At 66.7% G+C, this 115343-nt stretch carries 98 protein-coding genes, 2 tRNA genes and 2 pseudogenes (2 of these 102 only partly in view); 41 read left to right on the top strand and 61 right to left on the bottom strand.

The window, feature by feature from the left end; all coding sequences use genetic code 11:
* From LKD76_RS08245 to LKD76_RS08235, 3 genes are all read right to left on the bottom strand, one after another.
* Window positions 1-738, bottom strand: partial view of a cytochrome P450 family protein gene (locus LKD76_RS08245; protein WP_227980431.1) — the 5' portion only. The gene continues 549 nt to the left of window position 1, outside the view; only the first 738 of its 1287 coding nucleotides appear in the window; its start codon is at window positions 736-738; the stop codon falls past the left edge of the window.
* Window positions 738-1766 carry a hypothetical protein gene (locus LKD76_RS08240; RefSeq protein WP_227980430.1) on the bottom strand — a complete coding sequence of 343 codons (1029 nt, stop codon included), beginning with the start codon at window positions 1764-1766 and terminating at the stop codon, window positions 738-740. Before LKD76_RS08240 ends, LKD76_RS08245 begins: the two co-directional genes overlap by 1 nt.
* Before the next feature lie 141 nt (window positions 1767-1907).
* The gene (locus tag LKD76_RS08235) at window positions 1908-3119 is read right to left on the bottom strand and encodes a L,D-transpeptidase (protein WP_372465768.1); all 1212 of its coding nucleotides are present in this window, start codon (window positions 3117-3119) and stop codon (window positions 1908-1910) included.
* Window positions 3120-3430: 311 nt separating this feature from the next.
* Between LKD76_RS08235 and LKD76_RS08230 the strand changes: the two genes are divergently transcribed.
* From LKD76_RS08230 to LKD76_RS08220, 3 genes are all read left to right on the top strand, one after another.
* A tRNA-Lys gene (locus LKD76_RS08230) sits at window positions 3431-3506 on the top strand.
* Window positions 3507-4224: 718 nt separating this feature from the next.
* Window positions 4225-4737: an alpha/beta hydrolase gene (locus LKD76_RS08225; protein ID WP_227980429.1), complete on the top strand. Its 513-nt coding sequence runs from the start codon at window positions 4225-4227 to the stop codon at window positions 4735-4737.
* A gap of 65 nt (window positions 4738-4802) precedes the next feature.
* On the top strand, window positions 4803-5219 hold the full coding sequence (locus tag LKD76_RS08220; protein ID WP_227980428.1) for a hypothetical protein: 417 nt from the start codon (window positions 4803-4805) through the stop codon (window positions 5217-5219).
* Window positions 5220-5490: 271 nt separating this feature from the next.
* On the opposite strand, the gene LKD76_RS32125 is transcribed toward LKD76_RS08220, so the two are convergent.
* Both LKD76_RS32125 and LKD76_RS32120 read right to left on the bottom strand, forming a co-directional pair.
* Window positions 5491-6846, bottom strand: a complete 1356-nt coding sequence (locus LKD76_RS32125) for a lipase family protein (protein WP_372465975.1) — start codon at window positions 6844-6846, stop codon at window positions 5491-5493.
* A 180-nt stretch (window positions 6847-7026) separates the two neighbouring features.
* Window positions 7027-8205, bottom strand: a complete 1179-nt coding sequence (locus LKD76_RS32120) for a PucR family transcriptional regulator (RefSeq protein WP_227980426.1) — start codon at window positions 8203-8205, stop codon at window positions 7027-7029.
* Window positions 8206-8619: 414 nt separating this feature from the next.
* Between LKD76_RS32120 and LKD76_RS08205 the strand changes: the two genes are divergently transcribed.
* On the top strand, window positions 8620-8841 hold the full coding sequence (locus LKD76_RS08205) for a DUF6221 family protein (protein WP_227980425.1): 222 nt from the start codon (window positions 8620-8622) through the stop codon (window positions 8839-8841).
* Between the two features lie 18 nt (window positions 8842-8859).
* Here the strand turns inward: LKD76_RS08205 and LKD76_RS08200 are convergent, their stop codons facing one another.
* The gene (locus tag LKD76_RS08200; RefSeq protein WP_227980424.1) at window positions 8860-9351 is read right to left on the bottom strand and encodes a beta-class carbonic anhydrase; all 492 of its coding nucleotides are present in this window, start codon (window positions 9349-9351) and stop codon (window positions 8860-8862) included.
* Window positions 9352-9571: 220 nt separating this feature from the next.
* On the opposite strand from LKD76_RS08200, the gene LKD76_RS08195 reads away from it, so the two are divergent.
* Together LKD76_RS08195 and LKD76_RS08190 are read left to right on the top strand one after the other, a co-directional pair.
* Window positions 9572-9904 carry a hypothetical protein gene (locus LKD76_RS08195; RefSeq protein ID WP_227980423.1) on the top strand — a complete coding sequence of 111 codons (333 nt, stop codon included), beginning with the start codon at window positions 9572-9574 and terminating at the stop codon, window positions 9902-9904.
* 31 nt (window positions 9905-9935) lie between these two features.
* Window positions 9936-10964, top strand: coding sequence for a crotonase/enoyl-CoA hydratase family protein (locus tag LKD76_RS08190; protein WP_227980422.1), 1029 nt, complete (start codon window positions 9936-9938; stop codon window positions 10962-10964).
* A 4-nt stretch (window positions 10965-10968) separates the two neighbouring features.
* Here the strand turns inward: LKD76_RS08190 and LKD76_RS08185 are convergent, their stop codons facing one another.
* Window positions 10969-11430, bottom strand: coding sequence for a MarR family winged helix-turn-helix transcriptional regulator (locus tag LKD76_RS08185; protein ID WP_227980421.1), 462 nt, complete (start codon window positions 11428-11430; stop codon window positions 10969-10971).
* Between the two features lie 59 nt (window positions 11431-11489).
* Here LKD76_RS08185 and LKD76_RS08180 point away from each other — a divergent pair, with 59 nt between their 5' ends.
* Window positions 11490-12467 (top strand): pirin family protein, encoded by a 978-nt coding sequence (locus LKD76_RS08180; protein ID WP_227980420.1) that lies wholly within the window; start codon window positions 11490-11492, stop codon window positions 12465-12467.
* 128 nt (window positions 12468-12595) lie between these two features.
* On the top strand, window positions 12596-12910 hold the full coding sequence (locus LKD76_RS08175; RefSeq protein WP_227980419.1) for an excalibur calcium-binding domain-containing protein: 315 nt from the start codon (window positions 12596-12598) through the stop codon (window positions 12908-12910).
* Window positions 12911-12973: 63 nt separating this feature from the next.
* On the opposite strand, the gene LKD76_RS08170 is transcribed toward LKD76_RS08175, so the two are convergent.
* The gene (locus LKD76_RS08170) at window positions 12974-13198 is read right to left on the bottom strand and encodes a DUF3618 domain-containing protein (RefSeq protein ID WP_227980418.1); all 225 of its coding nucleotides are present in this window, start codon (window positions 13196-13198) and stop codon (window positions 12974-12976) included.
* Between the two features lie 120 nt (window positions 13199-13318).
* Here LKD76_RS08170 and bcp point away from each other — a divergent pair, with 120 nt between their 5' ends.
* Window positions 13319-13867 (top strand): thioredoxin-dependent thiol peroxidase, encoded by a 549-nt coding sequence (gene bcp / locus LKD76_RS08165; RefSeq protein ID WP_227980417.1) that lies wholly within the window; start codon window positions 13319-13321, stop codon window positions 13865-13867.
* Window positions 13868-13948: 81 nt separating this feature from the next.
* Here the strand turns inward: bcp and LKD76_RS08160 are convergent, their stop codons facing one another.
* On the bottom strand, window positions 13949-15229 hold the full coding sequence (locus tag LKD76_RS08160; protein WP_227980416.1) for a DUF7159 family protein: 1281 nt from the start codon (window positions 15227-15229) through the stop codon (window positions 13949-13951).
* A 328-nt stretch (window positions 15230-15557) separates the two neighbouring features.
* Here LKD76_RS08160 and LKD76_RS08155 point away from each other — a divergent pair, with 328 nt between their 5' ends.
* Entirely contained in the window at window positions 15558-16187 is a 630-nt protein-coding gene (locus LKD76_RS08155) for a TetR/AcrR family transcriptional regulator (RefSeq protein WP_227980415.1), read from the top strand.
* 216 nt (window positions 16188-16403) lie between these two features.
* Here the strand turns inward: LKD76_RS08155 and acpS are convergent, their stop codons facing one another.
* Window positions 16404-16829, bottom strand: a complete 426-nt coding sequence (gene acpS / locus LKD76_RS08150) for a holo-ACP synthase AcpS (protein WP_227980414.1) — start codon at window positions 16827-16829, stop codon at window positions 16404-16406.
* Between the two features lie 89 nt (window positions 16830-16918).
* The gene (locus tag LKD76_RS08145; RefSeq protein WP_305082760.1) at window positions 16919-26281 is read right to left on the bottom strand and encodes a type I polyketide synthase; all 9363 of its coding nucleotides are present in this window, start codon (window positions 26279-26281) and stop codon (window positions 16919-16921) included.
* Window positions 26282-26664: 383 nt separating this feature from the next.
* Here LKD76_RS08145 and LKD76_RS08140 point away from each other — a divergent pair.
* Window positions 26665-26746 (top strand) — tRNA-Leu (locus LKD76_RS08140).
* A gap of 84 nt (window positions 26747-26830) precedes the next feature.
* On the opposite strand, the gene LKD76_RS32305 is transcribed toward LKD76_RS08140, so the two are convergent.
* The 13 genes and pseudogenes from LKD76_RS32305 to LKD76_RS08085 form a co-directional block, all read right to left on the bottom strand.
* On the bottom strand, window positions 26831-27124 hold the full coding sequence (locus LKD76_RS32305; protein ID WP_372465767.1) for an AMP-binding protein: 294 nt from the start codon (window positions 27122-27124) through the stop codon (window positions 26831-26833).
* Between the two features lie 52 nt (window positions 27125-27176).
* A pseudogene (locus tag LKD76_RS32300) lies at window positions 27177-27290 on the bottom strand (hypothetical protein); the annotation flags it as partial.
* 16 nt (window positions 27291-27306) lie between these two features.
* Window positions 27307-28064: pseudogene (locus LKD76_RS08135) on the bottom strand (thiolase family protein); the annotation flags it as partial.
* Window positions 28065-28399: 335 nt separating this feature from the next.
* The gene (locus tag LKD76_RS08130) at window positions 28400-29962 is read right to left on the bottom strand and encodes a long-chain-fatty-acid--CoA ligase (RefSeq protein WP_227980413.1); all 1563 of its coding nucleotides are present in this window, start codon (window positions 29960-29962) and stop codon (window positions 28400-28402) included.
* Window positions 29963-30369: 407 nt separating this feature from the next.
* Window positions 30370-31398 (bottom strand): acyl-CoA dehydrogenase family protein, encoded by a 1029-nt coding sequence (locus tag LKD76_RS08125; RefSeq protein WP_227980412.1) that lies wholly within the window; start codon window positions 31396-31398, stop codon window positions 30370-30372.
* Entirely contained in the window at window positions 31395-32549 is a 1155-nt protein-coding gene (locus tag LKD76_RS08120; RefSeq protein WP_227980411.1) for an acyl-CoA dehydrogenase family protein, read from the bottom strand. The genes LKD76_RS08125 and LKD76_RS08120 overlap by 4 nt, the downstream gene beginning before the upstream one ends.
* On the bottom strand, window positions 32546-34210 hold the full coding sequence (locus LKD76_RS08115) for an AMP-binding protein (RefSeq protein ID WP_227980410.1): 1665 nt from the start codon (window positions 34208-34210) through the stop codon (window positions 32546-32548). The genes LKD76_RS08120 and LKD76_RS08115 overlap by 4 nt, the downstream gene beginning before the upstream one ends.
* The gene (locus LKD76_RS08110) at window positions 34207-35355 is read right to left on the bottom strand and encodes an acyl-CoA dehydrogenase family protein (protein ID WP_227980409.1); all 1149 of its coding nucleotides are present in this window, start codon (window positions 35353-35355) and stop codon (window positions 34207-34209) included. Before LKD76_RS08110 ends, LKD76_RS08115 begins: the two co-directional genes overlap by 4 nt.
* A 12-nt stretch (window positions 35356-35367) precedes the next feature.
* Window positions 35368-36576, bottom strand: a complete 1209-nt coding sequence (locus LKD76_RS08105) for an acetyl-CoA acetyltransferase (RefSeq protein ID WP_227980408.1) — start codon at window positions 36574-36576, stop codon at window positions 35368-35370.
* A 5-nt stretch (window positions 36577-36581) separates the two neighbouring features.
* A complete protein-coding gene (locus tag LKD76_RS08100) occupies window positions 36582-38027 on the bottom strand; it encodes an OB-fold domain-containing protein (protein WP_227980407.1) in 1446 nt (481 codons plus the stop codon).
* Between the two features lie 31 nt (window positions 38028-38058).
* Window positions 38059-38481: a MaoC/PaaZ C-terminal domain-containing protein gene (locus LKD76_RS08095; RefSeq protein ID WP_227980406.1), complete on the bottom strand. Its 423-nt coding sequence runs from the start codon at window positions 38479-38481 to the stop codon at window positions 38059-38061.
* Window positions 38481-38915 (bottom strand): FAS1-like dehydratase domain-containing protein, encoded by a 435-nt coding sequence (locus LKD76_RS08090; protein ID WP_227980405.1) that lies wholly within the window; start codon window positions 38913-38915, stop codon window positions 38481-38483. Before LKD76_RS08090 ends, LKD76_RS08095 begins: the two co-directional genes overlap by 1 nt.
* The gene (locus LKD76_RS08085) at window positions 38912-39841 is read right to left on the bottom strand and encodes an SDR family oxidoreductase (protein ID WP_227980404.1); all 930 of its coding nucleotides are present in this window, start codon (window positions 39839-39841) and stop codon (window positions 38912-38914) included. Before LKD76_RS08085 ends, LKD76_RS08090 begins: the two co-directional genes overlap by 4 nt.
* A 169-nt stretch (window positions 39842-40010) precedes the next feature.
* On the opposite strand from LKD76_RS08085, the gene LKD76_RS08080 reads away from it, so the two are divergent.
* Window positions 40011-40895 carry a LysR family transcriptional regulator gene (locus tag LKD76_RS08080; RefSeq protein WP_227980403.1) on the top strand — a complete coding sequence of 295 codons (885 nt, stop codon included), beginning with the start codon at window positions 40011-40013 and terminating at the stop codon, window positions 40893-40895.
* Here the strand turns inward: LKD76_RS08080 and LKD76_RS08075 are convergent.
* Genes LKD76_RS08075 through LKD76_RS08055 form a run of 5 tightly spaced genes read right to left on the bottom strand, consistent with a single transcriptional unit; the run spans window position 40826 to window position 45275 of the window.
* A complete protein-coding gene (locus LKD76_RS08075) occupies window positions 40826-42406 on the bottom strand; it encodes an AMP-binding protein (protein WP_227980402.1) in 1581 nt (526 codons plus the stop codon). The genes LKD76_RS08080 and LKD76_RS08075 overlap by 70 nt on opposite strands.
* Entirely contained in the window at window positions 42403-42663 is a 261-nt protein-coding gene (locus LKD76_RS32295) for a CoA transferase (RefSeq protein WP_372465766.1), read from the bottom strand. The genes LKD76_RS08075 and LKD76_RS32295 overlap by 4 nt, the downstream gene beginning before the upstream one ends.
* 22 nt (window positions 42664-42685) lie before the next feature.
* On the bottom strand, window positions 42686-43540 hold the full coding sequence (locus LKD76_RS08065) for a MaoC/PaaZ C-terminal domain-containing protein (protein WP_227980401.1): 855 nt from the start codon (window positions 43538-43540) through the stop codon (window positions 42686-42688).
* Window positions 43541-43553: 13 nt separating this feature from the next.
* Window positions 43554-44462: an SDR family oxidoreductase gene (locus LKD76_RS08060; RefSeq protein WP_227980400.1), complete on the bottom strand. Its 909-nt coding sequence runs from the start codon at window positions 44460-44462 to the stop codon at window positions 43554-43556.
* A 30-nt stretch (window positions 44463-44492) separates the two neighbouring features.
* Window positions 44493-45275, bottom strand: coding sequence for an enoyl-CoA hydratase/isomerase family protein (locus tag LKD76_RS08055; RefSeq protein WP_227980399.1), 783 nt, complete (start codon window positions 45273-45275; stop codon window positions 44493-44495).
* Between the two features lie 130 nt (window positions 45276-45405).
* Here LKD76_RS08055 and LKD76_RS08050 point away from each other — a divergent pair, with 130 nt between their 5' ends.
* Entirely contained in the window at window positions 45406-46617 is a 1212-nt protein-coding gene (locus LKD76_RS08050; protein ID WP_227980398.1) for a TetR/AcrR family transcriptional regulator, read from the top strand.
* Here the strand turns inward: LKD76_RS08050 and LKD76_RS08045 are convergent.
* On the bottom strand, window positions 46608-47915 hold the full coding sequence (locus LKD76_RS08045; RefSeq protein WP_227980397.1) for a PucR family transcriptional regulator: 1308 nt from the start codon (window positions 47913-47915) through the stop codon (window positions 46608-46610). The two genes, LKD76_RS08050 and LKD76_RS08045, sit on opposite strands and share 10 nt — an antisense overlap.
* Before the next feature lie 321 nt (window positions 47916-48236).
* Between LKD76_RS08045 and LKD76_RS08040 the strand changes: the two genes are divergently transcribed.
* Both LKD76_RS08040 and LKD76_RS08035 read left to right on the top strand, forming a co-directional pair.
* The gene (locus LKD76_RS08040; protein ID WP_227980396.1) at window positions 48237-49292 is read left to right on the top strand and encodes a porin PorA family protein; all 1056 of its coding nucleotides are present in this window, start codon (window positions 48237-48239) and stop codon (window positions 49290-49292) included.
* A gap of 62 nt (window positions 49293-49354) precedes the next feature.
* Window positions 49355-50290: an esterase/lipase family protein gene (locus tag LKD76_RS08035; protein WP_227980395.1), complete on the top strand. Its 936-nt coding sequence runs from the start codon at window positions 49355-49357 to the stop codon at window positions 50288-50290.
* Window positions 50291-50363: 73 nt separating this feature from the next.
* On the opposite strand, the gene LKD76_RS08030 is transcribed toward LKD76_RS08035, so the two are convergent.
* From LKD76_RS08030 to LKD76_RS07955, 15 genes are all read right to left on the bottom strand, one after another.
* On the bottom strand, window positions 50364-51521 hold the full coding sequence (locus LKD76_RS08030) for a CaiB/BaiF CoA transferase family protein (protein WP_227980394.1): 1158 nt from the start codon (window positions 51519-51521) through the stop codon (window positions 50364-50366).
* Between the two features lie 75 nt (window positions 51522-51596).
* A complete protein-coding gene (locus LKD76_RS08025) occupies window positions 51597-52727 on the bottom strand; it encodes an NDMA-dependent alcohol dehydrogenase (RefSeq protein ID WP_227980393.1) in 1131 nt (376 codons plus the stop codon).
* 50 nt (window positions 52728-52777) lie between these two features.
* On the bottom strand, window positions 52778-54226 hold the full coding sequence (locus LKD76_RS08020; protein ID WP_227980392.1) for an aldehyde dehydrogenase: 1449 nt from the start codon (window positions 54224-54226) through the stop codon (window positions 52778-52780).
* A gap of 731 nt (window positions 54227-54957) precedes the next feature.
* On the bottom strand, window positions 54958-57336 hold the full coding sequence (locus LKD76_RS08015) for an arylsulfatase (protein WP_227980391.1): 2379 nt from the start codon (window positions 57334-57336) through the stop codon (window positions 54958-54960).
* Window positions 57218-57583: a helix-turn-helix domain-containing protein gene (locus tag LKD76_RS08010; RefSeq protein WP_308188513.1), complete on the bottom strand. Its 366-nt coding sequence runs from the start codon at window positions 57581-57583 to the stop codon at window positions 57218-57220. Before LKD76_RS08010 ends, LKD76_RS08015 begins: the two co-directional genes overlap by 119 nt.
* Before the next feature lie 615 nt (window positions 57584-58198).
* Entirely contained in the window at window positions 58199-60394 is a 2196-nt protein-coding gene (locus LKD76_RS08005; RefSeq protein WP_227985153.1) for an MMPL family transporter, read from the bottom strand.
* Between the two features lie 37 nt (window positions 60395-60431).
* Complete coding sequence (locus LKD76_RS08000) at window positions 60432-60758, bottom strand: hypothetical protein (RefSeq protein WP_227980390.1); 327 nt, start codon at window positions 60756-60758, stop codon at window positions 60432-60434.
* A 36-nt stretch (window positions 60759-60794) separates the two neighbouring features.
* Window positions 60795-61838, bottom strand: a complete 1044-nt coding sequence (locus LKD76_RS07995; RefSeq protein ID WP_227980389.1) for a GNAT family N-acetyltransferase — start codon at window positions 61836-61838, stop codon at window positions 60795-60797.
* Entirely contained in the window at window positions 61835-64126 is a 2292-nt protein-coding gene (locus tag LKD76_RS07990) for an Rv1355c family protein (protein WP_227980388.1), read from the bottom strand. Before LKD76_RS07990 ends, LKD76_RS07995 begins: the two co-directional genes overlap by 4 nt.
* 719 nt (window positions 64127-64845) lie before the next feature.
* A complete protein-coding gene (locus LKD76_RS07980) occupies window positions 64846-66081 on the bottom strand; it encodes a serine hydrolase domain-containing protein (RefSeq protein ID WP_227980387.1) in 1236 nt (411 codons plus the stop codon).
* Window positions 66047-66931 carry an alpha/beta fold hydrolase gene (locus LKD76_RS07975; protein ID WP_227980386.1) on the bottom strand — a complete coding sequence of 295 codons (885 nt, stop codon included), beginning with the start codon at window positions 66929-66931 and terminating at the stop codon, window positions 66047-66049. The genes LKD76_RS07980 and LKD76_RS07975 overlap by 35 nt, the downstream gene beginning before the upstream one ends.
* Before the next feature lie 13 nt (window positions 66932-66944).
* Complete coding sequence (locus LKD76_RS07970; RefSeq protein WP_227980385.1) at window positions 66945-67919, bottom strand: hypothetical protein; 975 nt, start codon at window positions 67917-67919, stop codon at window positions 66945-66947.
* Window positions 67920-67921: 2 nt separating this feature from the next.
* Window positions 67922-68137: a hypothetical protein gene (locus LKD76_RS07965; RefSeq protein ID WP_227980384.1), complete on the bottom strand. Its 216-nt coding sequence runs from the start codon at window positions 68135-68137 to the stop codon at window positions 67922-67924.
* The gene (locus LKD76_RS07960) at window positions 68134-69126 is read right to left on the bottom strand and encodes an alpha/beta hydrolase (RefSeq protein WP_227980383.1); all 993 of its coding nucleotides are present in this window, start codon (window positions 69124-69126) and stop codon (window positions 68134-68136) included. The genes LKD76_RS07965 and LKD76_RS07960 overlap by 4 nt, the downstream gene beginning before the upstream one ends.
* Window positions 69127-69334: 208 nt before the next feature.
* Window positions 69335-70621, bottom strand: a complete 1287-nt coding sequence (locus LKD76_RS07955; protein ID WP_227980382.1) for a PucR family transcriptional regulator — start codon at window positions 70619-70621, stop codon at window positions 69335-69337.
* Window positions 70622-71009: 388 nt separating this feature from the next.
* Here LKD76_RS07955 and LKD76_RS07950 point away from each other — a divergent pair, with 388 nt between their 5' ends.
* From LKD76_RS07950 to LKD76_RS07910, 9 genes are read left to right on the top strand one after another with little or no spacing between them, the layout of a single operon-like run.
* Window positions 71010-71744 (top strand): ABC transporter permease, encoded by a 735-nt coding sequence (locus LKD76_RS07950; protein ID WP_227985152.1) that lies wholly within the window; start codon window positions 71010-71012, stop codon window positions 71742-71744.
* Window positions 71741-72604, top strand: a complete 864-nt coding sequence (locus LKD76_RS07945) for an ABC transporter permease (protein WP_227980381.1) — start codon at window positions 71741-71743, stop codon at window positions 72602-72604. Before LKD76_RS07950 ends, LKD76_RS07945 begins: the two co-directional genes overlap by 4 nt.
* A 2-nt stretch (window positions 72605-72606) precedes the next feature.
* A complete protein-coding gene (locus LKD76_RS07940; RefSeq protein WP_227980380.1) occupies window positions 72607-73641 on the top strand; it encodes an MlaD family protein in 1035 nt (344 codons plus the stop codon).
* Window positions 73638-74645 (top strand): MCE family protein, encoded by a 1008-nt coding sequence (locus LKD76_RS07935; protein ID WP_227980379.1) that lies wholly within the window; start codon window positions 73638-73640, stop codon window positions 74643-74645. Before LKD76_RS07940 ends, LKD76_RS07935 begins: the two co-directional genes overlap by 4 nt.
* Complete coding sequence (locus tag LKD76_RS07930; protein WP_227980378.1) at window positions 74633-75691, top strand: MlaD family protein; 1059 nt, start codon at window positions 74633-74635, stop codon at window positions 75689-75691. Before LKD76_RS07935 ends, LKD76_RS07930 begins: the two co-directional genes overlap by 13 nt.
* 32 nt (window positions 75692-75723) lie before the next feature.
* The gene (locus tag LKD76_RS07925; RefSeq protein ID WP_227980377.1) at window positions 75724-76785 is read left to right on the top strand and encodes an MlaD family protein; all 1062 of its coding nucleotides are present in this window, start codon (window positions 75724-75726) and stop codon (window positions 76783-76785) included.
* Complete coding sequence (locus tag LKD76_RS07920) at window positions 76782-77885, top strand: MlaD family protein (RefSeq protein ID WP_227980376.1); 1104 nt, start codon at window positions 76782-76784, stop codon at window positions 77883-77885. Before LKD76_RS07925 ends, LKD76_RS07920 begins: the two co-directional genes overlap by 4 nt.
* Window positions 77882-78841 carry an MlaD family protein gene (locus LKD76_RS07915; RefSeq protein WP_227980375.1) on the top strand — a complete coding sequence of 320 codons (960 nt, stop codon included), beginning with the start codon at window positions 77882-77884 and terminating at the stop codon, window positions 78839-78841. Before LKD76_RS07920 ends, LKD76_RS07915 begins: the two co-directional genes overlap by 4 nt.
* A gap of 21 nt (window positions 78842-78862) precedes the next feature.
* Window positions 78863-79468 (top strand): hypothetical protein, encoded by a 606-nt coding sequence (locus tag LKD76_RS07910; RefSeq protein WP_227980374.1) that lies wholly within the window; start codon window positions 78863-78865, stop codon window positions 79466-79468.
* 132 nt (window positions 79469-79600) lie between these two features.
* Here the strand turns inward: LKD76_RS07910 and LKD76_RS07905 are convergent, their stop codons facing one another.
* From LKD76_RS07905 to LKD76_RS07885, 5 genes are all read right to left on the bottom strand, one after another.
* Complete coding sequence (locus LKD76_RS07905; protein ID WP_227980373.1) at window positions 79601-79723, bottom strand: ankyrin repeat domain-containing protein; 123 nt, start codon at window positions 79721-79723, stop codon at window positions 79601-79603.
* A gap of 526 nt (window positions 79724-80249) precedes the next feature.
* Complete coding sequence (locus tag LKD76_RS07900) at window positions 80250-81062, bottom strand: enoyl-CoA hydratase/isomerase family protein (RefSeq protein WP_227980372.1); 813 nt, start codon at window positions 81060-81062, stop codon at window positions 80250-80252.
* Window positions 81059-82072: a TIGR03617 family F420-dependent LLM class oxidoreductase gene (locus LKD76_RS07895; RefSeq protein ID WP_227980371.1), complete on the bottom strand. Its 1014-nt coding sequence runs from the start codon at window positions 82070-82072 to the stop codon at window positions 81059-81061. The genes LKD76_RS07900 and LKD76_RS07895 overlap by 4 nt, the downstream gene beginning before the upstream one ends.
* Entirely contained in the window at window positions 82069-83100 is a 1032-nt protein-coding gene (locus tag LKD76_RS07890; RefSeq protein WP_227980370.1) for a phosphotransferase family protein, read from the bottom strand. The genes LKD76_RS07895 and LKD76_RS07890 overlap by 4 nt, the downstream gene beginning before the upstream one ends.
* Window positions 83100-84215 carry an Rv3169 family protein gene (locus tag LKD76_RS07885; RefSeq protein WP_227980369.1) on the bottom strand — a complete coding sequence of 372 codons (1116 nt, stop codon included), beginning with the start codon at window positions 84213-84215 and terminating at the stop codon, window positions 83100-83102. Before LKD76_RS07885 ends, LKD76_RS07890 begins: the two co-directional genes overlap by 1 nt.
* 124 nt (window positions 84216-84339) lie before the next feature.
* On the opposite strand from LKD76_RS07885, the gene LKD76_RS07880 reads away from it, so the two are divergent.
* Together LKD76_RS07880 and LKD76_RS07875 are read left to right on the top strand one after the other, a co-directional pair.
* On the top strand, window positions 84340-84948 hold the full coding sequence (locus LKD76_RS07880; protein WP_227980368.1) for a TetR/AcrR family transcriptional regulator: 609 nt from the start codon (window positions 84340-84342) through the stop codon (window positions 84946-84948).
* 915 nt (window positions 84949-85863) lie between these two features.
* Window positions 85864-86565, top strand: coding sequence for a hypothetical protein (locus LKD76_RS07875; protein ID WP_227980367.1), 702 nt, complete (start codon window positions 85864-85866; stop codon window positions 86563-86565).
* 95 nt (window positions 86566-86660) lie between these two features.
* On the opposite strand, the gene LKD76_RS07870 is transcribed toward LKD76_RS07875, so the two are convergent.
* On the bottom strand, window positions 86661-87344 hold the full coding sequence (locus LKD76_RS07870; protein ID WP_227980366.1) for a hypothetical protein: 684 nt from the start codon (window positions 87342-87344) through the stop codon (window positions 86661-86663).
* Between the two features lie 199 nt (window positions 87345-87543).
* On the opposite strand from LKD76_RS07870, the gene LKD76_RS07865 reads away from it, so the two are divergent.
* On the top strand, window positions 87544-87864 hold the full coding sequence (locus tag LKD76_RS07865; RefSeq protein ID WP_227980365.1) for a carboxymuconolactone decarboxylase family protein: 321 nt from the start codon (window positions 87544-87546) through the stop codon (window positions 87862-87864).
* Window positions 87865-88446 (top strand): carboxymuconolactone decarboxylase family protein, encoded by a 582-nt coding sequence (locus LKD76_RS07860; RefSeq protein ID WP_227980364.1) that lies wholly within the window; start codon window positions 87865-87867, stop codon window positions 88444-88446. It begins immediately after the preceding gene.
* Here LKD76_RS07860 and LKD76_RS07855 read toward each other — a convergent pair.
* From LKD76_RS07855 to prpD, 5 genes are all read right to left on the bottom strand, one after another.
* Window positions 88437-88634 (bottom strand): hypothetical protein, encoded by a 198-nt coding sequence (locus tag LKD76_RS07855; protein ID WP_227980363.1) that lies wholly within the window; start codon window positions 88632-88634, stop codon window positions 88437-88439. The two genes, LKD76_RS07860 and LKD76_RS07855, sit on opposite strands and share 10 nt — an antisense overlap.
* A gap of 107 nt (window positions 88635-88741) precedes the next feature.
* Window positions 88742-92125 (bottom strand): pyruvate carboxylase, encoded by a 3384-nt coding sequence (locus LKD76_RS07850; RefSeq protein WP_227980362.1) that lies wholly within the window; start codon window positions 92123-92125, stop codon window positions 88742-88744.
* 20 nt (window positions 92126-92145) lie between these two features.
* Window positions 92146-93270 (bottom strand): bifunctional 2-methylcitrate synthase/citrate synthase, encoded by a 1125-nt coding sequence (locus LKD76_RS07845; protein ID WP_227980361.1) that lies wholly within the window; start codon window positions 93268-93270, stop codon window positions 92146-92148.
* On the bottom strand, window positions 93270-94184 hold the full coding sequence (gene prpB, locus LKD76_RS07840) for a methylisocitrate lyase (protein WP_227980360.1): 915 nt from the start codon (window positions 94182-94184) through the stop codon (window positions 93270-93272). Before prpB ends, LKD76_RS07845 begins: the two co-directional genes overlap by 1 nt.
* A complete protein-coding gene (gene prpD / locus LKD76_RS07835; protein WP_227980359.1) occupies window positions 94184-95686 on the bottom strand; it encodes a 2-methylcitrate dehydratase PrpD in 1503 nt (500 codons plus the stop codon). Before prpD ends, prpB begins: the two co-directional genes overlap by 1 nt.
* Before the next feature lie 153 nt (window positions 95687-95839).
* Here prpD and LKD76_RS07830 point away from each other — a divergent pair, with 153 nt between their 5' ends.
* From LKD76_RS07830 to LKD76_RS32290, 3 genes are all read left to right on the top strand, one after another.
* The gene (locus LKD76_RS07830) at window positions 95840-97264 is read left to right on the top strand and encodes a short-chain fatty acyl-CoA regulator family protein (protein WP_227980358.1); all 1425 of its coding nucleotides are present in this window, start codon (window positions 95840-95842) and stop codon (window positions 97262-97264) included.
* Between the two features lie 136 nt (window positions 97265-97400).
* The gene (locus LKD76_RS07825; RefSeq protein ID WP_372465974.1) at window positions 97401-98375 is read left to right on the top strand and encodes a methylenetetrahydrofolate reductase; all 975 of its coding nucleotides are present in this window, start codon (window positions 97401-97403) and stop codon (window positions 98373-98375) included.
* A 416-nt stretch (window positions 98376-98791) separates the two neighbouring features.
* On the top strand, window positions 98792-98866 hold the full coding sequence (locus LKD76_RS32290; protein ID WP_369801531.1) for a 50S ribosomal protein bL37: 75 nt from the start codon (window positions 98792-98794) through the stop codon (window positions 98864-98866).
* Between the two features lie 117 nt (window positions 98867-98983).
* Here the strand turns inward: LKD76_RS32290 and rsrA are convergent, their stop codons facing one another.
* Window positions 98984-99250, bottom strand: coding sequence for a mycothiol system anti-sigma-R factor (gene rsrA, locus LKD76_RS07815; RefSeq protein WP_227985149.1), 267 nt, complete (start codon window positions 99248-99250; stop codon window positions 98984-98986).
* Window positions 99251-99294: 44 nt separating this feature from the next.
* Window positions 99295-99909, bottom strand: a complete 615-nt coding sequence (locus LKD76_RS07810; protein ID WP_227985148.1) for a sigma-70 family RNA polymerase sigma factor — start codon at window positions 99907-99909, stop codon at window positions 99295-99297.
* Window positions 99910-100357: 448 nt separating this feature from the next.
* Between LKD76_RS07810 and ybaK the strand changes: the two genes are divergently transcribed.
* The 3 genes from ybaK (at window position 100358) to LKD76_RS07795 (ending at window position 101963) form a co-directional block, all read left to right on the top strand.
* The gene (ybaK, locus tag LKD76_RS07805) at window positions 100358-100849 is read left to right on the top strand and encodes a Cys-tRNA(Pro) deacylase (RefSeq protein ID WP_227980357.1); all 492 of its coding nucleotides are present in this window, start codon (window positions 100358-100360) and stop codon (window positions 100847-100849) included.
* 141 nt (window positions 100850-100990) lie between these two features.
* On the top strand, window positions 100991-101491 hold the full coding sequence (locus LKD76_RS07800) for a MarR family winged helix-turn-helix transcriptional regulator (protein WP_227980356.1): 501 nt from the start codon (window positions 100991-100993) through the stop codon (window positions 101489-101491).
* Between the two features lie 151 nt (window positions 101492-101642).
* Window positions 101643-101963: a hypothetical protein gene (locus tag LKD76_RS07795; RefSeq protein WP_227980355.1), complete on the top strand. Its 321-nt coding sequence runs from the start codon at window positions 101643-101645 to the stop codon at window positions 101961-101963.
* A gap of 32 nt (window positions 101964-101995) precedes the next feature.
* On the opposite strand, the gene LKD76_RS07790 is transcribed toward LKD76_RS07795, so the two are convergent.
* Entirely contained in the window at window positions 101996-102859 is an 864-nt protein-coding gene (locus LKD76_RS07790) for an SOS response-associated peptidase (RefSeq protein WP_227985147.1), read from the bottom strand.
* 147 nt (window positions 102860-103006) lie between these two features.
* On the opposite strand from LKD76_RS07790, the gene LKD76_RS07785 reads away from it, so the two are divergent.
* The 4 genes from LKD76_RS07785 (at window position 103007) to LKD76_RS07770 (ending at window position 108316) form a co-directional block, all read left to right on the top strand.
* Entirely contained in the window at window positions 103007-104542 is a 1536-nt protein-coding gene (locus LKD76_RS07785) for an aldehyde dehydrogenase family protein (protein ID WP_227980354.1), read from the top strand.
* 183 nt (window positions 104543-104725) lie between these two features.
* The gene (gene aroA / locus LKD76_RS07780; RefSeq protein ID WP_227980353.1) at window positions 104726-106045 is read left to right on the top strand and encodes a 3-phosphoshikimate 1-carboxyvinyltransferase; all 1320 of its coding nucleotides are present in this window, start codon (window positions 104726-104728) and stop codon (window positions 106043-106045) included.
* Window positions 106042-107043 (top strand): ribosome small subunit-dependent GTPase A, encoded by a 1002-nt coding sequence (rsgA, locus tag LKD76_RS07775; protein ID WP_227985146.1) that lies wholly within the window; start codon window positions 106042-106044, stop codon window positions 107041-107043. The genes aroA and rsgA overlap by 4 nt, the downstream gene beginning before the upstream one ends.
* 67 nt (window positions 107044-107110) lie before the next feature.
* Complete coding sequence (locus LKD76_RS07770) at window positions 107111-108316, top strand: DUF1444 domain-containing protein (RefSeq protein ID WP_227980352.1); 1206 nt, start codon at window positions 107111-107113, stop codon at window positions 108314-108316.
* Between the two features lie 132 nt (window positions 108317-108448).
* Here LKD76_RS07770 and secA read toward each other — a convergent pair whose 3' ends face one another.
* The gene (secA, locus tag LKD76_RS07765) at window positions 108449-111286 is read right to left on the bottom strand and encodes a preprotein translocase subunit SecA (RefSeq protein WP_227980351.1); all 2838 of its coding nucleotides are present in this window, start codon (window positions 111284-111286) and stop codon (window positions 108449-108451) included.
* 218 nt (window positions 111287-111504) lie between these two features.
* The gene (locus LKD76_RS07760) at window positions 111505-112071 is read right to left on the bottom strand and encodes an Rv3235 family protein (protein ID WP_227980350.1); all 567 of its coding nucleotides are present in this window, start codon (window positions 112069-112071) and stop codon (window positions 111505-111507) included.
* Window positions 112072-112244: 173 nt separating this feature from the next.
* Here LKD76_RS07760 and LKD76_RS07755 point away from each other — a divergent pair, with 173 nt between their 5' ends.
* The 3 genes from LKD76_RS07755 to LKD76_RS07745 form a co-directional block, all read left to right on the top strand.
* Complete coding sequence (locus LKD76_RS07755; RefSeq protein ID WP_227980349.1) at window positions 112245-113672, top strand: WS/DGAT/MGAT family O-acyltransferase; 1428 nt, start codon at window positions 112245-112247, stop codon at window positions 113670-113672.
* Window positions 113659-114246, top strand: a complete 588-nt coding sequence (locus LKD76_RS07750) for a DUF6912 family protein (protein ID WP_422615962.1) — start codon at window positions 113659-113661, stop codon at window positions 114244-114246. Before LKD76_RS07755 ends, LKD76_RS07750 begins: the two co-directional genes overlap by 14 nt.
* A gap of 69 nt (window positions 114247-114315) precedes the next feature.
* On the top strand, window positions 114316-115343 hold the 5' portion of the coding sequence (locus LKD76_RS07745; RefSeq protein WP_372465762.1) for a ferredoxin reductase. The gene runs 157 nt beyond the window's last position; only the first 1028 of its 1185 coding nucleotides appear in the window; the start codon lies at window positions 114316-114318; the stop codon falls past the right edge of the window.

Below are 115343 nucleotides of genomic sequence, written 5' to 3'. Positions count from 1 at the left end.
GAAACTCGGCGCGGCGGCGGGTGCCGACAGCACCGACTGCGCACTCACGGCGAACAGACGGCCCAGTCCGTGCACCGCAACAGCCAACTCCCGGCCACGCATCCTGCGGCCCAACAGCCCCGACTGCGCCCCACTCCACTCCGCGAGCCGGGGCCAGTGATGCGCGGACACGCCGACCGCCGAAGCGGTGACCCGGGCCGCATAGGTGATCGACATCGTTGTCACATCGAGAAGCCCGTCGTCGCGTCCGGCACTCGGATCACATACCGCCCGGAAATGCTCGGCCAACTCCTCCCGACATTCATCCCGCCGGGCGGCGGGAATCGTGAAAAAGCCGTCGGGCCCCGCCATGGCATCCCAGATCTGCTTGTGCAGTACAGGATCGGTGGCGTTGGCGGTCGCCTTCGACGGCAGCGGAACGAGGTCGCGGAACAGATGCGGAAGGGCCCGCGCGTTCATGGCGATCCGTGGGAATCCGACGAGCGGATCCAACGCGTTGGCGTTGGAGATCCCCGGTGTCGCGGCGGCCAGCACCTCCCGCACATCCTGGTATTTCCAGATCATGTGCAAGCCCGAATCATGTGCGAAGCTCGACCCCGGCCACTGATGCAGCAGCCGGTATCGCTGGTCGCGTTCGGTGAACGACATCTGATTCGGTGTGCGGGCGGCGAACGGGAAACAATGCGCCGTCGGGGCCGCCGGCAGGACCCGTTCGCCCCGCGACCGGCGCACCGTCATCACAGCTCGGCCGCCACCCGAGCGTGCAGGTCGAGCAGGTCCGGGATCTGCTCGGCGGACCGGCGGCCGAATCCGCATTCGGTGGCGATCCCGAATCCGTCCACCACCTCGCGCGCCGCCGCGATCCGGCGGCGAGCACCGTCCTCGCCGTCGGTGGCGTGGATCAGTCCCAGATACAGCCGGGTCGACTCCGGCAGCGGCAGCGCGGCCAGTGGCGCGAAGTAGTCGCGATCGGCACGTGAGCGGGGCACCGGCATATGCACCCAGTCGATCCCGCGCGGCACCGCCGCCAGCACCGCGGACATCACCGCGACCATGCGCCCGGTGTCGGCGGGCTCGGCGAAATGCCGATGCCCGAAATCGCCGTAGCACAGGTGGTATCCGAGTTCGACACCGTCGGGAACGGCCGCGCCGAGCCGGGTCAGCCGGGTCACTATCTGCGCGAATTTCGCCTCGTCACCGGTACCGAACCAGGACGGGAACACCCCTTCGAAGATCGCGAATTCGACGGGGCAATCCCATTGCACCGCCAGCTCGCCGCGCGGGATATCCGCGACGATCCGGTCCAGCTCGGCCAGCAGCGCCGCCTCGTAACGCTGCTCCAGGACATCCTGCGGGTCGCCGACGAAAGCGCCGACCACCGAGATCGGCGTCGGCAGGCAGACCTGGAAGCGGACGCCCCCCTCGATACCGCCCTGGTCACGAAGCTTGCGGAAGATCCGCCAAGACTCCAGCGCGGCGTCGGCGTACCCCAGCGCTCCGAAATCGATCGACGCCGGATCCACTCCCGGTTTCGGCCGCACCCGCTCGCTGGGCCCGTACTCCGGGCTCGGCGGCGGCACGGTCTCCAGATCCGGATGGGCGCCCATGCGCGGCAACTGCCAGACGGTGAAATTGTCGCGCTCACCGGTCTCCCCGTCCGGGATACGCCCCAGCCACGGCCCCAGCCGCCGCGCGGCCTCGGTGAAAACGGCCTCGGCATTCGACAGCGGCACACTGCCGCACAGATGGACATCGCCCCGGGTCATCACGAACTCCTCGCTTGCGCCGGGCCGGGGCCCTGCGCGGAATACGTGGACACGGCGTCGGCTCGATCGACGCGATGAGAGTAGATCCGCAGGCCGGCACCGGATTCCCAGGCGCGAGAATCCGCGCGACCGGCCCGATCGTCAGCGGTCGGTGTCGGCGTTACCGGCCTTCCACTCCGCCCACGGAATGTTCCAGTCGCCGAGCCCGTCGAGACCGGAAAGGGTTTCGCCCACCGTGTTCTTCACGATCGCGATATCGCCGCGCTTGGCGTTCTCGTACACCCACCGGGCATCCTCGGGGCTGAGGTTCAGGCAGCCGTGGCTGGTATTGGAATAGCCCTGCTGCCCGACCGACCACGGTGCCGAGTGCATGAAAATTCCGCTGTAGGACATCCGCGTGGCCCAGTCCACCGGGGTCCGATACCCGTTGGGACCGGTCGCGGACACGCCGTAGGTGGAGGAATCCATGATCATGTGATCGAACTGGTCGCCGATGATGTAGACGCCGTTCTGGGTGGGCGTGGAGTCCTTACCCATCGAGGTCGGCATGGTCCGCACCACCTGGCCGTTGTGTTCGACCGTGACCGTCTTGGTGTTGTCGTCGGCGGTGAAGACCATCGGATCGCCGACGGTGAAGCTGGAATGGATATCGCTGTCACCGATCACCCCGCGGCCCAGATCCCGGCCGTAGGTGTTCACGTCGACCGTGACCCGGGTGCCGGGAGCCCAGAAATGTTCGGGGCGCCAGCGCACTTCGCGGTTGTTGACCCAGTAGAAGGCACCCTCGACGGCGGGCACCGTGGTGATCTTGATGGCGTCCTGCACGACGCGGCGGTCCGGGATGTTCTCGTCGAACTGCACCGCCACCGGCTGCCCGATCCCCACCACCTGGTTCTCACCGGGCAGCAACCACGGATGGGTGCGCACGCGCGGCGACAGTGTGGTGAAACTCATGGTGGTGGAGGTGGTACCGCCGATGCCGACCGCGTCGGCGGTCAGCCGGTAGGTCCGGTCGAAACCGAGCTGCTCGGCCGGCTCCCAGGACAGGCCGTCGGGTGCGATCCGGCCGGCCACCGGATCACCGTCCGGTGTGAGCATGGTGACACCGGTGAGCTTGCCGTTCTCGACCCGCACCGGCAGCGGCTCCCCCGGCGACACCCCGGTCGCACCGTCCGCGACCGGCATGACGACCTTGGGTTTGACCAGGTCGATGGCCGAATTGGCCTGAATCACCGGTCCGTTGCCCACCGCACCGGTACTACCGCATCCGGTCACCGCGAGCGCGAGTAGCGACACCACACCCAGCCACCCGGCCACAAGCTTCGTTCGTTGTCGGTCTCGACGTCTGCCCATGTCCAAACCCCGTTTCATGCCTCGTACGCAACCGGGAACCCCAGCCACGCTGCTCAACCCACCACGCGTGCGGGGATCGGTCGAGACCACGCCCACTCATTCTGCCAGGTGGAAGGGTCGCAACCGGGTAAACACGACGACTCGCCCCACACGCTCCGTCCGATTCATCCCTTCCGGGCCCCCATCCGTTACCGCCACCGGGCACATTCCCCAATCCACCCCCTGAACAGGCGATTTCACTTTCCGCCCGCGCGCCTGTTATGGTTTCTCCCGCACCGGAACGGAGCCCAGCGCCCGATCCGGAGGTCCAAGCGCCATTAGCTCAATTGGCAGAGCAGCTGACTCTTAATCAGCGGGTTCGGGGTTCGAGTCCCTGATGGCGCACCAGAAAAACCGCTCGCTACCTGCGACAATGCTTCCGGCATCGGATTCCGGAATTGTGCACTGTAGCTTACGAGCACGGCTCTTTTCCTTCGCTCTCCTCATCATCCAGCCAGCGCAGCGGTGATCTTGGTCACTCTCGCGGTCGTCATTGCGATCCTCATCGCGCCGTCAGCGCACGGCGACAGTCCGCTCTGCGGTGCCGGATCATCCTGTGTAGCTAAGGGTTTGCGCCCCTCCCCCGTCACCGCCCCTCTGACACTCACGCTGTCGGCCGAATCGATGCCGCACTCACCGATCCGGACCGGTGCGCGTGATCATGGTGTCTGTCTGGTACCCGGCCGCGAGCACCGGTGCGCCCGCGTCCTACGTTCCGGCGGCCGATCCAATCGCGCGGTCGAATACCGCGATCGAGTCGGCGCGATGGCTGCACACCGAGAAAGCGTCGGGGGCCGATGCTCGCCGCCACCGTCGCGGCCGTCGAGGGGTCAGCCGTCGACACGTCCCTCGGCCGCCTGCCGGTCGTCGTGATGTCGCCAGGTCTCGGGGCACCGCACTGGATTCTGTCCGGCCTCGCCGAGGAGAGCCTCGCGCGGGTACGTCGCGGTCGCCATGGATCACACCGGCGAGGGTCCGGCCGTCGAGCTCCCGAACGGCGTCGTCTACGGCGATCCACCCTGTGGCGCGTTCACGCCGCGATGTGATGCCCGACGATACCGGGTACATGCGCGCCCGACTCGCCGATCGCCGTGCTGACACCCGGCTCGCCGTCGACCTGCTGCCGAGCTTGCCCGTCGTCGGGGCGCTGGTGGACCTCGACTGTATCGCCATGGTCGAGCATTCCTACGGCGATCCGACCACCGTGCGGACGGCCGCGACGGATCCGCGGATCCGGGCCGGCGTGGTGCTGGACGGCTCGGCCGGGTGGGACGGCGTCGCCGATGCACCCGGGCTCGACCGGCCGATGCTGCCGCTCGCGTCCGGCGATACGCCGCTGCACCCGTCGTGGTCGCAGATCCGCGACCCGCGCCTCGAGTACGCCTCGATCGTCGACGCCGGTCACTACTCCGCGACCGATCTGTGCGCGTTCGGTGCCAGCGCCGCACTGTGCGGCACCGTGCCCGCAGACCGGGCTGCGACCGTGAGCCGTGGCGGCGTCGACCCATGGCTCGATCGCCGGCTGCGCGGCGGCGCCGGGCCGCGTTATGTCGCGCCCGAACTTTTCTGGCAGCTCTGAACGTTCTTCATCTCGCGGGCCCGCTGCGTCGCGCGGATTCCGTTACACAACAAGGAGATACACAGATGATCAGCATTCGCACCACCACCGCCGCTGCCCTGCTCGCCGCTACGGCGATCGCCACTGTCGGCATCGCCACCAGCAACGCCGCGTCCGCCGTCGAGCCGGTCGCGTCCGTGCAGGAGAACCACGCGGCGGAAGCTGAATTCGCGACGCAGTTCGGGATCGCGACCGCCCTCGGCGGATTCAGCGGCACCGCGGCGGGCGCGGCGATCGGCTGCGTCGTCGGCGGCGTCGCCACCTCGCCGACGGTCGTGTTCATTCCAGCGGGCTGCGTCGCCGGTGCGGTGACCGGCGCGGCGGTCGGTGGCATCCTCGGCACAATCGCTGTCGGCGGGCCCGCGCTCGCGATCGCCGGGGCCGATCTCGCTGCCACGCTGACCGCCGCGCCCGGCACATCGAAATGGGCGCCGACGCGTTGATCTGAACGCCCCGTATTCCGGATTCAGCGGCGAGTCGCAGCGACTCGCCGCTACTGCCTAACGCCCCGGCGTTGCTGCGCAACAACTCTCACGTCCCGGTGACCCGATAGATCTCGCACCCGAGACGGCCCGCAGACGGTATTCTTCGGGCACCTGCCGCTGACGGATGCGGAAACCCCCTGCGTCATCTCTCAGACGGAAGCGATCACGTGGTCGTCCCGGCCGTCGGTGACAGCCTTCCGCCCGAATCGCCGCGGCGATCGTATTCATCTCACTGTCCGACGGGCTTGCCGAGCAGATTCAGCATGAACGGCGCGATCTGTGGCAGCAGTGTCGTCCACAGCTCCGGCGCGAGCAGTACCGATCCTGCGTCCTTGCTGCCGCAGCCACTCGGCGCGGGGACACCGTCGAAGCGATCGGCGAGGAACTTGATCATCAGAGGTATGGAGAACGTGTCGAGCGTGAGGTGCTCGCTGAAGTGGTCGCGCAAGTACTGCACGCGCGCGGACGGATCGTGGCAGTAGGTATCGACGAGATCGTTCACCGGCCCGACCGGCACCAGCCAGTCCGGGTTGGACTGCAGCATGAACATCGGCATATCCGGCACCCGATGGCCCATCTTTATTCGGTCCATCACCGTCACCGCCCGCGGATCGTCCAGCGGATGCGGAATCGTGAACAGGCTGTCGATATCGACGAACGGCACCACCAGCGAGGTCGGCACCTGGCACAGATTCTGTTTGGCGGCCACGAACACGCGGCCCGCCGGAGACAGATACTTGTCGAAAAGATCCGCCAATTCCGGATATTCGCGCGAGGCTCCGACCGCACCGGCGAAGATGATGCCCGCCCCGGCATTACCGCTGGCCATCTTCAATGCCGCTCCGACGTCGGCCGGGATACCGCCCTCCGCGACGCCGACGATATTCAGCTCGGGCGCGTATTCGCGGTGCAATTCCGCCGCATGCCCGGTGGCCATCGCTCCCCCGGAGTATCCGGTCATCCCGACCTCGGTGCGGGCGCCATCGAGTTGCATGGGCTCGAAGTTCTCCGCCGCACGAATACCGTCCAGCGTGATCCGTCCCTCCAGCGGGCCAGCGCCGAACGCTTGATCCGGGCCCTCGGTATCGGTGACGACCACAGCCCAGCCCATCTGCGCGGCCGCGATCGGAACCGCGAACAGACTCGTCGTTTCCGCGGATCCCGCCAGCGGTCCGATCGATCCCACCTGGCTCAGATATGAAGGGCGGCAATACTGTCCGAGGGAATCCTCGGCGAACTGATAGGACAGTAGCGGTCGCGGCGTCGCCGCGGCGGCGTGCGGTTTCATCACCGTGGTCACCGCCGGAACCGCCTGGCCGCGAGTGTTGGTCGAACGGAACGACAGCTGCCAGGCATCCATATTGATCGGTAGCGCCGAGGCGTAGGCGAGATGCACCTGGCGGGCCGCGATGATCTCACCCGGCTGCTTGCTGTCCACGATCGACTGATCGGGATGATAGAAGGCCGGGTCGAATTCCGGCGGTGCGGGCGGAATCGGAAAGGGCAGCGGAGGTTTCACCGGAACACCCGGCGGCGGCACCGTCGGCGGCTGCGCGTGCGAGACTCCGGCAACGGCCGACACCATGGCCACCGAGAGGGCTGCCACGAGGAACGCCCGGCGGCGCCACGCGTCGAGATGACGGGGCCGCCGCCCCCGGATGCTGTCGGCAAAGACGTCACTGTCCACCTACGCAGCACACCGCACTCGGTTCCGGCGCGGTACCGGCAATACGACAGTGCGCCGGGCCGTCGTTTGGAAAAGTGCCTAAGGGGCGCCGTTGTCCATGCCTTCGGTACCGAGGGCGGTGAGCCGGGCCGCGTACAAGACCATCGCCTCGCGTGGGTGCAACGGGTCCCAGCCGGTCGCCTCGGCGATCCCGGTCAGCCGGTAGGTGACGGTATTGCGGTGCACGCCGAGCCGGCGCGCGGTCGCGAGTTGATTGAATTGGCAGGCGAAGAACGCGTCCAGCGTCTGGACCAGCGCCGGTTGTCCGTCCAGTGCCCCGGCGATCGACGACAGGTGCCGCCCGGCGGCGGGGCCCGCCGTCAGCGCGAATTCGAGCAGAACCTCTCGCACCTCGGTGACCGTCTCCCCCCGTCCCGTCCGCCGGCAGATGCCACTGACCGTCCGGGCCTCCGCCGCGACGGCCGGAATGTCGGACAGCCGCCGCGCGCACGCCGCACCGACCCACATCTGTGCGACACCGTTCCCGTCGCCGGGGCCGTCGAGTATCCGCTGCACCGTCGCCACGGCCTCCTCCCGAGTCGTGGTCAGCGGCATCAGCACGGTCCATCCGGCACTGTCCATCCGCACGAATGTGCCGGCGATCCGGTCCAGATCGTTGCGCATCCGGGTCACCCGCGCCGGATCGGCCGCAGTCGATACGTCGAACACCGCCACCAGGAACGACTTCGCGACCGGAATCGCGGTCTCCTGCGACCAGACCAGCGGATCGCGCCCCTCCAGCAGCGCGTCCGCGATGGCGCGGCGGCGATCGCGGTGCTCCCACAGCGGATCACTCACATCCTCGACACACGCGACGGCCACCCGCGCGGTAGCCGCCGCCACGAACTCCATCAACCGCGGCCCGATGGTGGTGAGTACCGCTCGTTCGGCCGGGCCCGCGGACCGCTCCAACACGCTCGTCATATAAGCGGCGGCGATTCGATACCGGGACAGCACACTGCCCAGCGGCACCCCTTGGCGCACCCGCTCGAGCGCCAACTCCACGACCTCGCCCATCGCGTCGGCAGTCGGCAGTTCGCCCGAATGCAGAAAATCGAAGAACATCTCCACATTCAGCCGCGCGCCGCGCGCGAACTCCGCCTCGCTCAATGCCGACGGCTGCTGCGAATACGGCGGTACCTCGGGCGAAAACCCGGCCACCAGCGCACACGCCCGTTCCCGTGGCCCCGCCAGCACCTCGGCATCGAAGTCGCTCACAGCCCTCACCCTGGCAAATGCGCGCCCTCTCGTACAGCCCCGGCCGCGAACCGGCGAGCGGATCGGAGTGCGTTGTCGCGGCCGCCGGATTCACGGTCGTACTCGCGACCGTGGCCGGCACGGTGTTCGGCGGGTATGCCCTCAGCCGGGGCGGGCCACGATCGTGGTGGGTCGCGGTGGCGGCGCCGACGGTGATGGGTGTGTCGCTACTCGCGTTCGCGGCGACGCTGCCCGATATCACCGACAACGAGGCCGATATCGCCGGAATCAGCACGCTCTGCCATCTGGTCGCCGTCGCGGCCTTCATCGTTGCCGGGATCGTGGCGGTATGCCGCGAAGTGCCGCCGGCTCGATCAGGCCGTCGGCACTTCGCGCTCGGGAACCACGGGCGAGGCCGCTGCGTCCAAGTGTCGTGTGGGGAGCATTATCGATTTCATCGATGCGCGGTTGCGCGAGGATGAACAGGCAGTGCGGGCCGTCGACGGGGGGCGTGTGCGCCGCGAAGTGCTGGCCAAGCGCCTGATCGTCACGATGGCGCAGTTACCACCCGGTCGAGGTCGCCAGGACCGGTTGTTGCGCTGTGTGGCACTGTGCTGGGCCGATCACGCCGACTACCGGCGGGAGTGGATCCTGTAGCCGGGCGCTCGGCGTGGCTCAGGAAATCACCTCGTTGAGTTTTCCGGTGGCCACGTCGAAGACGAAGCCGCGCAGCGAGGTCGTCTTCGTGACGAACGGGCTGGTCTCGATGCGCCGAATGGATTGGCGCACATCCTCGTCCAGATCACCGAACGCCTCGGCGGACCAGCCGGGCTTGATACCTACCTCGTCCTGGATTCCGCGTTTGAAGTCGTCGTCGGTGAAGGTCAGCATGCCGCAGTCGGTGTGATGGATCAGGATGATCTCGGTCGTGCCCAGCAGCCGCTGGCTGATGGCGAGCGACCGGATCTCGTCGTCGGTCACCACACCGCCCGCATTGCGGATGACATGCGCCTCGCCCTCCTGCAGGCCCAGGATGCGATAGACGTCGAGCCGCGCGTCCATACATGCCACCACGGCGACGTGCTTGCTGGGTGGCAGCGGCAGCGGGCCGCTGAACTGGGCCGCGTATTCGGCATTGTTGGCCAGGTACTCGTCGGTCACCGTCATGATCGCGCCTCCGTCGGAGTAGAAAGACATTCACATGTGCGCATGGATTGTGACGCTGTGCGGCGTGGTCCGCCAGTGATCGACTCAGCGTGAAGTCAACGGTTGCCATCGAGACGGCTCCATCCAGCAGAGAGCGTCCGGCCGCCGCGCGGGCGGACGGCGCCGGGCCCACCGCCGGGCACTAGGCTCGGGGGCAACCGTTCGCGATCGGGAATCGACCATGGCCGACTACGCACATACCGACCACGCCAGTAAGGGACGCGCCGACAAGGCGCGACGGCTGGCGGCCTATCTGTGGCAGCGCGATATCTCCGGCGCCGACCTGTCGACGATCCCCGCGGCGACCCGACGCAAACTCGCCCGCGCCGCCGATACCAATCCCCCCAGCACCGACGAGACCTGGACGCTGGTGGCGGAACTGCTCGACGAGAAGGACGCGTGGGCCGCGCGACAGCCGGATCACCCCGCGGCACAACGCGAGTTCACCGACGAGAAGATTCTCTGGGTGAAGCCTCCGGTGACGCCGTGGCTCACCGGCGGCCCGCCCTCTTGACGCAAGAAATGAACAGGAGTTCACTTCTTGAATGACCGAATACGACAATCACTCCGGCACTCGACCGGCCGCCTGGCGTGAGGACCTGATCAGCGGCGAGGACTCCCTGTTCGCCAACCGCCCGGATCCCGACGACGGTCCCGACTACCGCACCCTCACCTACGAGGTCACCGGCCGAATCGCCCGCATCACGTTCAACCGGCCCGAACAAGGCAATGCGATCACCGCCGACACCCCGATCGAGATCGCGCACGCGGTGGAACGGGCCGACGTCGATCCCCGCGTACACGTCATGGTGATCTCCGGACGCGGCAAGGGGTTCTGTGGAGGATACGACCTGTCGATCTTCGCCGAGAACGGTTTCGCCGCCACCGGCTCCACCCAGCCCACGACCGGTACCGTCCTCGACCCGGTCGTGCAGGCCCGCAATCACAACCCGTGGGCCACGTGGGATCCCATGGTCGACTACCAGATGATGAGCCGATTCAACCGCGGCTTCTCCAGCCTGTTGCACGCCGACAAACCGACGGTCGCCAAACTGCACGGCTTCGCGATCGCGGGCGGCACCGATATCGCGCTGTTCTGCGATCAGATCATCTGCGCCGACGACACCAAGATCGGCTATCCGCCCACCCGGGTGTGGGGCATTCCGGCGGCGGGTATGTGGGCGCACCGGCTCGGGGATCAGCGCGCCAAACGCCTGCTGTTCACCGGCGACTGCCTCAGCGGCACCCAGGCGGAGAAATGGGGCCTGGCGGTGGAGTCCTGTCCGGCCGATGAACTCGACGATCGCACCGAACAACTGCTGCAACGGATTACGCGTGTGCCGATCAACCAGCTGATTATGGCGAAACTGGCGCTCAACAGCGCACTGCTGGCCCAGGGCGTCGCCACTTCCGGCATGGTGAGTACCGTCTTCGACGGCGTCTCCCGCCATACCCGCGAGGGTTATTCCTTCCAAATGCGTTCGGCCGCCGCCGGTTTCCGGCAGGCGGTGCGCGAACGCGACGAGCCGTTCGGCGACTGGAAACGAGCCGGGTCCCCGGCGAGCGAAGACTGAGCTCTCAGACCAGGCCGGTGTCGCGCTCGATCTCGTCGGTGACCTTGGCCGCCAGGGAACGCACCACGGCGGCCTCGGCATCGCTGAGCCGATCGACGAACAGCCGCCGCACCAAGTCGACGTGATGTGGTGCGGCGTGTTCGAGCGCCCGGCGACCGGCTTCGGTCAGGCAGACCAGCCGTCCCCGCGCATCGTCGGCGGCGGGACTACGCCGCACCAAACCGCGGGCATCCATCCGGGCCAGATGTTTCGACAGCCGGCTCTTGTCCCAGCAGATCTGCGCACCGAGATCGCGGGCACGTAGTTGTCCGTCCGGCGCCGCGGACAGTGCGACCAGGACCTCGTAATCGGGAACCGACAGGCCGTCCCGCGCCAGCCCGGCAGCCATCGCGGCATCGAGGCGCTGACGCAGCCGGATAAACGCGGACCAGGTCTGCTGCTCCTGTTCGTCGAGCCATCGCACCATGGGAATGATCCTACCGAGCTATTGGTTGACATGGACACCACCAGCCCGAGGAGGACACCATGCCAGCGATCACCGTCGACGACATCCTGGTGCTACCGCGGCTGCCGCGCCCCGAGGCGACGATGCGGCAGGGCCCGGTGCGCACCATCACCACCGCGCACAAACAACTCGAGGGAGCGGGCTTCCAGGTCCGGCGCCCCTTCCCCAGCCTCGACGTGCGCACCGCCGATCCGTTCATCCTGCTCGATCACATGGGACCGGTCGCCTACGAGCCGTACGAGGCCAAGGGCGCACCGTGGCATCCGCACCGCGGCTTCGAAACCGTCACATACATGATCGACGGCACCATGGTCCATCACGATTCCAACGGCGGCGGCGGAACCATCTCCGAGGGCGATACCCAGTGGATGACCGCGGGCTCGGGCATCCTGCACGACGAACTGCCGGCCGAGGACCTGGTGATCTCCGGCGGGGTCTTCCACGGTGTGCAACTGTGGGTCAACCTGCCACGATCGCTGAAGATGGCCGATCCGCGCTATCAGGATCTGCGCGCGAGCGAACTGAAACTCGTCACCTCCCACGACGGTGGCGCGCTGGTCCGCATCATCGCCGGTGCGGTCGGCGGTTTCGAGGGTCCGGGTTCGACCTACACCCCGATCGCGTACGCCCACGCCTCGATCAGCCCCGGCGCCCGCCTGGAGACCCCGTGGCCGCAGGAGTTCACCGGTATGGTCTACGTCCTCGCCGGCAGCGGCACCGTCGGCGACGAAGGGCGTCCGCTGGCGGAGGGACAACTGGCGGTGCTCGGCCACGGTGAGGCCATCGCGGTCACCGCCGACGCGCACCAGGACGGCCCCACGGGCCAACTCGAGGTGCTACTGCTCGGTGGCGCCCCGATCCGCGAGCCCGTGGTGCAGTACGGACCGTTCGTCATGAACACCCGACAGGAAATCATCGATGCCGTAACGGATTTCGAAGCCGGAAGAATGGGACATATTCCCGCAGAACATATGACGGGTAAGCGCTTGGGCGAGTAAGCGGCTCTCGGACGCCCGGTTGACAACGACGGCCGCCATCAGAACAGTAGACTCGGCGGTTCCCGGCCCTCCACTGCGGGGAGTGCGGCCGGCCCGTTGTATCAACCGCAGCTGACATCGAGGAATACATGAACGTTCGCAGGCTTTACGTGACCGCCGGCACGGGCTTGATCACCCTGGCCGCCCCGATCGTCCTCTCCGCGCCGGCATCGGCCGATGGGTTCATCCCCTCCGGCTCGGCCGGCACGGGATCGTCGGGTATCGATGACGCCATCGGCGCCACTGGGTCATCGGGTCTGACGCAGACCGGTTCGGCGGACGGCACGTTCAAGAACTGTGACGAGGCCCGTGCCGCGGGCCGTGCCCCGCTGTTCCGCGGTGAGCCCGGCTACTCGCCGCACCTGGACCCCGACGGCACCGGTATGGCCTGCCCGACCGTCTGATCGGCGATAACGAACGGAACCCGGTGTGACAGTGTCACACCGGGTTCCGTCGTTTCTACGGCCTCAGCGGCGGAAGATCTTGATCAGCACCAGCACACCGACGAAGGCGCCCGCGCCGATCAGGCTGTACTTCACCTTGGGCTCGTTCACCTTCGCCAGGACCGCCTGCTTGGTGTTGCCGGCGATCCGCTGCGGGTCGGCCCGTACCGCGAGCTCGTCGAGTGTGCTCGCGAGCCGGTTACGCGCGGCTTCGATCTCCCGCTCGATGTGCTCGGTATCCCTCGCCACGTTGTGTCTCCTGTTGTCGTTCGTGTAGGTCTGTCGTACATGTAGGTCGCTGGGCGTCGAGTCTATCCGCCGCCACCGATGTCACGTCCCCTGTCACATCCGTGGGCTACCGTGCTGGACATGACCGACAACCAACGACCGGCGGCCGAGGCGAAGGGCCCGGAGGCGACAGCCCGCGCAACCACCGAGGGCACCCCGTCGGCCGCCCAACGACTCGGCCCCGGCGACCCCGCGCCGGATTTCACCTTGCCGGACGCCGACGGTAAACCGGTGTCGCTATCGGACTACCGCGGCCGCAAGGTGATCGTGTATTTCTACCCCGCCGCCAGTACCCCCGGCTGCACCAAACAGGCCTGCGACTTCCGCGACAACCTCGCCGAACTGAACGAGGCCGGTCTCGACGTCGTCGGAATATCCCCGGACAAGCCGGCGAAACTCGCTAAATTCCGGGACAACGAGGGCCTGACGTTCCCGCTGCTGTCGGACCCCGATCGCGAGGTCCTGCGGGCGTGGGGCGCCTACGGCGAGAAGACGATGTACGGCAAGCGCATCACGGGCGTGATCCGCTCCACCTTCCTCGTCGATGAGCAGGGCACGATCCAGGTCGCACAGTACAACGTGCGCGCCACCGGGCATGTGGCGAAGCTGCGGCGCGATCTGTCCGTGTAGCGGCTACGTCCGGTGTACGGACACGCACGAGGGCCCCGAGGACGATCGACGTCCCGGGGCCCTCGGCATCGAACGACGTGCTCAGTCGCGCGCGGGCATCATCGCGATCACCCACCGCAGGGTGAGCCGCCAGTGGTTGTCCCACCACTCGTTGAATTCGTCGGTACCGACCTGCGGTGGTGCGGTCTCGCCGGGGAACAGCAGCGAGCCGTCCGGAGCGCCGACCGGTTCGGTGGGAGCCGGAACCACCGACTTCTGTTGCTGCTGTGCCGAATCCGCATCCGGGGCTTCTTTCACCAGGCGTTTGGTATCACCGCCCTGATCCGATCCGAGCAAACCCAGCCGGGAGGATCCGCTCGGCCCCCAGTTCGCCGATGTCGGATCGAAACCCGGGGAACCATCGGGAGCCGCGTGCCGCGGGCCCGGGACGCCATCGATCGGTGCACCCTCGACCGGTAGTTCCGGAACCGAATCCGGTGCGGGCAACGACGGTTCCGGGCGGGCGTGTCGCGGCCCCCGGTTCTGCTGGGCGGCGCGCGCGTCGGCCAGCCGGGTGGTGGCATCCGAGCGCGGATGGTCGGTGAACTCATAGATGCCACCGATGGTCAGACCACCGGCCAGCACACTCGCGGCGGCAGCCACCGCGACCGTATTGCGAGATATCCGTGCGCGTTCGCTCGGCGCGGCGACATAAGCCTCCGGCTGCACCACCAGCGCCGAACCGATCGCGGAACCGGCCGCCGCGACCGAGCACGGAATCACCGGCGCGTTGAAACCCGCCGAGAGGGTGGCCGACACCGCGGGATCGGCGGCGGCCGAACCGATCACGACGACCGCACTGGGCCGCACCCCCGCCACATCGAGTTGATCCCATGCCGCGGCGATGCCGGGCCGGATCGAATCCTCGGAGACGAATCCGGCGGCGGTGGACGTGGCCGCGACGACGCGGTCGCGATGCGGTGAAATGAGCGAGAAGCCTTGATATCCCGGGGTGAGCTCGCAGACCAGGAGATAGTCGAATTCGCTCGCCCAGGTCATCGCCCGGGCCAGCGCGAGGTGCGCCGACTTGGCCGACACCAGCGACGCCTCGTACCACGGCCCCGCGGCCAGTCCCGTCACGACCGCGCGACGGCCGGCGGCCTCCCGATACGTGACAGCGGCACCGGCGATCTCGAAAATCAGCCCGATATCCGCGGCGAGTCCGTCGAGCAGCGACTCGACCAAACCCGGCAGCCCGGCGGCCGGTGCCGCACCCAGTTCCGTCCAGCGGTGCGCGAGCACTCGATCGGTCAATTTGCCGTTGCCGCCGCGCAATGCCACCGCGTCCACTCGGTCGCGAGCGATCGAAGCACCGAGAGTCACCACAGGTCGAACCACCAGAGATCAAGCCTTCCGTGTGCAGGAACCGCGCCGGAGAAGCCGCACCGAGCAGCGGTTCAACGCCGCAGCGGGACCGATCGAATACCGACAGGCCCCCGCCGATGTAGATCTACTCGGTATGTGTTCGTCACCACATTCGGCTTGGATGGGTTATGAATCGAACCGAATCGCGAACACCGACCTCCCTGTCGTGTGTCTTCCGCGTGTCGCTACCGCTAGCCTGGTGGATGTGGTGGAAGCGCGCACGGCACCGAGGTCGAACCGACGTCCTGACCCGGCGTTGGAGTTGCAGGACGACCCACAGGAGTTGATGCCCCGCCGTCGGCCCACCCAGGAACGCAGTAAACGCAAGTTCGACGCACTCCTGCAGTCGTCGCGGGAGCTGCTGGTCGAGGTGGGATTCGAGTCGTTCACCTGCGAGGAGGTCGCCGCCCGCGCGGAGGTCCCGATCGGCACGCTGTACCAGTTCTTCGCCAACAAGTACGTCATCGTCTGCGAGCTCAATCGGCAAGACTTGGTGGCCGTATCCCAGGAGCTGGCCGACTTCCACGGCGAGATCCCGTCGATGGACTGGCTGCGGCACATGAACAAACTCGTCGATCATCTCGCCGAGTTGTGGATGACCGATCCCTCGCGGCGCGAGGTCTGGCTGGCGATGCAATCGACGCCGTCCACGCGTGCCACCGGCGCCATCCACGAGAAGGAATTCGCCGAGGCGGTGCAGCAGATGCTGCGCCCGCTGATGCCGCGTACGCCACGGGTGCGGCGCTCGATGATGGCCCAGGTGCTGGTGCACGTGGTCTATTCGATGCTCAACTTCTCGGTGCAGGACGGGCTCAGCCACGAGGCGGCCGTCGCCGAACTCAAGCGACTCATGGTGGCGTATCTGCTGATCGCGGAGAAGGAATCACGCACCGGGCAGCGCGATACCACGGCCTGAGTTCCGGTCGCCGGCCCCCGGATCCGTTTCCGGGTGATTCCATCGTCGCGTAATTCCATCGTCGCGTAATTCCATCGTCGCGTAATTCCGTTGCCGCACTACTGCCGTCGTTCCGACGAAGGCCGGAACCGATACGACGCGTGAGCGTGACGCCGCCGGTTCCGGCCTTCGCAGGAGCGGCGGCAGTCGCCGCGGATCGCTCCGACAGTTTGTGGATCAGGGGTTTTCGATCAGATCCGCCAGTTCGCCCGGATCCTCGAGGACGACCATCGCGGCCGCCATATCGCCGTCGTGCGTGATCGACAGGTGCACCCGCACCCGAGGCAGGAATTCGGCTGCCAGCCCGTGCAATTTGATGCTGGGGCGGCCCCAGGCGTCGTTCACCACCTCGATGAGCGGATACGGGTTGTCACCGATCTGCGGGCGGCGGGCGAACCGGGAGGAGGCCCACGCTTTGAGCACGGCCTCCTTGGCCGCCCACCGGGCCGCGAAACTGCGTGCCGGATCGGTGCCCTTGCTCTGGCAGTAACGCCGCTCACCCGCGGTGAAACTCTCCCGGAGCATGGTGGTTCCGGCCCGTTCGAGCTGTTCGGCGAATTCGGAGATGGTCACCAGATCCAAGCCGATACCGAGGATGGTCATGAATCCGGAGCCTACGGATTCGGCGGACCATCATCGGTATCGGCGCATCGTTACCGGGGAGTTGTTACTTCACGGCGCCTCTGAGCTGCCTACTTCGCAGCGTCGGACCCCGCGGCCAGTTCTCCTGTCCCGCAGGCGCCGTGGGCCAGATACAGCCCGTCGGTGCCCAGGCGGGCCTCGGCGGACAGCAGCACATCGGCTTCGAGCTGGCGGATCTGCTTGGCCGGGGTGCCGTCGGCGCCGAGTCGGCGGTCCGCCGGGCGCTCGTAGAGCGGTTCGCCGCCACACATCGCCTTGACCAGCCGCTGCCGGCCGGCGAGACGACGCTCCTCGGCGCGGCGCAGGTAGTCGTCGCGGCGCTGCGGATCCAGCGCCTCGACGAAGGCCTGCGGGTGCACGATCGCCAGCAGTCCGGAGACGTGCCCGAAGCCGAGCGAGGTCACCAGACCCGCCTTGAGCGCGAACCGATCCGCGAACCGCAGCGGCTGCCGCGGCCACACCAGATGCGGGTACTCGGCCATCTTCTCGTCGACGCAGTCGAGGCTGCGGTTCGGCGGAATCACGCCTTGTTCGAGCACCTGGCACAGGCCGATCAGCTGGAAGGCCGCCGCACCGCCCTTGGCGTGGCCGGTCAGCGACTTCTGCGAGATCACGAACAGCGGCGCGCCCTCGGACCGGCCCAGCGCACCGGCGAGCCGCTCGTGCAGCTCCGATTCGTTGGGATCGTTGGCGGCGGTGGAAGTGTCGTGCTTCGAGATGACAGCCACCTCGTCGACCGAGACACCGAGCTTGCGCAGTTGCGCGGCCAGCTGCGATTCCGCCCCGCCCCGGCCCGCGCTCAGCGCACCCAGGCCCGGAGCCGGAATCGAGGTGTGCACACCGTCGGCGAAGGACTGCGCGAAGGCGACCACGCCGAGGACCGGCAGCCCGGCCTCGGCGGCCACGTCACCGCGGGCCAGCAGAACCGTTCCGCCACCCTGGGATTCGACGAATCCGCCGCGGCGGCGGTCGTTGGCCCGGGAGAAGTAGCGGTCGCTGATGCCCTTGGCGCTCATCGCGGCCGAATCGGCGGTCGCGGACATATCGCCGAAGCCGACGATGCCCTCGATACCCAGATCGTCGTAACCACCGGCCACCACGACCTCGGCCTTGCCGAGCCGGATCTTGTCGACACCCTCCTCGACCGACACCGCCGCGGTCGCGCACGCCGCGACCGGATGGATCATGCCGCCGTAGCTGCCGATGTAGGACTGCACCACGTGGGCCAGCGCGACGTTCGGCAACGCCTCCTGCAGGATGTCGTTCGCCCGCGGCTCACCGAGCAGGTTGTCGATGTAGAGCGAGCGCATCGACGACATACCGCCCATACCGGTGCCCTGGGTGTTGGTCACCATCGCCGGGTGCACCCAGCTCATCAGTTCCGCCGGACTGAAACCGCTGGACAGGAACGCGTCCACGGTGCAGACGATGTTCCACAGCGCCACCCGGTCCACCGAGCTCGCCATATCGGGCGAGATGCCCCAGCGGGTCGGGTCCCAGCCCTCGGGGATCTGGCCACCGACGGTGCGCGACAGCTTGGCCTTGCGCGGCACCCGAATCTCGGTGCCCGCCTGGCGGATCACCTGCCAGTCGCTGGAATCGGCGACCGGGTTGATCACGGTGTGCTCGGGGTCGGCGGCGTAGAACGTGCGCGCCTCGGCCTCACTGTTGACCACGAAGCTCAGGTCCCGGTCGAGGAAGACCGAGCTGAGCAGCGGAGCGGCGTTGTCGATCATCGAGCCGTCGTCGCCGTAGCGGCGCACCCCGCAGCGCTCCACGACCGTGTCGTGGTAACGCTCGGCGATTTCCGATTCGTCGACGTACTCGCCGCTCTCGGTGTCGTACCAGCCGGGCTTGGGGTCGTTCTCCCAGGTGACCAGGCCCGTGGTCCAGGCCAGTTCGAGGACGCCGGCGGCCGACAGCTCGTCGGCGACCTCCATCTCGAACCGGGTGCGCGCCGAGCCGTAGGGCCCGAGCTCACCCGCGCCGACGATGACCACCATATCGGCGAGATCGGCGGTGACCGAACCCCATTCGGGGGTGGGCAGCACCGAGCTCAGGGTCGGCGGCACGGGCAGCGCCGCGATCGTGCCCCGCTCGTCGACGACCTCGGCCTCGGCCTCCCGCTCGGCCTGCTCGGCCAGAGCGGACAGATCCAGCTTCGCACCAGCCAGCCCGCCGGTGAGGTCGATCTGCTGCGGACCGGTCGCGGTCACCGCACGAGCCCGCGAGGTGCACCACTTGAGCAGTTCGTCGGCCATCTCCTGGGTGGACCAGGTGTGTACCCCGGCCTTCTCCACGGCCGCGACCAGCGGATCGTTATGACCCATCAGGCCGGTGCCACGGACCCAGCCGATCATCGCGTGCACCAGCGTGACCCGCTGCGCCCACGACTTCTCCACCCGCCACTTGGCGATGACCGCATCGAGCGCGGCCTTGGCCTCACCGTAGGCGCCGTCACCACCGAACATGCCGCGGTTGGGCGAACCCGGAAGCACCACATGCAGTTTCGCGTCCACATCGTGGTCGGCGCCGAGGCCGGACAGACCGCCGATCAGACGCTCCACCGACCACAGCAGAACTCGCATCTCCATCTCGGCGCGCGCGCCGGCGTCGGCGAGATCGCCGGCCACTCGCGGCGCGGCGAACGGCAGCAGCAACGTCGGGGTCATTGCCGGCTTCACGAGGACCTTCGCGCCACCGGCGTTATCGGTCTGCTCGTTACCGATCCAGTCGATCAGGGCGTCGATATCGGTGTAGGAGGCCATATTCGCCGGGACCACCCACAGCGCGGCGCCCGCCCGGGCGTGCTCGCGGTACAGCTGCTTGTAGAAGGCGAGCCGGTCGTCGTCGAGCTTCGAGGTGGTGACGATGACCGTCGCGCCACCGGCGAGCAGTCCGCCCGCGATCGATGCCGCGATGGACCCCTTGCTCGCGCCGGTGATCACCGCGATGTCGGCGGACCAGACACCCTCGTCCTCGGTGCCCGCAGCCGCCTGCGCGATGCGCTCGTAGGTACCGGCCAGCACCGACCGGGCCTGCTTCATCGCCTGCTGCCGCCACCAGTTCGCCTGGGCGGCAACGGCGGTACCGGTGCCGGCGTAACCCGCGATCCGGTCGTCGCCGATTTCGGCGTCGGCGGCCAGCCACAAGGTGGCCAGATCCTCACGGGCGCTCGCCCAGCGGTCGTCGATGAGCACGGCCTTGCGTGCGTCGAAGGCCGGGGCGACCAATCGCGGCCAGTCCGAACCCAGTTCGGCCGAGACCAGATCGACCAGCGACTCGTCCGTCGCCTCCGGCGCGGACACCTTGTCGGTCAGGCCCAGCTGGTCGAGCACCACGCGCGCGGCGGTCGCCAGGACGCCGTCACGCCCGGTGATCTGCTCGGTGAACTCGCCCAGCGCGGCCGCGTCCACGGTGGCGCCTCCGCCACCACCGGCGGCCGGCAGCGCGACACTGATGCCCCGGCGACCGGCCACGGCCTGCACGGCCGCGTCGATCGCCGCGTCCACCGCGGCGCCATCGCTCAATGCTCCGGAGGCCAGGCCACCGAGATCACCGCCACGCACGCTGGCGCCCTCGCGGGTGCCCAGCGAGACCTCGGCGGTCACGTGGTGGGCCCAGCCGTCGCCGAGTTCCCAGACCTTCTTCACCCGATCGGCGATGGCGGCCGGGCGCTTACCCGACGGGCCGAAGACCTTGCGCAGGTGATCGCCGATGGCGTCGGACAGCACCGAACCGAACGGCTTGTAGGTGCGGGCCAGCCGGTCGACGGTGGCCGACAGCGCGCCCATATCGGCATCGGCGGCACCGTCGATCGCACCGAGCGACAGCTCCGAACCGAGGTCCACCAGCAGCTGGTTACGCCGCGAGGACACGCCGTCGCACAGCGCCTCGATGGTGTCCACCGGGCCGATCTGGTCCAGTCGCAGCTTGGTCCACAGCGCGATCAGGACCCGGGTGGCGTCGGCCGCGTTGAAGGTGATGTCGTCCGGGCGCGGGCCACCGGTCGCGGCGGGCGCCGGGGCCGGGGCGGCGGCCGCGGTCGCCGGGGCGGCCGGAGCCGCTTCGGCCACGGTCTCCTCCGGCTCGTCCACCGGCGCCGGGTCGGTATCGGTCGAGTACACGACCCCGGCCTCGCGCTCGATGTTGAGCACCTCGACCTTGGTCGTCGCGAACTGCGGGAGCTTCAGCGTGTTACCCGCCAGGTTCGCCACCGTCGGGGTGGCGGCCAGACCGATCTCGACGAAACGCTCCACCCCGACACCACCGCGGGCGGTATCGGTGAACAGCAGATCCTGCGTCTCGATCCAGCGCACCGGGCTGGCGAACTGCCAGGCCAGCAGCTCGATCAGCAGCACCCGGCACAGTTCTTCCGGACGCGCCGACCAGGATTCGAAGTCTTCCAGCACCGCGCGCAGCGGTTCCGACGGCACCAGATCCGCGATCTCGGCGATGAATTCGCGCTCCAGCGAGAACGGCCGCGGCACCAGGTTCGGAATGTAGCGTCCGGCGAGAACTTCCGGATGCAGGTTCTCCGGCAGCAGTTCCTCGAGCTTGTTCCGGAACTCCGGCACACCCTTGCGCAGCACGGTCGAGTGGAACGGCACATCGATGCCGGGCACCAGCACGAACGCCCGCTTACCACCGAATTCGGCACGGCGACGCTCGATTTCGGCTTCCAGCTCCTCGAGCCCGGCGACCGTACCCGCGATGGCGTACTGCGAACCGCGCAGGTTCAGGTTCACCACCTCGAGGAATTCGCCGGCGCGTTCGCCGACACCCGCGACGAAGTCGATCACCTCGGCATCGGGCAGCCCGATCTGCGACGGCCGGATGGCGGCCATCCGATAGTCGCTGCGGCCCTGCGCATCCCGGGGCACCAGCTCGTGCATCGCCGAGCCACGCTGGAAGACGACCTCCAGCACGGCCTCGAGCGGCAGCACACCGGCCACCGCGGCCAGGGCGTTGTACTCACCGACCGAGTGGCCGGCCAGCATGGCGCCTTCGACGAAGGCGCCGGCCTCGCGCAGTTCGGCGACCTGGGCCACGCCGAGGGTCGCCATCGCGACCTGGGTGAACTGGGTCAGATGCAGAACGCCCTGCGGGTGGCGGTATTCCACGCCGCGCGCCTTGAGGTAGGTCGGGTTGTCCCGCACGACGGCGAGGATCGAGAAGCCGAGCGCCTCACGGGTGTGCTTGTCGGCACGATCCCAGATCTGCTTGGCCGCCTTCGACCGCGACCGGGCGTCCAGGCCCATCCCCTTGGTCTGGATACCTTGACCGGGGAAGGCGTAGACGGTCTTCGGAGCCGCGAGCCGGGCGGTCGCGGTCATCACCAGGTCACCGCCGGTCCGGCAGGACACCTCCACGATCTCGCAGCCGCGGTCGACGGCGATCCGCTCGACCCGCACATCGATCTGCGCACCCGGCCGCACCATTCCGAGGAATCGGGTGGTCCAGGCGGTGACAGTCCGCGCGGGCAGCGGAGATTCGGGATCCACGGCCGAGACCGCGTGCTGCGCGGCGGCCGACAGCCACATGCCGTGCACGATCGGGCTGCCCAGACCGGCCAGTTTCGCGGCGGCGGTGCTGGTGTGGATCGGGTTGTGATCGCCGGAGACCTCGGCGAAGGCCGCCATGGCCCGCGGCGCGGTGATCGTGACATCGCGCCGGCGGCGACGCGGCGTCTCGGTCGCGTCGTCCGAGACGGTGCCGGCCGCACGCGGCGGATCGGTGAGCTCGCCGCTGCCGTTGCGGCCGCGAATCGCGAATCGCTCCACCAGCGTTGCCACGGTGGGGGTCTCGAGGCCGTGGTCGCGCATCACGCCGACGGCGACCCGCACCTCGACGACGCGCCCCAGATCGGTATCGACCACCGAGGCCGATTCCGCGCGCACACTGAGCACCGCGGGATCGCTGGGCAGGGTGCGGACCAGGTCGATCCGATGATCGAGGTGGACCAGATCCAGCATGCCCTCGATGACACTGCCGGCGCTGCCGTCCGCACCCTCGGCCCGGCTGGCGCCGAGGACCGCGAACACGGCCGGCCAGCAGGCGCCGACCAGAACATCGGGCACCCGGCGATCGATGGTGCTGAGACCGGCGGGCAGGCCGGAACCGGTGACGCCGGCGTGGTCGGCGATCATATCCGGCGTCCAGGCCAGGTTGACGTGAGCGACGTGAACACCGTTGGCGGACTTGACCTCCGGCAGCGTCTGCCCGGCGGCCACGGCCAGCAGGGCCGACATCGCGGCTTCGGCGTCGTCTTCGGTGATCACCGGCGCGCCACCGTTGTACACCGACTCCGGCACGGTGATGCGGATCCGCACCTCGTTGGCCGGCGACAGCGGAACGGTCAGCTCCACATACGCGTGATCGGCGTCGGGCCCGTCGGCGGGAGTCAGCGTGGCGCCGGTCGGCCGGTGCACCGCGCCCTGGTTGTCGACGGTCCACTCGTGCAGATCGCCGAGCCGGTGCACCGGGTTGGCGGCGGTGCGCCCGGCCCACTGCACATCGGGTGCGGCCAGCACGATATCGATGGCACCGGAACCGATGTCGGCACGACGGCGGCCGTCGACGGCGGCCGGGGTCACGCCGCCGCGGATCAGGGTGTAGGCGGCGTCCTGCTCGAACCGATCGAGGAGCTCACCCACCGGCTCGTCGACCCGGGTGATACCGGCGACCGACACCGTGCCGGGAATGATGCAGACCTGGTCTGCGGTGTAGCGCGGATCGTGGGCCTGCCACAGCGAATCCGAACGCCACCACCGGCGCACATCGCCGTCGACGACGGGAACGAAGTTCACCGGCTTGCCGGGGGTCTTGCACAGCGAGACGAAGAACGGCACGTCGGCCGGATGCAGCACAGTGTCCGCGGCGGCCGGGTAGTGCTCCTTCAGGGTGCAGATCACATGGACCGGGCGCTCGAAGTCGGCGTCGTCGGCGAACAACGTCGGGATGCGGCCGCGGTCGGCGGGGTTGAGGCGGGCCTCGGCGCGGCGCACCATCTCGGCGAAGCGGTCGCGCCAGGTGATGTCGGCCCACACCGAACGGGTGGCGTCGGCGATCGCGTCACCCAGGTCGGTGCCGCAGTCGAAGCCGTCGCGACCGGCACGCTGATGTTCCGGCAGCAGCGCGGCCAGCTCGACGTAACGCTCCAGCCAGCGCAGGTAGCTCATCGCCGCGACATCGCCGAAGTAGGGCTTGGCGGTGCGATCGAGCGCTTCGATGATCTCCGCGCGGCGCTCGGCGACGGCGTCGGCGTCACCGGCGACCTCGTCGAGCAGACGGCCGGTCTGCGAGGCGGAGTTGTCGATCTCGTGGATGTCGGCGCCCAATTGACTACGGCCGGAGGCCATTCCGCCGGTGGCGGTGCCGGCGGCGACCCAGTCCGGGGTGCCGGGGGTGTCGACGAGCAGCTGCTTGACCTCGGGAGCGGTGGTGGCCTCCAGGGCGGCCATGGCCGCGGTGCCTACCAGCACGCCGTCCAGCGGCATCGTCGGATAGCCGTGTGCCACCGACCATTCACCGGTCAGGTACTCGGTGGCCCGCTCGGGGGTGCCGATGCCGCCGCCGACGCAGACCACCACATTGGCCCGGTTGCGCAGTTCGGCATAGGTCTCGAGCAGGAGGTCGTCGAGGTCCTCCCAGGAGTGGTGCCCACCGGCGCGGCCACCCTCGATGTGCATGATCACCGGGTAGTCCGGCACCTCGTCGGCGATGCGGAGCACGGCGCGGATCTGCGCGACAGTGCCCGGTTTGAAGGCGACGTGGGTGATACCCGCCTCGCTCAGTTCCTCGATCAGCGCCACGGCCTCTTCGAGTTCGGGAATGCCCGCGGTGACGACGACGCCGTCGAACGGCGCGCCGGCGGTGCGGGAACGCTGCACCAGCCGCTTACCGCCCAGCTGCAGCTTCCACAGGTAGGGATCCAGGAACAGCGAGTTGAACTGCACAGCCCGGCCGGGCTGCAGCAGGGTCTGCAGTTCGGCGACCCGGTCGGCGAAGATCTGCTCGGTGACCTGGCCGCCACCGGCCAGCTCGGCCCAGTGGCCCGCGTTGGCCGCGGCGGCAACGATTTTCGCGTCGACGGTGGTCGGGGTCATACCGGCCAGCAGGATCGGCGAGCGCCCGGTCAGGCGGGTGAACGCGGTTTCGACGACGATCCGGCCGTTCGGCAGGCGAATCGGCGTGGGCGCGAACGAGGTCCAGGCCGGCGCCACCTGCGGCGCGGCGCCGGGGGTGAACAGGCTGCGCTGACCGGGACGGGTCGCGGCGGCGACGATGCCCACGCCGGTGCCCTTGAGCGAGCCCTGGGTGAGCCGGCTCAGCAGATCGCCGGGCCCGATGTCCAGAATCCACTGGGCCCCACCGGAAACCGTCTCCTCGACCGCCTGCACCCAGTCGACGGGATCGACCAGAATGCGGCGCGCCAGGTCAGCGGCGAGTTCGGTGTCGATATCGCATTGCGCGGCCCACGCCGAAACCAGTTCGACGGTATCGGCGAGCGCGGGGTGATGGAAGGCGACCTCGACCAGCACATCCTCGAAGACCGGAGCGAAGACGGCACCGCCGCGCTTCTTGGCGTCGCGGTCACGGGTCTGCTCGGCGTTGATCTCGGCGCAGCGCTGCCGCACCCGCTCGAGCTGGGATACCGTGCCCGACAACACCGCACGCCGCCGGCCGTTGCGAATCGACACCACCGCGGCGACGCTCGGATCCACACCCGCCGACACCTCGGCCACTACGGCACGCAGCTCGTCGGGGTCGACATTCGACACCGCGACCATCGGCGACTTGTCGCCCACCGGGATGATGCCGCGGCGGCGGCCCACGAGTGTGGCGGCCGCGCCGATCAGCTGCGCCAGGGCGAGGAGTTCGACATCGCGCTCACCGTTCGCGGCCGCCGCCTCGGCGGCCAGCAGGCCCTGGGAATGTCCGACGATGCCGGTGGGCGCGTGCTCGGCCGGGTCGAGGCCCTGCATCCGCAACGCGCGCAACGCCGCCACCTGCGCGAGCAGGACGCCGGGCATGGACACAGCCGCCGAACGCAACGCCTGCGCGGACGGCGCCGCCGACTCCTCGGGCTCCTCGCCATCGGCGAGTTCGTCCTCGAGCATCCACGCGATGGGGTCGAAGCCGACCGGACGGACCACCAGCAGCTGGGCCGCCACCGGCTCCAGCCGGGCCGCGGCCTCGTGCACCAGCGTGGTGAGCTCGGGCTCGAGCGCGCTGTCGCGCCCGATCTCCTCCAGCTCACGCAGCCACTGCGCACCCTGCCCGCCGAAGGCCAGCGCGTACTTCTCACCATCGAGCAGGCGTTCCAGCAGCGACGACTTGATACCAGTATCCGAAACTCCCCCAACGACCTTCGCGTTCGATCCGGTCCCGGTGCGTTCGTTGATCGTCAAGACGTATCGACTTCCTTCTCGTGGCGGCTCCCCCGAAGGGGCCCGCCGCTGGCGTGCACAGGTGTCCCTCGCCCCTGAGGACCTGAGGAAGCCTCAGGTTCGCACAAAATCATGAGGAAAGCCTCACGTTTCCCCCCAGCCTTCACCCCTACCGTCGAGTATTTCGGGACGCTCGTACAAGAACGTCCACAAACATGACTCTCCCTCATATTTGAACCGCCTGGTGGCAGGGTTACGCCCCGGTAAGAAAGTTGAGGGTTCCTCATATTGGGAGTTACCTAATCGTTATAATCCCTGGTCGTGTTACTCACGGGTACACGACACCCCGCGTGGCTTCGCGATCGGCGCCCGGCCCGGTAGAGTTTGGACGGTCGTACCATCACGCGCGAGTGGCGGAATTGGCAGACGCGCTGGATTTAGGTTCCAGTGTCCTCGGACGTGGGGGTTCAAGTCCCCCCTCGCGCACCGCTCAACCACCCATTTAAGGCAAATTTGCCGGAAGCGCGTGTCTCGGAGACCACTCGCACACAGATCCCCGGCAAATTTGCCTCATTTTTCGTGCCTCGGTGTTCGAGCCTCCACTCGAACACCGGGGGGCGACGCCCACACCGCGAGCAGACGAGCTCCGAGACGATTGCGCACCTGATCGGCCAGGGCTGGCGGGATCGGTGCGCCGGTGCTGCTGATCCTGGTCGGCGATGTCATGGATGGGCTGTCGACTGTGACTGCCGCGCACAGATCGGTGACGAAGGTTGGCGCGGCCGTGGTCCAGCTGACCTGATATCGCTCGATCAGCTCCAACGCGGTGGCCGGATCCGACATGTCCATGCACACGACGGTCATGCCCTACAACATCGGCATCGTGACACCGGTGAAGCCGACGGTGTGAGAGCGAGGAGAACGCCAACAGCACATCCACCGGTGTGAGTTGCGCGGCTTCGTAGGAGGGTCTGGTGCCGACGAATACCGTGTTCCACGTGTGCACGACCCCCTTGGGTTCGCCGGTTGTGCCCGACGTGAAACCGAAGCGTCAGATCCAACCGCCCCAGAACCTTCTCCAGGGCGCCGACCAGCCCGAACCCCATACGGGCGGGCTCGATCCCGGTCACCGAGCACGCCGCGAGGCGCCATGGGGCGCAATCCGAGTCGTGCCGCCCGCTGCGGCGTTGTTACAACACACAGTGCGGCAACGTCATTTTGACCGCTCGCATTGTCGGCTGTCACCCGTGGAGTCCGGGTCGACGTTCGCGCGGATAGGGCGCAGCGCCGCCAGGGATTCGACCGTCGTGTCGGCGCGGGGATGTTCGTCACGGGTCACAGCAATAGGTTGCCCGCGACGCTGCGGCACCGGCACGGCGACGATCTCATCCGCGAAAATGCCGTTGTCCTGCGCCGCGACCGCTCACCGGTGCGATTGCGCGGCCAGTGCGTCCTGGTCGGCACGGCTGATGCCGAATTCGGCGCGCAGGTTCTCGGCGGTCTCGATCATGCCGCCGGGAACGGGGTAGCCTGCCCCGCCGGCAGTCACCCGAGCTCGGGCCAGGCGGTCCGCGAGCTCGACGCCCGCACCTTTCACACCCCACCGAATCGCATGGGTGTAGAACTCGGCCTGACTCATCGATTCGGCTCCACCAGCGACGATCAAGTCGCTCACACCGGTAGCGACCTGCATGCATGCCTGAAGTACCGCGACGGTGACAATGCGCGGCCTGCGGGTCCCGGGGTCGGACACGCGCCGCCAGGTCGCGTCCAAGGCAAGGAGCATGCCGATCGTCTCGAGCTCATCAGGCAGGTCCCGAAGGGAGACCACCACCATGCCGCCGTCGGGCTGGGTGGTGGTGGGGCCGTCGAACAGTCCGGCGGATGCGCCGCCAGTGACGAACGTGTGCAGCCCGGCGGCGAGCTCGTGGGCGGCGGGGGTGTCGAGCCGGGCCAGTTGGTTGCGCAGCACGTTCAGGAGTCGGTGCGGGTCGGGTCCAGGTGGCGGGGTCGTCGGTGATGCCGACGGCGAACAGGTTGTCGGTGGCTGCGAGGTCGGCGAGGTCCATGCAAATGCCGAATGCCGGCGATGATCGTCACCCCACTCCGGTCGAGTGCGTCGGCACGCGGCAGGGCGCGCTAGGGCGTGCCCGCGCGGGATGCGTTGTAGGTGCGGCTCTTCCATTCATATTGTTTGCGAAGCTCACGCTTGAGAATTTTTCCCGCTCCGGAGATAGGGAATTCCTTCACTATTTCCAGGCTGCGCGGCACCTTGTACCCGGCGATGTACTGCCTGGTATGCTCGCGCAATTCTTCAACGGTCAGGGTGGCGCCTTCGACGAGGGCGACGACGGCGTGCACGCGTTCGCCCCATTGCTGGTCGGGGACGCCGATAACCGCGCACTGGATTACTGCCGGATGTTTGGCGATGGCGTTTTCGACCTCGACGGAGTAGACGTTTTCGCCGCCGGAGATGATCATGTCCTTGATCCGGTCGGCGATGTAGACGAACCCTGCCTCATCCATATAACCGCCGTCACCGGTGTGCATCCAGCCGTCACGCACGGCGGCGGCGGTCTCCTCCGGCTTGTTCCAATATCCGAGCATCACGTGGTCACCGCTGACGATGATTTCGCCGACCACTCCGCGCGGAACCTCGGTTCCGTCCGGGTCGACGATCTTCACCAGAGCGTGCGGGGCCGCACGCCCGGCCGAGCGTCGACGAACCGGATCATCATGGAACTCGTCGGTGAGCAGCGTTGCGGCCGGGGCGAGTTCGGTCATTCCGTAGCCCTGCAAGAATTTGGCCGCGGGAAACGCTGCTCGAGCATGTTCGAGCAGCGTTTCGGAGATCGGAGAGGCGCCGTACATGAGGTTTCGCAGCGACGAGAGATCGAATTCGCCCGATCGCGGATGGTCCACCATCATCTGAATCATGGTCGGCACCAGAAGCGTATCTGTGACCTGGTGCTCGGTGATCGCGCTCATCGTGGCGACCGGCTCGAAGGCCGGGAGCATCACGTTGGTGCCCCCCAGCAGGATGTTGGCGATGAACGACGAGAAATCGGCCAGATGAAACATTGGCGCCGCATGCAGCATGGTACCGGCCGCGGTCCACGCCCCCATGGCCGCAGATCCAACCGCTGAGGCGAACAGATTGCGGTGACTGAGCATCACCCCCTTGGGGGAACCGGTGGTTCCGCCGGTGTAGAAGATGCCCGCCATCACATCGCCGCGACGGTGTGCGTCTGCAACCGGCTCGTGCTGTGCAATCAGCGCCTCGAACCCAAGCATGCCGGCCGGCGTCGGCGCATCGCCGGCGTGGATGAGCAGCCCGAGTTGCGGGCAGGCTTCTCGCAGGGCGGGCGCCATCGGGGCGAACGCATCGTCGATGACCAGATGACGCACCTGGGCCTCGTTCAGCGAGTAGGCGATCTCCGGCAGACTCCAGCGGATGTTCACAGGCACCGTCACCGCGCCGGCCCACGCGGTCGCCAGCAGCGCCTGACCGTAGCGATCGGAGTTCAACGACAGAATCGCGACGCGATCCTCCTCGCTGACACCGTGTTCATGCAGCGCGGCAGCGAGCCGTCCTACGAGATCGAGGGTTTGTGCGTAGCTGAAACTACGCTCACCACAGATGCTGAACAGCCGATCCGGGAACTGCTGAACACCTCGATGCAACGGCTGCGTCAGATACATGGCGATCCTTCGGAATGTTCTAAAGGGATTTCTGATGGATGACCACGGGACCGACCGGGCGTCCCGCTCACGGGAATTCGTGACGTCCCTGTGGAGCGTCGTCGGATACCGGAACAGTGGGGGCGATATGTCACGCGTACCTATCATCGCCTCGGACCGGCCGTGCGGCGAATATCATCCTCATCGAATGATGCTGCAATCCAGAAGGTGAGTCAATAGTAGTTAACTTAAATCTATAAGGTTCGTGCCCTCTTACATAAATTTGACACCACCAGGTACACACCCACTAACTCCACAGGCTCTGCCGGCAGGGAGCGCACAGCTGATGCGAGCCACCCACATCATCGAAACAGCATGTGCTACACACGATTCGACGATCACCGGCATTGCGATCGTCCGCTCATCGATCAGGCGGTGTACGGAGCCTCATATCGAGTGACCAGATGCCATGGATCTCCGTCGGCGCTCGCCTTGTCACCCAACACCCGCGCCCACTCGGCTTCGCCGCCGAATTCTTCGCGCCACGACCACAATCGGGTCGTTGCCAGCCGCAGGTCGTGTTCGCGAGTCGTGCCGATCGCGCCGTGCACCTGATGCGCCAGCTCAGCCACAATTCCTGCCGCGCGACAGGCGTTCACCCGCGCCGTGGCGACCAGATGTGCGCCGTTCGGCCGACCCGCGGTCTTGTGCACCGCACTGGCGACGCTCAGATTCGCAGCGGCTACCTCACCGGCCATCTGAGCGAGATACTGCTGGACAGCCTGGAAGGCCGCGATCGGCCGTCCGAACTGCACACGCTGTGTGGCGTACTCCAGACTGTGGTCGAGAGCCCGCTGCGCCGCGCCACCGATCTGCACGCTTCGCGCCAGCGCGCCACGTTCGCGCAGGTCCACCCGGTAGGGCAAACTTCCCAGGTCGTCGGCGTCCACGGTGACGCCGTCGAGGTACACCTCATCCCGGGGTTCACCGGCCAGATTCGCGCCATGCGTGATTCGGCAGTCGGAAGGATCCACCAGACAGACGCGGTCGTCGGCAGCGACGACGATACGAGAAGCGCTGCGCGCCCAGGGAACTCGACGCAAGACGCCGTCCAGTTGCCAACTCGACCCGCTCAGGTTCGGACGGACCCGGAATTGGCCGATGGCGGCGCTCGCCACCGTCAGGGGACCGTCCGGGATCGGCAGCCTCGCGTCGGCGAGCAAGGGCGCGGCGAGCCACAGTGTCTCCGCGAGTGGAAGCGCGACGGCGTGATATGCCGCGCTGCGCAACACGATTCGGGCCTGTTCGGCGTCGCCGCCACTGCCGCCGAGTTCCTCGGCGATCCCGATCCTCGTGAGCCCCAGTTCTTCGATCAGTCGCCAGGCCTGCGGTCCTTCGGCGCATTGCCTGAAGGTCTTGTCCGCGGTGTCGGCGAGCAGTTGCTCGTCGGTCCTCATCGCACTCCTAGTGCCCGCGCGACGATTCCGCGCAGAATCTCGTTGGTTCCGCCGCGCAGCGTCGAGGTCGGTGAACTGGCGATCGCGTAGGCGAGCATGCGCGACAGCGGCTCGTCGGAGCTCGGATCGGGTTCGACGCCGGTGGCGCGGGCCGCGTCGATAACCTCCCGCTCGAATAGAGTGCCCAGGTCCTTGACCAGGGCGGCTGCTGTGTCCGGCGCGCGGCCCGCGCTGAGTGAGACGGCGATCGCGATGGACATTTCGCGCAGCGACCAGAGCCGCGACACCAGCCGTCCGAGTGTCGCGGCATCGAGCAACTCACGCTCGGCGAGCAGACGTAGCAGGGGTATGGTGCTCAGAATTCGCTCCGGGCCGCTGCGTTCGAACGCGAGCTCGCTGCCGACCTGCTTCCAGCCCGCACCCACCTGCCCCAAGACCATGTCGTCGGGGACGAACACCTCGTCGAACACCACCTCGTTGAAGTGGTGGCCGCCGGTCAGCGAGATGATCGGGCGGATCGTGATCCGTTCGTCGGGCACCGGGATCAGCATCTGGGTCAGGCCCTCGTGCCGGCTCTTGCCGCCATCACCGGTACGCACCAGCGCCAGAATGGCATGCGCGAGATGCGCTCCGCTGGTCCAGATTTTCGTGCCGGTAACCAGCCAGCCTCCATCGGTGGGAACCGCTCTGGTACGCACCGACGCCAGATCGGATCCGGTGTCGGGCTCGCTCAGGCCGATCGCGAAAATACACTCACCCGAAGCGATTGCGGGCAGGTAGCGCTGCTTTTGTGGTTCGGAGCCGAAGCTCAGCAGGCTCGGAGCGACCTGCCGGTCCGCGACCCAGTGTGCGGCCACCGGGGCGCCCGCCGCGAGTAGCTCCTCGATGACAACGAACCGCTCGAGCGATGACCGTCCGCCGCCGCCGTAGCGCTGCGGGACCGTCATACCGAGCCAGCCACGTGCGCCCAGCTCACGCGTGAAGTCGAGGTCGGCGCCGATGATCCAGCTGTCGGGCATCGACACGAATCTCCCGGCGGCGGACTGCTCGGCCAGGAAATCGCGCACCTGCGTACGCAATCCGGCCACCTCGGCCGGCAATTCCGCGGGCCGCAAGTCGAGCACGTCGCCGCGACTCATTACCGCACTCATCCGCGTACCCCTTCCTGTCGTACCACCGATTCGGCCCACTGATAGTCCGCTTTGCCCGCGGCGGACCGACGGATCTGCTCGACTCGGATGAATGCCTTCGGCAACTTGTATCGCGCGATTCGACCGGCCATCGCGGCCAACAGGTCGTCGTCGCCGATCGGCTCGTCCAGTTGCACGACCGCGACGATCACCTGGCCCCACCGCTCGTGCGGACGGCCGAGAACCAGAACATCCTGCACGCTCGGGTGCACCCGCGCGGCGCGCTCGACCTCCTCTGCGAAGACCTTCTCGCCGCCGGTGTTGATGGTCATCGAGTCGCGCCCGAGTAACTTCACGCGGCTATCGCCGAGGTACTCCACTCGATCTCCGGTCAGCATCACAACATCGCCCGCCACGTCGATCAGTGCCGTCGCGGACTTCGCCGGATCGTGAAGATAGCCGCGCGGCAGCGGAGTACGGGCCGCCAGCCAGCCGTGTTGCGATGATCCCGGTGCCAGAAAGGAACGCTTGTCCTCGCTGATCACGCAGGCGCGTGGCAAGGGTCGAAAGACACCTGCCGCCGGGGCTTCCCCCGGCAGTACCTCCTCGCGCAGGATTCCTCCCGTCTCCGTGCACCCCACGGAGTCGAAAAGTGCGGCATGGGGCATCGCCGTCATCAGTGCGTCTTTGGTCTGCGCGCTGGTCATTCCGCCGCCTAGCCCGATGAGCCGGACGCAATCGAGCCGGTAACTTCGCCGGATCACCTGACGGACCAGAGGATTCGCGAACGCCTCCGCGACGAGGACAATGGTGTCCAGACGCTCGCGCTCGATCAGTTCACATACCTCGGCAGCATCGAACCTGCTCGCCGTCGCGGGTATGGCGACCAGTCCCCCGCGCACCAGGACGCGCACCATGTACCACAGTCCGGCACCGTGCATGAAGGGTGCGGCACCGAGTAGACGCGGACCTTCGGATTGCCGGGCCGATTCTCCGACCGCGGCGGCGGTGACGTCTGCGGGGAACTCGGCTCCACCGCTGGTGGCCAGCCACATGTCGTGCTGCCCCCACATCACGCCTTTGGGCAACCCGGTGGTTCCGCCGGTGTAGACCAACAGCAGATCATCCGGTGACGACGTCGGCAGCGAGACCTCGGGTGCTTCGAGCAACGCGGCCTCGAATTCCACCGCACCTGGCAGCAATGCCCGCCCGGAATCATCGGCAACCTGAATCAGCAGCGGCTCGACTGCCAATCCGGGCAGTACCTGGGCCAATGTCGGTGCGAAACATGCGTGGTACACGATCACAGCTGGACGCGCATCGTCGAAGATCTGCGTCAATTCCGTCGGCGTATAACGGTAGTTGACGTTGAACGGAGCGTACCGGGCCCCGAGGGCGGCGAAAGTGGCCTCGATGTACTCCGGACCGTTGTACATGTACACCGCGACGTTTCCCTGGCCCGAATCCATCCCGGCGCGATCACCCCTGCCGATCACACCGGAACCGCGTCGGGAGACCAGCATCCGCGCCAGCGCATCGATGCGCGCAACGGTCTGCGCATACGTCCGCCGCACATCACCGTGCACCACGGCCTCGCGATCACCTACCGCCGAAGCGACCGCGCGCAGCAGGTCCACCAGACTCGGCCGAGCGCGTTCCTCCCCTTCCAGCGGCTGGTTCACAGCGAAAGGCTCTTCGCGATAACGGTTTTCATGATCTCACTGGAGCCGGCGGCGATCCGGGAGAGCCGGATGTCGGCGTACAGGCGCGCAATCGGATACTCCAGCATGTAGCCGTACCCACCGTGCAGCTGCAGGCACTTGTCCACCACGCGCCCGGCCATTTCGGTGACGAACAGCTTGACCTTCGCCACGTCCGCGACGGTGAGCTTGCCTTCGTTGTAGGTCACGATCGCCTTGTCGATGAGCGCTTGGCCGGCCTCGACCTCGGTCGCGCAGTCCGCGAGCACGAACTTGGTGTTCTGGAACGACGCCACACTCTGTCCGAAGACCTTGCGGTCCTTCACATAGGGAAGCGCCGCGTTCAATGCCGCCTGGGCGGTCGCCACCGCGGAGACGGACTGCGTGAGCCGCTCCTGCACCAGGTTGAAAGTCAGGTAGCTGAATCCCTTTCCCTCCTCGCCGAGGAGATTGGCGTTGGGTACCCGCACGTCCTCGAACGACAGCTCGGCGGTGTCGATGGAGCGGGTGCCGAGCTTCTCGAGTTTGCGGCCCTTGCGGAATCCGGGCATACCGTCCTCGACGACGATCAGGCTGAGGCCGCCGCGGCGATCGGATTCGTCCTTGGAGGTACGGCAGGCGACGATCACCAGATCGGCGTTGATGCCGCCGGTGATGAACGTCTTGGCGCCGTTGATGATCCAGTCGTCACCGTCACGCACCGCGGTGGTCTTGATGCCGGACAGATCCGAGCCCGCGCCCGGTTCGGTCATCGCGATCGAACACATCTTCCTGCCTGCCGCGACATCGGGCAGCCACCGCCGTTTCTGCTCCTCGTTCCCGCAGTGCAGGAAATAGGGCGTGACGATATTGGTGTGCACACCGAGCCCACCGAGGCTCGAGTAGGTGAGTTGTGTTTCCTCGACGACGACGGCATTGAACCGGAAGTCGCTCACGCCACCGCCGCCGTACTCCTCGGGAATGTTCAGGCCCGCCAGTCCCATATCACCGAAGCGCACGAAAATGTCCTTCGGAAGAACTCCGGCCGCCTCCCATTCGGTCATATTGGGCGCGACTTCGGTCTCGAGGAACTTGCGCACGGTAGCGCGAAAGTCGTCGTGGTCCTGGTCGAAAATGCTGCGTTCCATGGTGTTCCCGTCCTAACCAGCGACTGGTTCATTGCCGACGACAGAGATGAAGCTCACGCAATCGCCCGGACGACCACCGAGGTTGTGGGTCAGGCCGAGCGTGCGTTCACCGCTGACGATCGAGGCGATCTGGCGTTCCGCCGGGGCCTCCTGGCGCAACTGCAGCCAGCATTCGAACAGCATCCGAAGCCCGGACGCGCCGATCGGGTGACCGAAGCTCTTCAGGCCACCGTCCGGGTTCACCGGCAGTTCGCCGGTCAGGTCGAACTTTCCGTCGAGCACATCGCGCCACGCTTTTCCGCGCTCACTGAATCCCAGGTCCTCCATCAGGACCAGCTCGGTCGGAGTGAAGCAGTCGTGCACCTCGGCCAGCGCGAACTCGTTGCGCGGATCGGTGATACCGGCCTCGGCGTAGGCGGCTTCGGCGCACTTGATCACCTCACGGATCGAGGTGTAATCGAAGGTGGGGTCCATCGGCCCGTCACCGGGGCCGGCGACCATGGACAGCGCCTTCACGAAGATCGGCTTGTCGGTGTACTCGTAGGCGTCCTCGGCGCGCACGATGATCGCTGCGGCTGAGCCGTCGGATACCCCGGAGCAGTCCAGCACTCCGAGCATGCCGGACACTTTGGGGCTGTTGCGGATCGCATCCATCGACAGCTCCGTGCGGAACTGCGCGCGCGGATTGCGCGCGCCGTTGTAGTGGTTCTTCCAGGCGATGCGGGTAATGACCTCTTTCAGGGTGTCGTCGTCGATCCCGGTCGCGTTGGCGTAGGCCGGCGCCAGCAGGCCGAAAGCGGCCGGTGCCGTGATCGCGGCCGCGGTGCCGTCGTGTGGCGGGGCCGCCGAGGTCAGGCCCGAGTAGCCGGAGTCCTTCAGCTTCTCCACGCCGATCGCCATCGCCACATCGATGGCGCCGGAGGCCACCGCGTAGCAGGCGTTGCGGAATGCTTCCGAGCCCGTGGCGCAGAAGTTCTCCACCCGGGTGACCGGCTTGTAATCGAGTTTCAGTGTGCGTGAGAGCAATTGGCCGGAGAAACCGGAGCCCATCGTGCCGAGCCAGTAGGCGTCCACATCGGCCTGGGCGATGCCGGCCGAGGCCAGCGCCTCGGCGTTCGCGTCGACCAGCAGGTCTTCGGCGCTCTTGTTCCAGTGCTCGGCGAAAGGGGTGCATCCCATTCCGACAATCGCGACCTGGTCGCGAATTCCGTGTGTAGCCATGGTGTTCAGGCCTCCTTGCTGACGGATCCGCGGACCGGCCGCGCTTTCCAGAAGTAGTTGTGCACCCCATCGGCGGTGGTGTAGAGCCGGCGGAAGGTCATCTCGACCTCGTCACCGATGCGCAGGGTGGCAGGGTCGGCGTCGGTGATCTCGCACATCAGGCGACCCCCGCCCGCGAAGTCCACCGCGGCGCCGATGAGCGGCGGGCTGAGGGTGTAGGCGAGCAGATCTGCCTGGAACGTCGCCACCGTGGCCCGCTCCTCCGCAACGCGTTCGCGTTCCATCCGATCCACGCTGTGACACTGACGGCATACCCTGATCGCTGGCATATGTCTGGTTCCGCACTCGGTGCAGCGGCCGGCCGCGAGACCGAACTTCCATTCGGCGTTGCGTGCCGACGGCGGCGCGGCCGGGCGGTCCGGGTCCGGGCGGCGCGGCGCCTCCCGGCGCAGAAAACCGCGCCAGGTGAGGAAACGCTGATAGTCGATAGCGCGGCCGTCTGCGACCTGCTCGGAAACTGTGCGTGCCGCGCGCTTTTCGCGTGCGGCAGGAAGCGCCGCGGTAGCGCGGAAAACCAGGGCGTCGGCGCCGTCGCCGATCTGGACGAGCAAGATCGTCTCGCCGGGAGCGGCCTCGTCCAGCGCACCGGCGAGCAGAATGCCGGGCTGCGCTGTCCCGGTGGCACCGATCGTGTCGGACAGATCGTCGACCAGTGCCGCGTCCCGAGCGTAGGTCTTGGCGATCGCTTTGGCGGCCCGTCGATGCAAACCGGCCACCGCGACCCGGTCGACGTCGGCCATCGTGATCCCGGCGTCCTTCAACGCGGTATCCACGGCTTGCTGCGCGAGCGTGATGTACTGCCCCTCGGCGAACCGCTCCTCCCATACCCGGCTCGACGAATCACCGGGCACTCGCCACCGATCCAGGAATTCCGCCGAGGCGGACCCCCGGCCGGCCAGCTCGGCGAGCACTTGGTCACCGTCGCCGAAAACCACTGCCGCGGCGCCATCACCGCCGTCACGCTCCTCCGCGGAGGACGGCAGGCCGGTCCGGATGTCGGACAGGACCGCCATCGTCGGTCGGCCCGCCGCGGCCGCGTCCGCCGCGGCACACAGCGCGCCGATCGCCGAGCGGGACGCTCCCACGAAGTCGTAGGCCGGCACCGAACGGTCGAGATCGAGCGCGGCGTGCAGGATCGCGGCATTGGTTTTGTCCGCGTACGCCGGTGTGGCGGTAGCGAATACGAGGCCGCGCGGCGGCTGTGCGTCACGCAGCGCGGCGCGGCCGGCCTCGACGCCCATCGAGGTGGAATCCTCGTCGAATCCGGCGGTCGACCGGGTACCTCGCCCGCCGCCCGAGCCGAGCACGGAGCCTATGTCGCCGCGCCGCACCCGCCAGATCGGCAGGTGCACACCGTAGGAGGTGATCCCGATCGGTGAATGTGTCGTCATTACCACTCCTTGGGGAATATCGTGATCGGTGTCAGGCGGGCAGCCGGAATTCGGCCGAGCCCTCGATGGCCACGCCGCCGGTCTGGCGGGTGCAGGTGAGCTCGACCTCGACGGTGGTGCCGCCATCGCCAGTGCGGACATCGACGATCTCGCCGGTGCAGGTCAGCGTGTCGCCTGGCCACACCTGCTCCTTGAAACGGGTGGTGAAGCGACGCACGTTCTCGGCGCCGAGCCAGTTCACCGCGAAGGTGGCGAGCAGGCCGGCCTGGAACATCCCGATGGAGAAGATGCCGGCGAAACCGGCTGCCTCGGCCGCCGCTTCGTCGTGATGCAGCGGATTCATGTCGCCCGACGCACCGGCGTAGCGGACGATGTCGGTGATCGTCAGCGGGCCGAAGGACTGCTCGGTCACGGTGTCACCGACTGCGAGGGAACTCGTTTCGGTCGTGGTCATCACGACTCCTTCGGGGCGCGTGCGGTTTCCACGGCCGTCGTGCGCTGCTCGGCCACGAGCCGTCCGGTCTCGTCACGGAACTCGGTGACGATCTTCACGAAGGTCAGGGCGCCGCCGCGGCGGCCTTCCTTGGTGAAGCGGTCGGCGATCCGCGTGGCAGCGGTCAGTTCGGTACCAGCCCGAGGCGGCTCGCCGTGGAAGACGTACTCCTGCTCGGCGTGCAACGTCCGCTTCGGATCCAGTCCATGCGCACCGGCAGCCTTGGATTCCGCGGTCTGCCAGAAGAATCCGGCGGTGGTGAGGAACGTCGGCGGGATCACCGGGTTCTTACCCCAGTAGGCAGGGTTTTCGGACATGGTCGCCTTGGCGAATTCCCCGATCTTGCCCCGCTCGAGCGACATCTCGAACGTCGGGACCTGCTGCTCGGCGCTCATTTCCGGATTCCAATCTTGTCGCGGTGTTTTCCTTTGAGCTCCTCTGCGGGCTTGATCGGCATGTGCGCGGTGGCCGCGGCGATGCCCTCGATGGTCCAGCGGCTCTCGCTCTTGATCTCGTCCACGACCGTCCAGCCGCGATACAGCCCGACCTCGCCGCCCATGACGCGGAACGTGTGACCGGTGAATTCGCAGGTATCGGCGGCCAGCATGGCGACCAGCGGCGAGATATTGGCCGGGTGCCACTCGTCGAAGTCCTTGTCGATCGACTCGACCATCACCTGTCCCAGACCGGGCGTTGCCTCGGTGAGACGAGTCCGGGCGACGGGCGCGATGCAGTTCGCGCGCACGTGATAACGCTCGAGTTCCTTGGCGGCGATCTGAGTCATCGCGGCGATCCCGGCCTTGGCGGCGCCATAGTTCGTCTGCCCCGGATTGCCGTGCAGACCGGATCCGGAGGAGGTGTTGATCAGCGAGCGGTCCACCTGCTTGCCGGCCTTGGCCTGCTCGCGCCAGTACACCGCGGCGTGATGGCTCACCGCGAAGGAACCCTTGAGGTGGACGTTGATCACGCTGTCGAACTCGTCCTCGGTCATGTTCACCAAGGTGTGGTCACGCAGGATGCCCGCGTTGTTGACCACGATGTGCAGGTCGCCGAAGTTCTCGACGGCGGTCTCGACGAGACGCCGTGCACCGGCCCAGTCGGTGACGCTGTCGCCGTTGGCCACCGCCTTGCCGCCGAACGCGGTGATCTCGTCGACGACAGACTGAGCGGCGGTCACATCCGATCCGCTGCCCTCGGGGCCACCGCCCAAATCGTTAACCACGACCTGCGCGCCCTGCTGCGCGAACAGCAGTGCGTGCTCGCGGCCGAGACCGCGACCACCGCCGGTGACGATCGCCACCCGCCCATCCAAAGCGCCCATGAAATCCTGCCTTTCGCGTTCGGCCGAAGCGGGGTGGCTCGATCCGTCTTGTCCGCCCCACGGCCCTGTGATGTTCTGTTCAGCGGGACAGCCCGCCTGCCTTCAAGGTAAATGATCGTTAACCAAAGGTGTAGCCCCAAAATACCTAGACAAGTGTTAGGTTCTACCTATGGACCGCCGCCAGCTCACACAATTCATCACCGTCGTCGACGCGGGGAGCTTGTCCGAAGCCGCGCGGAGACTGCATCTGAGTCAGCCGTCGGTATCGCAAACCATGCGAGAGCTCGAGCGCGAACTGAAGACACCATTGTTCGTGCGCGGACGAGGGATGTCGCTCACCCCGGCCGGGCGGGCGCTGGTCGGTCCGGCCCGCAGAACGCTGCGCGCCTTCGACCACGCACGCGCCGCGGTAGAGGCCGTCGAGGCGCTCGAGTCCGGCCGCCTCGACATCGCCGCCGTCCACGGTTTCGCGGTCGATCCGCTGTCCCCGCTGCTGGTCAAGTTCCATCGTCGGCACCCGAACATCGCATTGCGGATCGCGACCGCGGCATTCGGGCCCGACGGATTCGAGGTATTGCGACGCGGCGAGGCGGAGCTACTACTGACCGATCACCCCGCGCCTTATCCACGACACTCGGCTGTTCCGCTCCCGGTGGCGCCACTGATGGCGGTCTTCTCGCCCAAGGTCACCGACATCCCACCTGGTGAGCGGATCGCCGTGGCCGACCTGTTGCGCTACCCGCTGATCATCGGTTTGCCCGAGAAGTCCGCGGCCCGGCAGGTGTTCGCCGCCCATCTCGCGGCCGAACAACTGCCGCTGCCCACGTCGATCGTGGAAACCGACCACCGCGACATCATTCAGAGCCTGCTGATCGCGGGTGTCGGTGCGGCGGTACTGTCGGCGCCGGAGGCCGACACCGCGCGTGGACTCGGCGCACAGGTCCGAACGCTCGACCTCCCGCCGATCCGGACCGGATTCCTCTACTACCGCGAGGATCCACTCTCGCCGGTTGCGCGCGCGTTCGTCTCCATGCTGCAACCCGACGCCATCTGATAGTGCTCACGCAAGCGCACACGGTTGATTTTGCCCGCGGGCGTACGGGGCAGTTGCTCGACTACTTCGAGAACCCGCGGCACCTTGAATCTCGCCAGCCTCCGGCGGCAGTGGGCCAGTACGGAATCCAGCACCGCGGGGTCGCCGGCGATTCCCTCCCGTAATTCGATCAGGGCAACCACCTGCTGGCCCCATTCGTCGTCCGGCACCCCGAACACGGCCGCGTCCAGCACGACGTCGTGACCAAGCAGTTCGCTCTCGATCTCGGCCGGGTAGATGTTCACCCCGCCGGAGATGATCATGTCCGTGCGCCGGTCGCACAGGTACAACCAGCCGTCCTCGTCCACATAGCCGATGTCACCGGGGACGAAGTACCCGTCGCGATGACTGCGCGCGGTCTTGTCCGGATCGTGCTGGTACTCGAACGGCCGACCGGTCAGCAGATACAGTAAACCCGGTGTGCCCGGCGGCAATTCGTTGCCGTGCTCGTCTCGGACTTTGACATCCTTGCCTGGTGCCGGTCGGCCCACCGACCCTTGGTGCTGCAGCCAGCTGTGCGAATCGATGGAAGTGATCGCCCCCGACTCGCTGGCGCCGTAGAACTCGTACAGGATCGGGCCGAACCATTCGATCATCGCCCGCTTGGTAGGGATCGGGCAGATCGCCCCCGACTGCAGGATCACCCGCATCGACGACACGTCGTAGCGTGCCCGGCTCGTCACCGGAACGGTCACGAGTCGGTGCATCATCGTGGGAACCATGAAGGCGTCGGTCACCCGGTGGGTCCGGATCAGATCCAAGATGTGCTCGGCGTCGAAACCCGAACTGAGCACAACGGTTTGGCCGAGATGCAGGGCCCCGATAGCGTGGGAGTTCGGAGCGGAGTGATATAATGGGCCGGTCCCCAGATACACCCCGCCCGGCGTCATGCCCATCTCGATGAGCTGAGCCGCCATCGCGTCGTGTTCGGCCTCCGGCGCCGCTCCGGTGAGCGGCCGGCGGATCCCCTTCGGCTTGCCGGTGGTGCCCGAACTGTAGAGCAGCAGGCTGCCGGATATCCGATCGGTCGGGCGCTCGGCGGCGCCGAGCAGATCGGTGAACGGCCGAAAACCGGGTACCGGCCCGATACCGAATCGCGCGTCACCGGCCAGACCGGCGAGGTCGGCGGCCTCCCGTGCAGCCGGCGCACTCGCCACGTCGGCGACCACCACCCGAGCGCCGGAGTCGCCGAGTACGTAGCCTGCCTCGTGCCCGGTGAGATGACGGTTGAGCGGTGCCAGGACCAGACCGATCTGGTGCGTGGCCAATTGCAGCGCGAGGAATTCGACCCGGTTCGACAGCAGCACGGCCACCGTGTCGCCCGCAGCCAGGCCGATCGCGCGCAACCCGTTGGACAGCCGATCGGCCAGCGTAGCAAGCTCGCCGTAAGTCGTTGTGCCGCCGCCATCTTCGACAACAGCCGGACGATCGGGATCCGATGCGCCGATCCCCCAGAAGGTCCGTTCATTCATTGGCCGATCACTCCCGAGGTCGTGAGTTCGCTGATTTCTGCGGTGGTGTAACCGAGTTCGGTCAGGATCGCGGCGCTGTCGCGCCCAGGCCGGGCCACGCCGCCGCGTGCCGCGACATTCCAGGTGTCGTGTGACGCACCCACACGCTCGACGCGCAAAACCTCGGCGCCCATATCGGCGAACAGCATGCCGCCGAACGGTCCCGGCCCGATCCCGGCCGATTCGACAATCTTCACCCCACCCAGCGGGCCGGACATCAGTTCGCTCCCCTGCCCGACATCACACCGCCTCGTAGTCGAAGGTACCGCGATCGAGCACGACATCTCCCTCGGCTGTCCGGGTCTGGAACAGCGCCTTGCCGTTGTCTTTCCAGATCGAGACGGTGAGTTCGGCACCGGGCATGACCGGCTTGCTGAACCTCCCGTCCATACCTTTCACGCGGGTCGTGTCACCGTCGCAGAGCGCGTTGACGAGCAGGCGGCCGGTGACGCCGTAGGTGCACATGCCGTGCAGGATCGGGCGCGGGAATCCGGCCTTGGCGGCGAATTTCGGATCCGAGTGCAACGGGTTGCGATCACCGGAAAGCCGGTACAGCAGTGTCTGATCCGTCCGGATCTGCGCGGAGACCTCGATATCGGCCGGGCGCCCGGGCGCCTGCCAGTCCGCCGGCGGCTGCGGCTCGCCGCCGAAGCCGCCTTCCCCGCGGATGAACAGGCTGGTCCGAGAGGTCAGCCAGGCCTGATCGGTGGCGGCGTCGGCGACCGTGGTCTCCATGACGGCGAGCGCGCTCTTCCCTTTGTCATAGATGCCGGTGACCACGGTGGCGACCTTGGCGCTGCCCGCCACCGGCAGTGGTGTGTGCACGGTGAAGGACTGCTCACCGTGCAACACCTTCGACAGGTGGTAGTCACCGAGATTCGGCCGCTTGCCGTAGGTCATACCGAGTACGACGCCGAAGACCGGCAGCATCTGCTGGGTGACCCCCTCGGAGTTCTCGGTGGTGTACTGCAGTTCGGCGAGCGGATCTGCTTGTCCCGCACCGACACCGAGCGCGTAGAGGATCGCGTCGCGGTGGGTCCAGGTGACCTCGCCGAAGCCGTTGTCGGCGCCGATCGCGCCCAGGTTCATACTCATGTCGCGCCCCTTCCTATTTCTGCGCCGACTGTCCCGCGGTGAAATCGACGTTGGCCCTCGCCTTGGCTACGAGATCCTTCATCACCGGACCGAGTTCGGCCGTGACCCAACGAGCGTCCTGTTCGATACTCGGGCCGTCGATCCAGCCTTCGGCCACGGTGATCCGGCTTCCACGCAGCCCGATCACCCGGCCGGTCACCTCCTGCGACTCCGGGCTGCCCAGCCATGCCACGACCGGCGCGATGTAGTGCGCGTCCATCGGGTGCGGGCCGTCGCCCGCGCCCGGGATGACACCCGCCGTCAGCCGGGAGACCGCGCCGGGGTAGATCGCGTTCGCGGTCACGCCGTAGCGGGCGAGTTCCTTCGACGCGATGATGGTGAAATTGGCGATACCTGCTTTCGCCGCACCGTAATTGGCCTGCCCGACGTTGCCGAACAGCCCGCTCGACGAGCTGGTGTTGATCAGGCGCGCATCGCGGGTACGGCCGGCCTTGGATTCGGCCCGCCAGTAATCGACCGCGAATGTGGTCGGCAGGAAGGTGCCGCGCAGATGCACCCGGATCACGTCGTCCCAGTCCTGCACACTCATGCTGGCGATCATCCTGTCACGCAGAATGCCGGCATTGTTCACAAGCACGTCGAGGGCCCCGAATGTGTCGATGGCTGTCCGGATGAGCCGCTGCGCGCCTTCTTCGCTGGACACGTCGTCGCCGTTGGCGATGGCCTCGCCGCCGAGCGCCTTGATCTCCTCGACCACCTCGTCGGCGGGCCCGCGTGACGCACCCCGTCCGTCCGGCTCGGCGCCGAGGTCGTTGACGACGATCTTCGCGCCCTCGCGGGCGAACTCGAGCGCGTATTCGCGGCCGATGCCCCGTCCGGCGCCGGTGATGACGACAACCCGGCCGTCGTTGATTCCACTCATTTTTTCGTCCTTTTCGTATCCGTTACCGACCTAGTGGCCGTGAAAGTGGGGGGTGCGCTCGTCGCGCATGGCTGCCAGCGCCTCGCGGGCGTCATCGCTGGTGGCGACGAGGCCCATGTGGGAAGAGATCAGATCCAGGCTGGTCCGTAAGTCGTTGGACAGGCCCCGGTACACGCTGCGCTTTATCATCCGAGTGGCCAGGGGCGGCCCGGCGGCGAGGCGCGCGGCAAAGGCATGTGCCTCCGTCAGCACGGCGTCGTCGTCGGTGACTCTGCTGACCAACCCGATCCGCAGCGCCTCGTCCGCGTCGATGGAATCGCCGGTCAGCAATAGTTCCAAGGCTTTCGCCACACCAACGATGCGCGGCAGATAATAGGCACCGCCATCTCCGGGCACCAGACCCAGCCGGATATACCCCTCACTCATCCGCGCACCGCGCGCCATGAATCGCATATCGCACATGAGTGCCATATCCATGCCCGCTCCGACAGCGACGCCGTTGATCGCCGCGATGGTCGGCTTGTCCATGGCCTCCATCGCGTAGGCAACGCGATGGATGTGATCGGTGAGTACTTGTTTACCGATCAACGGCGATGTGTCCATATCCGCGATGAGCCCCAGATCGCCCCCGGCACAGAACGCCTCGCCTTCGCCAGTGAGAACCAGCGCGCCGACACCCGGATCGGTCCGCGCGGTCTCGACGTAACCCGCCCACGCATCAACCATGTCGAGCGTGAAGGCGTTTCTGGCAGCAGGTCGGTTCAAGGTAATGGTCGCAACACGATCCGCTACCGAATATGTGATCGCTGGCATAGCGAGGACATTAAGACCACCCCCGGCGAGAAGTCAATAGTCGTTAACTAACGGTGGTCGTTCGGCATGCTTCGAGTCGATGGCAGCTAGACTCCTACATGAAGGGTCGTTATCAAAGGAGAGTCGGTAGATGAGCCCGCCCCGTACCGGCACAGCCGCGGCGCGCCCCGGCCGCGTACGCAAGACCAGCGCACAGCGACGGGAGGAAATCCTCCTGCGCTCGGCGAGGCTGTTCCAGGAACGCGGCTACACCGGCGTCAGCATCGACGACCTGGGCGCGGACCTCGGCATCAGCGGCCCCGCGCTCTACCGGCATTTCTCCGGAAAAGAAGCGATCCTCGCGCAGATCGGCCTCGACTTTCTCGACGGCCTCCGAACCACCACCGACCAGGCAATGACCGAATCCGGCCCGCCGGAGCAGGATCGGCTCACTCACGCCGTTGTCGAATACGCACTCGACAGAACCGCGGAACTGACCGTCTGCATCCGGCACCTGTGGCACCTGGGGCCGGATCGGCTCGCGCAGATCGAGGAACGCTTCGTCGCGTTGCGCGATGCGTGGGTGCCGGTCATCGTCGCCGCATACCCCCACATCGACCCGCAGGACGCCGGGCTCTACGTGCGCGCCGGCAGCGGCCTGCTGATCGGCGCCGACCGCGCGAAGGTCCCGGTAACACGGCCCAGACTCATCGAGCTCGTATGCAAGATGGTCACCGGCATGTTGTCGGCCCGGATGCGATCGACCCCGCCCAGCACCGACAACCCGACCTCGCGTGGAACCTGGGAGCGCGCTTCACGCCGGGAACTGATTCTGCAAACCGCGATCTCGCTGTTTCGCGAGCGCGGGTTCCGCGGAGTCTCCATGGCAGAGATCGCCGAGGCCGTGGGAATCACCGCGGCCGCACCGTACCGCCATTTCAAGAACAAGGAAGACATTCTGGAAACCGCGATCCTGCGTTCCGGGGATCGCATCGTCAGCGCCATGGGCGACGCGTTGGCCGACGCTTCCTCGGCCGAGGAGGCGTTGGACAAACTACTGCGCTCATACACATCCCTGGCCGTGGCAATCGACGACCTCATCGCGGTCCGCACGACCGAGGCACACTATCTCGGCCCCGAGGCGCTGCTCCAGCGCCGGAAGACGATGAAGTTGTTCACCGAGGAGTGGACGCACTGTCTTTCGAGTTGCCGCCCTGACCTTTCCGCACCGGAATCGAACGTCCTGGTCGTCGCGCTCGTCGGACTGGTATCGGAATCGGTCCGATCCCGCAGCCTCGGTCGGCGCCCGCACCTCGATGACGACCTGTACCAATTGGGCCACGCCGTCCTGCACTATCGGTGATCATCCCTGGCGAGCAACAGATAGGCGTCCAGGGCGAGAACGAGTTCAGCAAGATCTCGCGGCCGGTCCAGATGCTTGCCGGTCAATCTCTCCAACCGGCGCAACCGATTCGAGACCGTATTCGGGTGGCAGAACAGCACTTCCGCCGCCCGCACCGCTGAACCACCGCAGGATACCCACGTGCCGAATGTGTCGAGCAGCGACTTGCGGTCCCCGCCGTCCAACTCGACCACTCGACCGAAGACGCATGCCACATGTTCGGTGGCGAGATCGCGGCGGGCCAGCAACAACGCGAGGCACATCCGGTCCGCCAGCACGACTACCTCGGTTCGATCGGCGACCGACTCGAGCGCGAGGTCGGCCAGTTCACGCGCCCGCCCGAGCTCCGACAGACCACCGACGACCGGGCCGATACCGCCGCTGACACCTGGATGAGCGCGCGCGATGACCGCACCGAAGTGCGCAAGTGTCCGTTCGCCCAGTAAGGCGACGACAGTCACTCCACCGTCATGATTCACGGTCCGAAAGACAGTCAGATCGTCGATCTGTTCCCGTGCCACCAACGCCGAGACCGGAACCATCCGCAGACTCGCTACGGCGTAGCGCCCCCGGATCGGCGCGTCCAGCCCGATCGCGGCAGCGGACACATCGAGCCCCTCGACATTGCCGCGCAACAGCAGACGCAGTAGTGGCTGCACGTGGCGAGCCCGGTGCACCGTAGCTGTCCGTCGATACGACTCGACCAGCAAACCGATGTCTCGATCGACGTGGCGCCAGAAGTCGTTGGCGCAACGCGCCATCTCCCGACCTCGAGGCAGATCGTCGGTGGGCAGGGCGTCCACGAGCCGATCCCAGAACACCGCGGCCACGGCGCGATATGCGCGTATCAATCCTTCTGCGGGAACACAACTTTCAGCGCACCCGGCACCGACATTCCAGGCGAACGCGCCGGAGTCGGCCAGGCGCTCGGGCTCGGCGAGCGATCGCGCACACGCCTCGACGCCGATGTGCACTGCCGCCAGTAGATCGGTCAGCGCGATGACCGACAACCCGTAGCGCGCGGGCTCCGATCGCAGGTGGGCACAGGCGTCCACAGCAAGCTCAGCGGTATTTCCCAGCAGCGCCCGAGCCGCAGCGCGAAGTACCGCGGGCGTCGTGCATTCCGCTGCGCCCGCTCCGGTCGGGGCGACAGCCGGAGCAGCGGCGCTCCCCTCGTGGCCGACGAGTTGCCGAGCGGGTGTGGCAGCGATATCGCCGTGCCGCACCGGCATCACCACCTTCGCTACATAGGTCAACAACTACTAACTAGAAATCACGTTATAGCTAAACACTCCAGGTACTCAATACATCGTGAAGGAACCAATCGTTCACGGAAGTCCGGCCACACTGGTCCAGGAAGTGTGCGTGGACCCAATCGCGGACCGGCTGATTGTGCGCCCACACAGAGTTGGCGGCTCCTGTTCCATCGCTGGTTGCTGTGACAGCGGTCACCCCGCATGATCGCGGAAGCGGGATCCGGAATCGGTGCCACAACACGGTGGCCATCGCCGATCATCGCCCGCCGGCTCGATACGGACCACCGGTCGATCGAGGTTCACCAGAAATCCCCGAGGAGAAGAATGCGTTACCGACTCCGTAGATCGTCGATCGTGCTGGCCGTATTGGGCATCGTGCTGATCGCGTCGGCCGCGGTCACCCGGTTCGCCGCGGCACCCGCGCTGACCAAGCTGCCCGGCGACACCGACACCACCGCCCACTATGCCGGCACCGCCACTGTACTGAACTCGAAAGCGTTGGCCGCCAACGACACCGCCCACGCCCTCGCCAAGGACGTGCCGATCACCATCGACCGTCATGTCCGGGTCACCGGCACCAGCGGCGACATCGCCACCACGAATTACGATGTCACCCTCAATGTTCCCGGCGCGCCGGCCGCACCGGACAGGCACACCTTCGCCATCGACCGCACGACCATGCAGGCCACCGAACAACCCGGCAACACCGGCATCGAATCGACCTCGGGCATCGTCTTCACCCTCCCGCTGCACCCGGACGCCGCCGATTACACCATCTACGACACCACCACCCGGAAGACATTCCCGCTGACCTACACCGGAACCGGCACCGTGTCCGGCCGCGACACCTACAACTACGGCGTGAATGCCACCGGCCCGGTCGAGAATCCGAATACGCTGGCAACCCTGCCCAAAGCCCTGCCCAAATCACTCGTCACCCAGGTCCTGCCGTTGCTGAACGGACCGGACCAGCAGGCCGTCACCGCCGCGCTCCCCGGTCTCCCGGACATGGTCCCGCTCGTCTACACCGCTACCACCAAGGCTCAACTACTCGCCGACAAGACACTGGGTGTTCCGCTGAATTCGAATCTGTCCGAACAGATCCTGGCCACCATCGACATCGGCGACCGGCACGTCTCACTGCTCCCGGTACTGGACATCAACGCAGCACTGACCGATGCCAGCGTCGCCGACTTGGTCGACACCGCCACGAGCCATGCCCGCACACTGAGCATGCTCGAGCTGTGGATTCCCCTGGCGCTGTTGATCATCGGCATCGCACTGGTCGTGAGCGGCGTCCTGCGAATGCGCAACGGCGGCAATTCGACGAACGTCGCCGCGCCGGTCACCGCCGAGCCCAGGGTCGGTGCCGACGATTGACCTGCCATGAATCGGGCGGCCGATACCGGGCCGGACCGAACCCCACCACGAGGAGTACGACTATGAACAGCATGGTTCGGTTCGCCGTCGCGACCGCGGCGGGCCTGGCGGCAGCCATTTTCTCGATCGGCCCGGGCGCCTGTCTGGCCGCGCCGATCGAGTCGACGCCACCGGCTGGTCCTGTCCAGCACAGCTGGCCCGAGGCACTGGTGTACTCACATCAGCACCCGGAGGTGTTTGCCGAAGGTATGAATGATTGGTCCTGCCGACCGGACGCCGCTCATCCGCACCCGGTGATTTTGATGCACGGGGCGCTCAGCAACGCTTACGCCAATTGGTCGATGTTCTCGCCGCGAATGAAGGCGGCGGGCTATTGCGTGTTCGGCCTGAATTACGGTGGTGCCCAGGACTCTCCGATACAGGGCAGCGGAAATATGCGCGGCGGTGCGGGTCAACTGGCCGTCTTCGTCGACCAGGTGCTCGCGGCGACCAGCGCCGACAAGGTCGACATCGTCGGACACTCCGAAGGCGGCATCGTGCCGCTCTACTACATCAACAAACTCGGCGGCGCCGACAAAGTGCACGCCATGATCGGACTCGAACCGGCCACCAACGGCATCGATGTCTACCATCTGGCCCCGCTGGTGAGCGATGTGCCGTTCTTGCGATTCCTGCAGGCCGTGTACGTGCCGGCCGGACGCGACGGGACCGCGGGATCGAAGTTCGTGCAGGAGATCGGAGAGGGCGGTATGACCCGGCCTCAGGTGCACTACACGACAATCATCTCCCGCAGCGACCTCGTCATCACCGTGCCCGAGGCGCAACTGCCACCGGCACCGAACGTGACCAACGTCGTCACCCAGGACGTATGCCCCAAGTCAGGCACCACGCACACCGGAGCGATCTACGACGAAATCTCGCTGCGGCTGGTATTGAATGCCCTCGACCCCAGCACCAGCGCCACACCGCCATGCGACTTCGTCGCACCGCCGGTCTGACCAACGTCGTCGCCCCCCTTCCACAAGAAAGTCCGCTCCGGCCGATGGCCGGAGCGGACTTCTTCGTCACAATCTATCGAGCTGCCGGGGGTGCGCAGAGCACACCGTCGGCGAAGAACGAAGCGACCTCATCACCGGCCAATCCGATGTCGCGCAACGTCGCGACAATATCGGCGAGTTCCCCGGACTGGGGGGCCGGAGCCGCGGGCGGGGTCTCGCTGAAACGCGGAGCGGGCATCGGCTGAACGATTCCGTCGTGCACGGCGAGGGTCCCGCGCGCCGTCATATGTGGATGCTGTGCGGCTTCGCGCAACGAAAGTACCGGCGTCGTACAGGCTTGCGTATCCGCGAAGATCACCTCCCACTCACCACGGGGCTTCGTGGCGAACACGGTCGCGATGCGTTCGCCCTGTTCGAACCACAGCTCCTTGTCGTGCTGTGCGTCGAACAACGGTTCGCCGGCGAGATCGAGAACCCGCAACAGCTCGCGGTAGAACTGCGGCTCCACGCATCCGACGGCCATATGCTTGCCGTCCGCGCACCGGTACGTGCGGTAGAAGGGTGCGGCACCGTCGAGCATGTTCGATTCACGCTCGTCGCACCAGCTGCCGTCGGCCATGAAGCCATGGGTCATCGCCAGCAACACCGAGGTGCCGTCCACCATCGCGGCGTCCACCACCTGCCCCTTACCGGTCACGCCCGCACTGATCAAGGCGCAGGCGACGCCGTAGGCCAAAAGCATTCCGCCACCACCGAAGTCGGACACCAGGTTCAGCGGCGGCACCGGGTCGCCGTCCTTCGGGCCGATCGCGTGCAGACCACCGGTGAGCGATAAATAGTTGATGTCGTGACCGGGTGCCCACGCCCACGGCCCGTCCTGACCCCAGCCCGTCATTCGCCCGTACACCAGGCGCGGATTGATCGCGAGAAGATCGTCCGGACCGAGCCCGAGTCGTTCCGCCACTCCGGGACGGAATCCCTCGATGATCACGTCACAGTGCTCGGCGATACGACCGACCGCGGCGACCCCGTCCGGATTCTTGAGGTCGATCTCGACCGATATCCGGCCGCGGTTCAGCACGGGGTGCCTGCTCCACCCTCGATCGCGCACCACGCGAATGACCGTGGCACCCATATCGGCCAGCACCATTGCCGCGAACGGTCCGGGGCCGATGCCGCCGAGTTCGAGCACGGTGATCCCGGACAGTGGACCTTGCTTGGAATTCTTCACTTTCAACCCTTCTCGGTATCGGCGACGCGCCCGGCGCGCATCGCTGGGGCGCTCGCTCGCACGCGGCGCCGGACATCAGTAGTCCGAATCGGTGAATTCGATGATGCCCCGGATATTTCGGCCTTCGAGCATGTCCCGGTAACCGACGGTGATGTCCTCCAGCCGGTAGGTGCGCGTGACCAGCTCATCGAGCTTCAGGGCGCCGTTGCGATAGAGGTTCAGCAGTTTGGGCACCTGCGCGCGGGGGCTCGCGCCACCGAACATCACGCCTTGGACACGCTTCTCCAGCGCGGTGAGCTGGATCAGGCTCATCGCCGCGGCATCGACACCGGCCGGCCCCACCGCCGTGACCGCGACGGTGCCACCCTTTGCCGTGACAGACAGAGCGGACTGAATCATCTCCGGTTCGAGCACGCCCACGGCCAGGACAACGACATCGGCCAGCGCACCCCAGGTCAGGTCCTGGATATGCGAGGCCGCCTCATCGAGCGAGGAAAAGACGTGTGTCGCACCGAATTTCAGAGCTTGCTCACGTTTGAACGCGACCGGGTCGATCGCGAAGACGAATCGCGCGCCCGCCATTGCGGCGCCTTGGATCGCGTTCATGCCGATCCCACCGCATCCGATAACCACCACGGCATCGCCCGGCTGAGTACCGCCCGCATGGACTGCGGATCCCCACCCGGTGCAGACACCGCAGGAAACGAGGACGGCACGGTCGAGTGGGATGTCGTCTTCGATCTTGATCACCGAGTCCTGGTGCACGGTGACGTAGGGAGCGAACGCACCGAGCAGCGTCATCGGATGGATCGGGTGACCGCTGCGGGTGGCGGCCCGATAGGTGCCGTCGGCGATGGATCGGCCGGTGCCGATCGAAGCCCCACGGTCGCACAGGTGTTGTCTTCCCCGTGCGCAGGCACGACACCGGCCGCACGCGGCGATGAACGAGAGTACAACGTGGTCGCCCTCACGCAGCCCGGTGACATTCGCACCAACCTTTGTGACGATGCCTGCTCCTTCGTGTCCGCCGAGCACCGGATAGAACGGCGGTGGCTGATCCCCGGTACGCAGATGGTCATCGGAATGGCACAGGCCGGCGGCCGCGAGGCGAACCTGCACTTCACCGGCGATCGGATCACCGAGGTCGAATTCCGCGATCTCCCAATCGCGGCCGGGCCCGAGTATGAGGGCACCCTTGGTCTTCATCACATAATCCTTCAGATTCGTCGAAACCGAAACCCGGTATGGCCGGCCTGTTACTGGATGGCGATCGTCTTCGCTTCGAGGAAGGAGCGCAGTCCCTCGTCGCCCATCTCGCGCCCGATCCCGGAATTCTTGAAGCCGCCGAACGGCGCCGTGAGTTCGGTGGTGAAGCCGTTCACCGTCAGCGTTCCCGTGCGAATCCGACGCGCGATGTCGATACCGCGCTCGACCTCCCCGGCGAAAACGGCTCCGGACAAGCCGAATTCGGAGTCGTTGGCGATCCGCACGGCCTGGTCTTCACCGTCGTAGCGCAGCAGACAGACGATCGGTCCGAAGATTTCGTCCCGCGCGATCCGCATCGAATTGTCGACATCGCCGAACAATGTCGGCGCTACATAACAACCCTGCTCCAGCCCCGCGGGAACCGCTCCGCCGGCCAGTAGGGCCGCCCCCTCGCTCCGGCCTATGTCGATGTAATCGAGACTGCGTCGTTGTTGTCGCCGCGACACCAGGGGGCCGACCTGAGTAGCCGGGTCCAGGGGATCACCTACCGTCAAAGCGTTTACGGCATCGGTCAATCGGGCGGCGATGTCGTCATACCGTGAAGCCGGCGCGAGTACCCGGGTCAGCGCCACGCATGCCTGGCCGTTGTTCAATGCCCATGACGCCCGGGTGATCGTGCTGATCGCGGCATCCATATCGGCGTCGTCGAGGATGACGGCAGCCGACTTACCCCCCAATTCGAGTGTGACCCGGGTCAGGTTGCCCGCGGCGGCTTCCATGACGCGTTTTCCGGCAACGACGGATCCGGTGAACGAGACCTTGTCCACACCGGGGTGCGAGACCAGATATTCGCTGACCTCGCGGTCGGCGGGCAGCACGCTCAGAACACCGGGCGGCAGCCCGGCCTCGACCGCGACCTCCGCGAGCAGATTGGCATCCAACGGCGTCTCCGGCGACGGTTTGAGCACAACCGTGCAACCGGCAGCGAGAGCCGGAGCGAGTTTCAGAGAGGTCACGAAAGCCGGTGCGTTCCACGGCACGACCGCGGCGACCACACCCACCGGCTCTCGGCGCACCACGACCTCGCACCGTGTGCCTGGTCGCCGTTGCTCGAACGGAAACGACCGTGCCACCTGCGCTGTCAGGCCGTATACAGCCGCGGGTAGCGTCGCCTGCGCGGGTCCGCTCCAACTGATCGGCGAGCCGTTCTCCCGGCTGATGAGTTCGGCGAATTCGGGTACGCGGGATTTCAGAAGTTCGCCGAGGCGATCGAGGACGGACAGCCGCTCCCGCAACGGCAGCCGCGGCCACGTACCGGAGTCGAACTCACGGCGCGCGGCAGCGACGGCCTTGTCCACGTCGGCTCGCGTCGCGTGCGGTACGCGTCCCACCACATCGCCGGAGTGCGGGTCCACCACGTCGATCGACGAGCACCCTTCCGGCGGCGTCCAGACTCCGCCTATGAACAGATGCTCGTATATGAACGTTCTCTTTGCCACGAACTCTCCTCGCTCGATCAGGACTTCCAGCAACGCGTCATAGATGTAGGCATGCGCAATACTCGCACTTCAAGCCCTATATTTGCCGCCTGACGACTAGCTCCGCAGCAGGATTCCAACCCACCCGCAGACTCTCACGTTGAACCGATAGTAATCAATGATCGTTAACTTAATCAAGGTTCGACCACCCGCCGCGATGGGTGATGCTGCCTCGCGCTGCCGTTTCTACGACCAGGGCCTGTCTCGAAGTGGTCGAGTGCGGGCCCGTGCCAGATGCAGCTTGCTGGTCCATCCACCCCGCGAACGCCCCAACCCGTGATCGGCAGGCTCGGCCTGACCCGTCCCGCCCACGACCCAGCCCGCTGCCGGCACCGGAACAACCCGTAGACCGCTTAACAGGACCCGTATTCGGCTGGCACGCCCCGCCACCGCTACGCCGGCCACGAGGTCTCCGGTATCGAGGGTTCTTCTTCGACAGCTGAACCAACTACCGGAGACCTCGACTATATGAATGCCAACGCGGCCAACGGCGGCTGAACTTCAGGACAGGGACACATCCGGCGTCGAGGCCGGCGGATGCGATACTCGGTCCGTGCCCGCGACCATCGTGGCCCCCGAGTCACTCGCGAGTATGTCGCAGGGCGCCCTCGCCGGCTCGGTGCGCACTCGTCATCTGCGGTGTGACGGCAACGACCCGGATGTGCCTGCGGCGCAACAGGAGCCGGTTCCGTTCAGTCTCGTGATATCAACGCCGCCAGGCGGGTTTCGGCGTGCAGATACGACTCGTCGGCGACGTCGAAGGTCACCTGGATGATCTCGCCCCCGGTGAAATCGAATTTCGGTGTGTAGTCACGACTTACGGCATCGCCGCCGTCGTAGCCGATGCACAGGCCCTCGCCGCACAGGGAGAATTGGATAGCGAGGGTCTTCATCGGCCCCTCGGCGACGACACGGTCGTCGATGTACAGCTTGGTCGTCCCGGTCGGTTCCTGATATTCGCCGACATCCTCCTTCGTGAATTCCATCCCGAAGATATAGGTGCCTGGCCCGGGTGCGTCGGCGATGAACTGCTGTTCGTCGCCGATGCCGAGAAAGTTGTAGGTGTAGACGAGTTTCCGGTCCTTCAGGAACATGGCGTGGCCACCGAACCGGGAACCCTGCGCGAAGATCACCCCCTGCGCGGCCGCATCGGCGATCGTGACCTCGGCGAGGATCTTGTAGGACCCGAGGTGGGTGTTGGCCGCGGAATGTTCAGGCACCTCGGACGTTCCGGGGTAGTAGGTGTAGGTGCCGGTTTTGGGCGTCGCGACATGGTATTGGCGAGCGAAGAATTCGAGCAAGCCGGGCCCCGACATCGGATAGCTGTTGAGTGGCAACACACTGTATCTGCCGGCCTCGGCGTACCAGAGGGCTTTGAGTTCCTCCAGCTTCTCGGGATTTTCGGATGCGAGATCGTGTGCTTCCGAACGATCTTCGTCGGTGTGGAACAACTGCCACGTATCGGTGCCGAAATGCCCGCCACCGCTCATCGGGCCATGTTCGGTCACTGCCTTCCAGCCTCGGTGCCACAGTCCACGCTGGCCGAGCATCTCGTAGTACTGGGTCACCTTCCGCGTCTGCGCATCCGGTTCGGCGTCGAAACTGTATTTCATGGAGACCCCCGGCAGCGGTGTCTGTTCGGCGCCGTTGACGAATTTCGGCATCTCGACACCGCAGCATTCGAGAATCGTCGGGACGATGTCGGTGCAGTGGTGGTATTGATGTCGCACCTCGCCACGCGCCCGCATACCCGCGGGCCAGGAGATCACCAGTGGGTCGGCGATACCGCCCTGATACGTATAACGCTTGAACATCCGGTACGGCGTGGAAAACGCTGCGGCCCAACCGGTTGGATAGTGGTTGTAGGTGTCCGGGCTACCCAGCTTCTCGAGCAGGGGCAGATTATCCTCCATCCGATCGGGATAGGAATTGAGGATCTTGTTCTCGTTGACCGAACCGTTGGGGCTGCCCTCCCCTGAGGCGCCGTTGTCCGCGCAGTAGAAGACGATCGTATTCTCGAGCTGACCGGACTTTTCGAGATAGTCGATGATCCTGCCCACCTGCGCGTCGGTGTATTCCGAGTACGCGGCGAAGACCTCCGCCATCCGGCAGAACAGCGTCTTTTCCTCCTCTGCCAGCGAATCCCACGGCCGCACAACATCACCCGGCGAATACGTCCCCTCCGGCATGGGGTTGAGCGGCGTCAGCTCGGTCCCTTCGGGCAGGATGCCACGCTCGATCATGCGCGGCAGCACCCACTCCCGATACGCCTCGTAACCATCGTCGAATACGCCCTTGTATTTGTCGATGTAGACCTGCGGGGCGTGGTGGGGTGCGTGATTGGCGCCCGGGCAGAACCACAGATACCAGGGCTTGTCCGGCTCGGTCTGTTTGCTGTCGCGGATGAATTCCAGCGACTTGTCCGCCAGATCCTTCGACAGGTGGTAGCCCTCCTCGGGCGGATAGGGCTGGTCGATGTAGTGATTGTCCTCCGCCAGATCCGGGTACCATTGATTCGTTTCGCCACCGATGAATCCGTAGAAGCGGTCGTAGCCCATCCCCAGCGGCCAATTCTTCTTGGAGGCGCCCATCGTCCACTCGTCCACCGGAACGTTGTGGTTCTTGCCCACCCAGAACGTGCTCCAGCCCGCATCACGCAGCACGGTCGCCATCGGGGCATTCTCCGGCGGTATGTGCGAGCTGTAACCGGGGAAGCCGAGCGCGGTCTCCGAGATGGAGGCGAACCCGTTCTGATGATGGTTGCGACCGGTCAGGAACGTCGACCGCGTCGGCGAGCACAAGGCTGTCGTATGCCACTGGCTATATGTCAGCCCCCTGTCCGCCAATCGCTGCATCGTCGGCATCTGAATGCGCCCCCCGTACGGCGACCAGGCCGCACACCCGGTGTCGTCGTAGAGCACGACGAGAACGTTCGGCGAACCCTGTGGCGCCCTATCCGCCAGGAACGCGCCCCAATCCTCTGTGGAATCCTTCACATCGAGGTTGATCGTGCCCTCGAACCGGTGTCCCATAATCGTCTCCTCGACGGCAGCGGAAGCGAGCAATCGCATGCAGCGGACCGCAACCCACCGTGCCACCGCCGGCCGAGTGACAGATCACCCGATGAGGGTGAATCGAGACGACGCCCGCGACCGCGCTGACGTTCCCCGCCCCGTTCGCAGCGGCGTCGAGGTGGAGTTGATGCACCGTCGGTGCCGCCGCGATGAACCGTGAACCGTGCGGATCGGTCGGATCGATCCCGGTGAGTTCGGCTACCCGGCGGAGCCGACAACTGAACGTGTTCGGATGGATGTGCACCTCGGCCGTTGCCGCCTTGCGATCGGGACCCGCGGCGGATATATGCGACGACCGCCGCCATCAGGTCGGGGGTGTTCCAGCAGCGGCACGATCCGTTCGACCAGGCGGTCACGGGCCACTCCCGCCCTGGTCAGCTGGTATTCCAGCAGCAGATCGTCGAGGTAGTAAACCCTGCGGGCTTGTGCAGGAGTTCCCTCGCAGGATCCGCCCGAGCCACTGCTCCGCGGATCCACTCACTGACCCACTATGTCCAAACAGGTCCGTGACTTGATCGACGGGATGAAGCGGGACTTCCCGGACCGCTTCAGCCCCATGTCATCACCGGCGAGCAGGCCCGCCGGATCTGGGCACTCGGACTGGAACGCGAGAAGAACGCCCGGCAGCGGGCGCTGATGAGCGCAGTCCCTCCAATGTCAACAACGCGCAGCCGATCGACTTCGGACGATGGTGCGTGCGGCCGCCGAGCGACACAAGCGCGAAGGACAGCAACGCGAACTCCAAGAGCGGCGACGCGTCGCGCGAAGCCACGGAACGCGCACGCCGTCACCACCGATGCCACAGGGCCGGCGAAATGAACGTGGACACCGTGGCACCGATGGCAGTCATCTCCCTCGGTCATGGGCCTGCAACGGGTTCGGCATCCCGAACTGGAACGGACGGTGCGGGTGAGTCGGTCGCGCGCCGCAGCAGCAGGAATCGTTCGACCCACTGCGGCAGATACCAATTCCACCTTCCCATCAGCGACACCGTGGCCGGCAGCAGGAGTGATCGAATAACGGTGGCGTCCAACAGGATTCCCAACCCGAGCCCCACCGCCATCACTTTCTGGTCGGTCCCCGGGCCGCAGGAGAGGGCGGCGAAGGCGAGGAACAGAATCAGGGCCGCACTGGTCACCAACCGGCCGACTCGGCTGGAGCCGGCGATCACCGCCTCATCGGTCGTCTTACCTGTTTCATACTCTTCTCGGATGCGCGCGAGGATGAACACCTCGTAGTCCATCGACAGTCCGAACAGGAACGCGAACACCAGCGGCGGAATCCACACCGCGACAGCGTGTGTCGCCTCGATGCCGTAGATCGGCTGCGATCCGGCGCCGTTCTGCCAGAAATAGACCATGGCTCCGATTGCCGCCGCGAGCGACAACAGGTTCATCGCGACGGCCTTCAGTGGCAAAATCAGCGAGCGGAAGGCACGCACCAACAGTAGGTAGGTCAGCACCGACAAGACGAGCAGCACCCATCCGAAATTGTCGTATACGGCGTGCTGGAAATCGGTTTGGGCGGTGCCGACTCCGGTGATTCCGATGACCCCGTCGACCGGGGCGAGCTGCTGCCGCACCCGGTCCACGACCGCGACCGAATGCTGGTTGACCGTTTGCTCGCGCGGAATCGCCAGCACCATGGTCACCGACGGCCCGGAGCCCGACAGCGGCCGGTTGAGCCCGCGATCCGCCGGATCGGCGCGGACGACACTGCTCACGCCGTCGACCCGGGCCAACCGGGCGGCGACGTCGGGCCCGTGGTCGGTTCGGACCAGGACCTCGATGGGCGACAGTGTGCCCGTCGGTATGCCGCCCGATTTCAGGGCCGCGAAGGTGGTGTAGGCGGGACCTTCGTTCGACAACGAGTCGGCCGCCGAGAATCCGATGTTGGCGTGCGCGAACGGAACCATCAACAACGCCAGCACCGCGGTCGCCACCGCTGTCGCGCTCCACCGGCGCCGCACTACCAGCGTTGTCCACCGTCGCCAGAGCCGATTTTCCACGACCGCCTCCGGTCGCCGCGGCCATTCCAGCCGCGGTCCGGCATAGCTGAGGATCGCGGGCGTCAGGGTCAGCGTCGCCAGCACCGAAACGAGCGGGATCAGACTGCCGGCGATACCTATGCTGCGCAGGAACGGCACCGGAAGTACCACCAGCGAGAGCAATCCGATCGCCACGGTGATCCCGCTGTGCACCACCGACCTGCCCCCGGTCTGCAGGGCGGTGACGATTGCCGCGTCGTTGTCGAATCCCCGCCGGCGCTCCTCCCGCCAGCGCGTCACCACCAGCAGCGAATAGTCGATGCCGATGCCGAGCCCGATCAACGAGATCAGGTACTGGACGATGAACGAGTAGTCGCTGAGGAAGGTCAGCGGCAGCAGCAACAGCAAAGCACCCGGGATCGATACCGAGGCGACCACCACGGGAAGGAACGCCAGCGCGGATCCGAAGACCAAGGCCAGCACGAGCAGTGCGCCCCCGCCCGCGATCAGCAATTCCAGCATCACGCCCAGCCCGATGCCGTCGCCCTGGCTGGTCGCCAGGGCATCGGTTCCGGTCAGTCCGAGCGTGCTGCCGGGCGGGAGCAGCGGGGTGATCGCGGCGCTCACCGCGGCGGCGGGCGTCTGCGGGGTGGGGGTGCGGGTGATCGGGTAGAAGACGTAGGCGAGGGCGGTGTGTCCGCCATCTGTGACGAACGACTGCCGAGTACCGGTCGAAGTGGTGTTGTACGCGTCGAAAACCTGCACCGGCCGGTCGTACATGCGCACCGCGGACAGTGCGCCGAACGCCTGCTTCAGTTGGTCCGCGTGCTCGGCGACGCGCTGCTGGTCCGGCAGTGTGACCGCGACGATCAGCGGCGAGCTGTTCTGGCCGGCGGTGCCGAATGTGTCGATCACCGCGTGCGAGGCGGTGTCGCCGGGTTGTCCGGGCAGCGAAAAATCGACCGTCAGCCGGTCGGTGGTGAACTTCGCCAGTGCACCACCGACGATCAGGACCAGTAGCCAGACGATGACGACTGCCCGTCGATGTCGGATTACTCCGCGAGCCATCGCACGCACGAGTGCTTCTCCTTTACCGATTTTCCGATCAGGCGGACACGTCGGCCGATTCCCGGCGGCCGGTGACGGTGCCCTTTCCCGGCATCATCCGGGCTTTGACCGATCCGGTGAGCTGGTCGCCGTCGATGACGGTGGTGAAGATCAGGTTGAGCCGCATAGGATTTCGGATCTTCTGGTGCCAGCGCAGACTGTTTCCCGTCAGTGAGATCTCGGTCAGCGGCGCCAGCTCACCGGTTTGCGGATGCCGGGCATTGCCCGTGATCGAACCGTCTGCCGCGCCGGCGAACTCGACGATGGCGACTTGCTGGCCCAGTTGCGATGTGATCTCGAGTTTCCACGTGCCGTCCACCGACATCTCGGAACGTCCTTTCGGGATTGAGGTTTCGAAGGCTTACCGGTACGCGGCGGGCAGGCTCGCGTGCAATGCCCGCACCCGCTCGTCCAATCCGAGACTGACCGGCCGGCGGCGGTCCCGACGCTGAGTAAGGGTTACGCAGTCGTAGCGAGCCGTGCCGTCGGTATGCCATCCGGGCAGATAAGCGCTGGCGCAGAAGCGGTTTCCGTCGTCGACCGGAGTGCAGAGCGTCTCGATGAAGGACCGCTTGTCCGCCAACGCGTAGAGCGTGACGTGTTCCACCGGCACCGGAGCCTGCTCGACCGTCTCGTGCAGCAGCCGACGGCAGGCCACCGGATCCTCCGCCTCGAGCTCGCCGACCACCAGCGCGCCGCTGGGCTCGAACAGTGTGTAACCGACTCTCCCCCAGCTGGTTTCGTGTACGAAATCCACTGGCCCTCGTCCCGACAACGCGTACGGGTATTCGCCTGTGACGGCTCGGCCCGACATGGCGGCGAGTTCCTGCTCGATCCGGCTGCCGGACACCACGGGCATATTCGCGGGGACGACGCGCACCGGCTGATGCCGCGGGTTGAACGAGCCGCCGATCAAATGTTCTTCACGTGTGTCGCCGACACGATGCATACCGCCGTCGGTACCGGTCCAGTGCACGCGGTAGACGATCCGCTCGAACAGATACCGCGCACGTTCCGAGCGCGCGTAACCGTAGATCATCTCGTTCCGCGGTTGCGCGATCGCCTGCTCCACAGTCGCTTCGAACAGCAGCGCGAAGTTGCCCCGTCCCGCGTACTCCATTCGCACGGCGGCCCGGCCCAGCTCACAGGTGCTGTTGATCGGCTCCGGGCGGGCGACACTGGAGCCGACCACCATGTCGTCGGCCACCGCGATCATCCAGATATGGTTGTCCGCCTGCAGGATTCGGCGTGTCAGCGCGGGATCGGTGCATTCGGCGATCGGATATCTGCCGTGGTAGACGGTGTCGTACAGATCCGCTATCGCTTCGGCATCATCGGGTTTCGCCGCGCGGAACTCCACGTCCCGCGCGACACCGGCCATCGCATCGACCTGGACGGTCATCATGCCCCCTCTGTCTGTGCTCTTAACGCGCCGCGGGTGGAAACGGTGTCCGCGGGCCGAATGTCGAGATGCCGCGCCAGCGGCCGCCGCGGGGTCGGCACGTGATCGGCGGTCACCGGGCCCGCGACCACCCGGAACACCAGCGCCACTCGCGCTTCCGGATCGGTTATCAGAACTTTGCGGAAGTCGGCCATGCGCGCCGTTATCTCGGCACGTTCCTCTGTGGTGAAAATGCCACCTTCGGGCACGGTGAGCATCTCGGCTTCGAACATCAGTGACGTGGTCGGATGGACGCCCAGACCGAGAGTGGTCGCGTGCAGCCAGAACCGTTGCATTGCTCGTCCGGCTTCGACGAAGTCGCGGCGCGACGTGCCGGCCGTGGTCATCGCCCCCACGGCCGACGCTCCCGCGGCCCAGGCGCGGGAATATTCGAGCAGACCGCCGCCCTCTCCGCGGGCGTGCAGGAATCGCGCGACCTCCGGCCGGCGCAGAATCCGCAGGGCAATGCGTTCGGGAAGCAGGATTCCGAGGTTCTCCAGCGGAACGCCTTCGGTGCGTTCGGGTTCCTCGGACCGGAAGTAGAACTCGTCGAACGTCTCGGTATGCAGTCCCCGCACCAGGGTGCGCAGCCTGTTGCCGATGGCGGTGCCCTCGCCGTACACGTGTTTGACGAGCTCCTCGCCGCTCAGCCATAGACGCGCGGAATATGCTGCCACGGATTCGCGCAGCGCCGCGATCTCGTCCTCGCGCAACGCGCGCCCCGCTTCCCGGGTCCGCTCGCTGTAGCGCACGGACAGCGCTGCGCCCAAGGCCGATTCCTCGGGAGTCGGATCGCCTCCGTCCTTCCCCAGCCGGATGCGGGTATAAATCAGCGAGTCGGTACCGTCGGGGTCGTATTCGACGTCCGCGGACAATCCGCGCGCCCGGGCGGCGACGACGATACTTTCGGTAACCGCCCCCAGCACCACCCGGCGCACGGTCTGGTGTCCTTCGAACAACGCATGAGTGACCGAACGATCCGGCATGTGCACGACGTCGATCACCCACCCGCGCACCACGAATCGCCACTGCTGGGTGTTGCCGCCCGAGGGCGACCGCATTGCCAGCTCGAGGATTTCGCGGATATCTCGCGGCAGCTGCTCGACCGGCGCGTCGGTCTCCGAAGGCGTTACGCGCCTGCGCGTTTCGAGCTCGGACCGCCCGATTCCGAACGGGAGCTCGACATATCGTCGCTGGGAGTTGACGGCGTGCCCGAGCAAAATCGCGCGGGCGGTGGTCGCGACGACCGAGCCGCCGTGATTGACCTCCGAGGCCAGCTGGGGCCAGGTGGTGAGCGTCGAATCCATTTCGATCACCGACGCCGCCGTGCGGTCGGATATGCCGTCCACCCCCACGATGGTCGCCATCGCCGCCAATTGCCCGTCGCGGTCCATGGTTTCGAGTTCGTCGGTGGACAGATCACCGACCAGACCGTGCAGCAAGGCCCGGTCCGGCTCGAGATCGAAGCGCTCGACATCGAGCATCCCGCGGTCACTGGCCTCCATCAGCACCGGAATCCCGCGGCGGCGAGCATGTTCGCGGGACAGAATTTTGATCCACGGCAGATCGCATTCCTCGACCAGCAGATCGATCGGCCGGCCCGCATCGAAGAATTCGTCGATGTTCATATCGTCTATGCCGTCGGGATAAACTTCGACATCCAAATATGGATCCAGTTCCGCGATTTGGCGGGCCGCCAGCACCGCCTTGTTGACGCCCAGATCCGCCACCCCCGCACGCAGCCGGTTGAGATTGGACAGATCCAACTCGTCGAAATCAGCCAATTTCAACGCACCGGCGCTACGTTCGGCAGCGATCGTCAGCGCCACCGCGTTTCCTACCGACAAGCCGATGATGCCGACCGTCTTTCCACGGAGCGACTCCTGTTCGGCCGCGGTCAGTTTGTTGCGATTGGACGCGGTGCGGACCTCGACGAACTCCGCCTCGTCGAGGAGGTGGACCAGCGCTCCGCTCCAGGGGTAGAAAACCCAGGCACCGAACTGACTGCGCGGACGGCCGGCGAGGATCTGCTCGACCACGTCGGAACGATCTGCCATACGACCGCGCTCGGGCGTGCGGATCTTCGCGAGATTTTCCAGTTGCAACTGCAGCATATCGCGCTGCATTGTGATCGCCCCGGACTCGTAAAGTTCATGCAGTGCCTCGAACTCGGCCGCGACGGAGAGCCGAAAAATCCGTGGCGCAACATAATTCTCGACATATTCGGTAGACGCGAAATCTGTGCAGGTCATTCTCCCCCGGCCTCATCTGTCGGCAGTATCGAATACGCCCGTTCACAGGAGAACCCGGTGGCGCAACAAGATGAAATCTTGACAGTCCGCGGGCGCGATGTCATTGCATCGAACAGAGAAAGAGGATGCCCGCGATTTGTCACCCGAGAAAAGCGAAACGTCGTCGAGCCAGATGTTCCGGGGGACTACTGCGGCACGGCGCGAAACGCATTGTCCCAGGGCAGATTCGAACTCACCAGATCGACCAGTCGCAGCAGCTCCTCGCGGTCGACGCCCTGCGCCGGTCTCGAATCGTGGCGCGGGCCGCCGCACCATCGGCGCCGGTGACCAGAGCACCGTGAACCAGCATGCAGCCCGGTGGAGTCTGTGAGCCGGTGGTGAAGTGAGCCACTCCGCTCAGCCCCGATGCCGGCTACATCACCGGCGCCACCATCGACGTCGACGGCGAGTTCACCGTCTGATCGGGGACGAAGGAGCAGTCGGATGAAGTTGACGGTTATCGGCGCGACGGGTGCTACCGGGCGCCTCGTCGTCGCGCAGGCGCGAAACGCGGGTCACGATGTCACCGTCGTCGCACGGCGACCCGACGCCTTGAACGATACTTCCGGACTTCGACCCGTAGCGCCCCCGGCCCAGCAGAACGCGGTGGACAGATTCATCTGCGCGCGGCGGAGAACGACGAATTCGTCGGCCGGGCAGTCACTATCGCGCGTTGAGTGTCAACTGGCGCGGCGGAGAGAGGCGGCTGCCGGCGCCGAATCCGCGGCGGCCCGCACGATCGGCGCCAGCAGCCGCAGCAGGATGAATTGGTCGCGCGGGAGGCGACGAGCCTCGGGCAGCCAGTTGTGGACGAAGCCGACCGACAGTCCGCTGTCCGGGTCGGCCCAGCCCCCCGATCCGACGAAGCCGATATGTCCGAACGCTCGGGGCGCCCCGAGCACCGGAATCGAGTGATAGCCCAGCCGCCACCCCATCGGCAAAAGCAGATTGCGGTCGGGGAGATAGGTCTGAATTCGCGAGAAGGCCCGCACCTGGGCACGGGTGAACAACGGACTCTCCGAGGAGAGCGTGCTGTACACCTTCGCCAGCGCGCGGGCGGTGAAAACTCCGTTGGCGCCCGGCATTTCGCCGCGAAGAATCAGCGGATCGGGTCCGGAGGACAAGCGGTCGAGTCCGGTCGCTTGTATCGCGCGAACAAAACTGGTGCCCGGCCCGATCATCCGCGCCGTCCGCGCCAGCACGGCATCGGCGTTCGATATTCCGAACGGAACCTGGGACCCGTGTGACCCGGCTACCGACACCGCGGCGCCAGCGGGCGGCCGCCCGAGGTACAGGCCGTCCAATCCGAGCGGTTCCGCCAGCTCGGTGCGATACAGCTCGCCCATCCCCTTACCGGTGACGGCGCGCGCCAGCCCGGCCACCAGCCACCCGAACGAAAGCGCGTGGTACGCGGGTATGCCACGGAACCGGTCCGGTGCGCATGCGGCCAACCTCTCTTCCATCAGGCGGTGGTCCAGCATCTCCTCGACGGTCCGGGCCAGCGGCGCTATCCGGGAAAGCCCTGCCCGGTGAGTGAGCATGTCCGCCACGGTGATCGAGCGCTTCCCCGCGACGCCGAATTCCGGCCAGTACTCCGCGATGGGTGCGCGGTAGTCGATCGCGCCCCGGGCAGCGAGGATATGCAGAACGGTGGCGGTGATGCCCTTCGAGGTCGAATAGGACAGTGCCGCAGTGTTTTCCCGCCACGGGACGCTACCGTGCCGGTCGGCCGAACCGGTCCAGACATCGACGACGGGAGTCCCGTGCCGAGAGACCGCCAGGGCACCGCCGCCCCGACCACCGGCGAACAACCGGCGAAATGTGCGGACAGCGGCGGCATACTCCGGCGCGGCATACCCGCCGACCTGGTCGCACGTCTGATCAGTAGGGTTGGGCGAGAACGTCTTTCGTACCATTTTCGGGTTTCCTCAATGTCGTCGTTGACATGGTTTGCACTCCGACCGCACGCAGCGTCGCCGCGATACTGCCGACCACGGCACCGGGATGGCCGAACATCGGCACGTGATGACCGTCGGCCAGAAAGTCGATATCGGGACGCCGACGCCGCATCGAAAGCAGTCGGTCCTGCGCCGGCGGCCGGACAAGTCCGTCGCGTCCGCCGAACCAGGCGGATACGGCATAGCGATTGGACGCGGGCAACTCCATGCCTCGGTCGAACTCGGACGAGGCGAGGAGTTCCGGCACGCGGGGGCAATACGTCGGTGCGGTGTGCGTCAGCACCAAACGATCCCGCACCGCTGCTCTATCGCCCAGCTCCGACATCGGTCCGAGCAAGGTGCCTACCGCGACGCGACGCACCAGATCGCCGGTTGCCGAGGCCATTGTCCCGAAATCGGCGGCGGCACGGTGCACACGAATCAACCTGTCGGCAGCGCGCCGCGCATCTCCGGTTCCCGGTGGCCACAACCCCAGCGGAGCGATCATCGTCAGTGAGCGAACCCGTCGACGGCGCAGCAGATCGGCACCGAGGATCGCACCGAAACCGTTGCCCGCCACATGGATCGAGGTAATTCCCTCAGTGTCCAGCAGCGATTCGATCCAATCGACGAGCTCGGTCACCGAGCCGCCCTGCTCCGGCGCCGCGCCGCCCCAATGACCAGGCAGCGTGGGTGCCCACACATCGGCGTACCGCGACAATTCGTCGATGCAGGAACCCCACGAGTGCCAGCTGAACATCAACTCGTGCAACAGCAGCAACGGTTCACCGGCGCCGGCCCGCATCATCGGTGACGGTGTCGTCAGCATGGCGAACGTCCCCTCACAGCGTGTCGGGGTGAGCGACCGGCTCGGAACCACTCGGAACGAGCTCGGCGAGATCCTGGAGCGCTCGCCTCGCCTCGGGCGACTCGGCCGCGTTCGACAGTGCGATCAGCATCGAATTGCCTTCGCGTCCAAGCATGTCGGCCACTGCGGCCCGCTCGGCATCGGCAGCGGCGGAGACGGCGATCAGCAACTCCTCCACCGCGTCGCTGTCGAGGGCTACGCGGAACAACCGGCGCACACCGGTCTCTTCCAGCTCGGCGATCAACGCCGTCGTCAACCGCTGCCGTAGTTCGAGGTCGAGTCGCGCCAAGACCGACACCGCGCACAACAACGTCTCGTCCGCATCCGCGGCCGCGGCGCGCAGCAGGGCGATCTGCCGGGTGGCCGGGAAGATCCGTACCAACTCGTTGAGCCGGACGGTGGAAGCCGTCGAGGCCGCGGTGTGCAACAGACCCGCATCGTCGGAAAGGGCCTGCTCGAACGCCCGGACCAGATCGTCGGTCGCGTGTTCGACGAACCGCGCGGTCGTGAGGTAATCCCGCCGCCGCAGGAGCAGCTCAGCGGCTGGAACGAGTGCCGCGGCCGGTATCCGTGACGCGAGAACCGCGATCGCGCGAGGATCCAGATAACCCGCCGCGTCGGCCAAATACTCTGGGGTCAAGTGTGCCAGCACGCCGGCCACGCGGTCGGGATAGGCAAGCCCGAGCGCTCCCCCGGCTCGCCCACCCACCTCCGGCGGAATGGCCGCGAGCGCTACCCTGGCGACCAGCGCATCGGGAATCAGCGGAGCCAACCGCGCCACTTTGCTGAAGGTCTGCTCGTGAGCATCGAAGAGCGCGTTGGAGATTCGCTCCTCGAGCGCCCGCAGCGCGGCGGCGTCCAGGCGAAGCAGTGAGCTCAGCTCACGCTCGTCGGCTTGGAGGGTGTGGGCGAGCACACGGAGTTGACAACGAGTGAGCAGGTCGGCCATCGCTACTTTCCGAACAGGATCTTGCGGGCGGGGATACGGATCAGTCGCGGCAGAACGCCGAGCGCGTCATCGATCGCGCGGTCGAGGCTGCGGCGCTGATTCTGGCGTGCGCATGCGAAGAGCGCCAAAATGGTCGCGGCCTCATGCTGGTCGAGTTGGGCGATCACCTCCGGCGGCCCGCCGATCTCGGCGAGCAGCTCGGCCGTTGCCTCGGTCACGCGGAACGCTCCTGTCCGGCGACTTCGGCCGCCCGTCGCAGGAAGGTGCCGATCTCGGCGACCGCGGTCGCCGCTTCCGGGACGACACTCACTCCGGCTTGGAAGACGTGCACCTGTCCCGGCCATACCTGCAGCTCGCACGCCACCCCGTGTTCACGCAGACGGCGAGCAATCAGCACGGCGTCGGGGTAGAGCATTTCCGACGAACTCGCCTGGATCAGTGTGGGCGGCAACGCGGTGAGGTCGCATGTCGCGGGTGATTCCAAAGGTGTTCCAGCCGCCGCCTTTTCGGCGAGCTCACGGAAGCGAGGTAGCGAGGCCGCAGTGAAGACCGCGCACTCGGTTGCGGTCGGCGCGGCGAGCTTTTCCGACATATCCCAGTCGGTCAGCGGCGACATCGCGACGACCGCGGCCGGCATCGGCAGGCCCTGGCGGCGAATTTCGATCGCGGCCATCAACACCAGGTACCCACCGGCGGAATCGCCCATCAACGTGATGTTCTCCGGCCGGATTCCGGCGCGCAGCGCGTAACGGTAGCCGTCCACAGCGTCGGCGATCGAGGTGGCGATCGGATGATCGGGCAGCTTGCGATAGGTCACCGCCAGCACCCGGCTACGTAGATCAGAGGCGAACCTTCCGGTCATCTGCCGATGTAGACGGCGTCCGCCGACCAGGAAACCGCCGCCGTGCAGATAGACCACGAAACGGTCGAGGTCGACCGTTTTCGGGGTCGTCAGGACCGCGGGGCAGTGGTCCAGCATGACACGGGTCCGCGCCAGCCCCTTCGGCGAAGGCAGTACGGCGCCGATGAAGTCGACGAGATGGTAGGGCCAGGGCAGATAGGGATACCGTGCCCACAGTCCGATAATGGATTTGACCGTGGCCCGGACCCCGAGATCGACCAGCTTGGCGCGTATCGTCCCGCCGGCGAAATCGGTGCGATAGCTCGTGGTCGTTGCGGCGAACCGGTCCGGCTGCGGCGAACTCATCGGGCGCCCTCCTGTAGCTGACAGTGCTGATTGCGAGCGCCACGGCGCCCTAGCAGGCCACCGTCGGCACCGAACACCGCCGGGCGGGCTCACCTCGCCGGGCTGTCGGTTGTGCTCGATGCCAAGTATCGGCTGCCGAATTCGTGACTGTCACTGCATGTTCGCGAGAATGGCGGACCCGCGTTTTGTTTCGCGTAACCAATGCCGGCTACGGCTGACTCCCCGTGTCCGCTCCTACCGGCGGATACAGCCGATGCACGGTCAGGGCGGCGGCCAGCAGACGGGAACCGTAGGGATCCGCGGGGTCGAATCCGGTCAACTCCGCCACCCGCCGCAGACGGTAGCTCAGGCTGTTCGGATGAACATGCACTTGGGCCGCCGCGCGTTTGCGGTCCGAGCCGTGCCGGATATGCGCCTCGAGCGCTTCGAGCAGATGCGGATGCTCGAGCAGCGGCTCGATGCGGGCGGCCAGGCGATCACGGGCCGCACTCGGCCTGGTGAGTTGGTACTCGAGCATCAGATCGTCGAGTCGGTAGGTTCCCGCGGGCCGTCCGAGCCGATGTGCCAGCTCGACGAATTCGGCGATCTGCGCCGCGGCATGGGGAAGGTCCGCTCGGGCGACATCCTCGAATTCCACCGCGACAACTCGCAGGCCGAACAACCGCGTCAGATCGAGGGCGATCTCGGGATATCTGAGCTCATCGATGCCCACCCCTTGTTTGACCGGTAGCAGGGCGATGCCACTGATTCCGTCGAAGGTGTGCAGCGCTGTCGTGGCGGCGAGTTCGTCCAGCACTTGCTGCGCCAGGCGCATCCGTTGGCGCGCAACAACGTTGTCCGCGAAGGGAATCGCATGATCCTGCGGTACCACGTGCAGCGCCAGGACATCGTAGGAATCCCGGACGGTGATGTCGGCACGAGCGTCGAGATCTCCGATCGGCACCCCCCGTAACAACGCCGAACACAACGCGCGGCGCGCTTCGCGTTCGTTTCCGTAGACCGACTGTTCCACGTCGGCATGGGTTTCCGCGATGGCTATCGTCACCTGGCGCAGCACGCGCAGCAGCACGTGCGAGATCGCGATCAGGTCATCGAAATCTCCGGGGCCGGCGAGGGCGATCGTCTCGTCCCACAACCGCTCGACTCCGCCGAAGAAGGCAGTTGTCAACATGCGCAGGGGAATTCGCTCCTCGGCTCTGCGTTCGATGACCGGAGCGACCAGTTCCGCGAGTTCGTGTTCCTCGAGATCGCGGCCCTCATCGATGGCACCGAGTACGACGATGGATCCAGCCACGATCCGCTGCGCGACATCCTCGGAGAAATGCTCACCGGGCAGCGCCGCGGCACCTGGCACCGCCGACAAACCGGCATCGAACAATTCGTCTGCGAGTTCGGCCACGCGCGCTATCACCCGCCCCAACAGCGGCGAGTCGGCGGTGATCCGGTGGGCGGGGGCCGGATCCCGGGCATTGTCACCAGTGACAGTGTTTGCCACAAATTTCCTCAATATTCCAACCGATCTACCTATATCTGCGCTGGTCACCGTACCGTCCCGCAACAAACGGAGACCAGCCGACGTCACACCTAGCTGAGCAGTTTGTTTTCTGTGACAAATCGAGGTGGGCCAACTTCTCGCTGTCGTGCAGTGACACGCGGGCCTCGATCCCCATAGATTCGGTGGCCGATCACGGTTATGGCCCGAATCACAGGCCGGATAATGCAGGGGAAGGTTGCACGCGTTGGTGAGTACCCTGCCCGGTCGCTCGACCGGGTCCGAACCGGTGGCAACGACCACGTCCGTATCGGCGTTACGCCGAGTGGTCGCCGACAATTTCAGCGCCACCGTCTTATCGGCACTGCGCACGTTCGGCAGAGCCGCCCTGATGGCGGTGGAGACGGCCACGGGAATGATCAGCGATATCGTGCGCGGCCGATTTCAATGGCGCGAAGCGATCTCGCAGGCGTGGCGGCTGGTCACGGTGACCGCGATTCCGGCAGTCCTTATGGCGATCCCCTTCGGCGTCATCGTTTCGGTCCAGGTGGGCAATCTCATCCACACGCTCGGCGCGGATTCGCTGCTCGGGGCCGCTGGCGGGCTCGGCATCATCAAACAGGGCGCGCCGATGGCCACCGGCTTCCTGCTCGGCGGCGCGGGCGCGGCGGCAATCGCGGCCGACCTCGGTGCGCGCACGATCCGCGAGGAGATCGACGCGCTGAACACCATGGGTGTCGACCCTGTGCACCGGCTCGTCATTCCGCGAACAGTGGCCATGCTCGCCGTGGCTCCGCTGCTGAATATCTTGATCATCTTCGTCGGCGTGCTGGCCGGCTACGCGGTCGCCATCGGTGGCCAAAACGTCACCCCGGGCAGCTACTGGGCGACCTTCGGATCCTTCACCACGGTCGCCGACGTCTGGGTGTCGATCGTGAAATCGCTGATCTTCGGATTCCTCGTGGTGGTCATCGCCTGCCAGCGAGGACTCGAGGCCAAGGGCGGCCCGCGCGGTGTCGCCGATGCGGTCAATGCCTCAGTGGTGTTGTCGGTCGTATCGATCGTCCTGGTGAACTTGGTGATCACCCAGATCACCGAGATGTTCCTCCCGACGAGGCTGGCATGACCGCCGCCTTGTATCTGCCCCCGGGGCTGCGGTGGACGGCCGGGCGACGCCCATTGCGGGCGGCTACCCGGCCAGTGGAAGGTATCGGGTTCGCCCTCGGATTCGTGTGGCACGCACTGTCTGCCGTTCCGTTGACGTTGCGGCGCTACCGCTCCGAAACCATGCGCTCGATCAGCGATATGACCTGGGGCAGCGGTTCGATCATCGTCGGCGGCGGGACCGTGCCGATGATGATCGTCCTGGGATTGGCGATGGGCGCTTCGGTCGCCGTCGAATCCTTCGCCACCCTCAACATGCTGGGCATGGGCCCGGTCACCGGCCTGGTCTCGGCCTACGCGACCACCCGCGAACTCGCGCCGATCGCGGCCGCCATCGGATTCGCCGCCCAGGCCGGCTGCCGGATGACCGCCGAAATCGGGTCCATGCGCATCTCCGAGGAGATCGACGCGATCGAATCATTGGGACTGCGGTCGGTGCCGTTCGTAGTCACCACCCGCGTCATCGCCGGCGCCATCTCGATCGTGCCGACCTTCCTGATCGGGCTGATCCTGTCGTATCTGGCCTGCCGCGGCCTGATCACCCTGGTGCACGGACAGTCGGCCGGTGTCTACGATCACTACTTCTTCCAGTTCGTGTCCGGATTCGACGTGATCGCCGCGGTGATCAAGGTGACCATCTTCGCCACCGTCGTCATCCTGGTGCACAGCTACTACGGCTTCTTCGCCACCGGCGGCCCCGAGGGCGTGGGTATCGCGTCGGGCCGGGCGGTGCGGACGAGTTTCGTCGCGATCATCGCCATCGACATGGTCGTGTCCATCACGGTGTGGGGTTTCGACACCGCCATCAGTTTCACGGGATAGGGATGCCGAATTACGGACTACCTGGCGTAGCCATCAATCGAAGACGATCACTGATCGTCGGTGTCGCCGCCCTGGTCACGGTGCTCGTGGCCGTGAGCGGCTGGCGCATTGCCGCAGCGACGCACGAGGATTCGGGACTGCGGGTTCGCCTGCACACGCAGCGGATCGGCGATGGGATCGTCGCCGGAACGCAGGTCCGCGCCGATGGCGTGCTGGTCGGATCGGTCACCGATATCGTTCCGGCCGCGCTGGGCACCCAGACGATCACGCTGGAGTTGGATCGCAGCCGTCTCGATGGTCTGGACGACAGCTTGCGAGTGGACTACGCCGCAGCCAACCTGTTCGGCATCAGCGAGATCGACCTGATTGCGGGCCCCGGCGGCGCCCCGCTGCACGACGATACGGTCGTCGATCTGACCGGCCCACGGGAGGCGGACGCCTACGACGCCACCATGGGCGCCTTGCTGCGCAGCGTTTCGCAAGTGAGCGGCCAGGTCCTCACACCGAAATTCGCACAGGTGCTCACCCAGATCGCCGGTGACGCAAAGGCATTCACTCCCCTGCTGGAGGCCATGGTGAGCACCGCGCGAACCTTCGCCGACCATCAGCACATGCCGGTATCGGACCTGTTCGGCCGGTACGGCACCGCCCTGACCGGCGTGGCGCCGTTCGCCGGAACGGTCATCGGCGTCATCGACCAGATTCACCGTATCGAACCGCTGCGCACCGATCGTGCCCGGTTCGACGCGACCGTCGATATGGTTGTGCAGCAGCTGTTCCCGACGCTGCAGAACACCATGTTCCATGCCCAGGGCAACTTCTTCGCGTACACCGCGATGCTCACACCGTTACTGGCCGGCATGGCACGAATGGTCCCCGCACCCGAGCAGAGCTCGCACGATCTTCGTACCTTGATCGATCGGCTGCGCGCCGCGATGCCCGAAACACCCGACGGTCCGGTGCTCAATCTCGATCTCGACCTGCGTGGAGTGCCCGGATTGGCTGTGCCACTGCTCGGGCAGGGGGGAAAGCCGTGAAATCGATCGTCGGATCCGCGTGGCGGCTGGCGGTTTTCGCCGCAGTCATCGTCGCGGCGCTCGTCTTGATCATGACCGCGATCCAACGCCCGGTCACTGGTGATACAGCCGAATATCGCGCGCTGTTCACCGACGCGAACGGGCTGAAGTCCGGTGACGACGTGCGGATGTACGGCGTGCAGGTAGGCAAGGTGGAATCCATTGCGCTGCACGGCGCTCAGGCCGCGGTGACGATCACGGTGCGCACCTCGTCGGCAATCTACGACAACACCCGCCTGGCAATCCGCTATCAGAATCTGACCGGACAGCGCTATCTGGATCTGCAGCCGCAACCTGCCGCGGCCGCCAGGACCCGGCCGGGCGCCACGATCGGCACCGACCGCACGATTCCGTCGTTCGATGTCACGAGTTTGTTCAACGGGCTGAAACCGGTCCTGAGCACCCTGTCTCCGGAGGCCCTCAACCGGTTCACCGCCTCGCTGCTCGCGGTCATCGAGGGCGACGGAAGCGGTATCGGTCCCGCCCTGGACGCCATCGGGAAACTGGGGACCTACGCCCGCGACCGGCAGCAGGTGATCGGCACCCTGATCCGGAATCTGTCCGAAGTCTCGGACAAGATCGGCGGACGGTCGAAGAATCTGGTGGTTCTGCTGGGCAAGCTGGCGGATGTCTTCGATGCGCTCCAGATCAAGATCAACGGGCTGATCGACTTCGCCGACACCGCGCCGCCGGTACTGGGCCCGGTCGACGATCTCTTGGCGACCCTGGGCCTGACGATCGGCACCAATCCGGATGTCGACCACATCGTGCACGAATTGTTTCCCGACCCCAAGCAATTGCTCGACCTCCTCGCACAGTTTCCAGCCGTGCTGAGTGGTTTGAATTCCACTTTGTCACAAGGTGTTTCAGGGATGAACACCACCTGCAGCCACGGTCCGGCAGCGGTTCCCGGGCCGTTCGGCGTGCTGATCGCGGGACAGAAGGTGACGATATGCAAACGCTGAGGTTGCCACGGCGCACCGCGGCGCCGGCACATCATCGCGATACGGCAACAGCCGCGCGCCGGGAATTGCGCTGGGGCGTTATCGGAGTCGTCCTGGTGGCGATGGCATTGACCGCGGTCGCCGTTCTCTACGCCGTTCCCTTCGGCAAACGAACCTATACCGCATGGCTGGCGGAAGCGGAGTCGGTTCGGGTGGGCGATGACGTTCGCTTGGCGGGCATCTCGGTCGGCTCGGTGCGATCCCTACAGCTGCATCCCGACCATGTGGTGATGACATTCACCGCCGACAGTTCGGTATTCGTCGGGCGCGAAACCTCGCTCGACATCCGCATGCTGACCATCGTCGGCGGCCACTATGTCGCCCTGTTCCCCGCCGGAACGCAGCCGCTCGGCTCCCAACACATTCCGGCAGACCGAGTCCGCCTGCCCTACAACCTTTCCCAAGCATTCCAGGACGCCACCGCGCCGCTCGCCGCGATCGACGGAGGAGGATTGCGCAAGAATCTGGAGGCGATCGCCGATTCCATCCAGGCGGCACCGGACGGTGTCCGCAAGATGCTGGACGGAGTGCAACAGTTCGCCGGCGCTCTGGACCGCCAGCGCCAGGACGTCTCCAAAGCGATCTCGATCGCCGACGAATATCTCGGCTCGGTCGACCAGGCCCGCGGGGAATTGGGCCGACTGGTGCAGAAGATCGACCTTCTGGAAACCACACTGTCCGACAAGCGAAGTGAGGTCCGCACAGCCGTCGAGCAACTGGATCGGGTGGTCGGCAGGTTGACGGCTCTGCAACCGTCGTGGCAGTCCACGCTGCGGCCGATGGCCGCCGAAATCGCCGCCTCTATACCAGAACTGCGCACACTGGGCGAGCAACTGCAACCTTTGATCGACTCCGTACGCCAACTCGGCGACACGCTGGGACGTCTGGTCCCCGAACCCGGACAGGTGCGCGTGGACCAGTCGAAGGCAACTGTCGACGCTGCGTCGAGCCTCAAACCAGATGCGGCGCTGCAGTTCTGCGTCCCGGTCGCCGGTCGGAGCTGCTGATGCTTCGAAAACTGCTCGGCTCCCGAGGATTCATGTCCATAGCCGCCACCGTCGTGATTGCAGCGGTGGTGGGCGCCGCCTACATCCTGTTCGTCCACCCCACCGCCAAGACACGGTCCTACTGCGCCCTTCTCCCGGACAGCATCGGACTCTACGTCGGCAACCACGTCACCATGCGCGGAATGCCCGTCGGCGGCATCACCGCCATTCATCCGCAGGGCCGCACCGTTCGTGTGGATTTCACCGTCGACGACCGCTATCCCGTTGCCGCCGACGCCTCGGCCACCACGGTGTCGGACACTCTTGTCGCCGACCGGCATCTGGCGGTGCTGGGTATCGCCGGATCCGGCCCTCGCCACGATCCGGCCCAGTGCATCACCAAAACACTCACCCCCAAATCGATGACCCAAACCCTCGACGCCCTCGCCCAGTTGTCGCAGCAGACCCTCGGCCCGGGACCCGACGGCCAGGACGCCATGCTGCGCGGGATCCGCGCGCTGGACGCCGCCACCACCGGAACCGGCCCCCAACTGCACGACATCATCGAAAGGCTGAGCACGGCGATGAATTCCCCGGACGCCGCGATCGGTCATCTGGCGGGAGTAGTCGATTCACTGACCGCCGTTTCCGGCAGCGTCGCCACCCACTGGGGAGATATCAAAGCGATGCTCACCCGGCTCGCCGATGTTCTGGACCAGGTGAACAACGAACTGTTCGGCCGGGCCGTGAGCATTATCGACGGCTTTCAGCGCGTCTTACCGATGCTCAACGACATCACCACGATGTTCGGCGATCCCATCCTGCAGGTCCTCGATGCCGCCGTGCCGCTGGTCCATCTGATCCATACCAATACCGATGCGCTGCACGACATCCTGACGAAGATCCCGGTCCTGGTGACGGGCGCGACCGGTGCGCTGGATCCCACGCGCGGAATCGCCTATGCGCCACCGAAAGTCGTGGTTCCGCGGGTGCAGGCGCAACAGTTGTGTGCCCTCACCCAGCAACTCGGCCGCCCGGAATGTACCGGTGTGTCCGGTGATGCAGTCGCGGTGCCGCTCACCCAATTGGTTCTCGGATTCGCGGGGGCACGATGAGGCTGACTGTGACCCACCGCCGGACACGACGGCCTCGCGTCCGATTGCGCACGACGCTGACCGCGATGGTGGCCGCCACCGTCGTGTCCACCGCCGGTTGCGCATTCGATCCCGCCTCCATCCCGGTACCCGGCACCGGCACGACAGGTGCGACCATCCCCATCCATATTCAGTTCGCCAATGCGCTCAACCTGCCCGCCCGAGCGAAGGTGATGGCCAATGGCGCCCGAGTAGGCACCGTAACGGGCGTATCGGTCGTCGATCCGGCCGAGTCACCATCACATCGCGGGTATGTAGTGGTGAACGCCGACATCGACAAGTCGGTGCAACTGCCGGCGAATACGACCGCTCAGCTTCGCCAGGACACCGTCCTCGGCGATATTCACATCGAACTCGCCACGCCGGCAGAAGGATTCGGCAAAACCCTCGGATCAGGCGCGACGATCGCACTCGATCACACCACCCCGCCTACCCAGGTCGAGGACATGCTCGCCGGTATCGCCACCTTCGTGCAGGGCGGTGCGGTGACGCGATTCCAGGACATCGTCGATCAACTCAACGCGGCGCTGCCGGCGGATCCCCGGGAGACCGCGCGGATCGCCCAGGTCATCGGCGGCGACGCGAAAGACCTGGCAGGCAACCTGGAGCAGGTCGACCAACTTCTCCAGGGATTGACCGATACCGCGACCACCGTCGATCGCAACGGCGACACCCTCGGCGCACTACTCACCGACCCTGCGGTGCAACAGATTTCGGACTCCGTTTCCTCGATCGTGAATGTCGTCGGCGTGCTAGGCGCACTCGGCGGGGTCGCGCATTCCCTGGTCTGGCTGGCTCCGCTGGCGCAGGCGGGCGATGCCGCTGCGCGCGCGTTCGTCCCGCTGGCATTCACCTCGCACCCGTTGGATCTGAGCGCACCGTCCAATCTGAATGCGCTGGTAGCGCTGATCAGAGATCGGATCATTCCGTTTGTGGAGCGCGGGCCGAAGGTGAATATCGTCGGCGCGACGATCACCGCGGGAACGTCTCCGCCGATGTCCACCGAAGACCAGGTCGGACGGATCACCGACACCCTGCGCATGATCGGGGCCGTGCGATGAAACTGAAATCGGTGGCGTCGCTGGCGGGTATCGCCATGATCACCCTTCTGGGAGTCGGATATCTCGCCTTCGGCGTCGTGCGGGTCGATCCGCTGCGACGCGATATCCCGGTCACCCTGGTGGTGCCGAATTCCACAGGGATCGAAGTCAATTCACCGGTGCTGCTGACCGGAGTGCGAGTGGGCAAGGTGACCGATATTCGGCGTGGCCGGGGACAGGTCGAACTGAGCCTGGCACTGGACAGCCGCACGCCGGTACTCGCCGACAGTGCGGTGACGGTGGAGAGCCTCTCGGCGCTGGGCGAGCCCTACATCGAGTTCGCGCCGAATGTCGACCGCGGTCCTGTACTGCATGCCGGACAGGTACTGGAAGGACATCAGGTCCATGCGCCGATGTCGATTGCGCAGGTCTCCCACCTCGTCACCCAGGTGATGAATCAGCTGGACCCGCGTGCGATGAGCGCTCTGGTCGACGCCGCGGATACAGCGTTGAGCGGCACCGATGCCGCGGTGCCGAGTCTGGCAAGGGCCGGCGACCTGATCGCGGCGATGTTGCTGAGCCGCTCCCCCGAAATCGGCCGCATACTCGACAACCTGCAGGCGACCGCGGCGGATATGGAGTGGGCCGCGCCCTCTTTCCAAGCCGCCTCACCGAAATTCAGCGAGTTCGCGCTGCGGGTGAACCAGATCGCCGAGGCGGTCGAAGGACTGGCGCGTGTCGGCGATACACCGTCGATGTATCAGCAGGGCAACGGCTTGGTGCCGTTCCTGGCGAAGCTCACCGCCTGGATCGACAAGGCCGGCCCGGATCTGAAGGAACTGGCGCCGGCGATCCAGCCGCTGGCCGAGACCGCGACCACCGCAATTCCCACCATCGACCTCAGTCAACTGATCGGCCGCGCCGCTCAGGCGAGCAGCCCCGCAGGCGCCGTCCACCTCCGCGTCGATGTCAAATAGCCTCGCCCGAAAGGAAATCGAATGGCAACCGAGGTAGAGACCGCACCGGAGAACGCCGCACAGCTCGAATCCGCCCCGGCTGGTGCGGCCGGCGCCCCGTCCGGGCCGAAGCGGACGATCGCGGTATCCGTGCGGACACTGGGCACCGCGAGCGCCGCAATTGTCGCGATCGCGGCGGTTACGGTCTTCGCTGTGCTGTGGTCGTCGGCCCGCGCGGACCTGCAGTCGATGCGGCGCGCAGTCGCCGACGACGCACATGCGGAACAGGTCGCCACCGACTACGCGATCGGCGCGTCCACCATCAACTATCAGGACTTCGACGGCTGGGCAGCCAAACTGAAGGCCAACACCACGCCCCAGCTCGCCGCCAAATTCGATGCCACGGCACCGAAGCTGCAGGAGATCCTCACTCCGCTGAAGTGGACCTCCAGTGCGAACCCGCTCACCGCCAAGGTCACCTCGAAGTCCTCCGGCACCTACACCGTCGACGTATTCGTCGACGTGCGTTCCACCAGTGCGCAGACCCCCGACGGCGCACGCACCACCGTCGGCTATGTCGTCACCCTCGACGGCAACAGCTGGAAGGTATCCGATGTGGGCGGATCCGGCGTACTTCCGATCAAATAACCGGGCGCGGTCCGGCCGAGCCCGCGTCGTTCCTCGAATCGGCTGATCAGCGGCCGTCCGGCCCGAAACTCGGCACAAATTTCCGGTCTGTTGCAGGCTCGGCGATGAAATGCAGGGGCTTTTCAGCCCGAACTAGGGTCCGACGGTTCCGCGTAGGGGATCGGTGCCGTGGGCGAGCAGACAAGCCACGACGTCGGGGGTGCCGGCATTGGCGGCGAAGTGCCGCGGTGTCCAGCCATGAATGTTCCATCCCATGCACCATCGCTATGGCATCAAGCAGCAGATCATCATTCCACTCCGGCCTTCCAGAGCGGCTGTCGAGAGCCAGCTCTTCACCACCGCTGAAGTAAGGTTTCGGGAGTCAATAGATTTGCATTCAGACTCCACCTAGCTGTATTGAAAAACGACAAGAGTCCACATATGTTAGATGTCATCGAACACATGGTTTAGGGAAATCTGCCGCATCGGGGATTACGAGTCCCCCCTCGCGCACCGTTTCCGGTCATCGGTGACATATTCGGCGTCCGCGTATCCGAGCCCTACTCGACCACGCGAAAAACGATCAGTCACAACAGTGTGAGGCGCGCGTGCCGTGCGCGAGCATCGGCTGCTCCGGGACGCCGGCGAGGCATTCGCTGCGCAAGGAGTAGATCCGGAGCCGCACAACGGTGACCACCGGGTGGGCTCTGCGGTGATCGGCTTCGCGCTCGACCGGCCGGCAGGCGTCGCCTGGCACGGGTCGACGCGGCTTCGGTAGCCCTGGTGGGTTTTCGGCGCAGGGTCAGGAATGCGGCAGGTCCCGCCACTCCCTCGACAGCCGGGCACACCACACCGGTTTGCGGCGGGCGAGCCGGGCGCGTATCCCTTCCGCGGCATCAGGGCTGCCCATGACCCGCAGGTGCAGTTCGGTTTCGAGTTCGGCGACACGGGCGGGGTCGTAGCCGTGGATCGCGGTGTCCCACAGCAACCTCTTACTCAGTGCCGCGGACATCGGTGCGACGTGGGCGGCCATGTCGGCGGCCATCGCTAGAGCGGCGGGCAGCACATCGGCGGCGGGAAGACAGCGGGTGGCGAGGCCGAGTCGCACCGCCTCGGGGCCGTCGAAAGTCCTTCCCGACAACAGGATGTCGGCCGCGACCGACATCCCCGCGACCTTGGCCACGGTCCAGTGCGCCATCGCGTCGGGCACGACGCCGAGACGCACCTGGGGAATGGCGTAGCGGGCGTCGTCGGCGACCAACCGGATGTCGGCCTGCATCGCCAAGGTCAGCCCGATGCCGATCGCGTGCCCGTTCACCGCGGCGATCACCGGTTTTCGCAGGGTGAAGGCGGGCGGGTTGACCGGTGACGCGGAAAAGGCCGCGTCGTCGGGTTTTTCGAACGTCGCCGCACCGCCGCCCAGATCCGCCCCGGCGCAGAAGGCCGGGGCGGCCCCGGTCAGCACGATGACCCGGACCGCGTCGTCAGCGTCCAGATCGCGGTACGCCCGACCGAGGGCACGGCCCATCGCGGCGGTGAAGGCATTGCGGCGCTCGGGGCGGTCCAATGTCACCACCGCGACGCCGTCGGCGATATCGATCCGCACCTCGCTCATGCGATCTGCAATTCGGCGATCAGATCCCTGATGTGCGCGTCGGGCACGGCGTAGCCCGGGAAATAGCAACAGATCCGGTCGGCGACGGCACCGAAGCGCGCCATGATCTCCGTGGCGCATTCTTCGGGCGTGCCGTAGACGGCGAGTGTTTCCAGCATCCGGTGATCGATCAGTTCGGTCATGGCGGCGACCCGGCCGCGTTTGGACAGCGTGTTCAGTTCGGGCTGCAGCTCCCCCCAGCCCTCGACATCGAGGACCGGACGGTAGGCGGGCGTCGATCCGTAGAAGGCGAGCAGCCGCCGGACACCGACGGCGGCGGCCTCGAGTTCGGCGGCGGTCCGGCCCATTCCGACGATCACCTGCGGATAGATCATCAGGTCCGCGGCATCGCGACCGGCGCGCGCCAACCCCTCGGCGATGGCGGGCTGGGTGCGCTCGGCGAAATGCCGGGCACTGTTGAACGGCATGACCAGCAGCCCGTCGGCCACCTCGGCCGCGGTTCTGGTCATGATCGGGCCGAGCGCGCCGAGGCAGATCTGCGGTATGCCATAGGGATTGGGGCCGGGGTCGAAGGTGGGCGGCATCAGGGTGTGCCGGGTGAATTCGCCCTCGAAGCGCAGCGGTGTGCCGTACTGCCAGGAGTCCAGGACGGCCTTGATCGCCAGCACCGTCTCCCGCATCCGTGCCGCCGGCCGCGACCACTGGCCGCCGTACCGCTTGTCGATGTGCGCGCGGGTCTGCGAACCCAGGCCCAGCCGGAAGTGGCCGCGGCTGAGCAGATGCAGATCGTAGGCCGCGTGCGCCAGATGCACCGGGCTGCGCGGGAGGGCGATGGCGACATTGGTCATCAGGTCGACCGGTTCGGCGCCGGTCGCCGCCAAGGTCAGCGGCAGGAAGACATCGTGGGGGCCCTCGAAGGTGAACAGGCCGTCGGCGCCGCAGGCGATCAATTCGGTTGCCCGCGAGACGGCTTCGTCGGGGCGACCGTTCAGCTGGAGATCGACCTTCATCGCTCGGCCGCCAGCAGCTGCTCGATCCGTGCGGCGCAGAACGCGGTCACATCGACCTCCGGCGGCAGCTGTAACCGGTGCGCCATGCGCAGCAGCGGGATACTGAGCAGGACGGCCGCCAGTATCTCGTTGTAGCGCAGGTTGCGTACTGTCATCCCGGTGCGTTCCTCGTAGCGCGCGATGGTTTCGGCCCGGGTGGGCGTTCCCGGTAGCCGCTCGGTGCCCTGGAATTCCGAGCACGCCCAATCCAGGAACAGCATCCAGGCGAGGTCGGCCTCGTGGTCGCCGATGTAGGCGATCTCCCAGTCGAGGACACCGGTCACCCGGAAGTCGCTGTCGTAGAGGATATTCGACATGCGGGCGTCGCCCCAGCACAGCGTGACGTGCTCGGGTTCGTACAGATTGGCGCGCAGCCAGTCCACGGCTCGGCGCAGCGCGGGTGGTTGGGTGGTGGACGCCCAGTCGACCGCGGCGTCGACATAACCGATCATCTGTTCGAGCGGCGCGGTGCCGAATTGTGGAAAGGACAGGAAGTCCAGATTCAGTGCGCGCCAGTCGAGCCGGTGGATTTCGGCGATGGTGTCGACACAGCCCCACCACATCGTCGCCCGCTGGGCCGGCTCGGCATCGAAGTACAGTCCGGCGCAGTGGTAGGACGGCAGGTCACCGGGCGCGCTGCCCTCGATCCGGTCCATCACGAAGTACGGACTACCGAGGGCTTCGCTGCCGCGATCCAGCCACCGCACCGTGGGAACCGCGACGGAGGTGTCGGCGAGCCGGCGCATGACCAGCACCTGTCGCAGCAGGTCGTAGTCGGGAAACAACGCCACCTCGGGCGGGCGCCGCAGTACCAGCGATACCGGGTCGGCGTCGTCGCGTTCGAGGTCGAACAGGAAGGTTTCGGTCGCCAGTCCGCGCGGGCTGGCCGACCAGTTCGCCACCCGGACGGCGTCCGCACCTCGAAATCCGGCGCGCAGCACGGGGACGACAGCGGTCGGCAGATCGGCTGCCGTGGGTCGAGCGATCATCAGTAGCCCTCGTATCCGTAGCGGTCGTTGCGACCCATGAACACCATCTCCACCAGCCCGTACCCGACTTTGCCGTCACCGCTTTCGACCTTGCAGAAGGTCTCGGTGAGCATGCTGACCTGACGCAGTTCGTCGGTGTCGTTCAGGTCGATGGTGAAGCCGTCGCTGTAGGACGGGCCCTTCCAGATGCCCGACGCGTATCCGCGATACATGTCGTAGCCCGCCAGTCCCGGCCAGAAGTCCTGTAGCGCACCGACAGTGAAGGTGCGGGTACCGCCCTCAGCGACGTTCACGGTGAAGGAGCCCTCGGACACGATCCGGAAGTCGTCTCGGAACCGCAGGTCGTGGGTCACGCTGACGATCGGCACGATCGGCGCCCGCGCCTCGATGGGCTGCTGGATGGAGCCCTCGAAATGCCAGCGCTGTCCGTCGGCGGTCTCGCGTTGCGCGAAATGCACCAGCTCGTCGTCGAACTGGAAGATGCCCATGAAGTAGAGAACGCCGTCGGGGATCTCCGGAGGCTGCAGGCCCGCGCCCTCGCCGAGGCTGCCGCCACCGCCACCGTGGCGGGTGCCCCAGGAATGGTCGCGGCCGAACCACCAGGTGTCGGGATCGATGTCGATGCGCTCGCCGTCGACTTCGAGCCAGCCCGAGATCGTGCCGTTCTGGTAGTAGCGGCGCGCATCCTCGCGGACCCGGCCGCGGGTGCGGAAGAACGCGGGCTCCTGCTCGTAGGCCGGGAACCTGCCGTGGAAGTCCAGCTCGAGACGCAGGCCGTGGTCGTTGTCGCCGAGGGTGGCACGCACACCGCGCAGCGGTTCGGTGATCTCGTACCGGTAGGGCCCGATCTGCCAGGCGCCGAGATCGTCGTAGTTGCCGCCGATCTCGCGCGACAGGCGCGCCACGTGCGCCTTACCGTCCACGGTCACCATGGCGTAGGCATCCATGACGTTGCGGTTGGGATAGCGCGCCATGCCGGTCATGACGCTGACCCGCCTGGTGGTGTCGAAACCGTAGAGGACGATGCGCTCGGTCCAGCGCAGATCGCTCTGGGCTACGTGGTCGAAGGTCGTTGGCAGTTGATGGCAGAGCAGTTCGTCCTGAGGAGTCAGCACGGCATGTCCTTCGAGTGCAGGAGTAGAACGGGTTTCAATTTAGCCAATTTGAATACGGTATGAAGCGTTTTTCAAAAACTCCCAGTTCGGCTATGCTCTGCGCTCATCGAAGGAGGTGTCATCGGTGACCGAACACAGCGAGGCCCGGCAAGGCCCCGGCCGCCCGCGTGACCGGCAACTGGACGAGCAGGTGCTGCGCGCCACTCAGGAACTGCTGGTGGAACAGGGGTTCCAGGCGACGACGATCCAAGGCGTCGCACGCCGGGCCGGGGTGGTCGCCACCTCGATCTACCGTCGGTGGCCGAACAAGATCCACCTCGTCGAGGACGCGATCTTCGCTCTCGACACCGGAGTGGTGCCGCAGCCCACCGGCGATATCGGCGCCGACCTGCTCGCCTGGACCCAGTTGTTCTTCGCCGCCGCGACCCACCCCGCGGCCCGCTCCGGCATCCCCGGGCTGCTCTCGGCCTACCACGACGACGAGCAGAGCTACCGGCGGTTGCGCGAACGCGGCGAGGGCCTGGCGCGGGTCGCCCTGCGCGCCACCATCGACGCGGCGATCGAATCCGGTCAGGTGCCCGCCGGCTGCGATCCTGGCCTGATCTTCGAATTCCTGCGCGGCGCAACGCTACTGCACGCCCTCACCCGCGGCGACGAGGACGGCGAGCAATTCTGCCGCCAGACCGCCGCGGCACTGGTCACTCTCGCTGTCCACCACGAAAGTACGACATGAGAACTTCCGCTCGCCGCCTGCTCGCCGCGGCGGCGGCCGTGCTGCTGACTCCAGCCGCCGGCGGCATGGCGCAGCCCGACTCCGCGGGGGTCGTGCTGGAAGACCGCGACATCGCCGAGACCGCCGACAGCAGGGCATCAGTCTCGGCATGCTCGGAGTCATGCAGTCCATGGGCGTCGCGCTGGCGATGGTGATGAAGCACGGCCGCACACCGGCCACCGGCGGCACCGCCCGCTGACATCGTGGTGCCGGTCGGTCACGTCTGGTTCGAGTGATGCGGTGGTGCCGCAGGGCCCGCTCAGCCGGCGTTTCATCCCGAGCGACACGCCGCGCAACAGACACGTCCGGGGCAGGACGCGCCGACAATGTGCCACCAACCACCCTCGCAAGGTTTGCCCGATATGCGCCATGGGTACCGGGGGATCGTGACGACGCCAGCGAGTTCGATCGAACGGCTGTTGTACGAGCTCACCGCCCGCTACGGGTCGGTCGACGAAATGTTTGCCGTACTCCAACGACTACGAGCGGACATCGCCGCGACAACCACCGTGCTCCCCACCGGCACACGCCGGACCGGACGGCATCGGGCCTGCGAACCGGATTCGGCGCCACATACGCCGGACCGTCCCGCGTCGGCGGCACTCGCCGGCCACTGATCCGCGGTACGACTCGTCGGCTCGACCGCATCAGAAGCTGTCCCGGATCGTGGCGTCGGCCGGCTGCCCGGTTCCCCACCAGCATGAGCGCCTACCGCGCTCGACAGGAATTCCATTGTGGCTCCGGCGCATCCGCCGGCCGACGACCGCCCTCGTCGGTTCTGTCGGTGCCGTGCGACACAATCGGGTGGCGGCGCGGCGAAGTCTCGTGACCGCACAGTGCGCAGGTGTGAGACAACGGGATTCAGGGGGACGTGCGATGACGAGCGATGTGGATCGAAGGTGGCAGGTGCGCACCGCGGACACCGACCGCCGCGGACCGCTCGACTATTCCGATTTCAGCGTCGTGCGCGACCTGCTCCGTACCCGTCTCTACGGCACCACCTCTCTCGGCGACGGTGTGCGGCGGGTCATCGCTCCGGGGCTGGTACAGCGGGTGGTGATCGACCGGCCGCATACGGTCGTCCCGGTCACCTACGACATGCTCGCGCGGTGGCCGATCGGCGAATGGGAGCTGTTCGAACTCGCCGAACAGCACGTGCGCGGCGACGGTGGCGTACATATCGTCCGGGACCGCTTCGACCGGTTGCCGTGGGCCGACGATCTCCCGCGGGTGGCCCTGCTCACCGGCCCGGAGTATCTGACCGCGCACGCGCGCTGGCTCGGCGACCATGCCATCGGCGGCCCGGAAGGGGCGGTGCTGACGATGCCGTCGAAGGAAGCGATCTACGCCTACCCCGTTCTCGGCGCCGAAGTCGTCCGATCCATCGAGCTCCTGGCGCTGCTCGCCGCGCTGCACACCGCCGACCCGTGGCCGATCAACTCCCATGTGTACTGGTGGCGACCCGGATCCCTGGAGCTCGCGGCAACCACCCGGCAGCGCGAGGACACCATCGTCATCAGCCCCACCGACGTCTACCGCCGGAATCTCGCGCGATTCGAGTCCGGCGAATCACCGTGAGCGTTCGGCCGGACCGAGCTGATCCGCGCCGGGCCACTCGGCGCCTGCCCGGCCGGCGCACACCGCCGTCGCGAGTCCTCGACGATCGCAGCGCTTTACGTGAGCCGGTAGTTGTAGGTCGCGTAGCGGCGCGGGTCCGCCCCCGCATCTTCCCAGCCGTAGCGGTAGCTGCCCACGTGCCCGAGCCGGATGGTGGTGTCGGCCATCACCTCGAATCCACTGCGCCGGGCCCGCTCACAGAAGGCGTAATCCTCCCCGAGGTACCAGGTGTGCTCACCGTCGGGCACCAGCATGGGCAGGAAGTACGGGACGGTGGGGCGGTCGAACCGCATATTGCACACCGGCAATTTCTCGTGCTCGGCGACGGTGTCGTAGACGTCGCGACGGGTGAACAGGAAACCTGTTGCGGCGTACTTGATTTCCACGAGCCCGCCGCCCTCGCCGAACAGGATGTTCCCGGTTCCGGGCAGTACGTGACAAGCCAGACCCCGCACCCCCTTCTTGGCATATATCCCGCAGACGATCGGCAGGTCGTGGGCGAGCAATCGGTCCACCGCGGCCACCTCGAAGTCGATATCGGAATCGATCCACATCAGGCCTTCGAATCCGTCGCGCAGGGCATCGGTGGCCATCTGGCTGCGCCCCTGATCGATGGCCGCGAATCCGGTGACCAACCGGACCTGGTACCCACGCCGCTCCAGTCCGGTGAGGTTGCGGGCGAAATCCGGTGCTATCGACCCCTGAGTCGGGACGAGCACCACACAGCGCGAGGGATCCATGTCCGCAGCCTGCCACGCGCGCGGCCGCTCGGCGCTCGGCACATTCCTCACTCACGGTGAACGGTCGCGGAACCGTCGACGAGGTCGAGTTGACGTGACCGGCGCGCGAGCTTGGCCGATACCACCTGATCCGGACCCGACCGGCCTAGGGTGGTGCGCGTGCGCGTAGGTAGCCGAGTCGACGAGAACGGAGGCCGCGATGCCGGAGGACGAGAAGCGGACAGCACACCGCGCTCTGGTGGACCGCATTCGCCACGGCGCGGGCACCACATCACCGCGGGAACGTGACCGCGCGTTCCGCGATACCGATGTTCCGCCGCCACTGCGCACGCTGATCGACAAGGTCGTCACACGACCCGCGCAGATCACCGACCAGGACTTCCGCGCGGCCGAGGCGGCGGGCTTCAGCGAGGATCAGCTGTTCGAACTGGTGGTCGCCGCGGCGGTCGGCCGCTCGTCGCGGATATACGAGGCCGGCTTGGCGGCGCTGGCCGAGGCGACCGGCGGGGAGACCGGATAGATGCGACTCGACATCCTCCGGCACGGTTACAAGCCCACCACCAAGATGCTGTTCACCCTCATCCGGGTGTTCTCCGGGCAGCCGCTACCCGATGCCGCCAAACTGGTCTTCTACCGCCCCGACTTCTACGGCGCCCGGGCCAAGGAATTCACCCACCGGGCGATGCGCGGGCCCTCGCCCTGGTCGGTCGCGGATCGAGAACTCATGGCGGCCTACGTCTCACAGGTCAACGAGAGCGCGTTCTGCGTCGGCGCACATACCGCGACCTCGAATCAGGCGTACGGCGATGAGGCGAAAGTCCGTGCCGTACTGGCGGATCCGCAGTCCGCCCCGATCGACGACGGCCTGCGCGCGACGCTGCTGATGCTCGGCACACTGACCCGCGAGGGCACGGTGAGCGCCGATGACATGTGGGATGTCCTGGCCGCGGGCGTCACCCGCCGCCAGATCGAGGACGCGCTCGCGGTGTGCGCTGCCTTCGACACCACCAACCGGCTCGCCGATGCCTTCGGCTTCGAACTCCTCAGCCCCGCCGGCTACGCGGCGGGTGCCAAGTTTCTGCTCAAACGCGGTTACCGATAGCGGCCGCCCCGGCACAGCAACTCCGACCCCGGAGTGAGTCGCGCCCCGTACGCCTCCCACACCGAACCGTCGGCTACCCGCTCGAGCGTGTATCGATGCTTGCCGTAGCACGCGCGCGAAACCGGCGCCAGCCGCGACTTCGCGACCAGCCGATACAGGTGCCCACCGATCCGCAGTGTCGAGTCCATACCCTGCTCCCCTCTCGTGTGCCGTGTCGTGTTCCGGACACGGCAACGATCGCAAGCGGCGGCTGAGGGCAGCCTGAAGTGAGCTGAAGGGCTCTTCAGTCCGGACGTCAGGACAGGGTCAGCAGCAGGTCACCGCCGTCGACTTGCGCGATCGTGGCGACGGCGAGCCGGTCGACGACACCGGCGCGCTGGGCGGTGATCGCGGCCTCCATCTTCATCGCCTCGATCGTCGCGACGATCTCACCCGGTTCGACCCGGTCGCCGGCGGCCACCGAGACGGTCACCACACCGGAGAACGGCGCGGCGATGTGGCGAGTGTCGGCCGGATCGGCCTGCTCCGCCATCGGAATCGCCTGGGCGACGCCACGATCCCGCACCGCGACCCGGCGCAGTTGTCCGTTGAGCAGGCACAGGACGGTCCGGATTCCCCGCTCGTCCGGTTCCGAGATCGCCTCCAGGCGGATCAGCAGCACCACACCCGGCTCGAGCTGCACCCGATGTTCCTCGTCGTGGCGCAAGCCGTAGAAGAACTGATTCGCCGACAGCGCCGAGAGGTCACCGTATTTCTCACGGTGCGCGAGGAATTCGGCGGTGGGTGCGGGAAACAGCAAGCGGTTCAGTGTTGTTCGGCGTTCGACCGACGATCCGCTCAAACCTGCTTCGTCCCCGGAGGTCGGTTGCACCTCCGGTGCGGACGGCGCTCTTCCCGCCAGCGCTCGGGTCCGCAACGGTTCCGGCCAGCCGCCGGCCGGTGTGCCGAGTTCGCCGCGCAGGAAGCCGACGACCGAGTCCGGAACGTCGAAACGCCCAGGTTCAGTGGCGAATTCGTCGACGTCGACACCCTTGCCGACCAGCGCCAAGGCCAGATCCCCCACCACCTTCGACGACGGCGTCACCTTGATCAAGCGTCCCAGTAGCCGGTCCGCGGCAGCGTATTTCGCCTCGACCTCCTCGAACCGGTCGCCGAGTCCCAGCGCGATCGCCTGCTGTCGCAGATTCGACAGCTGACCACCCGGGATCTCGTGGCGATAGACCCGCCCCGTCGGTCCGGGCAGTCCCGACTCGAACGGCGCGTACACCCTCCGCAACGCCTCCCAGTACGGCTCGAGATCGCAGATATTCCGCAGGCTCAACCCGGTGTCGTGCGCCGAATGCGCCGCCGCCGCGACGATGGCCGACAGCGCGGGCTGGCTCGTCGTACCCGCCATCGGCGCGCTCGCACCGTCCACGGCATCGGCGCCGGCCTGCCAGGCGGCCAGATAGGTGGCGAGCTGACCACCGGGTGTGTCGTGGGTGTGCACACGCACCGGCAGGTCGAACTCCCGGCGCAGCGCGCTCACCAGCGTGTGCGCGGCCGGGGGCCGCAGCAGTCCGGCCATATCCTTGACGGCCAGCACATGGGCCCCGGCCTCGACGATCTGTTCGGCCAGCGTCAGGTAGTAGTCGAGGGTGTACAGATCCTCGCCCGGGTCCGACAGATCACCGGTGTAGGACAGCGCGACTTCCGCCAGCGTCGTACCGGTCTCACGCACAGCGTCGATCGCGGGGCGCATCTGGTCGACGTTGTTGAGTGCGTCGAAGATCCGGAAGATATCGATTCCGGTGGCCGCCGCCTCGGAAACGAATGCGCGCGTCACGTTCTCGGGATACGGCGTGTACCCCACGGTATTGCGTCCGCGCAGCAGCATCTGCAGGTTGATGTTCGGAATGGCCTCGCGCAGCGCCGCGAGCCGCTCCCACGGATCCTCGTACAGGAACCGCAGCGCGACATCGTAGGTCGCACCACCCCAGCACTCGACCGACAGCAACTCCGGCGTCATCCGCGCCACATGCCCGGCCACGGCCAGCAACCCGCTGGTCCGCACCCGGGTGGCCAGTAGTGACTGATGTGCGTCGCGGAAGGTCGTATCCGTGACGGCCAGCGCTTTCTGCTCACGCAGGCCGCGCGCGAAACGCTCCGGCCCCAGGTCGAGCAGCCGCTGCCGCGACCCCGGCGGTGGGGGTGCGGCGAGGTCGACGGCGGGGAGTTTGTCGTGCGGATATACCGCCGTCGGCCGGTCGCCGTGCGGCTTGTTGACGGTGACATCGGCCAGGTAGTCCAGAATCTTGGATGCTCGGTCGGCCGGGGCGTGGCGGGTGAGCAGTTCAGGACGCTCGTCGATGAACGAGGTCGTGATCCGACCGGCCCGGAACGCGGGATCGTCCAGAACCGCTTGCAGGAAGGGGATATTGGTGGCCAGGCCCCGAATGCGGAACTCGGCGACTGCCCGTCGGGCGCGGGCGATGGCGGCCGGGAAGTCGCGACCGCGGCAGGTCAGTTTCACCAGCATGGAGTCGAAGTAGGCGCCTACCTCCGCGCCGACGTTCGCGCCGCCGTCCAGGCGCACACCCGCACCGCCGGGCGACCGGTAGCCGGTGATTCGGCCGGTGTCGGGCCGGAAGCCGTTGGCGGGATCCTCGGTTGTGATCCGGCATTGCAGCGCGGCGCCGCGGACGGTGATCGAATCCTGGTTCAACGCCAGGTCTTCGAGTGTCTCACCGGCGGCGATCCGCAGCTGGGCCTGCACGAGATCGACATCGGTGATCTCCTCGGTGACCGTGTGCTCGACCTGGATCCGCGGATTCATCTCGATGAAGACGTGATGGCCGCGTTCGTCCAGAAGGAATTCCACCGTGCCCGCGCAGCTGTAGCCGATCTGCCGGGCGAAGGCCACCGCGTCGGCGCAGATCCGTTCCCGCAGTTCAGGATCCAGGTGCGGCGCGGGCGCGAGCTCGATGACCTTCTGATGCCGCCGCTGCAGCGAGCAATCGCGCTCGAACAGGTGAATGACGTTGCCCTGCCGATCGGCCAGGATCTGCACCTCGATATGGCGCGGGTTCACCACTGCCTGTTCGAGGAAGACGGCGGGATCACCGAAGGCCGATTCGGCCTCCCGCGCCGCGGCCTCGATCGACTCGCGCAGCTGTGCCCGATCCGCGACCCGGCGCATGCCGCGACCGCCGCCGCCGGCGACGGCCTTCACGAAGACCGGAAACTCCATGCCGTCCGCGGTCGCGACCAATTCATCGACATCGGCCGACGGCTTGGTCGATGTCAGCACCGGCAGTCCCGCGGCCCTGGCGGCCGCGATGGCTCGGGCCTTGTTGCCGGTCAACTCCAGCACCTGCGCCGAGGGCCCGATGAAGGTGATCCCGGCCGCGGCACACGCAGCTGCGAGATCCGGGTTCTCGGAGAGGAATCCGTAGCCCGGGTAGATCGCGTCGGCCCCGGCCCGCCGGGCCGCGGCGATGACCTCCCCGACCGACAGGTATGCCCGCACCGGATGCCCGACCGCGCCGATCTCGTACGCCTCGTCGGCTTTGAGCCGATGTGGTGAATTCCGGTCTTCGTGGGGGAACACCGCGACGGTCTTCGCACCGAGTTCGTAGCAGGCCCGGAAGGCGCGGATGGCGATCTCACCGCGGTTGGCCACCAGGACTTTCGAGAACATGCGTGGCCTGCCCGGCGCCATCAGGCGACGACCGAACGCTGTGGCACACCGATGTATTCGCTCAGCGGCCGGATCAGCGCGTTGGACTCGCCCTGTTCGATGATGTGCGCGGTCCACCCGGTGATCCGGCTCATCACGAAGATCGGGGTGAAGACCTCGATATCGAAGCCGAGCAGGTAATAGGCCGGGCCCGTGGGGAAGTCGAGATTGGGCTCGATGCCGGTCGCCTCGCGCATCGCGCGTTCGAGGATCTCGTACATCTCGACCCATCGCCGCCCGCCGGTGGCCGCGGCGATGTCGAGGAACGCCTTCTTCATCGTCGGCACCCGGGAATCACCGTTCTTGTAGACCCGGTGCCCGAAGCCCATCACCTTTTCCCTGTCCGCCAGCTTGTCTCGCAACCACCGGTCGGCCAGGGCGGGCTCGCCGATCTCCAGCATGGCGTGCATGACGGCCTCGTTCGCGCCGCCGTGCAACCGCCCCTTCAGCGCGCCGATCGCCGCGGTGACGGCGCTGTAGATATCCGACAGCGTCGAGGTCACCACCCGCGCGGCGAAGGTGGAGGCGTTGAAGCTGTGCTCGGCGTACAGGATCAGCGACACCTCGAACGCCTTCACCAGCTCCGGCGCCGGCACCTTCCCGAAGCACATGTTCAGGAAGTTCTCCGCGTATCCCAGATGTGAGTGCGGGGCGATCGGGTCCAGCCCCCGGCGGCGGCGGTGATCGGCGGCGACGATGGTCGGCAGTACCGCCAGCATGCGCAATGCCTTGTCGCGGTTGGCCTTCGCGGAGTTGTCGTCCTCGGCCGGATCCTCCGCGCCCAGATAGCTGATCGCGGTGCGCACCACATCCATCGGATGGCAGGTGTCGGGCAGCTTGGCCACCAGGGACAGCAGCGACCGATCCGCGCGGCGTGAGGCCCGCTCCCGCTGACAGAACTGTTCCAGCTGACCGACATTCGGCAGCTCGCCGTTCCACAGCAGATAGGCCACCTGCTCGAAACTGCAATGCTCGGCCAGATCCTGAACCGCGTAGCCGCGGTAGGTCAGCGAGTTGGTTTCCGGCACCACCTTGGAAATCGCGGTGGTGTCGACGACGACCCCGGCCAGTCCCTTGTAAATGGTGGGGATAGCGGTATCGGTCATCACTGATTCCTTCCCGAGCTGAAATTGAATATGCCGGAATCGAATTCGTTGTAGCGCTCGTACCGCAGGAGTTCGTAGAGCCGGCTGCGGTGCTGCATGCGGTCCAGCAGTCCGGCCTGGGTGCCCGTCTCGTAGATCTCGCGCAGACCGGTTTCGGCCGCCCACATCGCCAGCCGCAGTGTGGATACCGGGTAGATCACCGCGTTATAGCCGATCGATTCCAGCGTGTGCGCCGACAGCAGTTCGGATTTGCCGAACTCGGTCATATTGGCCAGCAGCGGAATCGACACCGCCGCGCGGAATTTCGCGAAATCGGCCTGCGTGTACAGCGCCTCGGTGAAGATCAGGTCCGCACCCGCGTCGGCATACGCCTGTGCGCGTTCGATCGCGGCGTCGATCCCCTCGATCCCCGCCGCGTCGGTGCGCGCGCAGATCACGAAGTTCGGATCCCGGCGTGCGGAGACCGCGGCGCGCAGTCGGCGCACCATCTCGTCGGCGGGCACCACGGCTTTGCCGTCGAGATGTCCGCATCGCTTGGGGTTGACCTGGTCCTCCAGGTGCAGTCCGGCGATGCCGGCGTCCTCGAACAGGGTGACCGTGCGGGCCGCGCTCATCGGCTCACCGAATCCGGTGTCGGCGTCGATCAGCACCGGCAGGTCGGTCACCCGCGCGATCTGGCGGCCCCGCTCGGTGACCTCGGTCAGGGTGGTCAACCCGATATCGGGTAGTGCCAGATCGGCCGAGACCACCGCGCCCGAGACATACACCCCTTCGAAGCCGATGTCCTGAATCAGCGTGGCCACCAGTGGGTTGAAGGCTCCGGGGATGCGCTGGACGCGACCGGAGTTCAGTCCCGCGCGGAAGGCGAGGCGCTTGTCCGCGGCGGAGGTGCCGGCGGCGAGTAATCCGGTCATCAGAACAGTCCTTTCGGCGATCGGTGCGCGCGGGCGAGCACATCCGCCGAGACGGTGAAGGTGAGCTCCGACAGCTCGGCGGCGGACAACTCGCCCGCGCGCTGGACCGCCTCGAGGAAGCGGTCCTGCTCGGCGGGTTCGACCACACCCTCGGCGAGAGTGCGGAATTTGGCGATGTACTGGTCGCGAGCGAAGGGCCGCGCGCCCAGCGGATGCGCGTCGGCGACTGCGAGTTCGTCGACGATCACCTCACCGCTTTTCAGCGTGACCTCGGCGCGGGCGCCGAAGGCCTTCTCGTTCGGGTCGGTGGAGTGGTAACGACGCGTCCACTCCGCGTCCTCGGCGGTCGAGATCTTGTTCCACAGCTCGATGGTGTCCGGACGCTGCGCGCGCTCGGGCGCATAGGAGCGCTCGTGGTGCCAGGTGCCGTCCTGCAGCGCCACCGCGAAGATGTACATGACCGAGTGGTCGAGGGTCTCTCGCGAGGCCTGGGGATCGAATTTCTGCGGATCGTTCGAGCCGGTGCCGATCACCACGTGGGTGTGGTGGCTGGTGTGCAGCACGATCGAGGCGATCTGGTCGAGATCACCGATTCGCGCACGCATGCGCCGCGCCAGATCGATCGGCGCCTGGCTCTGGTATTCGGCCGAATGCTCCTTGGTGTAGGTGTCGAGAATGGCGCGCTTGGGCTCGCCCGGGCCGGGTAGCGGCACCGAGTACTCCGCCCGCGGTCCACCGAGCAGCCAGGCGATCACGCCGTCCTCGCCTTCCCAGATCGGCGACGGGGCGCCCTCACCGCGCAGTGCGCGATCTACCGCCTCGACGGCCATCTTCCCGGCGAAGGCGGGCGCGTACGCCTTCCAGCTGGAGATCTCGCCCTTACGGGACTGCCGCGTCGCGGTCGTGGTGTGCAGGGCCTGGCCGATGGCCTGATAGACCGTCTCGGTATCCAGGCCGAGGACGGTGCCGATTCCGGCCGCGGCCGACGGCCCCAGATGGGCCACGTGATCGATCTTGTGCTCGTGCAGGCAGATCGCGCGCACCAGATCGACCTGGATCTCGTAACCGGTGGCCAGACCGCGGATCAGATCGCGGCCGCTGCGCCCCGCGTGCTGCGCGACAGCGAGGATCGGCGGGATGTTGTCGCCCGGGTGAGAGTACTCCGCGGCCAGGAAGGTGTCGTGGAAGTCCAGCTCGCGCACCGCGACTCCGTTGGCCCACGCCGCCCACTCCGGTGAATAGCGTCCGTCGACACCGAAGACGGTCGAACCCGGCCGGTACGGGTGCGACCGCGCCTGGGCGCGCGCAGTGGACACCGGGCGGCGCACCAGAGACGCGGCGGCGACCGCGGCGTTGTCGATGATCCGGTTGACGATCATCTCCTCCGTCTCCGGCGCGACCTCCACCGGATCGGTGGCAACTTCGGCGATATGCCAGGCGAGGTGTTCCTCGCGGGGGAACGCCTCAGCGGAGCGGCGGGTGCGGACGAGATGATTCTTCACAATCACAGACCTCCGAGAGCTCGGTTGATTCGCTTGTTTTGCACGCTACCGAGTCGGTGAAATGCAGGAAATAGCTCACAATTGCCGAATTCTGCGTAACCGGTTGAGCAAATTTGTGAAAGTTGTGTAAGTGCGGGGTGCTAGATTTCGGCTATGCAGAAGATGTACGTGGGCGGGCGGCTGCGCGCTTTGCGCGAACAGCGCGAGCTCTCCCAGACCGGACTCGCGAAAACATTGGGGTTATCGGTCAGCTACATCAACCAGCTCGAAAACGACCAGCGTCCGCTCACCGTGCCGGTACTGCTGCGGCTCAACACCACCTTCGATCTGGAGATGGGGTTCTTCGCACCCGACACCGATGCGCGGCTCATCGCCGATCTGCAGGACGTCTTCGCCGAGGATCCCGAGGGCGCCGCCATCGCCACCGGCGAGATCGACGATCTGGTGGCGCGGGTGCCCGCCGCGGCCCGCATGCTGGTGGGCCTGCACCGGCGGCTGCGCGGGGCCACCGAGCAGCTCGAACGGTTCTCGGCCGGAATCGACAGCAGCACATCCGATTCCGCTCTCGCCCGCCCCTACGAGGATGTGCGAGACTACTTCTACGACCGGCGCAACCACATCGCCGAACTCGACACCGCCGCGGAGGATCTGTTCACCCGCAACGGACTCACCCTGGGCGGGCTGGATCTGCAACTCACCCGGCTGCTGCGTGACCAGCACGGCATCACGGTCGTCATCCGCAGCGACGACCCCGGCGCTCCCGGTCCGAAGCGGCTCTTCGATCCCGCCACCCGGGCACTCACCCTGCCCCGGCGGCTCTCCCCCGGCCAGCGCGCTTTCCAATTGGCTACTCAGCTGGCTTTTCTCACCCAAACCGCCGCCATGGCGGATCTGATCGCCGACGCCGAATCCATCCCCGCACCGTCCCGCGGGGTCCTGCGCATCGGGCTGGCCAACTATTTCGCCGGCGCACTGATCCTGCCCTACCGGCAGTTTCGAGATTCGGCCGAAAGTATGCGCTATGACATCGACCTGCTCGCCGCGAAATTCGAGGTCGGATTCGAGACGGTATGCCACCGGCTGTCCACTCTGCAGCGGCCCGGCGCGCGCGGAGTCCCGTTCTTCTTCGTGCGCACCGACCGCGCGGGCAACATCTCGAAACGACAGTCCGCCACGGCCTTTCACTTCTCTCGCGTGGGAGGCAGTTGTCCGCTGTGGGTCGTGCACGAGGCGTTCTCCACCCCCGGCCGCATCCGCACCCAGATCGCGCAGATGCCCGACGGCCGCGGTTACCTGTGGCTCGCGCGCACCACCGACGAGAACACACCGGGCTATCTGTCGCCCACCCGCGAGTTCGCCATCGGACTGGGTTGCGATCTCGCCTATGCCGCCAAACTCGTCTATTCCCATGGTCTTTCGATCGATGACCCGAATACCGCCGTTCCGATCGGGGCCGGCTGTAAAGTTTGTGAACGAGCCGATTGCGCCCAGCGTGCCTTCCCGCAACTGGGCCGCCCCATCGACGCCGACGACAACCGCGCCCCGACTGTTCCGTACGCACCCGGCCCTCAGCAGTGAATCGATCCGCCCGATAGTCGCGCCATCACATCGGTACGACCGTCCCATAACTGCGCCGACGCCTCCCACCGAACGGAGACACGTGAGCCACGCACGCCCTGTCCGGATATCCCCGATCACACCGAAACCCCGGTCGGTGGTGGAGAGTCTGCGCACCCACACCGGGCCGCGCACTCCCTTCTCGGTGGAATTCAATCCACCGCGCGATCCCGACGGTGAGCTGCGGCTGTGGCGCACGGTGCGGCAGTTCGAGCGCATGCATCCGGCGTTCGTATCGATGACCTACGGTGCCGGTGGCTCCACCAAGGACCGCACCGCCCGCATCACCGGTGAACTGGCCCGGGAGACCACCCTGCTGCCGGTCGCACATCTCACCGCGGTCGCGCACAGCGTGGCCGAACTGCGGGGGCTCGTCGGCTCCTACGCCGACCGCGGCATCCGCAACATCCTCGTGCTGCGCGGCGATCCGCCGGGAGATCCACTGGGCGAATGGCGCAAGCATCCCGATGGTGTCGAATACGCGGAAGAACTGGTGCGAATGGTCCGCGGCCTGGGCGGATTCGATGTCGGCGTGGCCTCGTTCCCCCAGGGCCATCATCGCTCACCGGACCTGGATTCCGATACCGCGTTCTTGGCCGCGAAACTGGCTGCCGGAGCGGACTATTCGATCACGCAGATGTTCTTCGACGTGGAACACTATCTGCGCCTGCGCGATCGTGTGCTCGCCGCCGATCCGGTGCAGGGCGACAAACCGATCATCCCCGAACTGATGCCCATCACCTCACTGCGAACCGTGGCCCGGGCCGAGGAATTGAGCGGGCGACCGCTGCCCGCGGCGCTGGCGCGACGGCTGCACAAGGCCTCGGGCACGGGGACCGAAGCCGACCGTGCGGCGGTGCGCGAGGCCGGAATCGAGATCGCCACGGAGCTCGCGCAGCGCCTCATCGACGAGGGCGCGCCGTGCCTGCACTTCATCACCCTCAATTTCGCCAAGGCCACCACCGAGGTCCTGGCGAATCTCGGCTACGAGGTGTCGGCCGCGCCGCCCCCGCCGGCCGGCCGCGCACCGACCGTAGCGCCCCTTCCGGCCGATTCACCACGGGCCGGCTGAAACCTGGTGCGCTCCAGGCGAAACGGACCTCCGACACGTGGAGGCGCGAACCGGCTACGAACGCGGTCCCGGCACGGCGACAGCCGTGCGCGCCGAGATCACCTCATAACGACCGCACGACAGACGTATCGGCGCCGCGGTGACGTGTCCCGCCGATAACTCGGCTGCGCTCAGTGGCAGGGGAAGCCGAGGAAATGACGTGCGTCGTGCACGAATTACGGCACCGCCGTTCCGGCCGCCCACCAGCACCGCGATCCCACGCGCCGAGCCGATCGGGTCCGTCGCGACGCGGTGGTGCGGGCCGCCACCGGACCGCCGATTGCCGACGTCATCGGGGGCGCATGTAACCTTTCCTCCCGGAAACTCGCACCTGAGGCGGGTTCACCCCAGCCTTGGGGGTCAGAAGGGAGATACCGATGGGTAAGCGTGGGCGTAAGAAGCGCAGCCGCCGCAAGAATGCGGCCAACCACGGCAAGCGGCCGAACTCCTGAGCCGTTGCGCCGTGCGCCCCGGAACCGCCCGCCGGATCCGGAGCACCGCCGATAAAACGCCGAATGCGGCACGCCATCCGTGGATGGCGTGCCGCATTCGGCGTTTCGGTACGTCGGTCAGCGTTCGGGTTCGACCCGGGTCTCGGTGATCGTCACCGACCGCCGGATGTCGAGGGTGAGCCGCTCCCGCAGCGATTCGGGGGCGCGATCGCCGCCGCACTTACGGCTCAGCAGGCGCTTGAGCTTCTCCTCCAGGCCGTAGGCCTCGATGCAGGGCGAGCAATGGTCCATGTGATGCTGCAGGCGCGCCCGCGTGGCGTCATCACATTCGCCGTCGAGCATGAGCCACACGTCGGTCAGCACCGCCGAACAGTCCAGCTCCATCTCGTCCCCAGTGCCCCGATCTTCGTGCTCGTGCCCACTGCTGCTCACTGGGTTACCTCCTGACGCGCGCCGTTGCCCGTTCGGTTCCGGTCGAACCCCCGCTCGTGTGCGACATCGGCCAGCAGCCCCTTGAGCTGTTTGCGACCGCGATGCAGCCGGGACATGACGGTGCCGATCGGAGTCCCCATGATGTCGGCGATCTCCTTGTAGGGGAAACCCTCCACGTCGGCGTAGTAGACCGCCATGCGGAATTCCTCCGGCAGCGACTGCAGGGCCGCCTTGATGTCGTCGTCGGGCAGCGCTTCGAGCGCCTCCATCTCCGCGGACCGCAGACCGGTGGAGGTGTGCTCGGCCGTCGCCGCGAGCTGCCAATCGGTGATCTCGTCGGTCGGGTACTGCGCGGGCTGGCGCTGCTTCTTGCGGTAGGAGTTGATGTAGGTGTTGGTGAGGATCCGATACAGCCAGGCCCGCAGGTTCGTGCCCTCCCGGAAGGACCGGAAGCCCTGGTATGCCTTCGCGAAGGTCTCCTGCACCAGATCCTCGGCGTCGGCCGGGTTGCGGGTCATCCGCAAGGCCGCACCGTAGAGCTGATCCAGCAGCGGCAGCGCGTCACGCTCGAAACGCGCGGCGAGTTCGGACTCGTCGGCGGTGCTACGCACTGTGCCGGCGCCCTCGTCAGACGTGACCTCGTCATCGTCTACCGGGTCGTCGGGAATCTCGATATCTTCCGGCCGGGAACCACCCCCGGTGTTACCGCGGAGGCGATCGGCCGCCAATTCGTCGTCGCTCGTCACGGAAGTCCCTTCGGTCGCCGTAGCAGTAGAATCTACCGCGCGCGAGGAGGGCCGGCCGAACCCGGTGTCCGGGGTCACGATGTCGATCAACGGATACGACGGCGCGTTGCCGATCGTCACCGGACGTTCGTCGACGAGGACGGTCACCGGCATCTCCTTCGAACTGGCTGGGTCTGGCGCGAATATGGGACACATCCGCTCCGTGCTGGCGGAACAGTGCAACATGGCGGGCCGCCGCTGTGTTCCCGGCGAGCCGCCGACGAGCCGAAATCCGGATGACCGGGCGGAAATCGGCCTCGCTAAGGTGACCGGCATGGCCGTATCGACACCCGCGATCCGGGCGCTCGTTCAGGCGAGGGTGCCCCATGTGGTGCATTCCTATGCGCACGATGCCCGCAGCGACTCGTACGGCGACGAGGCGGTGGCGGCCCTGTCGCAGCGCCTCGGCGTGACGGCCGCCCAGATCTTCAAGACCTTGATCATCGAGTTGTCGACCGGTGCGCCGGCGGTGGCCGTGGTCCCGGTCCCGAACTCGCTGTCACTGAAGGCCGCCGCGGCGGCCCTGGGAGCGCCCAAGGCCACCATGGCGGACAAGACCAAGGCACAGCGCGTCACCGGATATGTGCTGGGCGGGGTGTCTCCGCTGGGGCAGAAACGACAGTTGCCGACGGTTGTCGACGATTCGGCGACCATCTGGGATCGCGTGCTGTGCAGCGCCGGGCGGCGCGGGCTCGAGATCGAGGTGGCCCCCGCCGATCTGATCCGGGTCACCGCCGCGGTGACCGCTCCCATCGCGGCCGGCTGATCGGCGTCGCTGTGAATACGACCATCCTGATCCGAAACATTTGTTGGCCACAACTGGTGTAGGTATACAAATAGTTGATTGCTACAAGTAGCTAGCCGCCCGCCGGGCGGTGCGATGGCACCGAGCAGGAGGCCCGGACAGATGGACAGCGAACAGGTGACCGATCAGATCGGCCAGCAGCTGATCCGCCTCGGGCGTATCCGAGAACGAACGAACGCGCAGGTCGCGGCGGCCTCACAGGGTGAAGTCGACGCCTCCGCCTATCGCATCATCTTTCGCCTGCTCAGCGACGGCCCGATGCGTTCGGGCACGCTGGCCGAGGCGATGTACTCCGATGCCTCCACGATCAGCCGACAGGTGGCCGGACTCGTCAAGCGTGGACTGCTCCGCCGCGAGGCCGATCCCGCCGACGGCCGGGCCAGTGTCCTGATCGTCACCGATGCCGGCCGGGAGATGGCGATTCACCTGCGCGCCCGGCGCAACGAGATGATCAGCCGGATCCTCACCGGCTGGAACGACGCCGACCGACACCAGTTCGCGGATCTGCTGCTGCGCTTCGTCGACGACTACGAGGCCGCGCGACCGGCCATCCTCACCCTCGACGCCCATACCGGAGACCCCGCCGCGAAGAAGACCTCGTAGCGGCTCACGCATCGGCCGCAACACTCCGGGGACACGCTGCGACCAGGGCGGGATTCACATGATTCACTCGAATCACACCAGTATCTGTGCGTTACTTGTCGAGCAGTTCGTTCGACCCCCGATTCGTTTCGAACCGAGGATGTGATGCGAAATGACCCACCGTCCGCGCGTGCGCAGCCTGATCGCCGCCACCACCGGCGCCGCACTACTCGCATTGGGTTCCGGCCTGGTGACCGCCGCCCCCGCGAGTGCGGCACCCAACGCGGTCGCCCCCGCCCACAATCCGAACTATCCACTGGGCGGCGATGCCGAACACCCGGGCACGCCAGAGAAGGCCACGCCCCAGAAGGATCAGCGCGTGGAGAAGGCCGAGAAGCTGGGCGGCGGCACCGCCACCAAGATCATCGAGCTGGGCGCGAACATCTTGAAATGCGGCCTCAACATCGTGGCGCCCACCGTGAAATGTGAATAGCGAACGCCCTCGGGCACCGCGCCGGGCCGGGTTCAGATCAAGCTGATCTGCCCGGCCTTTTCGCTGCCGCCGCCGGCCGCCGGCGCCAACAGTTCCGGACCGTTGTTGCGCACCGAATTGACCAATGTCGAGACCGGCCTGGCGACGATCGACGAAATCACTTCCGGCGCGGGGGTTTCCAGTAGTTCGTGCGGCGCCGGATGATCGGGGTCGAGCCAGGCGTCCCAGTGCTCGCGCGGCATCACCAGCGGCATCCGGTCGTGGATGCGAGTCAGATCGCCGACCGCATCGGTGGTGAGGATGGTGCACGACAGTAGCGGCCGCATATCCCGGAGCGCGGAATCCCGCCACACCGACCACAGTCCGGCCATGTACAACCGGTCGCCGTCGGCATCGGACATGTAGTAAGGCTGCTTGACCGCTTTGCCCGAACCGGCCGGATGCGGTTCGGCCAGCCATTCGTACCAGCCGTCCATCGGCACCAGGCAGCGCCGCTTCTTGACCGCGTCCCGGAACGAGGGTGCGGTCGCGGCACGATCGGCCCGCGCGTTGAACAGCGGCTTCCCCTTGGCCGGGACCCCCGGTTCGGCGGCCTTGGTCCACACCGGGATCAGCCCCCAGCGCATCCGCCGGATCCGCAGCGCGGGATCGTCGCCGGGGTGGTCGTGGTCGTGCCGCCGAACCACGGTGAGTACCTGATTCGTCGGCGCCACATTGTAATTCGCGCCCGGCGCACCATTTTTCCCGGATTTGTCACCCGATGCGTTTCCCTCCGAAGCCGGCTTCGGATCCGCGGCCGTTTCGCCGCTCGCGACACCGTCGCCGGTCTCGTCGAGCGCATCGAGTTCGACCGCCAACCTCGCCGGATTCGCCGTGGTCGCATATCTGCCGCACATATCTCCATGCTGCCATCCGGAGGCGCCCGGGATCCGTAAGCTCGGACATATCCGCGCGACGTGACGAAGACAACTGAAGGCGGTTGACATCACATCTCGGGTGTGAGAACTTCTTGCCGTAACTCTCTCATTAGGGGTCGCCGAATAATGTCCACCACCGAGTCCACCGCCGCCACCGCGTCGGCGAAGGCATCCGAATCCGCTCCCGCGACCGAACTCTCCTCGGTCGATCCGGCTACCGGCGAGGTCATCGCCACCCATCCCATCGCCGACGAAGCGGCGGTGCGCGCGGCCGTCGACAAGGCCCGCGCGGCCGCGGCCACCTGGAGTGGGCTCAGTTTCGCCGATCGCAAACAGGCGCTGCTGCGCTGGTCGAGCCGACTGGTCGCCCGCGCCGACGAATTCTGCGATCTGATCCACGCCGAGAACGGCAAACCACGCGACGACGCGTATCTGGAATTGATGCTGGCGCTCGAGCACATCGCCTGGGCGGCCAAGAATGCCGAGAAGGTGCTCAAGCCCAAGAAGGTTTCCCCCGGCGCGCTGATGTCGAATTTCGCCGCCTCCATCGAACAGCGCCCGCTCGGCGTGGTCGGTGTGATCGGGCCGTGGAATTATCCGGTGTACACCCCCAACGGCTCCCTGGCCTATGCGCTGGCCGCGGGAAATACGGTCGTGTTCAAGCCGAGTGAATATTCCACCAGCATCGGCAATTTCGTCGGCGAGGCCTTCGTCGACGCCAATCCCGGGCTGCCCGAGGGCGTCTTCGTCACGATCAACGGCTACGGCGCGACCGGTGCGGCACTGGTGAAAGCGGGCGTCGACAAGATCGCCTTCACCGGGTCCACCGCGACCGGCAAGAAGATCATGGCCGCCGCCGCGGAATCACTGACCCCGGTGCTGCTGGAGTGCGGCGGTAAGGACGCGGTCATCGTCGCCGCCGACGCCGATATCGCGGCGGCCGCGGACGCCGTCGCCTACGGCGCCACCATGAACAGTGGCCAGACCTGTGCCGGTGTCGAGCGTGTCTACGTCGACAAGGCGATTCGCGAACCGTTCATCGCCGAGGTCAAGAAGATCCTGTCCACCGTGCACTCGGGATCCGACGACAAGGCCTCCTACGGCCCGATGACCATGCCCGCGCAGGTCGACATCGTCCGCAAGCACATCGAAGCGGCACTGGCCAACGGCGGTACCGCGGTCCTGGGTGGTCCGGAATCGGTGCACGCGCCCTACATCGAGCCGGTGGTCCTGGTCGATGTCGACGAGAATTCCGACGCGGTGCGCGAGGAGACCTTCGGTCCGACCGTGACCATCCGCACCGTCGACAGCGTCGACGAGGCCGTCGAATTGGCGAACACGTCGAAATACGGACTGGGCTCGGCCGTCTATTCGCGTAAGCACGGGCTCGAAATCGCCCGTCGGCTGCGGGCCGGGGCCACCTCGGTCAACTCGGTGCTCGGCTTCGCCGCCATCGCGGCCCTGCCCTTCGGCGGCGTCGGCGATTCCGGCATCGGCCGCATCCACGGCGCACCCGGTCTGCTGGAATTCACCAGCCCGCATTCGATCGCGGTGCAACGCTTCGCGATTCCGGGCATGGCGCTGATGAGCTACAAGCGCACCGACAGCACCATGCGACTGCTGCGCAAGGTGGTTCCGCTGCTGCACGGTCGCAACAAGTAGAACCGGACAATTCGCGGGCCCGCACCGAACAGTGCGGGCCCGTTCGCGCTCTTCCGGTCGCGCCCGCGATTCCCGGCAACCCGCTCCGACCTCCCGTCGAGCCGAATTTCGGGTATCGGGCGAATAAACGAGCATAAGTGCGAGATCACAAAACCGCGCTCCGTGCGTACGGGCTCTGCTCTCATGAGAGAAGATGGTCCGGTGAGTTTCTGGCCCGCGCCCCACATCGACCATGCCGTGCACGCGACCGTCACCCTGCCCGGGTCCAAATCGATCACCAACCGGGCACTGATCCTCGCCGCGCTCGCCGACCGCCCCTCGACCATCACCGGTGCGCTGCGCAGCCGCGATACCGAGCTGATGATCGGGGCCCTGCGCGCCATGGGCACCGATATCAGCGGTGACGGTGACGTCCTCGCCGTCACCCCGGCCGACCATCTGCACAACGCGACCGTCGACTGCGGCTTGGCCGGCACCGTCATGCGCTTCCTGCCGCCGGTGGCCGCGCTGGCTCAGGGCGATGTGGCGTTCTTCGGCGACGAGCAGGCGCAGCTGCGCCCGCTGCACACGATTCTCGACGCGCTGCGCAGCCTGGGCGTCGATATCGAGGGCAATACGCTGCCGTTCGTGGTCCGTGGCACCGGATCACAGCGCGGCGGCGAGGTCACCCTCGACGCCTCGGGTTCGTCGCAGTTCGTCTCCGGACTGCTGCTGTCGGCCGCGCGCTTCGAGTCCGGCCTCACCGTGCGCCACGAAGGCGCCCCGCTGCCGTCCCTGCCGCATATCGAGATGACCGTGCAGATGCTGCAGCAGGCCGGTGTGCGGGTGCAGGCGCCGACCGATCCGCGCCGGGACCAGATCTGGACCGTCGAGCCGGGCCCGATCCACGCGGTCGACTGGGACGTCGAGCCGGATCTGTCCAATGCCACCTCGTTCCTGGCCGCCGCCGCGGTCACCGGCGGCGAGGTGACCATTCCGCACTGGCCCCAGCTGACCACGCAGGCCGGCGACGTGATTCGCGAAATCCTGGTCCGCATGGGCGCCGAGGCCCGCCGCCACGACGGCAAGCTGACCGTGCGCGGTCCGCGGACACTGGCCGGAATCGATATCGATCTGCACGATGTCGGCGAGCTCACCCCCACTGTGGCGGCGCTGGCCGCCCTGGCCGATTCGCCGTCGCGGCTGCGCGGCATCGCCCATCTGCGCGGCCACGAGACCGATCGGCTGGCGGCGCTGACCACCGAGATCAACCGCCTCGGCGGTAAGGTCACCGAGACCGACGACGGCCTGGCCATCGAGCCGACTCCGTTGAGCGGCGGCCGGTGGCACTCCTACGCCGATCACCGAATGGCCACGGCGGGAGCGATTCTCGGCCTGCGCGTCCCCGGCGTGAGCATCGAGGACATCGGGACCACCGCCAAGACGCTGCCGGAATTCGTCACCCTCTGGGAGGCCATGCTGGCCGACGCGGGCGCCTTATCGGGTGAAGGAGCGGCCCACTGAGGCGCCGGGAGTACGACGAATCCGATGTCCGGGTCCGCCCGGGCAGAGGGTCGCGTCCCCGCACCAAGACCCGGCCCGAACATCGGGATGCGGTGTCGGCCATGGTGGTTTCGGTGGATCGAGGCCGCTGGGGATGTGTCCTTGGCGACGATCCCGACCGCCTGGTGGTCGCCATGCGCGCACGCGAACTGGGTCGTACCCCCATCGTCGTCGGCGATCAGGTGGATGTCGTCGGCGATCTGTCCGGGCGTCCCGACACCCTCGCCCGGATCGTCCGGGTGGCCGAACGCCGAACGGTGTTGCGCCGCACCGCCGACGACACCGATCCGTTCGAACGCATCGTCGTCTCCAATGCCGAGCAGCTGTTCATCGTGGTCGCGCTGGCCGATCCACCGCCCCGCACCGGATTCGTCGAACGCGCCATGGTCGCCGCGTACGCCGGTGGGCTGCAACCGATTCTGTGCCTGACCAAACACGATCTGGCCGCGGAATCCGAATTCGCGGCCGAATTCGCCGATCTCGACCTGACCATCGTCTACGGCGGTCGCGACGATCCGCTGGAGCAGGTCCGCGACCTGCTGCGGGACTCCCTGACCTGCCTGCTCGGACATTCCGGTGTGGGTAAATCGACCCTGGTGAATCGCCTTGTGCCCGATGCGGATCGAGCCGTCGGCACGGTGTCGGGCGTCGGCAAGGGCCGGCATACCTCCACCCAGTCCGTCGCATTGCCGCTGGCGGGTGGAGGCTGGGTCATCGACACCCCCGGCATCCGCTCCTTCGGCCTGGCCCACATCACCCCCGACGATGTGATCGCCGCCTTCGCCGACCTGTCGGACGCCATCGAGAACTGCCCGCGCGGCTGCACCCATCTGGGCCCGCCCGCGGATCCGGAATGCGCACTCGACGAACTACCGGGCAAGGAACGCCGGGTGGCCGCCATCCGCCTCCTGCTCACGGCGTTGAACTCCAACGATCCATGGACCGTCGGCAACGGCTGACGCACTTCCCGTCCGGAGGAACAGTCCACCGATCGCTGTCGCCCCCTCGGTCTATTGTTCTGTCCCGATGGGGACACAAGAGCAGCGATACGCATTCGCACAGCAGGTCATGCTTCGGCTGGCGAAGTCCGGGGCCGCCGGATCGGCCGTGGTTCGGTACGACCGGGACGAGTTCGCGCTCACGGTGGGCAACGACCACGTGCTGTTTCTGAGCAATCTTTTCCACGAGACCGACGGCCTGGCCGAAGCCGAACGTGATGCGCGGGTCGACCGGTTCGTCACCGCCCTGTTGAGTCCGAAGGATCCCGACGCGGGCTGGGACGAGGTCTGCGACTCGCTGCGGCCGATCCTGCGCCCGATGACGTACGGGCTCGGCGCCGACGACGATATGCCGCAACCGTTGGCGCGTCCCGCTTTCCCGTTCATCAACGAAATGGTGGCGATCGATCGGGAGGAAACCCGCACCATCGTGACCATGTCCGATGCCGCCAAGTGGGGCGTGCCGGTCGAGGAGGTCTTCGCCCGGGCGCGGGCGAATCTCGGCTCGATCCTCACCTCCGCCGAACTCGAGCCGCGGTCGCTGATCCGTTTCGTCGACGAGGGCAGCAGCTACTTCGCCTCATACCTGCTGGTGCCGGAATGGCTTGCGGCACTGGACACTCCGGATTGGCGCCCGGTGGCATTCATCCCCGATGTCGACACCTTGCTGCTGGTCCCCGACGATCCCGAGATACTGGATTCGGTCTTCGAGATGGTCGAGCAGCAGTATCGCGAGGCGAGCCGGCCGCTGTCGCCGCAGGGGTACACCCTCGACGGGAACGGCGCCGTGGTCCCGCTCGATCGAGTCGGCCCGCATCGCGCACTGGCCGCCGCCCAGCGTGCCGCCGCAGGGCTGGCCGTGACCGAATACACCACCCAATCCGAATGGATCAGCGAGCAATTCGACACCCATCTCGAGCTCACCGGGTTCGGCCTGGAACCGGCCTACCCCGCCACCCCGCTCTTCGTGGCCCGGGACGAAGGTCCGTTCACGGTCGCGACCTGGGGCCAGGGTGTCGAATTCCTGTTACCCCGGGCGGACTACATCGTCTTCTGCGTCATGGATGAGCAGGAGGAGGAAGTCAGCACCCTGTGCACGGTCCCGTTCGATACCGCTGTGCGGCTCACCGGGATCACGGCCGTCCCCGGCCTGACACCGGAGCGGTTCGAGGCTCGGCATTGGCCCGAGCCGGCGGTATTGGCGGCCTTGGCCCGCGCCGACGTGGTGTTCTGACCCGCGCCATCGCGCGTCCTGAACCAGCTCGCCACGTGACCGCCCCCGATGCCGGTGACAGACAGGCGATTTCACAGCAGAGCGGCCGGCCCACCTGGTCGGTGGACCGGCCGCTGATGTCTTCTCTCGAAATTACCGGCGCCGCTTGGACTTCGGCGACTTGCCGCCCTTGGTCTCCGACCGGGCCGCCTCGCGACGCTCACGACGAGTCATCCCGGTGGGCTGGTTGTCGCCGTACTCCTGCTCCGCGCTGTGAACGGCGGCGTGACCACCCTCGTCGGGGCCGGAGAAGCTCAGACCGCGCGGACCGGACTCGTCGATTCCCTTCGCGCGCAGGGCCGCCGGGGCGTTGGCGCCGTTGGGCGCACCCACCTCCTGCGGGACCGGCGCCGGATGGGTCGCACCGAGCGGGGAACGCAGGCCGGGATCGACCGCCTGTTGCTGCGGAGCCTGCTGCACCTCGACTTGCAGGTTGAACAGGAAGCCGACCGACTCCTCCTTCAGGCCCTCCAGCATCGCGGCGAACATGTCGAAGCCCTCACGCTGATACTCGACCAGCGGATCACGCTGTGCCATCGCGCGCAGGCCGATGCCCTCCTTGAGGTAGTCCATCTCGTAGAGGTGTTCACGCCACTTGCGGTCGAGGACCGACAGCAGCACCTGGTGCTCGAGGTTGCGCATGCTCCCCGGTCCGGCCAGATCGTCGATCTCCTTCTCGCGGCGGGCATACGCGTCGTGGGCGTCGTCGAGGATCGCGTCGAGCAGTTCCTCGCGGCTCAGCTCACCCATCTCGCCGGAAGCGGTCTCGCCGGTGAGATCCTGGTATTCGATGCCGACCGGATACAGCGTCTTCAACGCCGTCCACAACTTGGCCAGATCCCAGTCCTCGACATACCCCTCGGCGGTGGCGCCGTTGACGTAGGCGGTGATCACATCGGTGATCATCGACTGAACCTGGCCCTCCATATCCTCACCGGCCAGGATGCGCTGGCGCTCGGCGTAGATGACAGTGCGCTGCTGGTTCATCACCTCGTCGTACTTCAGAACGTTCTTGCGGATTTCGAAGTTCTGCTGTTCGACCTGGGTCTGGGCGCTCTTGATGGCGCGCGAGACCATCTTGGCCTCGATCGGCACATCATCGGGCAGGTTGAGCCGGGTCATGATCGACTCCAGCGCCGCGCCGTTGAAGCGCCGCATCAGCTCGTCACCGAGCGAGAGGTAGAACCGGGACTCACCCGGGTCGCCCTGACGGCCGGAACGACCGCGCAACTGGTTGTCGATGCGCCGCGACTCGTGCCGCTCGGTGCCGAGCACGTACAGGCCGCCGGCGTCGCGAACCAGATCCGCGTCCTCCTCGACCTGGCGCTTGACCTGTTCGAGAGCGGGCAGCCAGTTGGCCTCGTACTCCTCGGGGGTGTCCACCGGGTCCAGGCCCTGACGCCGCAGCAAGGTGTCGGTGATGATGTCGGGGTTACCGCCCAGCACGATGTCGGTACCACGACCGGCCATATTCGTCGCGACGGTGACCGCACCCGGCCGGCCCGCCTCGGCGATGATCTGGGCTTCCTTCTCGTGGAACTTCGCGTTCAGCACGCTGTGCGGGATACCGCGCTTGGTGAGGGCCTTGGACAGGTACTCCGACCGTTCCACCGAGGTGGTACCGATCAGCACCGGCTGGTTGTTCTCGTGCCGTTCGGCGATATCGTCGGCGACCGCGGCGAATTTGGATTCCTCGGTCTTGTAGATCAGATCGGCCTCGTCCATACGGATCATCGGCTTGTTGGTCGGGATCGGGACCACGCCCAGACCGTAGGTCTGGTGCAGCTCGGCCGCCTCGGTCTCGGCGGTACCGGTCATACCGGACAGCTTGTCGTAGAGGCGGAAGTAGTTCTGCAGCGTGATCGTGGCCAGCGTCTGATTCTCCGGCTGGATCTCCACGGCCTCTTTGGCCTCGATGGCCTGATGCATACCCTCGTTGTAGCGACGGCCGACCAGAATGCGGCCGGTGAATTCGTCGACGATGATGACCTCGCCGTCGCGGACGATGTAGTCCTTGTCGCGAACGTAGAGTTCCTTGGCCTTGATCGCGTTGTTCAGATAGCTGACCAACGGCGAGTTGGCGGCCTCGTAGAGGTTGTCGATACCGAGCTGATCCTCGACGAATTCGACACCGGCCTCGTGCACACCGATGGTGCGCTTCTTGATGTCGACCTCGTAATGCACGTCTTTCTTCAGCAACGGTGCAATTCGGGCGAATTCGGCATACCACTTACTGGAGGCGTCGGCCGGTCCGGAGATGATCAACGGGGTTCGCGCCTCGTCGATCAGAATCGAGTCGACCTCGTCGACCACGGCGAAGTTGTGCCCGCGCTGGACCAGATCGTCCAGCGAATGGGTCATATTGTCACGCAGGTAATCGAAGCCGAATTCGTTGTTGGTGCCGTAGGTGATATCGGCGTTGTACGCCTGCCGGCGTTCGGCCGGGGTCATACCGGACAGGATCGCGCCCACCGACAGGCCGAGGAAGCGGTGCACCCGGCCCATCCACTCGGAGTCACGACGGGCCAGGTAGTCGTTGGTGGTGACGATGTGGACGCCGTCGCCGCCGATCGCGTTCAGATACGCGGGCAGCACCGAGGTCAGCGTCTTACCCTCACCGGTTTTCATCTCGGCCACATTGCCGATGTGCAGAGCCGCACCACCCATCACCTGAACCTTGTAGTGCTTCTGGTTCAGCACCCGCCAGGAAGCCTCGCGGGCGGTGGCGAAGGCCTCGAGCAGCAATTCGTCCAACGATTCGCCATCGGCGAAACGCTGTTTGAATTCGTCGGTCTTCGCGCGTAGTTCCGCGTCGGTCAGATCAGCGAATTCCTCGTCCAGACTGAGCACTTCGTCGGCCAGGTTTGCGAGCCGCTTGACGGTGCGACCCTCACCAAAACGTAGCAACCTCGTCAGTGTCAGCGCAGGCACGGGTCTCGTCAGTCCTCTGGTCGATGTTGTCGTCTTGCAGTGCTACATCTTCGGCACACCGCGCCGTTCACGGCACACCGAAGCCCCCGCCACATCGTATGGGCGAAATCCCCGGTGCGCGGATACGCGGCATCGTCCATGGTAATGCGGCCTCCATCGTAGGCGCCCGCGCGGCGACAGATCTCACCCAGCGTCCACTCCCCTCCCATCCATCGCCGTCAGCGCATACGCAGCGCGCCGACGCGCCACCGGCCCCGCCGCAGCACCAGGCGCGCCGCGATCGCGAAGCGCCGCCGGCCGCGGTCGTATCCCGCGCAGACCTCGGCACCGTTCGCCGTGATCTCGGCGGTTTTCACGGTGACCAGGACCGCGCTGCCCAGACGGCGTTCGGCCGCCGCGGTGCGGGCCAGCGTTTCGACCGCCGCGAGGACGGTCGGCTCGACCACCGAGCGCAGCTGACCGAGCGGGCGACGGCCGTCGATCACCTCGAGCACCAATCGCAGCGACCGCTCGGCGAACCGAGCCGCGGCCGCGTCGCTCTCCCCCGCCTCGCCGCCCCCGCCACGAACCGCGGGCGTGCCCATCGCGCCGGTCCCCGGTGAGCGTCCGTCGTGTGTGGAGCGGCGCGGCGCGCGGAGTCGAACGCCGCCACGATCCCCGGCACGCCGAAGCGGTCCGCGCGCGGCCTCGGTATCGGTGTGGTCGGGATTCAGCGGCGGTTCGAACACCGGTGCCGCGGTCGTCGCGCGGCGGGTGTAAACCGGGCTTGCAGAAGACTCGAGCATTCGACACTCCCCCTGGTCGGCCTGCTTCGGGCACGGATCGCACCAGCATGCCACGGCCGGTCCCGGCGCCGGAGTATTTCCGCCACGGACGCGACAAGTCCCACAGAGTTCCCCGCGGATGGATTGTGTAACCCCACAATGGAGGACGGCAACGGAGAGGAGCATTCAACAGCGTGATCACGAGACTGTCGCCGCAGGACTCATCGTTCTTCAGGCTCGAGTCGAGCAGCAATCCCATGCACATCGGCTCGCTCGCGATCGTGCGCGTCGAGCATCCGGCCGAGGCTGCCGGGGATACCGCGGCCGACCTGGACTATCAGCGATTACTCGATCTGGTCGACAGTCGGCTGCCGATGGTGCCGCGCTATCGCCGCAAGGTGCGCGAGGTTCCGTTCAAGGTCGGCCGCCCGGTCTGGGTGGAGGACAGCCGCTTCGATCTGACCTACCACGTGCGCCGCTCCGCGCTCCCGGCGCCGGGTTCCGACGAGCAGCTCCATGAACTCGTCGGACGGTTGACCTCACGGCCGCTGGACCAGAGCCGGCCGCTGTGGGAGATGTATCTCATCGAGGGTCTGTCCGAGGACCGGTGCGCGATCTTCACCAAAACCCATTCGGCGCTGGTGGACGGCGAAACCGCACTCGAGATCGGGCACGTCATCCTCGACGCCGGCCCGCGGCCGCGCGAGGTCGCGCCCGACACCTGGGTGGCCCACCGCGAACCCGGTGAGGTGGAGCTACTGGGTATGGCCTTGGCCGAGATCGCGACCCAGCCCGCCACCGCGTGGGAGGTGATGCGCGATGCCGGCGCCAACGCGTCCGCGGTGGCGGCGGCCGCGGGCAGAGCCGTCGACGCCGCTGTCTCCCGGGTGCGCGCCGCCGGGCGGACCGCGCCCGACAGCATCTTCAACACCTCGATCTCACGCTGCCGGCGGTTCGATATCGCGCAGACGGCGCTCGACGACTACCGCCGCATCCGCCGTCGCTTCGACTGCTCGATCAACGACGCGATCCTGGCGGTGGTCACCGGCGCGCTGCGGATATTCCTGCAGTCCCGGGGTGAGGTCCTGGTGGAATCGGCGGTGCTGCGCGCGGTGGTGCCGATGTCGGTCTACGTCGACGGAGCGCCCGAGGACGCCCTGCGTCCGGCCAGCGAGGTGTCGTCGTTCCTGATCGATCTGCCGGTCGGTGAGCCGAATCCGGTGATGCGGCTGTCGCATATCTCGCATGCCACCGGCGAGCATTCCCGCCACCGGCGCGGGGTGCGGGCGCGGACGCTGGTGCACATGGCCGGCTTCGCCCCGGCCAGCCTGCACGCGATGAGCGTCCGGGCGGCGAGTACGTTCGCAGAGCACACGTTCAATTTGGTGATCACCAACGCCCCGGGTCCGCAGCAGCCGATGTACATCGGCGGCGCGCGGATGCTGGAGATGTATCCGGTATCGCCGTTGCTGCGCAATCAGGCGTCGAGTATCGGGATCACGTCCTACGACGGGCGGGTGTTCTACGGTTTCAATGCCGACCGCGAGGCGATGGCCGATATCGCCGTGCTGGCGGCGTCGGTGCGCGAATCCATGGAGGAGATGCTCGGTGCCTGCGTCTGATCAGGGCAAGCTACGGGTCTATGTACCGGCCACCATCGCGATGCTTCGAGAGCTGGTGGCGGAGCGCGAAATTCGCGCCGTGAACGATACGGCCTTCGCGGTCACCCCCGCTCTGCGGGAGGCCTATGCCTCCGGTGACGACGAGGAGCTGGCCGAGGTCGCCATGATCGACGCGGCACGCGCGTCGTTGCGCCTGCTCGCCCAGGAACGCGAGTCCGCGCTCCTGCAGGCCGAGGACGACGACACCGGCACCGACACCGACACGGCGGGGCCGTCCTATTCGGCCCCGGTCTACCGGCGCGCGGTGATCGCCGCGGATGTGACGGGAATTACCCTGCGACCCGATCTCGACGACGCGGTGGTCCGCCTGTCCGGCCCGATCACCTACCAGCGGATCGCCTCGGTGCACGTCGACCTGGCCGAGGCCGAACCCCAGGTGGCGAAGGCCGTCGACGTCATCGATGCCGCCGATCTCGGGGATCCGGACGCGGAGTTCGTGCTCGGCGATGCGGAGGATCATCAGCTCGCCTGGTACGCCGCACAGGAGCTGCCGTTCCTGCTCGACCTCCTCTGAGCCGACCGCTAACCTACGATGCCGTAACCTTGGGTCGGACGGTGCGCCGCAGGCGCGTGATCACAGGAAATGAGCATTCGCACGATGGTGTCGAAATCGGTAAAGGGCCTGCGGGCGTGGCTCGAGGCCCCGGTCGCCGACGCGAAGATGGCGGGCAGGACGCGGCTGGACGCGGTGCGTGGCGCGGCCGCCCGTATCACCACCCCGCTATTGCCCGACGATTATCTGCACCTGGTCAATCCGTTGTGGTCGGCGCGGGAACTGCGCGGCCGCATCGTGGAGGTCCGCAAGGAGACCGCCGATGCGGTCACCCTGGTGATCAAGCCGGGTTGGGGTTTCGATTTCACCTTCACCCCGGGCCAGTACATCGGTATCGGTGTCCTCGTCGACGGGCGCTGGCACTGGCGTTCGTATTCCCTTACCTGCCCGCCGAACTGGACAGATCCGGACAACCGCGCCAAGCGGGTGATCTCGATCGCGGTGAAGGCGATGCCGGAGGGCTTCCTGTCCAGTCACCTGGTCAACGGCGTCCCGCAGGGCACGGTCGTGCGACTGGCCGCACCGCAGGGCGGGTTCGTACTGCCGGAACCGCCGCCGTCGAAGGTGTTGTTCATCACCGCGGGCAGCGGTATCACGCCGGTGATGGCGATGCTGCGCACGATGGATCGCCGTGCCGCCGATCGCACCGACGGCGACGCGATGGACGACATCGTCCACATCCATTCCGCTCGTGCCGCCGCCGACGTCATGTTCGGGGACGAACTGCGGGCCCTGCACGATAAGCACCCCGGATTCACCGCCCACGTTCATCTGACCGGCGACCAGGGCAAATTCGATCTGGCCGAGCTGGACACCCGGTTCCCGGACTGGCGCACCCGCGAGACCTGGGCGTGCGGACCGGCCGGACTGCTCAACGATGTCGAAAAGCATTGGGCCGCCGCCGGTATCGGCGACAAGCTGCATGTCGAGCGGTTCGAGGTGGAGCGGTCGGCCGTCGGCGAGGGTGGCACCGTCACCTTCGCCCGCGCCGACCGCAGCGCCGAGGTCGATGGCGCCACCAGCCTGCTCGAGGCCGGTGAAGCGGCCGGAGTGCAGAT

Source organism: Nocardia spumae, assembly GCF_020733635.1.
Taxonomy (GTDB): domain Bacteria; phylum Actinomycetota; class Actinomycetes; order Mycobacteriales; family Mycobacteriaceae; genus Nocardia; species Nocardia spumae.
The sequence above is the reverse complement of the archived record's forward strand: the minus strand, read 5'-3'. Positions and strand labels throughout refer to the sequence as shown.

What these genes read in the sequence shown, in the direction of transcription:
- LKD76_RS08240 (WP_227980430.1), bottom strand. Translation starts at nt 1,766, where the DNA reads ATGACCCGGGGCGATGTCCATCTGTGCGGCAGTGTGCCGCTGTCGAAT.
- LKD76_RS08235 (WP_372465768.1), bottom strand. Translation starts at nt 3,119, where the DNA reads ATGGGCAGACGTCGAGACCGACAACGAACGAAGCTTGTGGCCGGGTGG.
- LKD76_RS08225 (WP_227980429.1), top strand. Translation starts at nt 4,225, where the DNA reads ATGCGCGCCCGACTCGCCGATCGCCGTGCTGACACCCGGCTCGCCGTC.
- LKD76_RS08220 (WP_227980428.1), top strand. Translation starts at nt 4,803, where the DNA reads ATGATCAGCATTCGCACCACCACCGCCGCTGCCCTGCTCGCCGCTACG.
- LKD76_RS32125 (WP_372465975.1), bottom strand. Translation starts at nt 6,846, where the DNA reads ATGGTGTCGGCCGTTGCCGGAGTCTCGCACGCGCAGCCGCCGACGGTG.
- LKD76_RS08200 (WP_227980424.1), bottom strand. Translation starts at nt 9,351, where the DNA reads ATGACGGTGACCGACGAGTACCTGGCCAACAATGCCGAATACGCGGCC.
- LKD76_RS08195 (WP_227980423.1), top strand. Translation starts at nt 9,572, where the DNA reads ATGGCCGACTACGCACATACCGACCACGCCAGTAAGGGACGCGCCGAC.
- LKD76_RS08190 (WP_227980422.1), top strand. Translation starts at nt 9,936, where the DNA reads ATGACCGAATACGACAATCACTCCGGCACTCGACCGGCCGCCTGGCGT.
- LKD76_RS08185 (WP_227980421.1), bottom strand. Translation starts at nt 11,430, where the DNA reads ATGGTGCGATGGCTCGACGAACAGGAGCAGCAGACCTGGTCCGCGTTT.
- LKD76_RS08180 (WP_227980420.1), top strand. Translation starts at nt 11,490, where the DNA reads ATGCCAGCGATCACCGTCGACGACATCCTGGTGCTACCGCGGCTGCCG.
- LKD76_RS08175 (WP_227980419.1), top strand. Translation starts at nt 12,596, where the DNA reads ATGAACGTTCGCAGGCTTTACGTGACCGCCGGCACGGGCTTGATCACC.
- bcp (WP_227980417.1), top strand. Translation starts at nt 13,319, where the DNA reads ATGACCGACAACCAACGACCGGCGGCCGAGGCGAAGGGCCCGGAGGCG.
- LKD76_RS08155 (WP_227980415.1), top strand. Translation starts at nt 15,558, where the DNA reads ATGCCCCGCCGTCGGCCCACCCAGGAACGCAGTAAACGCAAGTTCGAC.
- acpS (WP_227980414.1), bottom strand. Translation starts at nt 16,829, where the DNA reads ATGACCATCCTCGGTATCGGCTTGGATCTGGTGACCATCTCCGAATTC.
- LKD76_RS32305 (WP_372465767.1), bottom strand. Translation starts at nt 27,124, where the DNA reads ATGACCGTCGTGTGCATGGACATGTCGGATCCGGCCACCGCGTTGGAG.
- LKD76_RS08130 (WP_227980413.1), bottom strand. Translation starts at nt 29,962, where the DNA reads ATGTATCTGACGCAGCCGTTGCATCGAGGTGTTCAGCAGTTCCCGGAT.
- LKD76_RS08125 (WP_227980412.1), bottom strand. Translation starts at nt 31,398, where the DNA reads ATGAGGACCGACGAGCAACTGCTCGCCGACACCGCGGACAAGACCTTC.
- LKD76_RS08120 (WP_227980411.1), bottom strand. Translation starts at nt 32,549, where the DNA reads ATGAGTGCGGTAATGAGTCGCGGCGACGTGCTCGACTTGCGGCCCGCG.
- LKD76_RS08110 (WP_227980409.1), bottom strand. Translation starts at nt 35,355, where the DNA reads ATGGAACGCAGCATTTTCGACCAGGACCACGACGACTTTCGCGCTACC.
- LKD76_RS08105 (WP_227980408.1), bottom strand. Translation starts at nt 36,576, where the DNA reads ATGGCTACACACGGAATTCGCGACCAGGTCGCGATTGTCGGAATGGGA.
- LKD76_RS08100 (WP_227980407.1), bottom strand. Translation starts at nt 38,027, where the DNA reads ATGACGACACATTCACCGATCGGGATCACCTCCTACGGTGTGCACCTG.
- LKD76_RS08095 (WP_227980406.1), bottom strand. Translation starts at nt 38,481, where the DNA reads ATGACCACGACCGAAACGAGTTCCCTCGCAGTCGGTGACACCGTGACC.
- LKD76_RS08090 (WP_227980405.1), bottom strand. Translation starts at nt 38,915, where the DNA reads ATGAGCGCCGAGCAGCAGGTCCCGACGTTCGAGATGTCGCTCGAGCGG.
- LKD76_RS08085 (WP_227980404.1), bottom strand. Translation starts at nt 39,841, where the DNA reads ATGGGCGCTTTGGATGGGCGGGTGGCGATCGTCACCGGCGGTGGTCGC.
- LKD76_RS08080 (WP_227980403.1), top strand. Translation starts at nt 40,011, where the DNA reads ATGGACCGCCGCCAGCTCACACAATTCATCACCGTCGTCGACGCGGGG.
- LKD76_RS08075 (WP_227980402.1), bottom strand. Translation starts at nt 42,406, where the DNA reads ATGAATGAACGGACCTTCTGGGGGATCGGCGCATCGGATCCCGATCGT.
- LKD76_RS32295 (WP_372465766.1), bottom strand. Translation starts at nt 42,663, where the DNA reads ATGTCCGGCCCGCTGGGTGGGGTGAAGATTGTCGAATCGGCCGGGATC.
- LKD76_RS08065 (WP_227980401.1), bottom strand. Translation starts at nt 43,540, where the DNA reads ATGAGTATGAACCTGGGCGCGATCGGCGCCGACAACGGCTTCGGCGAG.
- LKD76_RS08060 (WP_227980400.1), bottom strand. Translation starts at nt 44,462, where the DNA reads ATGAGTGGAATCAACGACGGCCGGGTTGTCGTCATCACCGGCGCCGGA.
- LKD76_RS08055 (WP_227980399.1), bottom strand. Translation starts at nt 45,275, where the DNA reads ATGCCAGCGATCACATATTCGGTAGCGGATCGTGTTGCGACCATTACC.
- LKD76_RS08050 (WP_227980398.1), top strand. Translation starts at nt 45,406, where the DNA reads ATGAGCCCGCCCCGTACCGGCACAGCCGCGGCGCGCCCCGGCCGCGTA.
- LKD76_RS08040 (WP_227980396.1), top strand. Translation starts at nt 48,237, where the DNA reads ATGCGTTACCGACTCCGTAGATCGTCGATCGTGCTGGCCGTATTGGGC.
- LKD76_RS08035 (WP_227980395.1), top strand. Translation starts at nt 49,355, where the DNA reads ATGAACAGCATGGTTCGGTTCGCCGTCGCGACCGCGGCGGGCCTGGCG.
- LKD76_RS08025 (WP_227980393.1), bottom strand. Translation starts at nt 52,727, where the DNA reads ATGAAGACCAAGGGTGCCCTCATACTCGGGCCCGGCCGCGATTGGGAG.
- LKD76_RS08015 (WP_227980391.1), bottom strand. Translation starts at nt 57,336, where the DNA reads ATGCGATTGCTCGCTTCCGCTGCCGTCGAGGAGACGATTATGGGACAC.
- LKD76_RS08005 (WP_227985153.1), bottom strand. Translation starts at nt 60,394, where the DNA reads ATGGCTCGCGGAGTAATCCGACATCGACGGGCAGTCGTCATCGTCTGG.
- LKD76_RS08000 (WP_227980390.1), bottom strand. Translation starts at nt 60,758, where the DNA reads ATGTCGGTGGACGGCACGTGGAAACTCGAGATCACATCGCAACTGGGC.
- LKD76_RS07995 (WP_227980389.1), bottom strand. Translation starts at nt 61,838, where the DNA reads ATGATGACCGTCCAGGTCGATGCGATGGCCGGTGTCGCGCGGGACGTG.
- LKD76_RS07990 (WP_227980388.1), bottom strand. Translation starts at nt 64,126, where the DNA reads ATGACCTGCACAGATTTCGCGTCTACCGAATATGTCGAGAATTATGTT.
- LKD76_RS07980 (WP_227980387.1), bottom strand. Translation starts at nt 66,081, where the DNA reads ATGGTACGAAAGACGTTCTCGCCCAACCCTACTGATCAGACGTGCGAC.
- LKD76_RS07975 (WP_227980386.1), bottom strand. Translation starts at nt 66,931, where the DNA reads ATGCTGACGACACCGTCACCGATGATGCGGGCCGGCGCCGGTGAACCG.
- LKD76_RS07970 (WP_227980385.1), bottom strand. Translation starts at nt 67,919, where the DNA reads ATGGCCGACCTGCTCACTCGTTGTCAACTCCGTGTGCTCGCCCACACC.
- LKD76_RS07960 (WP_227980383.1), bottom strand. Translation starts at nt 69,126, where the DNA reads ATGAGTTCGCCGCAGCCGGACCGGTTCGCCGCAACGACCACGAGCTAT.
- LKD76_RS07950 (WP_227985152.1), top strand. Translation starts at nt 71,010, where the DNA reads ATGGCGGTGGAGACGGCCACGGGAATGATCAGCGATATCGTGCGCGGC.
- LKD76_RS07945 (WP_227980381.1), top strand. Translation starts at nt 71,741, where the DNA reads ATGACCGCCGCCTTGTATCTGCCCCCGGGGCTGCGGTGGACGGCCGGG.
- LKD76_RS07940 (WP_227980380.1), top strand. Translation starts at nt 72,607, where the DNA reads ATGCCGAATTACGGACTACCTGGCGTAGCCATCAATCGAAGACGATCA.
- LKD76_RS07930 (WP_227980378.1), top strand. Translation starts at nt 74,633, where the DNA reads ATGCAAACGCTGAGGTTGCCACGGCGCACCGCGGCGCCGGCACATCAT.
- LKD76_RS07925 (WP_227980377.1), top strand. Translation starts at nt 75,724, where the DNA reads ATGTCCATAGCCGCCACCGTCGTGATTGCAGCGGTGGTGGGCGCCGCC.
- LKD76_RS07920 (WP_227980376.1), top strand. Translation starts at nt 76,782, where the DNA reads ATGAGGCTGACTGTGACCCACCGCCGGACACGACGGCCTCGCGTCCGA.
- LKD76_RS07915 (WP_227980375.1), top strand. Translation starts at nt 77,882, where the DNA reads ATGAAACTGAAATCGGTGGCGTCGCTGGCGGGTATCGCCATGATCACC.
- LKD76_RS07910 (WP_227980374.1), top strand. Translation starts at nt 78,863, where the DNA reads ATGGCAACCGAGGTAGAGACCGCACCGGAGAACGCCGCACAGCTCGAA.
- LKD76_RS07905 (WP_227980373.1), bottom strand. Translation starts at nt 79,723, where the DNA reads ATGGGATGGAACATTCATGGCTGGACACCGCGGCACTTCGCCGCCAAT.
- LKD76_RS07900 (WP_227980372.1), bottom strand. Translation starts at nt 81,062, where the DNA reads ATGAGCGAGGTGCGGATCGATATCGCCGACGGCGTCGCGGTGGTGACA.
- LKD76_RS07895 (WP_227980371.1), bottom strand. Translation starts at nt 82,072, where the DNA reads ATGAAGGTCGATCTCCAGCTGAACGGTCGCCCCGACGAAGCCGTCTCG.
- LKD76_RS07890 (WP_227980370.1), bottom strand. Translation starts at nt 83,100, where the DNA reads ATGATCGCTCGACCCACGGCAGCCGATCTGCCGACCGCTGTCGTCCCC.
- LKD76_RS07875 (WP_227980367.1), top strand. Translation starts at nt 85,864, where the DNA reads ATGACGAGCGATGTGGATCGAAGGTGGCAGGTGCGCACCGCGGACACC.
- LKD76_RS07870 (WP_227980366.1), bottom strand. Translation starts at nt 87,344, where the DNA reads ATGGATCCCTCGCGCTGTGTGGTGCTCGTCCCGACTCAGGGGTCGATA.
- LKD76_RS07865 (WP_227980365.1), top strand. Translation starts at nt 87,544, where the DNA reads ATGCCGGAGGACGAGAAGCGGACAGCACACCGCGCTCTGGTGGACCGC.
- LKD76_RS07860 (WP_227980364.1), top strand. Translation starts at nt 87,865, where the DNA reads ATGCGACTCGACATCCTCCGGCACGGTTACAAGCCCACCACCAAGATG.
- LKD76_RS07855 (WP_227980363.1), bottom strand. Translation starts at nt 88,634, where the DNA reads ATGGACTCGACACTGCGGATCGGTGGGCACCTGTATCGGCTGGTCGCG.
- LKD76_RS07850 (WP_227980362.1), bottom strand. Translation starts at nt 92,125, where the DNA reads ATGTTCTCGAAAGTCCTGGTGGCCAACCGCGGTGAGATCGCCATCCGC.
- LKD76_RS07845 (WP_227980361.1), bottom strand. Translation starts at nt 93,270, where the DNA reads ATGACCGATACCGCTATCCCCACCATTTACAAGGGACTGGCCGGGGTC.
- prpB (WP_227980360.1), bottom strand. Translation starts at nt 94,184, where the DNA reads ATGACCGGATTACTCGCCGCCGGCACCTCCGCCGCGGACAAGCGCCTC.
- LKD76_RS07830 (WP_227980358.1), top strand. Translation starts at nt 95,840, where the DNA reads ATGCAGAAGATGTACGTGGGCGGGCGGCTGCGCGCTTTGCGCGAACAG.
- rsrA (WP_227985149.1), bottom strand. Translation starts at nt 99,250, where the DNA reads ATGGAGCTGGACTGTTCGGCGGTGCTGACCGACGTGTGGCTCATGCTC.
- ybaK (WP_227980357.1), top strand. Translation starts at nt 100,358, where the DNA reads ATGGCCGTATCGACACCCGCGATCCGGGCGCTCGTTCAGGCGAGGGTG.
- LKD76_RS07800 (WP_227980356.1), top strand. Translation starts at nt 100,991, where the DNA reads ATGGACAGCGAACAGGTGACCGATCAGATCGGCCAGCAGCTGATCCGC.
- LKD76_RS07795 (WP_227980355.1), top strand. Translation starts at nt 101,643, where the DNA reads ATGACCCACCGTCCGCGCGTGCGCAGCCTGATCGCCGCCACCACCGGC.
- LKD76_RS07790 (WP_227985147.1), bottom strand. Translation starts at nt 102,859, where the DNA reads ATGTGCGGCAGATATGCGACCACGGCGAATCCGGCGAGGTTGGCGGTC.
- LKD76_RS07785 (WP_227980354.1), top strand. Translation starts at nt 103,007, where the DNA reads ATGTCCACCACCGAGTCCACCGCCGCCACCGCGTCGGCGAAGGCATCC.
- aroA (WP_227980353.1), top strand. Translation starts at nt 104,726, where the DNA reads ATGAGAGAAGATGGTCCGGTGAGTTTCTGGCCCGCGCCCCACATCGAC.
- LKD76_RS07770 (WP_227980352.1), top strand. Translation starts at nt 107,111, where the DNA reads ATGGGGACACAAGAGCAGCGATACGCATTCGCACAGCAGGTCATGCTT.
- LKD76_RS07760 (WP_227980350.1), bottom strand. Translation starts at nt 112,071, where the DNA reads ATGCTCGAGTCTTCTGCAAGCCCGGTTTACACCCGCCGCGCGACGACC.